The organism is Mycobacterium pseudokansasii (genome assembly GCF_900566075.1).
Taxonomy (GTDB): Bacteria; Actinomycetota; Actinomycetes; order Mycobacteriales; family Mycobacteriaceae; genus Mycobacterium; species Mycobacterium pseudokansasii.
This window is the reverse complement of record NZ_UPHU01000001.1, coordinates 5,298,195-5,413,537: the sequence shown is the minus strand read 5'-3', so window position 1 is coordinate 5,413,537 and position 115,343 is coordinate 5,298,195. Positions and strand designations below refer to the sequence as shown.

The window sequence follows — 115,343 nt, the reverse complement described above, 5'->3', positions numbered from 1 at the left end:
GCGGCGCGCAGCGCGGTAATGGCTTCGCCTTCCCAGTCCATGTTCAGCGTGTCGCGCCACACCTGACCAACCGCGTCGTAGCACTTCGAGGCCAGGGCTTGCCAATATGCCGCTGCTTCGTTGAGGTGCTCGTAGGGCCAGTTCAACAGCTGCGAGAGGGTAGGCAGCGGTGCGGTCATGGGTTAGACCATCACCACAGGGGCTACGGCGGTCATTTCGGCTGCTGAGTTGGCTTCGTTCGCCGTGTAACCGTCAACGGCCGCAGTGACTTTGCCCGTGTAGGAGGTAATCCGGGCGCTCAACGCGGCGGCGAATCCCGACATCATGGCATCGGCGGCGCTCACGGCGGCGGCGCTGGGTTGGCACGACAGACCGGTTATCGCCGGGGGCATAACGGCGGTCGTCCCGGCCGCCAGGACGCTCCAGCCCGTCGTGGTCTCCTGCACGCTGGCAGTGTTGATGCGCACGGTGTTTGGCATAAGGGGCAAGGGTAGCCCAACCAGGCGGCAAGCACCCCTCAGGTTTTGTCGGACAAGACTCCGCACGGCTTGCCCTCCCGGCAACCCGCTCGCCGAGGCTACACGTAGGTCGTGCATGACGTTCGGGGTGTCATCGAGACAGATGACATCGGTTATGCCGATCAGGGCTTCCTGCGGATGGCCGGCATCACTGGTGGAGAGGTCATCGAGCAGTCGCATGCGTTTGCCTCGTAGGCCGGTGGCGTCATAGCGGAAACGATGAACGCCCGAGCTGGTCTGGCATCGTCATCGCCGTCCATTGCGTCGAATAGCCGCCCGGCACCCGTTCTACAGTCCGAGGTCGTAGCCGGTGTCGCTGCTCCGTTGGCGGGTGCGGGCCTTGTGTGTCTGGTCGGTGCTGCGGTCACGGTATTCGCGCATCCAGCGGTTCCGCTCGGCGTGCTCGCTGGCTTGGTGGTCGGACCAGGCCCGGTGGGCGCCGCGGCGGCGCGCGAGGTCGTGGTCGCGTTTGGCGGTGAACCGGGCTACCCGGTCGGGAAGCCGGCCGCGGTCGGTTGCCGCGGCGACTTGGTGGACGGTTTGGGGCCGGTTGTCGCGGCCGGTGATGGCGCGCACGAGTTCGGCAGCCTGGTGGCTGTCACCGCGGCGGGCCTGGTGTACACCGGGGGCCGGTTCGGCGTGTTCGTGGTCGCCTTCCCCGGCGATCTTGTCGTAGATGAATACGCGGTTCATTTCGCGGCCGCGGGTCAGGCCCGTGTACAGCGATTTGCGGTCGGTGCGCGCGCTGACGATGGGGTATGCGGTTTGCCCGGTGTCACCCTGTTCGGATTGCAGCGTGACGGCATACCCATGGTGGACGTGTTCACGTAGGTAGTCGCCGCCGAGGATGGCCACGGCGTCATCACCGATGCGGCGGGCGAGGATTGTCTGACGGGCGGTGTCGACTGCTTCGACGATCCAGCGCTGACCGTTGCGCACCTGCGATGCGGTCTTGCTCACCGCGGGCTGGCCGTGTTCGTCCCGGATACCGACCGTGATCGTGGCGTCGTTGTGGCGGGTGACGATGGTGTCCCCGGCGCCGATGTGGTGATCGCGGGCGGCGGTGACGGTAGGGGCGTCCGCAGCAACGTTGTCGTTGTGAATCTGCTTGTTCAGTGCGTCGCACAGTTCCCACTTGTCGGGCATGAGCAGCGGGTCTTTGCCGGCGGCCACATCGGCGCGGTAGGCCTCCAGCGCGTCGTGGGCCATGGTGACTTCATCGCCGCAGCGCAGCCGGTCGTGATCGCGATACCACGCGATGGCGCGCCGCAATGGTTTGGGGCCGCCGTTGCGTAACGCGAGCGATGCGGTGCGTTCTTCGGGGTCGAGCATCCGCCAGACTTCCGAAAGGCGTTGGGACCAAGGCAGATCGGCGCACAGTTGCTCGAACATACCGCCGCGTTTACGCACCGGCGCCAGCTGGTGAGCGTCTCCAACGAGCAGGGTCTTCGTCCCGGAGCCGGTGGTGTACTCCAGCAGGTCACGCAGCTGGTTGTTGCCGATGAGGCCGGCTTCGTCGACGACCACGATGGTGCGGTGATCGAGTCTTAACCGCCCGTTGCGTAGCTCGAGGAGGGCCTTGTCCACGGTGTAGCCCTCGTCGCCGGCGCACTCGTTGATCGCCACGTCGACAGCGCGGCCTTGGGGCGCGAGCACGACCACGGTGCGGCCGCCGCGGTGGGCGGCGGTGCGTAACGCTTTGAGGGAATGGGTCTTGCCGGCGCCGGCGGGCGCGGCCAAAGGCTGTACCAGCCACGGGGATTCGGCCAGGGCGGTGACCTCGAGCGTGCAGCAGCGAAGACGCTGACCAGGCGAGGCTGTGGGCGGCCGTCGAGGCGTGCACCGGTCGGCTACCACCAGCCGAACAGAGGTGGGTGCGCGACGCGATCGCCAACAGCGCACTAGAGGGCTACTGACCGGACACCACTGCGATCGAGCGCCTGGTGGCTTTCGCCGCCGGTGAACTCACCATGGCGCAATACAAAAACCAGGTACTTTCCAGCCTCGGCTTGCGACACAAAGCCGGTGAACCTAGCTGACCTAAGCGATATCGCCAAACGGCCGTTACCAAGAACGATTCATAGAATGCCTATGCGTCGGTTTTGGTGATGCGGTCCGTCGTCGTGTGCGCTCACATTGACGCGCCGAGGGCGGCGATGATTCGCGATGCCCAGTCCTGGCGTGCGGTGAGCGAATGCGTGTGTGCATGGCGCGCCCATATGGCCTGTTACCCATGGGTGTTGAGCGTCACTCAGGATGACGATGACGGCGTCATTGGGATTGAAGTGATCACGTTAAGGAGGACGGCCCGCTGGGCATGTTGAGCGGGGCCGTTGTGGGCGTGTTGACGGCGTTGTCGCCGGGCTGACGCGGTGGTGGTCGGGTTGAGGCGGACTGGGTTCAATCCGTGGCGGTTTCGGTGATGGCGATGCGTGCTGCCTTTTCGTCGACGATGCTGTGGTCGGCGGCGAACGCGGCGGTCAGTGCGTGTAGGGCCAGGTTGTTGACCGCGCGGGGGTGACCGCGCGAGGCGTTGTGGATCAGCCCGATGGCGTCTTCGGAGAACAGGGTGTCGGCTCGTCCGGAGATTTTGCAGTGGTGGCGAATGTAGTCAGCGGTGTCGGCGCCGTTCATCCCGGCGATGTGATATCGGACGGCGATGCGCTGATCCAGCGCGGCGAGCACGCCCAGCCGCAGCCGCTGGCGCAGACCGGGTTGGCCGATCAAGACGACCGCGAAGGGCGATCCGGAGTCCATGTCGTGGTTGGTCAACAGTCGGATCGCTTCGAGCTGATGGTTGTCCAAGAGGTGGGCTTCGTCGACGACCAGGACGGGGTTTCGGCCCCGTTCGGCGTGTTCGGTGGCAAGGGCTTCAGCGGCTTGTGGCGTGAGGGCGGAGCGGTGGAAGGCCGGGGTGTGCCCGAGGGTGGCCACGATGTGTGTGAGCATGCCGCGCACTCCGACGGTGGGGTTGGCCAGGTAGATGAACACGTGGCGGGACGGATCCAGGCTGGCGGCGCTCGCCCGCACGGCTACGGTCTTGCCTGCGCCGACAGCGCAGGCGACAGACTGCAACAGCTTCGCGCGGTGCTGCCGTGCGAGATCACGGTAACTGATCGCGCGCACCCATTGTACGGGGAACAGTTGCGAGCGTTGTCATTTCGTCGACGACAGGGCGTGCTGAGGCTGGTGGTCGTGCTGCCGGACGGCACGCCGGGCATGGTGGCGGCCGACGCGACGGATGTCTTCGGTAGCGACGCCGCCGTGTTGGCGGGGTTGGCGACGACGTTGTCGGTCGAGGGGGTTCGACGGTTGCGGTCCCGGCTGGCGCGTGACACGGGCGTGTCGTCGTGACCGGGTCCGACCAGTTACGGCCGGGATGGGCAAGGCTCACCTCACTGGATCCGCGCCAACGAGACCAGGAGGTGAGCCGTGCGAGGAGTCAGGATAGCGGCCGCGGTGCAACTGCGGCTGCCGTGGGAGCAGGAGCGTGTCGCCGGGAGCTGGGAGCAGCTGCCGGAACCCACACGGGCGCAAGTGTTGTCGCTGCTGGCCCGGATGATCGCCAGGGGTGTGCTGGCCGAGGACGGCAGCGATGGCTGAGCTGACCAAGATCCGGGCAACGCACCTGCAACGACAGGCGTGGGTGTATGTGCGGCAATCGACGATGACGCAGGTGCGGGAAAACACCGAAAGCCTCAACCGGCAATACGAACTCGCGCAGCGAGCGCAGCACTTGGGGTGGCCAGCTGACCGGGTACGGGTGGTCGATGACGACCTGGGTTGTTCGGGCGCGGATGCGAACGCACGCAACGGGTTTCAGGAATTGGTCGCCGCGGTCGGGTTGGGGCAGGTCGGCCTGGTGCTGGGCATCGAAGTGTCTCGGTTGGCGCGCTGCAACGCAGACTGGTATCACCTGCTGGATCTGTGCGCGATGACCGACACCCTGATCGCCGACGCGGACGGGATGTATCACCCCGGTGACTACAACGACCGGCTCGTGCTTGGGTTGAAGGGCACGATGAGCGAGGCTGAGCTGCACGTGCTGCGGTCGCGGCTCAATGCCGGGCTGCGGCACAAGGCCGCGCGGGGCGAGCTGCGCCAACTGCTGCCGGTGGGGCTGGACTATGACCAGGACGACCGGGTGGTGCTCAGCCGGGATGAGGCGGTCCGCGCCGCGATCACGGCGGTGTTCGACCGGTTCGACGAGCTGGGTTCGGCGCGTCAGGTGGTGCTGTCGCTGCGTGCGGATGGCCTGCGGCTGCCGCGCCGGTCCGCCGGCGCGCGGGTCATCCGCTGGGCCGAGGCGACCTACCCGGCGGTCCACGATTTTTTGACCAACCCCGCCTATGGTGGGGCGTACGTGTTCGGGCGAACGAAGGTGAGTCGGCGTCTGGACGAGGCCGGCCGCATCGTGGTCCGCGATCAGGAATTGCCGCGTGAGCAGTGGGAGGTGACCATCCCGGATCATCATCCCGGCTATGTGTCCTGGCAGACCTATCTGGCCAACCAGGATCGGTTGCGCGCCAACGTGCACCCGCCCAAAGGGCAGGGCGGCGGGGCGGTGCGTGAGGGCCGCGCCTTGCTGCAGGGGCTGGTGGTGTGCGGCAAGTGCGGGCGGCGGATGCTGGTCGGCTACTCCGGCCCCGATGGCCGAGTCCCACGGTATCTGTGCGCGCAGGGACTGCGGTTGTACGGCTCGGCGCGCAGCTGCCAGAGTCTGAGCGGACGCCGCCTGGACGCCGCCGTGGTCGAGGAGATGTTCACCGTGTTGCAGCCGGCCGCGTTGGCGGCCACCGCCGCCGCACTGGCCGAGGCCGAGGATCAGCATGCCCGGCGGGTGCGCGCGTTCGAGCTGGGCGTCGAGCGGGCCCGTTACGAGGCCCAGCGAGCCCGCCGCCAGTTCGACGCGGTCGAGCCGGAGAACCGGTTGGTCGCCCGCAGCCTGGAACGCGACTGGGAAGTACGGCTGGGCACGCTACGTCAAGCCGAGGCCGACCTGGCCGCGCAGCAGTCCCGGCGGCCGGCGGTGCTCACCGAGGAAGAGGTGGCCTGGCTATCCCACGCGGGTGCTGACCTGCGGGCGGTGTTCGACGCCGACACCACCACCATCCGAGAACGAAAGCAGTTGCTGCGGTTGCTGATCGGTGAGGTCGTCATCAACGTCGACCGCGACGCTGGTCAGGCCGCGATCCGGATCCGGTGGGAAGGCAGCGCTCATACCGATATCACCGTCGCGTTGCCGCGCCGCGGCGTGGACAGCGCGATCCGCACCGAGGCCGACACGCTGGAGCGTATTCGACGGCTGGCCGCCCACTACGACGACGCGACGATCGCGCGCCTGCTTGCCCGGCAAGGCGTGATCACCGCGACCGGGTTGCCGTTCACCCGCGACCGGGTCGGCAGCCTGCGCCGCAAACACCGGATCGCCGGTCCCAGCGAACCTGTCGGACCCATCGACGAGGATGTGCACATGGTCAGCATCGCCGAAGCCCAGACGCTGCTGGGCACCTCCCGAGCCACCCTCTACCGGTGGCTGGCCAGCGGGTTCATCCGCGGCGAGCAGCACGGCCCCGGCGGCCCGTGGCGAATCCGCATCGACGCCGAGCTGCAAGCCAAGATCACCCCGGACGCGCCCGAGGGATGGGTTGGGCTCGAAGCTGCTGCCCGCCGACTCGGCGTTGCCAAACAGACTGTCCTGGACCGGATTCAACGCGGCGAGCTCAACGCGGTGCATGTCAACCGCGGCCAACGCAAGGGCCTGGCCATCCAACTGCCACCACCGGAAGATGCTTTGTTCGCTGCAACGCCATGAAACGCCGAGGCCAGCGTGTCGCATCCGGTCCAGAGCACCCGGTCGCACCATCTGCGTGACCATGAAAACCCATAACAACGCAGCATCCGGCCCGAATCTGGACCGGATGAGACAACCAGGGAAAGGAAATTAGTAGTGAGAACCCGGCTCGACCTCGCCGGTGATCACCCCGATCGCGTGCTGGTCCACACACCAGCTGATGCGGGCGACAGCCTCACCGTGGCCGCTATGGCGGTGCAGCATGCTCGGTGCCAGGTCACGCCCGAACGGCATCCGGGTGAATCCCCAATGTGATTGCAGCCGTTGGATACTCATGCCGACATTTCTCCTTGTGAGTCGATGTTGTTTTCGATGTCATCGATGGATAGCTGGCCGGGGATTTCGCTGTCATCGCCGTAAAGGGCGTGGTATCCGATGCGTTCGTCGTGTCGTAGCTGCTCCTCGTGGGTGGCCGCGGTCAACGACAAGTAGTCGATCCCGGTCGCTGCCGGCGGCTCGGGTTCGGGTGTCTCGGGTTTGGCTTTCGGGTGGGTGTGACGGGAGATCTTGTGCGGCAGGGCTTTCCCATAGGACTTGTCGTGGTAGCGGACCTCGATGGTTTCCAGGTCAAATGGGCAAAACACCAGCTCTACCCGACGTCCGACCAGCGCTGGATCGACCTGGTAGGTGTTGGTGTGCAGCGACACGGTGGCGGTCTTGGTGACCACGCGGTATTCCGACCACAAAAACGCCTCGGTCAGCTCGTCAGCGCTGGGCATGGCCGGGACGCGGCCAACCCGGTCCCAGCCGGCCTGCCAGCGCGCCAGCGGTGCTTGTCCGGTTTCGGTATGGGTACGGCGGTGATATTCGGTTTCTACCCAGGCCATAAACAACCGGTTGAGCTCCAACAACGCGGTGGCGTCATCGACGCCGGCGGCGACGAGGTCCTCGCTGGTGGTGTCGGTGACCTCGACGAGGAACTGTTGGCGCACGCTACGAAACCAGCGTTCTATCTTTCCCCGTCCTTGAGGACGACCTGGTTGAGAATGAACCAGGCGCACACCGAGTTTCGCGCAGGCCCGCAGCAGCCACGCATCGACGAAGGCGCTGCCGTTGTCGACGCAATGCCGATATCGGCATTGCGTCGATTATGCCGACCTCACGATTATGCCGACGTTTCTGGGTAGCTGCTGGTCAGCGACGTGAGAAGGGTTGAACTGTCGGCATAATCAGGACTGATATCTCCTTCGACGGGTTTCTGACGAAGGAGGATGTGATGGGCAAGCCGGTCAGCAAGGTCACCGACGTTCGGTTCGAGGGTCCGCTCGCGCCGTTCGCGGATGGCTTTCGGGATAAGTTGCGGCAGTTGGGATATACGCAGTTGTCGGCGGTGCACCAGCTGCGGCTGTTGGCGCACTTGAGTCGCTGGCTGGACGAGCACGGCTGGTCGGGCCGGGATCTGACCGAAGGATGTGTCGTCGAGTACCTGGCCTCACGCCGCGCGACTGGTTATACGCTTCACCGCGGCCGGCGTGCGATGGTGCCGCTGCTCGACTTCCTTGTCGCGCAACATGTCACGCCGATCGCGCCGCCGCCACGTCCGCCGTCGAATGGGGTCGAGGCTCTGCTGGGCGGGTTCGAGCGTTACCTCGCGTCGGAGCGGGTGTTGTCGCGGTCCACGATCACGGCGTACATCGCTCGCGGTCGGCGGTTCCTGGTCGACTACACCATCGACGGCAAGGTGAGTGCGCTAAGGGCGGCGGATGTGACCCACGCGATCACCGCCGAGGCCGGGCGGGTGTCGGTGGGTGGGGTGCAGTACTACGTGGCCGCGGTAAGAGCGCTGCTGCGGTATTGCCATCTGCAGGGCCTCGTCGATGCGGACCTCTCGGCGGCGGCGTTGGCCGCGACCGGTCGCCGGATGTCACTGCTGCCCCGAGGAATCGGCGACCACGACGCGCCAGCGCTGCTGCACGCGTGCGATCGGCGCCGCCCGATCGGCCGCCGCGACTACGCGGTGCTGGTGGTGCTGTTGCGGCTGGGACTACGCGCCGGTGAGGTCGCCCGGTTGCGGCTCGACGACATCGATTGGCGGGCAGGTGTACTGGTCGTCCACGGCAAGGGCGGCCGAATGGATCGGATGCCGCTACCGTCCGACGTCGGCGCCGCGGTTACCGGCTATCTGCAACGCGGACGACCATCCACCGACCTGCGGGAGGTGTTCGTCACCGCCATCGCCCCGATTCATCCGCTCACCCGTGAAGCCGTCGGCGGCATCGTGCGCCGCGCGTGCGTGCGCGCTGGTGTGAGTCCGGTTGGGCCGCATCGGCTTCGGCACACGGCCGCGGTGCGGATGGTGCGGGCCGGGGTTCCGCTGCCGCACATCGGTCAGGCGCTGCGCCATCAGGGCCTGACCACCACCGCGGTCTACAGCCGCGTCGACATCGCCGCGCTGCGGATGCTGGCGCGGCCCTGGCCGATCGGAGACCCACGATGACCGCCGAGCTGCGCGCCCATCTCGACGACTACTTGCGGCTGCGGCGAGGGCTGGGATTCGCGCTGGCCGGCGACGGCCAGGTGTTGGCCCAATTCCTCGACTTCCTGCGCCAGCGGGCGTCGACATCGATCACGACCGAGGCTGCGATCGCGTTCGCGCGACTGCCGCGCAATGTCGACCCGGTCAACTGGTCGCACCGACTCGGCGCGATCCGCGGATTCGCCCGCTACCTGGCCACGATCGACCCGGCAACCGAAATCCCACCCACCAAGGTATTCCCCGGACAGGGCAAGCGGCCCACACCCTACATCTACACCGATGCAGAAATACAACGGATCCTGCACGCCGCCAACGACCTTCGCCCCGAGATGCGTGCCGCGACCCTACACACCCTACTGGGGCTGCTTGCAGTGACCGGCCTGCGGATCGGGGAAACACTGCCGCTGCGCCGTACCGACGTGGACCTGCGGGCGGGCGTGCTCACCGTCGCTGGCCGCAAGGCCGGCCACCCCCGCCTCATACCGCTGCACCCCAGCGCCGTCGAACAGCTGCGCCGCTACGCCCGCCGCCGCGACCGCCGGATACCGCCGCCGCGACGATCGGAGACGTTCTTTGTGGCCACCACCGGCGCCGCGCTGCGATATTCGTCGGTGCATGAGGCGTTCATCGAGATCACCACGACGATCGGACTACGCACCGCCACGGTCCGGCCCCGCGCACATGATCTTCGGCATGCCTTCACCGTGAGTTGCCTGCTGGACTGGTACCGATCCGGCGTCGACGTCGCGGCAATGATGCCGGTGCTGTCCACCTACCTCGGACACGTCAACCCGGCCAGCACCTACTGGTATTTGACGGCCACGCCCGAGTTGATGGGCCTTGCCGCGCAACGGCTGCAGGCGAGCAGACCCGGAGGCCGGCGATGACCGCGCTCGCCCCGATCCTGCAGGCCTACTTCACCGACCGGCTCATCGGGCAACTCCAGGCCAGCCCGAACACCATCGCCGGCTACCGCGACACGTTCCGGCTGCTGCTCGGCTATACCGCAACCCGCACCGCCAAACCGCCCAGCCAGCTCGACCTCGCCGATCTGGACGCGCCCTCGGTCGCCGGGTTCCTCGACCACCTCGAACACGATCGTGGCAACAGCGTGCGCACCCGCAACACCCGGTTGGCGGCCATCCACTCACTGTTCGGCTACGCCGCACTGCGCCATCCCGAACACGCCGCCTCGATCCAACGCGTGCTGGCGGTCCCGCCGAAACGCTTCCAACGCAACCTGATCACCTACCTCACCAACGAGGAGGCTGACGCGCTGCTGGCCGCCTGCGACCCCGACACCTGGGCCGGACGACGCGACCACGCGATGCTGGCGCTCACCTTGCAGACCGGGCTGCGGATCTCCGAACTGACCGCGTTGTCAGTCGCCGACCTGCAGCTCGGCCGCGGCGCGCACGTACACTGCATCGGCAAGGGCCGCAAACAGCGAAACACACCACTACTGCCCGACACCGTGGAAGTGCTGCGGGGCTGGCTCGCCGAACGTCGCGGCGCCCCCGACGACCCATTGTTCCCCACCAGCACCGGCAGATCGCTCAGCCGCGATGCGGTCGAGCGCCGAATCACGCTCTACACCAACCGCGCCCGCGGATCGTGTCCGTCGCTGCGCAGCAAGCGGGTCACCGCCCACACCCTGCGGCACTCCGCGGCCATGGCCCTGCTGCTCGCTGGTGTCGACATCACCGTCATCGCCTTGTGGCTTGGTCACGAACAGACTGCCACCGCCGAACTCTACCTGCACGCCGACATGACCCTGAAGGAACGCGCAATCGCCGCCACCGCACCCACCCACACCAAGCCCGGGCGATACCAGCCGCCCGATCCGATCCTCGCGTTCCTCGAAGGCCTCTGATTATGCCGATACCCCGCGACTGAACCCCCTGCACCACAACCGATCCCACTCAATATCGGCATAATCGTGAGGTCGGCATAATCGACGTAAATCCCGGCGGGAACACCGCGTGCGGCCAGCGCCGGGCGCAACGCCGCGGCCAGCCGCACCGTGTCTTCAGCGAAGCCGAACCGGTAGCCGACGGCCAGCCGCGAGTGATCGTCAAGGAAGGCAAACAGGTAAGTTTTGCGGTCACCGACCCGCGGCCCGTGCAGGGCGTCGCCGACCCAAATCTGGTTGGGGTCGGTGGCCTCGAACCGGCCGAACACCGCCGGGGCCTCACCAGCATTCGGGCCCGTCAACTCCAGTCGGTGGAAATGACGCAACAGGGTCGACTCAGAGGGCGTCCACCCGGTCGCGGTGCGCAGGATGCGGGCCACCTGCGCCACGGTGCGGGCCGGATTCTCCCGCTTGAGCGAGGCTGCCAGCTCCAGCACCTGGGCGTCGGTGCGCGCGGCCAGCCGCCGCGGCGCAGGTACCAGCGCCTCAAACCCGCCGCCGCGGTAGCGGCGGATCCAGCGGTCCAGCGTCTCGCGCGAGACCCGGGTCTGGTTTCCGAACGGGTCGGTGTGGGTAGCGGCGGCGATCTCGCGCACCAGCTTGCCGCGCTGCTTGGTCGATAGCCCCTCATCCAGGGCCGGACAGATCAGCTGATAGCGGAACAACCCGATCGCTTGGGCTCGCTCGCGGCGCTTGTGTTCCTCCAACGACACTTCGTGGTTCTCCTCTGCAATCCAAGGCCCGCCCGAACCGTCGTCGAGCAGCGCCTTGGCGAGGATCACCGATCACCCGGTGCCGGCGTCAGGGGCGATTCGTGTTGCCCAAGCTCAGCGCCGTGGTGGCGACCATGCCGGTGCCAGCAGCCGACCGGCGCTGACCGCGACCACCACCTGCTGCGGCGTCACCATGTCGACCAACCCGGCCGCACCGAAACGGAACCGCAGCGCCGCAGTCGCGGCTGTTACCGCGGCCACCAGGTCACGCCACGCACAACCCGTCGCATCCGGGATCGCCACGTCCACCCCGGCCGCGACCGCCACACCCACAAAGCAGACTCGAAGCGCTTCAAGCCGTGACCCTGCGCGGCGCAGCCAGCCCCGTACTGTCGCCGCCGGTATCTGCAGGCCGGCGCCGATCCGGCGATGCCCCGCGCCGGTAGCGCGGGCGGTCACCACAGCCCAAATCCGTTCCGCCGCATAGGCTCTACGTAACAACACCGTCACCGGCAACAACACATGGGTGACCGCGCAGGATCGACAACGCCCACGCCGCGGCCGCAGCGGATCACCGATTCCATCGATCTGGCGGACACGGGCATACCCCCACTTACCCAACACACCATCACGGCACGTCGGGCATCCGATCCCCCCAACTGCCAACCGCGACTCGACGCGGACAGGATCAGCCTCTACCGTCACCATCAGTGCCTCCAAGCACTACAGCGCGGCACCCCGCAAGCCAGCCAAGACTTTGGCGGGGTGCCGCGCACCCATCAGTTCCTCGTCACACTGATGGTGCACACGAACCAGATCAACCCCGCCAGCACACCGGCCGCCGCATCGGCAACCTCAATGACGAATGCCTACCCAGTGGTCGTCATCCCAAGAGACGGCCAACACCCCCATGGGGTTCCCGGCGGGTCACAGTGGGTGTGCGTCCCGTAGGCCACGGGCCGAACGGACGGCTTGTTCGTCGTAGGCGGCCTGGGCCGCAGCCAATTGGGTACGCCGGCGCGCGCTTTGGTTAGCCAGACGCGCGAACTCTCGCGCGGCCCAGGCGTGCCCTGTCCCGCTCAACGCGGCCCGGCCTTGTTCGCGGGCGGCCAGCTCGGCAGCATGTTCGGCAGGCACGGCCGCGCAGCGTTCCCGGCGGGCGGCCAGCTCGGCGGCTTCGCGTGCCATGTCGGCGGCCGCGGGGCGATCGGCAAGGTTGTCCGTACCGTGCCAGGCCAGCATCGCGCCCAGCAAGCCGATCGGGCGCGCGGGGGTGTCGGGGATGATCCGCCGGCCCACTCCCAGCCAGTCAGTGACAAGCTGATTCAAGTCACGCGGGGTCCAGCCGGCGGCCGCCGGCCCTGCCAGCATGGCCGCCCAACTGCTTGGGGTGAAGCGTCGCGCCCACGGTGGGGCGTGGCGCGGCGCTGGTCCTGGTAGCCCGGGCTGCAGCGAAAGTCCCGCTGCCACAGCGTCGCCTCGACCGGGGTGTGCACCGGCCGGTGCTCCGGAAGGGCCTGGCCGGCGGCAAGCGCGGCGTAATCGGCGGACAACTCCCGGAACAACACGTTGAGCGAAAAGCCGTCGACGGCGATGTGGTGCAGGTGCAGCAGCAGGATGAAGCCGTCGGTTGCCGCCGGCCGGGCACTGCCGCCGAAATCGCTGTGGGGTGCCAGGCCCGCGCGCAGCATCCGCGGTTGCGCGAGGTCGAAGGCCGGGGCGAAAAAGCGGTCGGCGGTCAGGTGCCACGCTTCGCCGTCGCATGCGTCCACCGAGTCCCAGGGGTCGTACGGATCACCGACTTCCTGGCGCAGGCCGTCCAGGGCGGCCCGCAACGCGGTGCGCAGCGCGGGATGGCGGGCCACCAATCGGCATACCGCGACGCGCAACGCAGCCACGTCGGGAGTGCCCTGCAGCTGGAAGGCCAGTCGCACGTCGTAGGCGCGGTTCCGCGGGTCGCGCTGTTGCAGCAACCACAGCCGTTGTTGCTCGGACGTGGCCGGCGCGCTGCGCAGGCCGGTCGGGGCAGGCACCGGCGGATAGCGGCCGGCATGGGCGCCGGTGGCGATCGCGTCCGCCAGGGCGGCGAAGTCTTTGCCGATCACGTCGGCAGGTGGGACGCCGACCTGCCAGCGCCGCTGGATTTCAAAACGTAGCCGCAGCGCGGTCAGGGAATCGCCGCCGCTGGTTACGAATCGGTCGCTCGCGGCGAGATCCGCCACGCCAAGGACGCCGCCCGCCAACTCGAGTAGCTCGCGCAGGGTGGCGCCGTCATGGCGCTCGACGGTACGGGGCCGGCGCCACGGGGCTACCCCGCAGTTCACCAGCGCCGATTCGTCGACCTTGCCGTTGGCGGTGTGCGGCAGCGCATCGACGACGTAGGTGTGCTGCGGACGCATGTAGGACGCCACGGTGTCCGCCAGGTGTCGGTGGTAGGCGTCGAAAGTCAGGTGGTCCGCCAAAACCAGGTAGGCCAGCAGCTCATGACGGCCGTCGGGATGGCGGCGAGTGCACACGCGGACCTGCCGTATCGCGGGGTGGGCCCCGAGCTGTCGTTCCACCTCGGCGGGTTCGATCCGGAAACCGCGGACCTTGACCTGCCGGTCCGCCCGCCCGACGAACGTGATCAAGCCGGCTTCGTCGCGGCGGACCAGGTCGCCGGTCCGGTACCAGCGCTGGACCCCGTCGTCGTGCCAGGGCAGCCGCACGAAACGGCTCGCCGTTTCGTGCGGCAGGTTGCGGTAGCCGTTGGCCAGGCCCGCGCCGGACAGGTACAGCTCGGCCAGCTCGCCCGCCGCGGCAGCGCGACTGCCGCCGGCGACCAGCACCGCCCCGGTCGAGGGCAGGGGTCGTCCGATCGGCACGACGTCGCCGGCGAAGTCGGCCGGGATCGGGTGATACAGCGCGAATGTCGTGCATTCGGTGGGGCCGTAGACGTTGACCAGCTCGGTGGCGCTGGCCGGGTTGGCGTGGTACCAGCGGCGGATGCGGGCGGCGTCCAACTGCTCGCCGCCGATCAGCACCCGCGAGACCGTGGCGAAACAGTCCGGTACCGCGTCGACGAGGGTGTTGAACAAGGCCGTCGTCACGAACACGGTGTCGATGCGCGACCCCCGCAAAGCCTCGGCCAGCCGCCGCGGGCTTTGCAGATGCGCTTGGCCATTCAAGCCGGTCAGGCCGTTCAGGCCCAGACCGCCGAACACCACGCAGGTACCGCCGGTCAGCAGCGGTGTCCACACCTCGAAGGTCAACGCGTCGAAGGCGGGGTTGGACAGGCTGGCTACCCGCACGCCGCCGTCGAGGCGCAGCCATCCCGGCTCCGCCAGCCGCAGTATGCCCGCGTCGCAGACTTCGACGCCCTTGGGTAGTCCGGTCGTTCCCGAGGTGTAGAAGACGAAGCCCGGGTCCTGCGCCGGTGCGTCGACTTCGTCAAGGGGCGGCGGCCCGGCGCCGAGCAGGTCGGCCACGCGCAGCGCACGCACCGAATCCGGCGTCGGCGCCGCGTCCGGCCCCCCGCACACCACGGCCACGCTGCCCGAGTCGGCAAGGATGTGGTGTTGCCGCGCGACCGGGCTGTCCGCGTCGAGCGGCACCACGGTGGCCCCGGCGCGGCGAATACCCAGCATGACGCAGACCAGCTGCCACGATCGGGGCAGGCAGACCGCCACCGCCTGTCCCGGATCGATACCCGCGGCGCGCAGGCCCCGCGCCACTGCGGCGCTGACGCGCGCCAGATCGTCGTAGTCCAGAACCCGATCGCCATCGACCACCGCCGGTGCCCCGGGGGTGCGGCGCGCTTGGTCCAGAACCGCCGCCGCGAGGCTGCGCTGGGCCCGGTCGTCGGGTGTCGTGGCTGCGGCGGTCGGCGTTTGCGGGTCCACGCTGGTACTTTCGCCCGCGCGGCACGTTGCTGTCTGTCGTGTTTTCAGCCCTACTTCGAGCGGAGCGGCCCGTCCCCTGATCGGGTGACGATGCCTTCCCCCTGGGGTAGACAGCCTTCCCGGTGACTTTCTGCTCTTGTCCGGGGTGGCGGATAGCTCACCATAGAAGTGCGGCGGTCGCTGACCAACATCGACGAGCCGTCGAAGTTGCCAGGAGGACGAAATGAACGCTGTAGCGCACGAGCAGCATGTGGGTCACGACCATCCGCATGGGCATGGGTGTGGGCATGTCGCGATTCCGCACGGTGATCACGTCGACTATGTGCACGACGGTCATCTGCATCGATTGCACGGCGACCACTTTGACGAATGCGAACCGGCCGGCGGCCACGCGATGCATGAAGGGCACGACCACACTCATGGCGAGGGCTGCGGACATGTGGCGGTTCCGCACGGCGACCACGTCGACTATGTGCACGACTGGTGCCGCCATGCCGCCCATGACGGTCACTACGACGAACACTGAGTAATCCCCGGGTTCATCGCCCGTCCGCTGAGCCGTCCGCCGGGCCGGTATCGGTTCGGTAAAGCGTTTGCCGAGTTTTGCCGCCAGTGGTGTGGCTGCGCCGACTTCGGCTCGAGCACCCGCGACAATGTCCCGATGCCTGGAATGCGCCGGTTTTATCCGGCTGTGGTCGCCGCGCTGCTCGTCGCGGTTGCGGGTGGCTGTCAGGACGCCGGTGTCGCATCGCCCCGGTTATCGGGATCCGGGACCCTCGGGTCCGTGCCTGTGCGGCCCGTCGGGACCACGGTCCCGTCCGGCCCCGGCGTGCCGCCGGTCAGCGACGCGGCGCACGCGGCCGGGTTCGTCGACGTGCGAAGCGTGTTGCCCGACGCCGTCATCGACCTGCGCTACGCGACCACCAACAACTTCACCCACACCCAGCTCTATCCGGCCGATGCCCGGTGTCTGGTACACCAATCGATGGCCCAAGGACTTGCGGCGGCCGCGGTCGCACTGCGCCCGCAAGGGCACGTGTTGGTCTTCTGGGACTGTTACCGGCCACACGAGGCGCAGGTCAAGATGTTCAACGCGGTTCCCAATCCGGCGTGGGTGGCGCGTCCGGGACCGTATGCCCGCAGCCACGAGGCCGGCCGCTCGGTCGATGTGACGTTCACCAGCGTGCAACAGAGCTGCCCGGCCGAGCGGCAGGTGCACGGACTGTGCCTGGCCGACATGGGCACCGACTTCGACGATTTCTCTTCGCGGGCAACGGCATTCGCGACCCAGGGGGTGACCGTGGCGGCTCAGGCGAACCGGGCGGCGCTGCGGGAGGCGATGAAGTACGGCGGGCTGAACGTGTACTCCGGGGAGTGGTGGCATTTCGACGGTCCCGGCGCCGACGTCGACCGTCCGGTACTCGACGTCCCGGTCGACTAGCCGTCTCATAAAATGAGATAGTCATTTCAAATAATGAGTTGCAGTTATAGGCTGGCGCCACCGACGACGCGCCGACCGAGGGACCCCCACCATGAACGACAACTCTGCGACCACCTACACGCACGGACATCACGAGTCGGTGCTGCGCAGTCACCGGGTACGCACCGCGGAGAATTCCGCGAGCTACCTGTTGCCCCACCTGAAGCCGGGGCTGACCGTGCTGGACGTCGGCTGCGGCCCCGGGACGATCACCGTCGACCTCGCCGCCCGGGTGGCGCCGGGATCGGTGACGGCCGTCGAGCCCACCGACGCCGCATTGAGCCTGGGCCGCGCCGAGGCCGAGTGGCGCGGCGCGCCGAACGTCTCGTTCGTGACCTCCGACGTGCACGCGCTCGACTTTCCTGACGACACCTTCGATGTCGTCCACGCTCATCAGGTGTTACAACACGTCGCCGATCCGGTCCAGGCGCTGCGGGAGATGAGGCGGGTGTGTGCGCCGGGCGGAGTTGTCGCCGCACGTGATGCCGATTACGGCGGATTCATCTGGCATCCACGGCTGCCCGCGCTGGACCTGTGGCTGCACCTCTACGACCGGGCGGCACGCGCCAACGGCGGCGAGCCGGACGCCGGCCGGCGGCTGCTGTCCTGGGCGCTGGCGGCCGGCTTCGACGACGTCACGCCCACCGGCAGCATCTGGTGTTTTGCGACGGCCGAGACCCGCCAATGGTGGGGCGGAATGTGGGCCGACCGCATCCTCGAGTCGGACCTGACTCGCCAACTGGTGGACTCGGGCATGGCCACCACCGCCGAGCTGAAGGAGATCTCGGTGGCATGGCAGTCCTGGGCTGCCGCCCCGGACGGCTGGCTGGCGATGCCCCACGGCGAAATCCTTTGCCGGGTCTAGGGATATCTCGGTGCGCCGGGGAAGCCCTCGCACAGCGATTCGAAGGCGCCGGCAGCCCGCAACACGGTGGCATCGTCGAATCGCTTGCCCACGATCATCATTCCGGCGGGAAGCCCGTCGACCAGGCCGGCGGGCACCGAGATCGCGGGATGCCCGGTGATGTCCATGGGTGCGGTGTTGAGCGCTTTGCCGAATGTGTGTGGTAGCAACCCGACATCCTGCGGGCTGCCCGACGGCAGCGGATTGGCCGTGCCGGGGACCGTGGGCATCACCAACACGTCGTAGCGGTCGAGCGCCCGGTCGTAAGCTGCACGCAGGTGCGGCACCAGATTACGTGCCTTGGCATAGGAGGCGCCGCCCAGCGTGTTCCGGCTGTAGTGGCCGCACAACGCCGTCGCCTTGATGGTGCTGGCGAACTGGTCGGCCTTGGCCGCGCGCTGTCGTGCGAAGTGCGCCATGAGTTCCGGGTCGTACAGTCCGTCCACGCCGAGCCCGCATCCGTTGCCCTCCAGCATCTGGTAGGTCGCGCCGTCGGTGATGATGACGTTGAAGACGTGGATCGCGCGCGGGTGCAGGGGAACGCTGATCTCGCCCACGGTACAACCGATTTCGATGAACCGGCGGGCCGCCGACCGGACCAGCTCGTCGGCCTGCGGCCGCGAGTTAGCCCACCCGAAGCCCTCGGTGAGAATGCCGACCCGCAGACCGGTCACGTCGCCGGTGAGTGCCGCCCGATAGTCCAGCGGGGCTATCGTCGCGGGCTGGCGCGGATCATGCCCGTCCGGGCCGGCGAGCACCGTAAGCAGCAGTGCCGCGTCGGCGACGGTGCGTGTCATCGGGCCGAGGTGGTCGATGGTGCGCTCGATGGGAATCGCGCCGGTGTAGGGCACCAGCCCGTACGTCGGCTTGAGCCCGACGATGCCGCACAGGGCGGCCGGGATGCGCACCGAGCCGCCCTGGTCGCCGCCCAGTGCCAACTCGACTTCACCGGCGGCGACGAGCGCGCCACTGCCGCTGGACGATCCACCCGTTTCCCGCGTGGTGTCCCACGGATTGCGCACCGGCCCGGAGGCGGAGGTGAAGCTCGATCCCGAGCAGCACAGATCCTCGCAGACGCTCTTGCCGGCGATGGTGGCCCCGGCGGCGAGCAGGCGCTGCACGACGGTCGCGTCGCGGTGGGGGACGAATCCCTCGACCGCGCGTGATCCGTTCATCATCGGCAGGCCGGCCACGGCGATGTTGTCTTTGATCGCTACCTTCCTGCCGGACAGCGGACCCTGCGCGCCGGAGGCGATGTCGGCCGTGACATACCAGGCGCCGAGCGGATTGTCGCCGGGCTCCGGGAATCGATACACCCGATCGGGCGCCTGAGATTGGGCCGAGTGGTCATGGAGGTCGTCGTAGAGTTGGTCGACCACGTCGTAGGACCTCAGTGTGTGGGTTACGGCCGCCAGGTAATCCCGTTGGTCATCGGCGTCGAGGTGCAAGCCGAAGTGCTCGGCGGCGGCGTGCAGGTCTGCCGCCGATGGCCGGGGAACCGTCATGTCGCCTCCGTCATACGTTGCCGGGTCGCTCGGGTGCAGCTGCGCGCGGATCAGCCGAGACCGATAGGCCGACCACCACCGCCGCCCAGCATTCTGCTATTTCACCTGGCCAGACCAGCGGTATTGGCATTCTCTTTTTTTGCAAGTACGTTATTCATCGATGGATAATGAAGCTCAGACCTCATCCGGCATCCCGCTTGCGCCGGTCTACGGGCCGGCGGACCGCGAGGCTGAACCCCCGTCGCCGGGGGAGTTTCCCTTCACCCGGGGGAACTTCGCGTCGGGCTATCGAGGCAAGCTCTGGACGTTTCGTCAGTACTCCGGATTCGGCACCGCCGAAGAATCCAACCGCCGGTACCGCTATCTGCTGGATCAGGGTGGGACGGGGCTTTCGGTGGCGCTGGACTTGCCCACCCAATGCGGCTTCGACTCCGACGACCCCGACGTCGTCGAGGAAGTCGGCCGGGTCGGCGTCGCGGTCGACACGCTGGCCGACGCCGAAATTCTGTTCGACGGCATCCCGCTGGACAAGATCAGCACCAGCATGACGATCAACGGCACGGCGGCGATCCTGCTGGCGTTCTACGTCGCCGCGGCCGAGCGCCGGGGCGTGCCGCGGGCCAAGCTCACCGGGACCATCCAGAACGACATCCTCAAGGAGTACGCGTCGCGCGGGACGTGGATCTGGCCGCCCGAGCCATCGCTGCGGCTGATCGCCGACACCATCGAGTTCTGCGCTGCCGAGGTGCCGAAGTTCAATGCCATCTCGGTGGCCGGCGCGCACTTCCGCGACGCGGGCGCCACCGCCGTGCAGGAGATGGCCTTCACCCTGGCCGACGGCGTGACCTATTGCGACACCGTGGTGCAACGCGGCCGGATGACCATCGACGAGTTCGCGCCGCAGATCTCGTTCTTCTTCTACACCCACGGCGACTTCTTCGAAGAGATCGCCAAATACCGTGCGGGACGGCGCCGTTGGGCGACGCTCGTGCGGGAACGGTACGGCGCCAAGACGGACCGGGCATCGATGTTCCGGTTCGGTTGCGTGTGCGGTGGTGCGTCACTGTATGCGCCGCAGGCGCACAACAACGTGGTGCGGGTGGCCTACGAGGCGATGGCGGCGGTGCTGGGCGGCGTGCAGTCGATGTTCACCGCGGCCTGGGACGAGCCGTTCGCGTTGCCCACCGAGGAATCAACGACGTTGGCGCTGCGCACCCAGCAGATCCTGGCCTACGAAACGGGTGTGGCCAGGGTCGCCGATCCGCTCGGTGGCTCCTACTTCGTCGAGGCGCTCACCGATGCCACCGAAGCCCGCATCATCGAGATCATGTCCGACCTCGAAAAGCACGGCGGGATGGTCAGTGCCATCGAGGACGGCTACCTGCAGGGGCTGATCGCCGACGAAGCCTTCACGATGCACAAGGACATCGAGACGGGTGCGCGGCCGGTGGTCGGGGTCAACAGGTTCGTCTCCGAGGAACCCGAACACGACATCATGACCTACGAGCTCGACGCCGAGGGGCGCGACCTGCAACTCAAGCGGCTGGCCCAGGTCAAGTCCGAAAGAGACACTGCCGCAGTACAATCCGCGCTCGCTGCGTTGGCCCGCGACGCCGAAGGCGCCGACAACCTCATGCACCGGCTGATCGACTGCGCCAACGCCTACTGCACGGTCGGCGAGATGGTCTCGACGCTCAAGGCGGTGTGGGGCGAATTCCAGCAGCCGGTGGTGTTCTGATGGCCACCCGCATCTTGGTCGCCAAGCCGGGGCTCGACGGGCATGACCGCGGCGCCAAGATCGTCGCCCGCACGCTGCGCGACGCCGGTTTCGAGGTGATCTACACCGGCATCCGGCAACGCATCGAAGACATCGCGTCGATCGCCGTCCAGGAAGACGTGGCCGTGGTGGGGTTGAGCATCCTGTCCGGCGCACACCTGGCGCTGACCGCGCGCACCATCGAAGCGCTGCGCGCCGCTGACGCCGACGACATCGCCGTCGTCGTCGGCGGAACGATCCCGCACGCCGATGTCCCCAAGCTGCTGGAGGCCGGCGCGGCGGCGGTATTTCCCACGGGGACACCGCTGGACGTGCTGGTACGTGACATTCGCGCTCTGACCGGCATCCCGCAACCTGCCCCGGAGGAACCATGCGCGTCGGAGTGATGGTCGGTCCCGAGCGTGGTGATTCGGCCCGCAAGGTCATCCGGATGCTGGCCGACATCGACTGGGCCGAGACCGCCGGCCTGGACAGCGCCTGGATTCCACAGATTCCCAACGACTTTGACGCGTTGGTGGCGGTGGCCCTGATGGGCACCCGGACCAGCCGCATCGAGCTGGGCACCGCCGTCGTCCCGCTGCAAGCGCAGCATCCCATTGCGTTGGCGCGTCAGGCGTTGTCGGTGCACGCGGCTACCGCGGGCCGGCTGGTGCTGGGTGTCGGGCCGTCGCACCACTGGATCATCGACGACATGCTGGGGCTTGGCTACGAGCGGCCGGCCGGCTACACCCGCGACTATCTCGACGTGCTGCACGCGGCCTTCGCCAATCCCGGCCCGGTCGACGTGGAGAACACCACCTTCCGGGTGCACAACCCGCTCGACCTGGCGCCGGTGGCGCCGCTGCCGGTGTTGGTGGCCGCGCTCGGGCCGGCGATGCTGACGTTGGCCGGCGAGCGGGCCGACGGCACCGTGCTGTGGATGGCCGACGAACGTGCGGTCGCCGAGCACGTCGTTCCCCGGATCACCAAGGCCGCCGACAATGCCGGGCGCCCGGCACCGCGCATCGTCGCCGGCGTCCCGGTATGCCTGTGCAGCACAACCGAAGTCGACGCCGCACGGGAGCGCGCCAACCGCATTCTGGGCGAGGCCGAGGTCTCACCGAATTATCAGCGGCTGCTGGGGTACGGCGACGCCAAAGACGTCGGCGACATCTGCGCGGCCGGCGACGAGGACGCCATCCTGGCCCGGCTGCGCCGATTCGCCGACGCCGGTGTGACGGACCTGTCGGTGCGCCTGTTGCCGATCGGCGGCAACCGCGACGAACTCGTCGCGTCCAAGCGCCGGACCCGCGAGATGATCGCTTCGCTGGCAACGGAGTTGCGGTGACTGGTCGAGGTCCACTGGCGGGGATACGGATTCTCGAGGTCGGCACCATGCTGGCCGGGCCGTATGCCACGATGCTGCTGGCCGATCTCGGTGCCGAGGTGATCAAGGTCGAGCCGCCCGGCGGCGAGATCTCCCGCAGCGTGGGGGACAGTTACTTCGCCAGCCTGAACCGGAACAAGTCGAGTATCTGCTTGGATTTGAATTCCCCAGCGGGACAACGACAGCTGGGCGAGCTAGCGGCGCAGTCGCAGGCATTGCTGGTCAACCTGAAGCCGTCGGCGATTCGCCGGCTGAGGCTCACCTACGAGACGTTGCGGCGGTGGAACGAACGGATCGTCTGCGTGGCGATCACCGGTTACGGTCTCGACGGCGGCGATGATCCAGCGTTCGACTACGTGATCCAGGCCGCCACCGGTATCGCCGCTTTGACGGGTGAGCCGGATGGCCCGCCGACATTGCCCGGCTACTCCTCGGCGGACAACTCCACCGGCATGTGTGCGGCGCTGGGGTTGCTGGCCATGATCGTCTCGGGCCGCGGCGGGCAGGTGGACGTGTCGCTGCGCGACGTCATGCTCTCGCAGCTGAACTACCATGTCGCCGGCTACCTCAACGAGGGCATCGAGCCGCAACGGCATCCTTATGGCGCGCATTCGTACTACGTTCCCGCCCAACTCTTTCCGACCGCCGATGGATACCTGGCACTGTTCATCACGCACGACGGGTTCTGGAAATCCTTCGCCGACGAGGCGGGTATCGGCGGTTTCGAAACGATGGCCGAGCGGGTGGCCCGGCGCGACGAGGTGCTCGGCGTCGTCACGGCGACGCTGATCACCGACACCGCCGCCGGCTGGGAACGGCGACTGCGTCCGCTCGGAGTGCCGGCGGCGGCCGTCCGCACGCTGCCCGATGCACTGAAGGCGACGCCGGAAATCATTGTGCGCGCGGGTGATTTACGTCTCGTCGGTAATCCTGTGCATGTTTGCGGCCATGAGCCCGACTACCGGCCGGCGCCACCGCTGGGTGAACACGGCGACGTGCTCAACGCTTGAGCTCGATGACGTGTTGTCAGCCCCTCGCGCACTATCTCGCCCAACCGCAGCTTAGGATCAGCTCAATGTCAATTGATTCTGAGTTGGTAGCTGTTGATCTGACTAGCGATGAGCGCAGCTTCATACAGCATGCGCTGTACCAATGGCAGTTTTCGGCGACTGCGACACCGTTTCCGATCCGCGTGCTGGGGTTGTCGACCTGGGAGGAATTCGACGAGCTCACTGGTCGTCTTTCTTACGCAGTCGTTGGTGGCCAAGCGCTGACTAGCTTGGATTGGGCTCGGGTGTTGTACTTGACGGAATGCTCCTGGGCCAGCGAGTTGGTGGGCGCGGGATTGGACTTTGCGACCGTTAGCGGGTTCTCCGACACGGAGGCGGTGACCTTACTGCGCGGCTTGCAGCGCAAGATCGGCCGCATCACCACGGCTGAGTTGTTGTTTCCTGGGAGCGGCCGGTACTCAAAACCCGCTGACGGAGGCTAGCCTCGATTTTGCCTGCCGGCGGGAGGGGCTTTGAGTTGATCTCGGATTAGGCTGTGACGCTGGATGTTTCGGTTTGCGGCATGTTTACCTGTCCCGTGTCGCCGGGTTGGGCGAGGTTCCAGGGCCTTGGGTCTTTCGTGGTTGTTGGGACAGGTTGGTTGGGGGGTCAGGGGAAGCCTGCGCGGATGCGGTGCCAGGCGGTGGTGATCGCTGTAGCCCACCGCCAGGTGGCGTCTATGCGGAGGCGCAGTTGTCGGGCGCCGTGGGTGATGCGGGCGGTTACGTGCAGCACGCGGTAGCGGAAGGTGGCGATCTCGCAGCGGGCGATCTCGGGTTGGTCGCTGAACCCGAGTAGTTTGGCCCAGGCGACGAGATCGTTTGCAGTCAAGATGATTTCGAGCCATGCGGCGTTCGCGTCGAAGCTGTGGCAGGTTGGCCAGGCCTGTGGTCTTGTTTTCGCGGATGCGGTCCTCGACGCGGGCGTGTTGGCGGTGTCGCAGCTCGAGCCCGGCCAGTTGCCCCGCGATGGCGCCGGGCGGGGTGTCGGTGATGAACGCGGTGACCCGCATGCCGTCGGCGTCGGTGAACCGTAGCTGCGCGCCGGGGTGTGGCCGCTCTTTGCGCAGGATCAGCCGGGTCCCGGTGGGCCATGCGGACAGGTTGACCAGCCCGGTGGCCTCGGCCACCCATGCGCCGTCGCGGATGTCGCCGGTGGCCTCGATCGCCGGGTACCAGGCGTTGCCGAGGTTGAGGGTGTCCACGGCGTCTTGCACGCGGGCATCGACGGGGTAGCCGAAGGAGAACCCGGCATCGTGATCGCGGCAGGCCTGGGCGAAGCCGTGGGTGGCCCCGGCCGAGTCCGAGCGCACCACAACCGTGGGCGCGGCGGGATTCTGCGGGCCGGGACGCCACTCGGGCGGCAGCGACGCCAACGCCTGCTCCAAGACCGCGACGTGGTCGGCGGCGGTGTTGCTGCCCGCGTTGCCTTTGCGCAGCAGCCCGGCCAACGCCTCACCACCGGCGATCTCCGGACGGTCCAAAAACGCCAACAACGGATGGTGCCCGAACGACTTTTTCCAGGTCGAAGCGGCGTTCTCTTTGTTATCGGAGTGATCGATGACCAACGTGGCATCAATATCGATGTGCAACCACTTGCCGGGCGGCGGGGCGGCTCCCGCGGCCCAGGCTGCCGCTCTGGCAGCGGCGCGGGCGGCCCGCACAGCTGGCAGGTGTTTGGCATCGACACGGTGGTCGACCAGCCGCCACATCGTGGTGGTTGAGGCCGCCGCACCGAAGACATGCTCACGGTCCCCACACAGCTGCCCGACCCCGTCGATGCAGTCCGCGCCATCAGCCACCGCCGCCGCCAGATCAGCAAACACCGCCCCCGGCGCATACACCCATGGCCCCTTATAGGTATCGGCCAACGCGGCCGTGACCTGCGCCGACAACCCGGTCAGATCAGCCAACTCACGCAACAAACCCATCCCCGCATGCGACACCACACCATGACCGTCGGCAGATACTTTGGCTCGGCAAACCGCTGCGCTACCCTTCACCTAGAAAGTGCCCTCCCGCTCGGAATGATGGACCTTCAGCAGTCGCATTATCCCTTGCAGGACAGGCACTTTCGCTAACCAAACAGCGTGTCACGCCAAGTTGCACGCAAAATCCGGGCTAGCGTCCTGCTCCTAGTCGAAGTCTCGGGGATTTTCCCACGGGTCGTCTTCTCCCAAAATGGGGAGGTGATGGGGGATGCTATGCGGTGGGTGCACAACGTGGGGTCCCAAAGGCGGTGCGGGTCCGCCGGGAAGCATCGGCCCTTCGACACCTTTGGGTAGGGGCGCTGGCTTGGGTGCCGGTAGCGCTTCAACCGGTGGCGGTGGTGGGGGTGCGGGTCGCGGAACCGGTGGAGGTTGTGGAGCGGCGGGTGTAGGTGGCGCCATTTCGCCGGGAGTAAGCGGTGGAAACCGTCCCGATGCAGGGGGAGTAAGTGGCTCGACGGCCCTAGTGGGAGTTTCCGGCCTTTCTTGATTGTGGGTCTGGTTTCGCCTGGTGGGATGGCTTTTTCGGGCAGCGCTGGTGTATTACCCAACTCGCTGTGAGGGGCCCGGCGGGGTCAGCGGGTGGGTGCGTATTGGTGGATGTCGAACAGGTCGGCCAGTTTCTGTTGGGTGGGGGTGGTGTCGGTGAGCATGCGTTGCACGCGGGGGCGTCCCTTGCCGCCGTCGTGGTAGAGCAGCACGGTTTCTTCGATGCCGGCGAGCTGGTCGAGTAACTCGCGCACGGACAGGTGCAGCCCAGCCTGGTCGGCGTGGCGGCGCATCAGGTGGGCGACGGCCAAGGCGAGCACGCAGTAGGACACGTGTACGCGGATCTTGGAGTCGGTCCAGTGGTGCATTGGGCTGAACGAGACCACGTGCGGGTCCTTGAGCTGGCGGAAGCCGAATTCGGCGTCGGATTGGGAGCGGTAGGCGGCCACGATGTCGGGCACCGGCCAGTCGCGGTTGGTGAACAGGATCCGTTTGCCGAAGATTCGTTGTTCCAAGCGTTTTCGGGCTTTGCTGTCGGTGTGCCAGGCCAGCCGCAACTCGGCGGGCTGCTCGCCGGTGAGGGTGACGGTGATGATATCGGCCACCCAGCGGGGTTTGCAGATCGCAGCGATCTGGGCCTGCACCTTGTCGCGGTCGCGGCGGGTGTGGCCGCGGGCCAGGCGGGCGGCCAGCTCGGCCAGCCGACGCCGCGCCTTGGCCAGGGTCTGGTCCAGGCCGCGGGCCTGCTTGGCCGCCAGGTTCGCCGAGTGGGTCAGCACCGCGCGGCGGGTCACCCCGAGCGCGGTGACGGTGGTGTCGACGAAAGTCAGCCCGGGATAGCGGTCTTCGTCGACGACACGGTAGTCGCGCGCCGGGATGCCCAGCAGGTCGGGGTGATCGCTGGGCGGCAGCGACCCGACGAACCCGATCCCGTGCTCTTCGACGACCGTGTGGTTGTCGCCGCTGTTTTGCCCGGCGTCATAGACCACGGTCAGCGACTCGACCGAGGACACCAGGTCGCGGTAGCGGGCCACCAGCTCGTCGATGACCGTGGGGAACTGGGTGACATCAGGCCGATCACCGGGATAGGCGTGGCTGATCACCGGCACCCCGCCGTCGCGGGTGATGACCAGCGCCAACCCGACCAGCCGCAGATCGGTGCGTTTCTGTTTGGCCTTGCCGCGCTGCGCGATCGACGCCTTCGCGTTGCCGGTGTCGATGAAGGTGGCGAAGTTGGTCATGTCCAGCGCCAGCCCGGTCAAATCCAGCCCGAACTCGCCGACCATCGCCCGCCCGAGCCGGGTCTCGATCTCGCGCAGCTCGCTCTCGCCGAGGCGGTCCATCGCGTCCCAGAACCGGCGGTGATCCAGCGCGGCGCGGCCCAGCTTCACCCATCGCGGCCCGGCCGTGCTGGCCCACCAGTCGGCGAATTCGCGTTTGGAGCACGGGTCGACGATTCGGTTCGCGCATGCCAGCGCGATGTAGGTGCCCACCGACGCGGCCGCGTCCGCGCGACGCGGCGCCACCTCGTCGACGATCCCGGCCACGTCCAGCCGCCTCAGCGTCGACCACACCGCCGCCAGATCCCCGAACTGCTTGTGCTGGCTGCGGATCGGCTGCCCGCTCGGCGTCGCCGACAGCTTGGCCAGCACCTCATCGGCGCTGCCCAGATACTGCTGGGACACGATGCGCGGCTTGCCGCCCACCCGCGCCGATTCCACCAGGTAGTAGTAGGTCTGCTTGCCGCGGCGCTTCCCCACGATCGACGCCATATATGGGTAATACTCTCTCGTCACACAAACCTCAAGCACCACAACGAAAGACACGCCGATCAACTAAAAAGGCCGGAAACTCCCGCTAGTGTTCTGTTCGAAGTATTTCAGCGGGGTTCGCCACGGAGTCGTCGCAGTCGGCTTAGGTTCGAAGGCAGTTCCATAGTCGACGTCCTGCGGATTGATGAAAATAATGGTTCCATCGCTCTTCAGCAGCGTTAGTCCGCCGGATTTGATGCTGGAACCGATCCGAGTATTGGGGTCCTTCATCGCGTCGTAAATCGATCTGGCCAGGTTTTCTGGGGTCTTTCCGGGAAAATGCTTCAAGGCATGACCGTTGGCGATTTCGACAGCTACTTGTCTCATTTGCTCGTCGGTCCAGCCGGCAAACGGATCGCCCGGTGGACCCGGGGGCGGGGGTGGGCTGTCTTTGAAGGTGTGGTTGTCGACGGCCTGGATGTGCGGTTTGGGGTCGTGGGGTGTTTCCGGGAAGGTGGTGGCCGCGATTCCGGCCGTCGCGGCGGTGATTTTGCCGGCTACGTCGTGTTCGACCCCGAGCAGTTGGGCGACGCGTTGGCGGATGTCGGCGGCGAATGCGTGGGCTTGGGCTTGACGAGCCACCTGTTCGGCCGCGGAGCGGCTGGTTCGGGTATCGGTGACCGAGAAGTCTTCTGCGACAGCAAAACCCGCGTTATGGGCGTCCTCGATAGCAAAGAGGACCCGGCGTTGGGCGGCGCCGATGGTTCCGGCGCCGTCACGGGCGATCTTGCTCGCTTGGCGCAGTTGCTCGGCTTTGGCGCTCACCACCGCGAAATCGGCACCGGTTCGCTGCCGTAGCGCATCACCGCCAGCGCCTTCCCACACCAGGGTGTGGGATTGGTTGCGCATCCGCAAAAACACGTCTTCCCACTGATCGGCGGTCCTAGTCCAATAGCCGGCCGCCTCGATCAGATGCTCGGTGCTCCATGCCCGGACTTGGGAAAGGGTCGCCACCCCCTACACCAACCTCGGTCGCACGGCCGCCATCTCGGCCGCCGCCGACGCTTCGTTGCTGGCATATCCCGTAGCACCGGCCTGCACCGTGCTGGCCGTCGCTTGGGTGCGGGCGGTCAACGCCGCCGCAGCCAGGTCAACCGCTGCGTGGGCACCGCCCACCGCCGCGGTGGTGGGTTGAAACGGTCGCCCCGGTGAAGGCGGTGCTAGGACGGCAAGTTCGGAGCTTCGCTGACCCATTGACTGGCCACGGCATCTAACTGACCGACATCGATGCGCAGCTGACCCGGTTCCATCCTCGAGAAGTGTAGTGGCGGGGCGAAGAGCGCCTCGTCGTAGGACGAGCGACACTGCGCCCCGCCGGTCGCCTTGCCGTCGTTGTCGTAGACAACTCAGCTTCGCTGTCGTCCGTCGCGTAATTCCCCAGGGGCTGGCGTCACGTAATTCCCCAGGTGCGGGCCTCGGTGTAGGTCTTACCGGCCCGTGGGGGGCGGTGTCTAGTTGGTGGAGCGGCCGGGTCGTTTCCGGGGCCGATAGCTGGGTCCGTCCATGAGGACTTGGTGGCTGGTGTTGATCAGCCGGTCGAGCAGTGATTCGGCCACGACGGGGTTGGGGAACAGCGGATACCAGTCCTTGGGGGCGCGGTTGCTGGTCAGGATCAAGGGTTTGCCAGCGATTGCCCGATCGGAGACCAGATCGTAGAGATCGTCGGACTGGGTGGTGGTGTGTTCACGCATCGCGAAGTCATCGATGATCAATACCAACGGCCTGGTGTATTCGCGCATGCGCTGACCGATGGTGCGATCGGCGTGGCCACCGGCCAGGTCGGCGAGCATGCGGGCGCACTTGACGAACCGGACGTCGCCGCCCCGACGGGCGACGTGATGCCCAAGTGCTTGTGCCACATGGGTTTTCCCGACGCCGACAGCGCAGGCGACAGACTGCAACAGCTTCGCGCGGTGCTGCCGTGCGAGATCACGGTAACTGATCGCGCGCACCCATTGTACGGGGAACAGTTGCGAGCGTTGTCATTTCGTCGACGACAGGGCGTGCTGAGGCTGGTGGTCGTGCTGCCGGACGGCACGCCGGGCATGGTGGCGGCCGACGCGACGGATGTCTTCGGTAGCGACGCCGCCGTGTTGGCGGGGTTGGCGACGACGTTGTCGGTCGAGGGGGTTCGACGGTTGCGGTCCCGGCTGGCGCGTGACACGGGCGTGTCGTCGTGACCGGGTCCGACCAGTTACGGCCGGGATGGGCAAGGCTCACCTCACTGGATCCGCGCCAACGAGACCAGGAGGTGAGCCGTGCGAGGAGTCAGGATAGCGGCCGCGGTGCAACTGCGGCTGCCGTGGGAGCAGGAGCGTGTCGCCGGGAGCTGGGAGCAGCTGCCGGAACCCACACGGGCGCAAGTGTTGTCGCTGCTGGCCCGGATGATCGCCAGGGGTGTGCTGGCCGAGGACGGCAGCGATGGCTGAGCTGACCAAGATCCGGGCAACGCACCTGCAACGACAGGCGTGGGTGTATGTGCGGCAATCGACGATGACGCAGGTGCGGGAAAACACCGAAAGCCTCAACCGGCAATACGAACTCGCGCAGCGAGCGCAGCACTTGGGGTGGCCAGCTGACCGGGTACGGGTGGTCGATGACGACCTGGGTTGTTCGGGCGCGGATGCGAACGCACGCAACGGGTTTCAGGAATTGGTCGCCGCGGTCGGGTTGGGGCAGGTCGGCCTGGTGCTGGGCATCGAAGTGTCTCGGTTGGCGCGCTGCAACGCAGACTGGTATCACCTGCTGGATCTGTGCGCGATGACCGACACCCTGATCGCCGACGCGGACGGGATGTATCACCCCGGTGACTACAACGACCGGCTCGTGCTTGGGTTGAAGGGCACGATGAGCGAGGCTGAGCTGCACGTGCTGCGGTCGCGGCTCAATGCCGGGCTGCGGCACAAGGCCGCGCGGGGCGAGCTGCGCCAACTGCTGCCGGTGGGGCTGGACTATGACCAGGACGACCGGGTGGTGCTCAGCCGGGATGAGGCGGTCCGCGCCGCGATCACGGCGGTGTTCGACCGGTTCGACGAGCTGGGTTCGGCGCGTCAGGTGGTGCTGTCGCTGCGTGCGGATGGCCTGCGGCTGCCGCGCCGGTCCGCCGGCGCGCGGGTCATCCGCTGGGCCGAGGCGACCTACCCGGCGGTCCACGATTTTTTGACCAACCCCGCCTATGGTGGGGCGTACGTGTTCGGGCGAACGAAGGTGAGTCGGCGTCTGGACGAGGCCGGCCGCATCGTGGTCCGCGATCAGGAATTGCCGCGTGAGCAGTGGGAGGTGACCATCCCGGATCATCATCCCGGCTATGTGTCCTGGCAGACCTATCTGGCCAACCAGGATCGGTTGCGCGCCAACGTGCACCCGCCCAAAGGGCAGGGCGGCGGGGCGGTGCGTGAGGGCCGCGCCTTGCTGCAGGGGCTGGTGGTGTGCGGCAAGTGCGGGCGGCGGATGCTGGTCGGCTACTCCGGCCCCGATGGCCGAGTCCCACGGTATCTGTGCGCGCAGGGACTGCGGTTGTACGGCTCGGCGCGCAGCTGCCAGAGTCTGAGCGGACGCCGCCTGGACGCCGCCGTGGTCGAGGAGATGTTCACCGTGTTGCAGCCGGCCGCGTTGGCGGCCACCGCCGCCGCACTGGCCGAGGCCGAGGATCAGCATGCCCGGCGGGTGCGCGCGTTCGAGCTGGGCGTCGAGCGGGCCCGTTACGAGGCCCAGCGAGCCCGCCGCCAGTTCGACGCGGTCGAGCCGGAGAACCGGTTGGTCGCCCGCAGCCTGGAACGCGACTGGGAAGTACGGCTGGGCACGCTACGTCAAGCCGAGGCCGACCTGGCCGCGCAGCAGTCCCGGCGGCCGGCGGTGCTCACCGAGGAAGAGGTGGCCTGGCTATCCCACGCGGGTGCTGACCTGCGGGCGGTGTTCGACGCCGACACCACCACCATCCGAGAACGAAAGCAGTTGCTGCGGTTGCTGATCGGTGAGGTCGTCATCAACGTCGACCGCGACGCTGGTCAGGCCGCGATCCGGATCCGGTGGGAAGGCAGCGCTCATACCGATATCACCGTCGCGTTGCCGCGCCGCGGCGTGGACAGCGCGATCCGCACCGAGGCCGACACGCTGGAGCGTATTCGACGGCTGGCCGCCCACTACGACGACGCGACGATCGCGCGCCTGCTTGCCCGGCAAGGCGTGATCACCGCGACCGGGTTGCCGTTCACCCGCGACCGGGTCGGCAGCCTGCGCCGCAAACACCGGATCGCCGGTCCCAGCGAACCTGTCGGACCCATCGACGAGGATGTGCACATGGTCAGCATCGCCGAAGCCCAGACGCTGCTGGGCACCTCCCGAGCCACCCTCTACCGGTGGCTGGCCAGCGGGTTCATCCGCGGCGAGCAGCACGGCCCCGGCGGCCCGTGGCGAATCCGCATCGACGCCGAGCTGCAAGCCAAGATCACCCCGGACGCGCCCGAGGGATGGGTTGGGCTCGAAGCTGCTGCCCGCCGACTCGGCGTTGCCAAACAGACTGTCCTGGACCGGATTCAACGCGGCGAGCTCAACGCGGTGCATGTCAACCGCGGCCAACGCAAGGGCCTGGCCATCCAACTGCCACCACCGGAAGATGCTTTGTTCGCTGCAACGCCATGAAACGCCGAGGCCAGCGTGTCGCATCCGGTCCAGAGCACCCGGTCGCACCATCTGCGTGACCATGAAAACCCATAACAACGCAGCATCCGGCCCGAATCTGGACCGGATGAGACAACCAGGGAAAGGAAATTAGTAGTGAGAACCCGGCTCGACCGGGCCGTAGAGGATGACCGACTCGCCGGCGTCGAGCCAGCGCAGCGCGGCCAGATCGCGCAGCATGGCGCCGGGCAGTTTCGGGTTGGCGGTGAAGTCGAAGTCTTCGAAGGTGGCTTGTTCTTCGAACTTGGCGCGGCGCAATCGTCGCCTCAGGGCGGCGGATTCGCGGCGGGCGATCTCGTCCTCGCACAGGGCTTGCAGAAATTCGAGGTGGCCGAGCCCGCCGTCGCGGGTTTGGGCCAGCCTGGCGTCGAGGGTATCGAGCATGCCGGACAGTTTCAGGGTGCGCAGCGCATTTCGCAACGCTGGGTCGCAGATGGACACGGGTGGGCTCCTTGGGAGTGGATTGTGTTGCAGAGATGAATAATTCGCCGATTGTTAGGCGAGCTGGGTGCCGAACTGTTCGGGTCCGCGCAGAAACGCCCCGGCCGCGCCGCCCGCGCCGGTGACTTGCTCGTTGGTGCTGTGTTCGGTGCCGGCGATCAGGATGCCCTTGATGGTGCGATAGGACGGGTCGCCGACCTCGATGGCGCGGGCGCAGGCGGCTTCCAGCCGCTCACAACCGTGTTTGTCGCGCAGCCCCAGCACCCCTTGGGCTGAGCGCAGGTGATGGATGGCGTTGTCGGCCATGAATTCGGCGATCACCGCCTCGCAGGCCGGGCCGACCAGTTCGGCGGTGTGCCGACACCAGGTCGGGGTGCGCATGTGGAATGCGATCTTCTCCGGCGGGTAGTGGGTGAAGTCAGTGGAGCGCCCGGACGGGCGGCGCACATGGGTGGCCACCACATCGGCACCGGCGAAGATCTGCACCACATCCCCGGCGGTGCGGGCGTGCAAGCGCTGTCCGATCAACCGCCACGGGACGCTGTAGAGCGCCTTGCCGACCTTAAGATGCGCATCCACCCCGACGGCGCCGATCGACCAGCTGGTGAGTTCAAACGCTCTGGGCGGCAACGCGATCAACGCGTCTGCTTCGATGGCCTCAAACACTCGCAATGGCGCGGCGCCCTCCAAGGCGCGGCAGCGCCGGCCGCCGGCGACCTCACGGCTCCAGCGCACCGCGTCGGCCTGCATCCCGGTCAGCGAGGCGAACTCGCGGCCTTTCCAGAATGAATCGCGCACGTAGCTCATGGGTCGTTCCACCCGGGGTTTGTCTTTGGGTTTGAACGCCCGCGCCGGGTCGACCAGCGTGCCGTAGTGGGTGGCCAACTCGGCGTAGGAGCGGTTGATCTGCGGATCGTAGAGGTCGGGTTTGTCCACCCCGGTCTTAAGGTTGTCACACACCAACCGCGCCGGCACCCCGCAGAAGAACTCGAACGCCGCGACATGGCAAGCGCACCACGCGGTTTGATCCATCCGGATCACCGGGCGCACGAACAGATGACGCGAGCACGACAGCACCATCACGAACGCCCACACCGCCACCCGCTTGGCCGTGGCCGGGTCGGTCCACATGCCCAGCCGGCCATAATCGATCTGCGCCTCACTACCGGGATCCACCGGCCCGCGTGGCACGGTAACCCTCTCGCGGGCCACCTCCTCAGCGAAATGCGTTGCGATCCAACGCCGCACCGACGACTCCGACGCCGCCACCTCATGCTCGTCGCGCAACCGCTGGGCGACGGTGGCCACCGTGACATCGGCATCCAGCCACGCCTTGATCCGATCGCAGTGCGGCGCGATCAGCGGCCACGTCAAGGACCGCGCTGCCGGATCGCCCAGTCCCGGGAACCACCCGCCGATCAACTCCGCCCACTGATCAGCCGACAGCGGCTCGCCACCAGGCTCGAGGCCATCGGCGATCACCGGAGCCAAATATTTGCGGACGGTCTTCCGATCGATACCCAACGACGCCGACAACTGGACCTGGGAGCGGCCCGCGTGCCAGTGGGTGAACAACTCGACCAAATCGAGCATCAAGATACTTCTCCTCGCCATCAGCGCCCTTCCATCCGTCAGCCGACGGATCAAGAGCGAACCTGTGTGCGAGGCCCACACCGGGCAGACACACCGCCCAGGGTGGGGAATTACGTGACAGCCGGAGTGGGGAATTACGTGACGGACAACCCCTCAAACCTGGGGAAATACCTGACTTCGGTCACTTTTCCGGTTTGGGGTTGGCGCGACGCTTGGACCTGCTGTTTTGTGGTCGTTGGGGCCGGAATGTGTGCACTAACGGATGGGTTCGTAGGGTGCCGGAGTGGCCTATATGCGGACGGTGAGGACCAAGTCGGGGGCGACAGCGGTGCAGATTGTGTGGTCGTCGCGGCGCGGTGCACGCTCGATCGAGCATGTGGGTTCGGCTCATGACGCGGTGGAATTGCAAGCACTCAAGACGGCGGCCGTACGGCGGCTTACTGGAGGTCAGCAGACCCTCGACCTTGATGTCGGTGACACCGAAATATCCGGTGCCTCTTTGGAAATCGTCTCTTCGCGGATGGCGTTTTTGTGGGACAGCTTGTGCGCTGCGTATGTCCGGCTTGGCTTCGATCGGGCCGCTGGAGCCGATGAGGTGTTCCGGGATCTGGTGCTGGCCCGGATCATCGAGCCGACCAGTAAGGCCGACTCGCTGCGGGTACTGGCCGAGACCGGTATCGCCACGGTGTCCTACCGCACCCTGACCCGGCACCTGCCGCGGTTCGCCACAGCGGCTTTCGGCCGGGCGTTGTCCAAGGCGTGCGCGGTTCAGGCGGCGTTGGGGCCGGCGTCGTTGGTGCTCTACGACGTCTCGACGCTGTACTTCGAGACCGATAAGGCCGACGGATTCCGCGAGCCCGGATTCTCCAAAGAACGTCGGCTCGAACCGCAGATCACCATCGGCCTGCTCACCGATGCGACTGGATTTCCATTGGCAGTACACGCATTTGAAGGCGACAAGGGTGAAACCAAGACGATGCTGCCCGTCATCAACGCCTTCAAGAAGGCCCACCAACTCACCGATGTCACAGTGGTCGCTGATGCCGGCATGATCTCCGAGGACAACCAGAAAGCGATCTACGCCGCCGGGCTGACCTTCATCCTCGGCTCCAGGATCCCGTTCCTGCCCGGCGTCATACGCGAATGGCGCGACAAGCATCCCGGCGAGGACATCCCTGACGGGCACATCTTCACCCAGGCCTGGCCGGCCAGCAGCAAGGAGAAGGCCCGCGGGATCCCCGACCGGGTCATCTTCTACCAGTACCGTGCTGACCGGGCCCGGCGCACCCTGCGTGGTATCGATGAGCAGGTAGCCAAAGCCCAGGCCGCCGTCGACGGGAAGGCCCCCCTCAAACGCAACCGGTTCATCACCGTGACCGGCGAGAACCGGTCGGTGAACCGGGAGTTAGAAGCCAAAGCCCGCGAGTTGGCCGGGATCAAGGGCTACACCACCAACCTGACCGGCCAGACCGCAGACTTCGTCATCGATGCGTATCACCAGTTGTGGCGGATCGAGAAGGCGTTCCGGATGTCCAAGCACGACCTGGCCGCCCGCCCGATCTACCACCACAAACGCGAGTTCATCGAGGCCCACCTAAACATCGTGTTCGCCGCGCTCGCAGTCAGCCACTGGATCGAACACCAAACCGGTTGGAGTATCCGGCAATTCGTGCGCACCACACGCCGATACCGCACCGTGGACATCCGAGCCGGCCAACACACCCTCACCGCCGCCGATCCACTGCCCGCCGACCTACGCGACGCCCTCGCCCAAATCAGCGGAGCCGACCTACGCACTAAATGACCGAAGTCAGGTGCGAGGCCCACACCGGGCAGACACACCGCCCAGGGTGGGGAATTACGTGACAGCCGGAGTGGGGAATTACGTGACGGACAACCCCTCAAACCTGGGGAAATACGTGACCGCTGACAGCTTCGCATGCGGTGCAGCAGCGGCGGTGATGCCGCGGCTTTGTCACACGGGATGGTGTGAGCGTCGTATTGCATGGGTACGCCCGGAGGCGAACGGCCTGATCCCAGACGTGCAGTTGACCATGATTCAGCCAAGTATCAGTCGTGGGCGGTGGTACCGCGCTGAGCGTCGCTGCGCCGAGCATCGGTGTTGCTTGCTGGATCTCCAACACCGCGTGTTTCGATGCCGGATCGAGGGTCGGATTGCCCTCTGTCCGTCGGGCTCACAGAGGCTCCCGGTGCGAGAGGCGCTGCCGCCGGGCCAGCCGAGGCGGCGTCCAGGTCTTCAGATGATTCTGTCTGTTGAGTGGGCACCTCGTAGCCCATTGCCCTGCGCACCTGAAGGACATCACGAAGCGGCGGGTTAGCTGGGTCTTGCCCGAGCAGCACCAACGTTCCGGTGCCGAGGCGTTCAACTGTTGCGCCAGCTGGCAACAAGGCCATGTCGAACTTTACCGAATCGGAATCGCTGAGGAAATTAGCCCACCCCGCCGGGTGACCGACCAATTGACCAGCAATTATGCCGCCATTTTCCAGCCGCCGATCTGGCTGGCGCTGTTTGTCGACTAGATCGTGGTTCGTCCAAACAGCATGATCGGGCTGCCATGTGTCGACCACGATATTCAGCAATTTCGCCGCGACGCCCGGATTATATAGGTGACCTGAGCCGGCGCCAGGTTTAGGCAGATTTAAGACGAAGCTGTTCGTTACGTATGGTGAGGTCTGACCACATCCGACAGAAAGACCGATGGATGCATCTGGGTTTCCGTTCCACCAAGACACAGAGTAGCCGAGTTCATCAATAACCTGCCTGTTAGTGTCTCGGCGATTGCGTCCTGTAAGGAGCCGAGTCACTAGATCCGTATGATCGGATGTCACAACCGGTTGCTCGATCGCCTTTCGCTTGGATCCCGCTCCTTGGCGCCAACTAGTCAAGAGTGGGTCAACGTGCGCGAACTGTTCAATCATCGTTGCCAGACGCTCTGCACACTCGTCCACAGACGCCGCACGTATCCCCCAGTACGCACCTAGGTAAAAACTCGGTGACATAATTTCCTTACTTCGGTGGCGCGAGGACTAGCTGAATTCCAGATATTCCTCTGCTGGATAATAGTTGTTGGAACGCCGATAAAGCTTCGGGTTCCGCTACATACCATTGTATCGGCATCCCGCCCGCTGCCGCCAGTTGCCGCACAGCCTGGTTAACCACCGCTTCGCCTCCTGTCGGGCTATTAACCCACCACTGCAGAAATGTTCCATCGTGGGTGAATTGTGCATAAAAGCTCTTCGCGTCGATGAGTGCACCGTTCGCATAGCTGTCGAATTTCACCCCGTCGACGATGTATCCTTCGGTGATGGGGTGTCCGGTGATCTGCATTTGGTATTGGGCGGCGCGGTCGGACATCGACTCGGTGACCGGTTGCCAGGTGCCTGGGCCATGTGGGATCGGTGTGGGTGAGTGTGGTGGTGGTTGCCATGGCTGTGCCCAGTCCGGGACCAGGCGTGTTCCCTGGGCGGGCACGGTCTCTGTCTTGCCTAGCTGCGCCTCCAAGGCGCCTTTCCGGGCATTGAGCGCGTCAGCTTCTCGGTTGTAGGTGGCGACCGCGCTGGCGTCATCGAGCGGGGGCCGCCACGAATTATGGTCGCGGATCTCCCCTTTCAGTTGGTCATAGGCCGCCCGCGCCTGTTCAGGTGTCATCCGCGCCGGATCGCCCGGCGGCTGCGGTTGTTGTGGGCTGTCTTTGAAGGTGTGGTTGTCGACGGCCTGGATGCGAGGCTTGGGGTCGTGAGGTGTTTCCGGGAAGGTGGTGGCCGCGATTCCGGCCGTCGCGGCGGTGATTTTGCCGGCTACGTCGTGTTCGACCCCGAGCAGTTGGGCGACGCGTTGGCGGATGTCGGCGGCGAATGCTTGGGCTTGGGCTTGACGAGCCGCCTGTTCGGCCGCGGAGCGGCTGGTTCGGGTATCGGTGACCGAGAAGTCTTCTGCGACAGCAAAACCCGCGTTATGGGCGTCCTCGATAGCAAAGAGGACCCGGCGTTGGGCGGCGCCGATGGTTCCGGCGCCGTCACGGGCGCGATCTTGCTCGCTTGGCGCAGTTGCTCGGCTTTGGCGCTCACCACCGCGAAATCGGCACCGGTTCGCTGCCGTAGCGCATCACCGCCAGCGCCTTCCCACACCAGGGTGTGGGATTGGTTGCGCATCCGCAAAAACACGTCTTCCCATTGATCGGCGGTCTTAGTCCAATAGCCGGCCGCCTCGATCAGATGCTCGGTGCTCCATGCCCGGACTTGGGAAAGGGTCGCCACCCCCTACACCAACCTCGGTCGCACGGCCGCCATCTCGGCCGCCGCCGACGCTTCGTTGCTGACACACCCTGCAGCACCGGCCTGCACCGCGCCAATCGTCGCCTGCGTCCGGGCCAACAACGCCGCAGCGGCAAGCTCAACTGCTGCGTAGGCACTGCCCACCGCCGCGGTGGTGGGCTGAAACGGCTGCCCCGGTGAAGGCGGTGCTAGGACGGCAAGTTCGGAGCTTCGCTGACCCCATTGACTGGCCACGGCATCTAACTGACCGACATCGATGCGCAGCTGACCCGGTTCCATCCTCGAGAAGTGTAGTGGCGGGGCGAAGAGCGCCTCATCGTAGATCGAGCGACACTGCGCCCCGCCGGTCGCCTTGCCGTCGTTGTCGTAGACAACTCAGCTTCGCATGCGGTGCAGCAGCGGCGGTGATGCCGCGGCTTTGTCACACGGGATGGTGTGAGCGTCGTATTGCATGGGTACGCCCGGAGGCGAACGGCCTGATCCCAGACGTGCAGTTGACCATGATTCAGCCAAGTATCAGTCGTGGGCGGTGGTACCGCGCTGAGCGTCGCTGCGCCGAGCATCGGTGTTGCTTGCTGGATCTCCAACACCGCGTGTTTCGATGCCGGATCGAGGGTCGGATTGCCCTCTGTCCGTCGGGCTCACAGAGGCTCCCGGTGCGAGAGGCGCTGCCGCCGAGCCAGCCGAGGCGGCGTCCAGGTCTTCAGATGATTCTGTCTGTTGAGTGGGCACCTCGTAGCCCATTGCCCTGCGCACCTGAAGGACATCACGAAGCGGCGGGTTAGCTGGGTCTTGCCCGAGCAGCACCAACGTTCCGGTGCCGAGGCGTTCAACTGTTGCGCCAGCTGGCAACAAGGCCATGTCGAACTTTACCGAATCGGAATCGCTGAGGAAATTAGCCCACCCCGCCGGGTGACCGACCAATTTCCCAAGTACATATCCGCGGCCATCCTCGGTTGGGCGATCCGGCTCTGTTTGCTTGGCGAGAAGTTCCTCATTAGACCAAAGCACCGAATCGGGGTCAAAAATATCCACGAAAATATGTAGAAGTTTATGCGCGATGCCCCGGGTGTAGAGGCTCGGGACCGCATCGGGTTCGGGCAGCTTGAGCACCACATGGTTTCCCAGTGCACTAGAACCGATATGGATATTCAAGTTAGCCGCCGCCTGGTTGTCCTCGGCGCCGTTCCACCAGTAGACCGAGTAGCCCATATCTTCCATGATTTGTCGGCCAACGTCGGTGCGGTGTCGTCCGTCCTGTAATCGCTGCACCAAGTCGGCGTGGTTGGTGGTGACCAAGGGTTTGGCGGTTGCCTCCCTTTTGGACCGGCCAAGATCGCACCAGCTCGACAGGGCTGGGTCGAGCGCAGCGAGCGCCGGCAACAGTTTCGCAACCCGGTCTGCGGCTTGGTCGACCGACTCGACACGGGCTCCCCATCCGACACTCACATTCGATTTCGTCATTTACCCATCCTTTGCTTAGGGTGGCGGTATAACCACGTAGTCAATAGCACCCTGTAAACCAGGAACATCGTTTAACATCTGTCTCACTACAGCGGCAGTTTCTGGTTCCGCGAATACCCATTCTATCGGAGTTCCGTGCGCAGCGCTTACTTGATTCAGTGCTTGGTTGACGAGACTCTGTTGTCCGGTGAAGAACGGCTTCCAGCGGCCGTTTTCGATGAACTGTGAGTAATAGCTTTTGACTTCAATTAGCGCTCCGTCTGTGAATCCGTCGAATTTCACCCCGTCGACGATGTATCCTTCGGTGATGGGGTGTCCGGTGATCTGCATTTGGTATTGGGCGGCGCGGTCGGACATCGACTCGGTGACCGGTTGCCAGGTGCCTGGGCCATGTGGGATCGGTGTGGGTGAGTGTGGTGGTGGTTGCCATGGCTGTGCCCAGTCCGGGACCAGGCGTGTTCCCTGGGCGGGCACGGTCTCTGTCTTGCCTAGCTGCGCCTCCAAGGCGCCTTTCCGGGCATTGAGCGCGTCAGCTTCTCGGTTGTAGGTGGCGACCGTGCCGGCGTCATCGAGCGGGGGCCGCCACGAATTATGGTCGCGGATCTCCCCTTTCAGTTGGTCATAGGCCGCCCGCGCCTGTTCAGGTGTCATCCGCGCCGGATCGCCCGGCGGCTGCGGTTGTTGTGGGCTGTCTTTGAAGGTGTGGTTGTCGACGGCCTGGATGCGAGGCTTGGGGTCGTGAGGTGTTTCCGGGAAGGTGGTGGCCGCGATTCCGGCCGTCGCGGCGGTGATTTTGCCGGCTACGTCGTGTTCGACCCCGAGCAGTTGGGCGACGCGTTGGCGGATGTCGGCGGCGAATGCTTGGGCTTGGGCTTGACGAGCCGCCTGTTCGGCCGCGGAGCGGCTGGTTCGGGTATCGGTGACCGAGAAGTCTTCTGCGACAACAAAACCCGCGTTATGGGCGTCCTCGATAGCAAATAGGACCCGGCGTTGGGCGGCGCCGATGGTTCCGGCGCCGTCACGGGCGCGATCTTGCTCGCTTGGCGCAGTTGCTCGGCTTTGGCGCTCACCACCGCGAAATCGGCACCGGTTCGCTGCCGTAGCGCATCACCGCCAGCGCCTTCCCACACCAGGGTGTGGGATTGGTTGCGCATCCGCAAAAACACGTCTTCCCACTGATCGGCGGTCTTAGTCCAATAGCCGGCCGCCTCGATCAGATGCTCGGTGCTCCATGCCCGGACTTGGGAAAGGGTCGCCACCCCCTACACCAACCTCGGTCGCACGGCCGCCATCTCGGCCGCCGCGGTCGCTTCGTTGCTGACACACCCTGCAGCACCGGCCTGCGCCGCGCCAATCGTCGCCTGCGTCCGGGCCAACAACGCCGCAGCGGCAAGCTCAACTGCTGCGTAGGCACTGCCCACCGCCGCGGTGGTGGGTTGAAACGGTCGCCCCGGTGAAGGCGGTGCTAGGACGGCAAGTTCGGAGCTTCGCTGACCCCATTGACTGGCCACGGCATCTAACTGACCGACATCGATGCGCAGCTGACCCGGTTTCATCCTCGAGAAGTGTAGTGGCGGGGCGAAGAGCGCCTCATCGTAGATCGAGCGACACTGCGCCCCCGCCGGTCGCCTTGCCGTCGTTGTCGTAGACAACTCAGCTTCGCATGCGGTGCAGCAGCGGCGGTGATGCCGCGGCTTTGTCCTGACTTTTATCACTTCGGCTGTCTCGATTTGTCCGTAGGGCTTTGACCTGCGGATTCGTTTGGCCGCTGGTGCGGATTTGTGCACTAAGACCGGGTCCGTAGGGTGCGGTGGTGGCCTACGTGCGCGCGGTGAAAACCAGCTCTGGGGCGACGGCGGTGCAGATCGTGTGGTCGTCGCGGCGGGGGTCGCGGTCGATCGAGCATTTGGGCTCGGCCCATGATGAGGCGGGGGTGGCGGCGCTCAAGGCCGTCGCGGCGCAGCGGCTGGCCGCCGGGCAGGCTGAGCTGGACCTCGGGATTGCCGGCCGGGCCGGGTCTTCGCCATTGCCGATCACTTCCTCGCGCGCGGCGCATCTGTGGGATGCGTTGTGCCATGCCTATGCGGTGCTCGGATTCGACCAGGTGGCCGATGAGGTATTTCGCGGTCTGGTGTGTGCGCGGATCATCGAACCGACCAGCAAGATCGACTCCGCCCGGGTTCTGGCCGAAACCGGGGTAGGCGCTCCGTCGTATCCCACTTTGAACCGCCGTCTACCCATCTATGCCAAAGATGCTTTCCGACAACAAATCTCGGAAGCCTGCTCAGCGCACACCGACCTGGGGCCGGCCACCTTGGTGTTGTATGACGTGACGACGCTGTATTTCGAAACCGACACCGCTGACGGATTCCGCGAGCCCGGATTCTCCAAGGAACGACGCCTAGAATCCCAAATCACCGTCGGATTGCTCACCGACGCCTCAGGGTTCCCGCTCACGGTGCAAGCCTTCGAAGGCAACAAAGCCGAGACCGCCACCATGCTGCCGGTGATCAACGCGTTCAAAAAGCCCACCAGCTCACCGATATCACCGTAATCGCTGATGCCGGGATGATCTCTGAGGCCAACCAAATCGATATCACCGCCGCCGGATTGACCTACATCCTGGGAGCGCGGCTGCCCTACCTGCCCGATGTCGTGCGCGAGTGGCACGACAAACACCGCGACCAGGCCGTCCCCGATGAGCTGATCCTGACCCAGCCCTGGCCGGCCACCAGCCGGGAGAAAACCCGCGGGATCCCTGACCGGGTGATCCACTACCAGTACCGCACCGACCGGGCGCGGCGCACGCTACACGGCATCGATGACCAGATCGCCAAAGCCCAAAAAGCCGTCGACGGGAAAGCCCCGGTCAAACGCAACCGGTTCATCACCTTGACCGGGGAAACCAAGGCCATCGACCGTGACCTGGAGGCCAAGGCCCGCGCCCTGGCCGGCTGGAAGGGCTACACCACCAACCTCACCGACCAGACCCCGAAGTTCATCATCGACGCCTACCACCACTTGTGGCGCATCGAGAAGAGCTTCCGAATGTCCAAACACGACCTGCAGGCCCGCCCGATCTATCACCACAAGCGCGAATCGATCGACGCCCACCTGACCATCGTGTTCGCCGCGATGGCCCTCACGCACTGGATCGAGCACCGGTTGGAGCATCAAGAAATTCGTGCGGACCGCACGACGCTACCGCACCATCACCATCCAAGCCGGACAACACAGCATCACCGCCGCCGACCCCATCCCCGATGACCTCGCCCAAAGCACTAACCGAGATCCACGCCAGCGGTGCGCACTAATTTGATAAAAGTCGGGTAGACAACTCAGCTTCGCATGCGGTGCAGCAGCGGCGGTGATGCCGCGGCTTTGTCACACGGGATGGTGTGAGCGTCGTATTGCATGGGTACGCCCGGAGGCGAACGGCCTGATCCCAGACGTGCAGTTGACCATGATTCAGCCAAGTATCAGTCGTGGGCGGTGGTACCGCGCTGAGCGTCGCTGCGCCGAGCATCGGTGTTGCTTGCTGGATCTCCAACACCGCGTGTTTCGATGCCGGATCGAGGGTCGGATTGCCCTCTGTCCGTCGGGCTCACAGAGGCTCCCGGTGCGAGAGGCGCTGCCGCCGGGCCAGCCGAGGCGGCGTCCAGGTCTTCAGATGATTCTGTCTGTTGGGTGGGCACCTCGTAGCCCATTGCCCTGCGCACCTGAAGGACATCACGAAGCGGCGGGTTAGCTGGGTCTTGCCCGAGCAGCACCAACGTTCCGGTGCCGAGGCGTTCAACTGTTGCGCCAGCTGGCAACAAGGCCATGTCGAACTTTACCGAATCGGAATCGCTGAGGAAATTAGCCCACCCCGCCGGGTGACCGACCAATTTCCCAAGTACATATCCGCGGCCATCCTTCGTAGGCCGATTTGGCTCTTTTTGTTTATTGCGAAGATCGTTGTTCGTCCAAACACCCCACTCGGGTCCGAAGACATCCAAAAGCGTCTGGATAATTTGGTGCGCGGTCTCCGGTCTGTACAAGCGTGGCGCCGATTCTTGATCGGGAAGATCGAGCATAGCATTATTTAGCCCGATAGCTGATGTCCCGGCGATACGGATCGACAATTTAGCAGCTGGCCGGCTGTCGTCGGAGCCCCCATTCCACCAGTGTGCCGCGTACCCGTACGCTTCGATGACTTCGTTGTTGTCGGGGCGGCGATTGCGCCCTGCAAGCAGTCGCTCTACCAAGTCGGCGTGATCGTTGGTTACCAACGGCTGGGCTAGTGCTTCGCGCTTTGACGGACCCCCGTCACGCCAGCCTGACAGCACTGGATCGAGTGCGGCCAGCGTCGTCACGAGCCGCGCAATCCGATAAGCGGATTCATCCACCGATTCGGCACGGGGTCCCCAATACACCCCCACATCCGCTCCAGGCATGCGACCCTCTCTACTTCGGCGGAACCACTATGACGTTAATGGCATACCCGTTTCTTGTCAGAAGATCTTCCACGAGCGCCGCGGTTTCTGGCTGAGCGAATACCCATTCTATCGGTGTTGTCCCTGCGACCCGTATTTGATTATACGCCTGATTGAGTATTCCTTGCTCGCCGTTAAACCAGGGCCTCCAGTGGCCGTTCTCGGTAAACTGATCATAATAGCTTTTGACTTCAATTAGCGCTCCGTCTGTGAATCCGTCGAATTTCACCCCGTCGACGATGTATCCTTCGGTGACGGGGTGTCCGGTGATCTGCATTTGGTATTGGGCGGCGCGGTCGGACATCGACTCGGTGACCGGTTGCCAGGTGCCTGGGCCATGTGGGATCGGTGTGGGTGAGTGGGCTGGTGGTTGCCATGGCTGTGCCCAGTCCGGGACCAGGCGTGTTCCTTGGGCGGGCACGGTCTCTGTCTTGCCTAGCTGCGCCTCCAAGGCGCCTTTCCGGGCATTGAGCGCATCTGCTTCTCGGTTGTAGGTGGCGACCGCGCTGGCGTCATCGAGCGGGGGCCGCCACGAATTATGGTCGCGGATCTCCCCTTTCAGTTGGTCATAGGCCGCCCGCGCCTGTTCAGGTGTCATCCGCGCCGGATCGCCCGGCGGCTGCGGTTGTTGTGGGCTGTCTTTGAAGGTGTGGTTGTCGACGGCCTGGATGCGAGGCTTGGGGTCGTGGGGTGTTTCCGGGAAGGTGGTGGCCGCGATTCCGGCCGTCGCGGCGGTGATTTTGCCGGCTACGTCGTGTTCGACCCCGAGCAGTTGGGCGACGCGTTGGCGGATGTCGGCGGCGAATGCGTGGGCTTGGGCTTGACGAGCCACCTGTTCGGCCGCGGAGCGGCTGGTTCGGGTATCGGTGACCGAGAAGTCTTCTGCGACAGCAAAACCCGCGTTATGGGCGTCCTCGATAGCAAAGAGGACCCGGCGTTGGGCGGCGCCGATGGTTCCGGCGCCGTCACGGGCGATCTTGCTCGCTTGGCGCAGTTGCTCGGCTTTGGCGCTCACCACCGCGAAATCGGCACCGGTTCGCTGCCGTAGCGCATCACCGCCAGCGCCTTCCCACACCAGGGTGTGGGATTGGTTGCGCATCCGCAAAAACACGTCTTCCCACTGATCGGCGGTCCTAGTCCAATAGCCGGCCGCCTCGATCAGATGCTCGGTGCTCCATGCCCGGACTTGGGAAAGGGTCGCCACCCCCTACACCAACCTCGGTCGCACGGCCGCCATCTCGGCCGCCGCGGTCGCTTCGTTGCTGACACACCCTGCAGCACCGGCCTGCGCCGCGCCAATCGTCGCCTGCGTCCGGGCCAACAACGCCGCAGCGGCAAGCTCAACTGCTGCGTAGGCACCGCCCACCGCCGCGGTGGTGGGCTGAAACGGCTGCCCCGGTGAAGGCGGTGCTAAGACGGCAAGTTCGGAGCTTCGCTGACCCATTGACTGGCCACGGCTTCAAGCTGACCGACATCGATCCGCAACCGATCCTGCTCCATCCCCGGGAAGTGTAGCGGCGGGGCGAAGAGCAACGCATCGGAGGCCGAATGACACCGCGCCCTCGTCGATTGCCTGGCCATCCGTGCGCTTTGCCGGTGTCATCGCAAAACGCGACAAAGTACTGGCCACCAACGCCTTACGGAACAGCCGAATGCGCCTTCCCGCCTTCCGGTCAGCAATGGCGTCGCGCCGGACAGAACTTGCGTGGAACTGGGCCGATAATCCGAGCTGCCCGCGAATTCGACCAGGGCACGGGCCGTTTCGGGTAGGGTTGCATCCACCCGCCAGTGGAAGGCCCGGCAAATGACTGAACAGCCGCCTATGCCGCCGCTCTCCGGATACCCACCGCCGGCACGCGCGGGATATCCACCGGTCCCAGGTCAACCGATGCATGACTTGCCGATGGCGGCCTACGCCTGGTGGATCCGGCGAGTTGGCGCCTATCTCATCGACTACATGCTGGGGTTCGTTATCGGCGTGACGCTCGGGATCGTCGGCGGCGTGACCGCCACCTTGGTCGGTGGCGGCTCACGTTTCCAGGCCATCGTGGCATTGATCGTCACTGTGGCGGTGCTGGTGTACTGGGTCTGGAATTGGGCTACCGCCAAGGGATTACCGGCTCGACCGTCGGCAAGTCGGTGCTGAAGTTCACGGTGCTCAGCGAACGCACCGGGGCGCCCATTGGCGTCGGATCGTCGATCGCGCGCTACTTCGCCCACCTTCTGGACGCGATCACCTTCGGCATCGGCTACCTGCTGCCGTTGTTCACGGCCAAGCGCCAGACGATCGCCGACATGGTCATGAACACGGCTTGCGTGCTCGACGAACCCCCACAGGTGCTGCGCAGCCACACTGCCCGACCGAGACTGCGGATGGCGCTTGGCGCCGCGGTGCTGGTGATCGCGGCCGCGCTCACCGCGCTGGCATGTTTGAACGCCACCAGCCACTGGATCTGCACGGACGGCGGCCGGTATCGGCACTGCGGAAACCAAGTGTCGGTGGGCTCGATCTCATATCCCGCCTGGAAAATCTTCGATCCATATGTTCAGGCGGCGCTGGTAACGCCGTTGTGGACCGCAGGGATTCTGATCGTGCTGCGGTACTACCGGGCGACGTATGCGCTTGTCCCGGTTGCGGGCATCGTCGCAATGATGGTCTTCGCGCAAGGTCGCTATGACTGGGGCTGGCAGCACAATTGGTTCGCGTTCCTGGCATGCGTTGCCGCGACGACGGCAGTCTGTGTCCTCATCGCACGAGGCATCACCCGTTCGGTTGCGGCACGCCGAAGCTGAGAACCGATGGTCACGCGAAAAGTGTTCGGAGGCGGGTGATCACGCCGTCGGCGGGTATGCGCTCGTCACCTCGAGCAGCCGCATCACCGGCGGGGGATCCAACTGCAGCGCGTCGGACATATGCAATTGGCCGGCCGAGGCCACCATGTTGTCCAGGATCGCCTGCAGGTCATCGCCTTCGATCTCGTAAAGGGCCACATATGGTCCCGCACCGTTCACCGGCCTCAGGCGCCGCGCCGCGACGAATCCGTCGAGCGCCACCAGTTCGGGTATGTGAACCTCGTCGTACCAGGTGTTGTATTCCAGTTCGCGATCGGGCGCGCTGGGGCGAGTCTCGACATAGATGATTCCCTTGGCCATGGCGCCTTCCTGGTGACTACTCGTAATACACCGTGATCGAGTCGGTGTCGGGTACTCCTTGGCAGGTCAAAATGTAGCCTTCGGCCACTTCGTCTTCTTCGAGCGCGTCGTTGACTCGCATGGTCGCGCTGCCCTCGATGAGCCTGGCCATGCACGTTCCACAGTTGCCGGCCTCGCAATTGAAGGGTGGGTCCAGGCCCGCCCGGCGCGCGCTTTCCAGAAGGGTCTCGCCCGGGACCAGGGGTACCGACACTTTCCTGCGGTCGAGCTGGATCGTCACCATGCCTGGCTCCGTCATCACCGCCCACTGAGGCTACCTACACTTGCGTTCTTCACTATAGAGAATAGTATTCTCCTAACGCGATAGTATCTTCTCAAGACTGTCAGGGCTCCCCGGGGAAGGACGAGACGTGACCGAGCCGGCCGCGCTCGTGATCGAGGATCGGCGCGTCAGCCGGCACGCGCTCGATGCGCTTTCCGACGGTCTGGGTGCAACCCTGCACCACCGCGGTGTCATCGCCGGCGAGCGGGTCGCGGTCATGGCCTCCAACCGGCCGGAGTTCGTCGCCGCGTTGCAGGCGATCTGGCGCCTGGGGGCGGCGGCGGTGCTGATCAGCCCCGCCTGGAAACGCGACGAGGTCGACCACGCCCTGGGACTGACCGACCCGGCCCACGCCGTCGGCGACCACCCCGTCCTGGCCGACCTGATGCCGATGCTGGACCTGGACGACCCGATCGCGCCCGCAGCGCCGATCACGGGTTCTCCTCGGCCCGGAGACGATGCGGTGCTGGTGTTCAGCTCGGGCACCACGGGCCTGCCAAAAGCCGTGCGCCACACCCACGCATCGCTGGACGCCGCCGTTCGCCAGTGGCGCGACGCGCTGCGGCTCACCGAGCGCGACCGTATTCAGGTCGCCACGCCGCCGTCGCACATCCTCGGCCTGCTCAACATCCTGACCGCGCTGCGCGTCGGCACGAGTGTGCGGCTGCATCCGCGCTTCGACGTCGACCGGATATTGCGGCACATCGAAAACGACCGCATCACAATCGAAATGGCGGTCGCGCCGATCGCACAGGCCCTTGCGTCGCACCCGCGGCTCGAGTCCTACGATCTGTCGTCGCTGCGGTTCATCATGTGGGGCGCCACGCCGGTCACCGTTAGCATCGCCGAAACCGTGACCCGGCGCACCGGCGTCAGATGGGTGCCCGCCTATGGCACCACCGAATTGCCGGTGATTGCCTGCAATCCGCCCGAGCAGTCCCGGCTGGACTCGGTGGGGCGACCGGTGGCCGGTGTAGACGTGCGGATCGTGTCGCTGGACACCGGCGAACCGGTCGGCCCAGGGGACGTCGGTGAAATTCAGGCCCGGTCGGCGTCGCTGATGGCCGGCTACCTGCCGGCCGCGGCTAACGCCGAGGTGTGGCGCGACGGCTGGTATCGGACCGGAGATGTCGGCTGGCTTGACGGCAACGGCTGGCTGCGAATTACCGACCGGCTCAAAGAGATGATCAAGGTGCGCGGATTCCAGGTTGCGCCGGCCGAAGTCGAGACCGTGCTGCACAGCCATCCGGCGGTCAAGGACTGCGCGGTGTTCGGTGTTCCCGACGGCGTCAACGGCGAAGCGGTGGTCGCCGCCGTCGCCACGCACGCACCCGGCAACACCGGGGTGGCTGCCGAGCTCACCGCACGGGTGGCGGCCCAGTTGGCCCCCTACAAACGGCTGAGCCGAGTCGTTTTCGTGCCCGAAATTCCCCGCCTGCCCTCGGGCAAGGTGTTGCGCCGAGTGCTCAAGGAGCTTCATGGATGTCCGTCTGACAACTGAACAACGACAATTGCGTGACGCCGCAGCGAAATTCGCCGACGACTTGGGGCCTGGTTCCGTTTCGGAGCTGGCCGACGAGAGCCGAATTGCCCGGCTGGACCGCCACATTGTCACGACGGGCTGGCGATCGCTGCGCTCCGATGGCGCTTCGGGCATCGAAGTGTCCATTGTCGCAGAGGAATTCGGGCGCCGACTGGTCGATGCCCCGTTGCTCGGGCCGGTGCTGGCCGACGACCTGGCCCGCCACCTCCACACCGGGCGGGGTGATGCGACCATCGCCGTCGACAACCTGGCCTTCGATGCCCGCGGCTATCGGCGGGCCCTGCTGCTATCGGGCACCACAGTACTTGCGGCTGAACTGGATACGGACTACGGCGGTGCGGACCTGACCCGAGTGACGACGGGCATTGCCGAACCGCCGCTGCCCGTCGGCGAGGTATCCGCCGACACCGCCGGACGATGGCGGGCGCTCGCGCTGGTAGCCACCGCGGCGGATCTGGTCGGTAACGCCCGCGGCGCGCACGCGCTGGCCTGTGACTACGCGAAAATCCGTGAACAGTACGGAAAGACGATCGGGTCGTATCAGGCCGTCGCGCACCTGTTGGCGGAAGGCCTGGCGCTGATCGAAGGTTCGATCAGCATATTGCGGCATGCCGCGTGGGCGGTGGACGAACTCGAACCGGCCGCAGCCGTACGCGCGGCCCGCGCCGCCAAGGTGTACTGCGCGCGTGCCTCCCGAACGGTCTGTGAGACCGCGGTGCAGGTGCACGGCGGCATCGGCAATACCTGGGATTGTCTGGCGCACGTGTATCTGCGCCGTGCCTTGACGTCGACCGAGCTGTGGCCGGTGTGCCTGAAGGAGGTCGGTCGTGGACTTTCGTGATTCGCCGCAGGAGGCCGCCTTCCGGGAGCGGCTGCGTGCCTGGCTTGCTTTGCACGCCAAGGAGTTCCGTGCTGCCGGCGACGAATACTGGGCCCGTCAGGCCGACTGGCATCGGGCGCTGTATCGAGCGGGATTCTTCGGGTTGTCCTGGCCGCGCGAATACGGCGGCCAGGAGCTGGCGCCGGTCTACGAGGTCATCGTCGACGAAGAATTGGCGCGCGCCGGCGCACCGCCGCGCCCCAGCGTGGGCTATCTGGTCTTCGGGATCGGCCGCCACGGCAACGACGCACTGCGGCAACGCTTCCTGCCCGGCATCATCGACGGCAGCCAGCGCTGGTGTCAGGGATTCAGCGAGCCGGGTGCGGGCTCGGATCTGGCGTCGCTGACCACCACCGCCACCCGCGAGACCGACCACTACGTGGTGCACGGGCACAAAATCTGGACCAGCTACTCCGACGTCGCCGACTGGTGTCTGCTGCTGGCCCGCACCGACCCGGGGGCCAAACGGCACCGTGGCCTGTCAGCGTTCGTCGTCGAAATGAAACAGCCTGGCGTGCAACAGCGTCCGCTGCGCATGATGAACGGCGTCAGCAATGAATTCGGTCAGGTGTTCTTCGACGGCGCGACCGTCCCGGCAGATCGCATGGTGGGCGGCCTCGGTGACGGCTGGGCGGTCGCCATGACCGTGGTGGGCCACGAGCGCGAACCGGCCACGCTGGGCTATGCGGCCCGCTACGGCAAACTGGTGCGTGAGTTGTTGGCGCGCAGTACGGATCCGCCATCCGAGGAGCTCTCCTGGGCGGCGGTTCAGGCGGAGATGCTGACCCACCATGTGCGCCGCCGGCTGTCCGAACAGCTCGACGGAGTGTCCCACGGACCCGAAGGATCGCTGGACAAGCTGCTGATGACGTGGGTGGAGCAATCCGTCGGACACGCCGCATTGGCCGTCGGCGGAACCCGCGACCCGGACCTGCTCAGCGCCTACCTGTACAGCCGCGCGCAGAGCGTGATGGGCGGCACCTCGCAGATACAGAAGAACATCATCGCTTCGCGAATCCTGGGATTAGGGGTCTGAAATGTACGGCATGCCAGCAGAAATCGACGTTCGTGCCGACGGGGCGCTGCGCATCATCACCCTGAACCGCCCGGACGCCCTCAACGCCGTCAACGACAATCTGCATGTGGGGCTGGCGCAGCTGTGGCCGCGATTGAGTGACGACCGCACTGCCCGGGCTGCGGTGCTGACCGGCAGCGGCCGGGCGTTCTCGGCGGGCGGTGACTTCGCGTATCTGGCCGAAATGGCCCACGACGCCGATCTGCGCGCCAAGACCATCGCGCACGGGCGTGACATCGTGCTGGGTATGGCACGCTGCCGAGTGCCGGTGGTGGCAGCGGTCAACGGCCCGGCCGTCGGGCTGGGCTGCAGCCTGGTCGCACTGAGCGACATCGTCTACATCGCCGAAGACGCCTACCTGGCCGACCCGCATGTGCAGGTGGGACTGGTGGCCGCCGACGGTGGTCCGCTGACCTGGCCGTTACACATCAGCCTGATGCTGGCCAAGGAATATGCGTTGACAGGTACCCGAATTCGCGCTCAGCGAGCCGTCGAACTCGGGCTGGCCAACCACGTGGTCGCCGACCCGTTAGCCGAGGCGGTGGCCTGCGCCCAGCGCATCATGGAGTTGCCCCAGCAGGCCGTCGAGAGCACCAAGCGGGTGCTCAACATCCATCTCGAACGAGCCGTCCTGGCCAGTTTGGACTATGCCCTTTCGGCCGAACACCAATCCTTCACCACCGAGGACTTCCGCTCGATCATCACCAACCTGACCGCAGGCAAGAACTGACGAGCGCGGCGACATTTCGGGCCGGTTTCGGCCGCAGCACTACGCTCGCACGGGGCCGCCACGGTCATGTTGCCGCAAGAAGTCCCGCATCACCGCGTCGAACCGGTCCGGTTCCTCGATGAAGGGCAGGTGTGCGCTGCGCTCGAAGAACTCGAACCGCGAACCGGCAATACGGCGGTGCATGTCGCGCATGTGTTCCGGCGAACATTCGTCATACCTGCCGGCAAGCAGCAGTGTGGGCAGGGTGATCTCAGCCAACCGATCGACGACGTCCCAGCTGCGAATGGTCCCGACGATGTGAAAGACGCTGGGGCCGAACATCGTTTCGAAGATCTCCGCACCCGTGTTCTGGAATGCTTGGTAGAGCTCGCCGGGCCAGGGCCGGGTGCGACACAGAAATGTCTCGTTCCAGGTGGTGATCGCGGCCTGGTATTCGGCCGAATGTGTGGTGCCGGCGGCTTCATGGTGGTCAATGGCGGCTTGGGTGGCCGGGTCCAACCTTGACTTCAGTCCGATCACGTGGTCGGCGAACTGCGGTATGGACGCAGTGCTGTTCGAGATGATCAGGCTGACGGCACCGGATGGGACGTCAAGGACGTACTGCTGGGCGAGCATCCCGCCCCACGAGTTGCCGAAGATGTGAAAGGCATTGAGGCCCAGCGCGTTTGCTACGGCATCCATTTCGGCCACCGAGCGTTGCATCGTCCAAAGATCCGGATTCGACGGGCAGTCGGAGTTCCCGCAGCCGAGCTGATCCCAGAAGATGACTTCGCGCTCGGTTGCCAGACGTTCCAGCGAGGTCAAGTAGTAGTGCGGCAGACCCGGGCCGCCGTGCACCACAAGCAGCGGAAGGCCGGGTCCGCCGCCGACCCGCTTGAACCATACGTTTCCGCCCGGGACCGCGATTGTCGCCTCTGGTCGAGTCATGGCGCCAGCCAACCACCCACTCCGACGAAGGCTGTGCTGCACCGGTCCGCCGCCAGCTGGCGTGGGCCGAGGGCACTGGTTGCCCCGCCGTGGGTTCGACTTGGCAGCCTGCGACCGATCCCGACGACCGCGATCCAACAGGGTCACGCCATAGCTGACCATTTTGGCCAATCACCACACTATGCAGGGAATCACGTATGTGATGGCGGTCCAATGTGTCAATACCACGGCGCGTTGCGCCGGACCGCCGGGATAGCGGAGCAGCTCAATACGGTGGCATAGTGCGGGTACGATCTCACCAAGCCAAGCTAGCCAGAGGCCCAAAGACCCTAGCCTCGGGCTTTCACACTGAGTGATCTTGATTGCGTGTGTTGAACGAAGAAAGGTGCTCTGAGCTGGGATAATTTGGCTTGCTGAAGGACCAGATCATCGCAAGAATCGGAGCACCAATCTGGTGGGCAAGTCTAGGTCGTGTTACCCGTCGTTGGCGTTGGATGGTCGTGCAACCGGTGTCGTGTCGCATGCTGGTGCGGTTGTGCTGCTGCGTGCCGCCGAGCGGGTGAGGCTGACCGGGGCGTTGTCGGGCGCGTTGGCGCCGTGGCGTAAACCGCTGGCCAGCCACGACCCCGGCAAGATCGTGCTCGATGTGGCTATCGCGCTGGCGCTCGGTGGGGACTGCCTGGCTGATGTCGGCCTGCTGCGCGCCGAACCCGGGGTGTTCGGTACGGTCGCATCCGATCCCACCGTGTCGAGGTTGATCACTTCGTTGGCCGCAGATGCCCCGAAAGCGTTGGCGGCCATCGGCTCTGCGCGGGCCGCCGCACGTGCCGCGGCGTGGGCGGCTGCTGGACAGGCCTCGCCGGGTCATGGGATCGATGCCGATCACCCGTTGATCATCGATTTGGATGCGACCCTGGTCACCGCGCACTCGGAGAAGGAGAAAGCCGCACCAACATTCAAGCGTGGCTTTGGGTTTCACCCGTTGTGTGCGTTCGTCGATCACGGCAGTGCGGGAACGGGGGAGTCGCTGGCGATCTTGCTGCGGGCCGGCAATGCCGGCTCTAACACCGCCGCCGACCACAAAACGGTCCTCGCGTGCGCGCTGGAGCAATTGCCCTTTCAGGTCGGCTATCGGGTCGGCAAGAAAGTTCTGGTGCGCACCGACGCCGCCGGGGCCACCCACGAATTCCTCAACTACCTGAGCGCGCGCCGGCTGTCCTACTCGCTGGGATTTGCCCTCACCGAGACGATGGCCACCGGCATCGACGCGATTCCCCAGACGGCGTGGACCCCGGCCTACGACGCTGATGGGCAGGTCCGTGACGGGGCGTGGGTCACCGAGGCAACCGGGGTCGTTGACCTGTCGGACTGGCCCGCGGGGATGCGGCTGATCGTGCGCAAAGAACGCCCTCATCCGGGCGCCCAGCTACGTTTCACCGACCGCGACGGGTTACGGCTGACCGCGTTCGTCACCAACACCACCCGTGGGCAGCTGCCCGATCTCGAACTGCGCCATCGCCGCCGCGCCCGCTGCGAAGACCGCATCCGGGTCGCCAAAGACACCGGCCTGGCCAACCTCCCCCTGCACGGATTCGACCAAAACCGGATCTGGTGCGCATTGGTGCAGCTGGCCATGGAGCTGACCGCCTGGTGCCAAATGCTGGCCTTCGAGGAGCACCCGGCGCGGCGCTGGGAACCCAAACGACTACGGCTGCGGCTGTTTTCGATCGCCGGCCGCCTGGCCCGCCACGCCCGCCGAACCCGGCTGCGCCTCGCCGCGCACGCACCCTGGGCCGACGTGTTGACCACCGCGTTGGCCCGCCTGCAACCCGGCTGACCAACTACCCAACCGTCCCCACGACCCCAAGAAAGGACCACCCGGGCCCAAGGAACCCCGCAGAAGCCGCTGACCCGGGCCCACCACCGCACCCCCCAACCGAAAATCAAGATCCAAAACCACAATCCGACCCGATCAGGCCACCACGTCAACCCCACGAAACATCCGGGCTAGTGACCGATTTTGCCAGGCGGAAAGTCGATTCGACTGTAAAAGTCGAGTCCGAGAGAAAGACCCGGGAACGGGAGTTTGCTCGTTGAGCAACGGTATGGGGATGGACCTGTGAAGACCTGCACCAAGATTGTTCTTGCGGTGTTTGTAGCCCTACCATCATTTCTCTCGGTGTCATCGGTGATGCCCCCGCTGGCACGGGCCGAGGGCACCGCGTGCGAAAAGCCGTGGTTTCGACTTAGCAACGTGCGATCAGTACTTCCTCGAGGACCTGAGGAGTCGCGGCATCCCGTTTACGGACCCGGGGGCCGCAATCAGGATCGGTCATGGCACCGCTGACTACCTGACTCAGCATCCCACGATGAAGGGGATCACAGCCATAGCCAACAGGCTCATCAAGGACAATTCGAATGTGAATTTCACCGTCTAAAATGCGGTCAACTTCATCAAAGTCACCGGACCGCGGTTGTCTTCGCCAGCTGAGTCAGGTCCCGCAGCCATTACCGGTGTGCTTTTCCGAGTCATTTCCGGGTACTCGTTTGGTCCGCGCGGTCGACAATCATTAGCCGAAGGTCGCGGCGACGAGGCCTACGCCCAGGTTGCGGCCGCCCGCCTCCTTGCAACTCGCACTCTCACAATGAGAGAATAGTGTTCTCGCCAACCTTGTGGATGGAGAAGACCTGTGCCAGAAGCCGTCATCGTGTCCGCCCTGCGTACGCCCATCGGCACTGCTCGCAAAGGAACCCTGCGCGACACCAGCGCATTCGATCTGGCCCATCACGTGGTCAGCGAAGCCGCAGCCGGTCTCGACGCGGCACTGATCGACGACGTGATCCTGGGCGAGGGGCTCTACGGCGGCGGCGTGATCGCTCGCCACGCAGCCATCACCGCCGGCCTGAGCCACGTGCCCGGCCTGGCGAACAATCGGCACTGTGCGGCGGGGCAGGCGGCCGTGCAGAGCGCCGCGGCCGGTGTGCGCGCGGGAATGGATCAGCTTGTCATCGCCGGCGGCGTGAACTCGGCGTCCACCTCACCGCGGTCTCGGATGCAGGTCGACGGCGAATGGGTCGACTGGTTCCCGCCGACCCACCCCGACCGGCCCGACGCGCCCAACCTGGACATGTCCATCACCGTGGGGTGGAACGCCGCCGTCAAAGCGGGCATCAGCCGCGAGGAGATGGACGCGTGGGCGCTTCGGTCACACCGCAATGCGATCGCCGCGATCGACGAAGGCCGGTTCAAGGAAGAGATTGTGCCCATCGAGACGCCGCACGGGGTGTTCGCGGTCGACGAACATCCACGCCGCGACACGACCATGGAGAAGCTGGCTGCGCTCAAGCCGTTGCATCCCGAGATAGCGGGCTTCTCGATCACCGCGGGTAATGCCTGCGGCGCCAACGACGGTGCCGCCGTGCTGACCATCGCCAGCGACCGGCTGAGTGACCGGCTGGGACTTCCGGCGCTGGCCCGCATCGTGTCCTGGGCATCCGTCGGTGTGGACCCGGCGGCCACCGGCTTGGCGCCGGTCGAGGTGATCCCGAAAGCCCTTGCCCGCGCTGGACTTTCGATCTCCGACGTCGATCTGTTCGAAATCAACGAAGCGTTCGCGTCGATGTGTGTGGCCACCGTGAAAATGCTCGACCTCGACCCGAACCGGGTCAACGTCAGCGGCAGCGGGTGCTCGCTGGGCCATCCCGTGGCGGCAACCGGTGCCAGGATGCTGACGACGCTGGTGCACGAACTACGCCGCCGCGGCGGTGGTATCGGCGTCGCGGCGATGTGCGCCGGCGGCGGCATGGGTTCGGCGACGGTCATCGAGGTTGCGGCGCCGTAACGAGCCGTAACGAGCAGTAACGCCCATGGACATCGCCGATCTGATTGCCCGGGCGCGCAACGGATCTCCCCGCGCGACAGGTCGGCTCCTGAGCCTCGTCGAGGGCGATCGGCGCGACGAGGTACTGGCCGCCATCGACCCTGCGCCGGCATCGGAGATCCGCGTCGTCGGCATCACCGGGCCGCCGGGCGCCGGAAAATCGACGACGATCGCGGCCCTGGTCGGCGCTTACCGGAAGCGCGGCTGCCGGGTGGGGGTACTGGCCGTGGACCCGTCGTCGCCGTTCAGTGGGGGTGCCCTGCTCGGCGATCGGATCCGGATGACCGCACACATCGACGACTCCGACGTACTGATCCGCTCGGTGGCCAGCCGGGGCCACCTCGGCGGTCTGGCCGCGGCCGTTCCCGCCGCCATCCGGCTGCTGCAAGCCATCTGTTACGACGTCGTCCTGGCCGAAACCGTCGGGGTGGGCCAGTCGGAGATCGAGATCGCCGCCGTCGCCGACCCGACCGTCGTCATCCTCAACCCCGGCACGGGTGATGCCGTGCAGGCCGCCAAAGCGGGTCTGCTCGAGGTCGCCGACATCGTGGTGGTCAACAAGGCCGACCGAGGTGGCGCCGAGCAGACCGTGCGGGATCTGCGGGCTGAAACCGAGGCTCCCATTGTCAAACTTGCGGCCGCGCACGGTGACGGCGTTGCGGACCTGGTGGCCGCGATCGATGCACATCACCGCAGCGACAGCCGGGGCCGCCGGCTGGCCCGCACCCGCGCGCTGATCCTGTCATTGGCACACACCCGGCTGCGGGCCCGTGCGGACCTCGATCGGCTTGCCGAGTCGGTGATCGATGGCCGCGACAGTGCGTATGCGGCCGCCGAGCGGTTGTTGTCCCCGCACACGCGACAGGAGTGAAACCCCGAACGAAAGCGCGGCCCATCGCGGCGGGCGTAGGACACCAACTCCGTCGATCGGTGGACAGCATGATTCCGCCAGCAAAGTGCCCGCTCGCCCGACAGACATCGGAGGGGAGCCCCGGCATTGTTGTGTCATGTCTTTCGTGACCAGTCAACCCGAGGCGCTGATCTCGGCAGCGGGGAACCTGCAGTCGATCGGTAGCGCCATGAACGCGAGTAATGCGGCCGCGATAGCCCCGATCACCGGCGTCGTACCGGCCGCCGCAGACGAGGTGTCGGCATTGACCGCGGCGCACTTCGCTGCCCACGGCACTCTCTATCAAGCGGTCAGCGCACAGGCCGCAGCGATTCACGAACTCTTTGTGACCACCCTCGGAGCCAGCGGTGGTTCCTATGCGGCGACCGAGGCGGCCAACGCGATCGCAGCCCGCTAAGGACGGATTCCGCAGCGATGGTGTACGGGGCGCTGCCGCCCGAGATCAATTCCGGACGCATGTACGCCGGGCCGGGGGCAGGATCGATGCTGGCCGCCGCCGGCGCGTGGGATGGCCTGGCCGTCGAGTTGACCTCCGCCGCCATCGCCGTCGAGTCGGTGGTCATCGGACTGATCAGCGGGCCCTGGCTCGGCGCCACCGTGACCATGATGGCCGCTGCCACCACACCGTATGTGTCGTGGCTGAAAGCCACCGCGGCTCAAGCCGAGCAGGCCGCCGGCCAAGCCAAAGAGGCGGCCGCGGCTTACGAGTGCGCCCACGCGATGACGGTTCATCCGGCTCTGGTGGCAGCCAACCGTGCGCAACTGGCGGTCCTGGTCGCCACCAACCTGCTCGGCCAAAACTCCCCGGCAATCGCGGCCACCGAGTCCCAGTACGGCGAGATGTGGGCTCAGGACGCGGCCGCGATGTACGGCTACGTCGCCGCGTCGTCCGCTGCAACCAGCCTGACCCTGTTCACCCCGCCACCGCCGACGGCCAACCCGGCGGGGCTGGTCAGCCAGGCCGCGGCGGTTGGCCAGGCCGGCGGCAACTCGGCGGCCACCAACGTCGCCACGGCGCTGTCCGAGCTGATGTCGGTGCTGCCTGCCGGTGGCACGTCGACACTCCCGGAATGGATGCAAGACCTGCAGACGGTGATGAGCATTTTCGGTACACCGTTCTTCGTGTGCACTTCTTCCGCCGGGCTGATGATGTCGGCGATGTCGGCCTTCAAGGGCCTGTTCCCGGCGGCGGCTGCGGTCGGCAGCCAGATCGCGGCAGCGGAATCTGCTGGCGCGGGAGCCCTGGGTTCGGCGGGCATGGCGGGCCTGACCGGCGCGGTGTCGGCCGGGCTGGGCGAAGCGGCGACGGTCGGCGGCTTGTCGGTGCCGGCGGCGTGGGCCGCCTCCGCCCCCACCCTGAGTCATGCCGCGGTCGCGGCGTTGCCGGGCGCCCTCTCCAACGGCGCTTCCTCGCTCGGCTCCGGCGCGGCCCCCGGGCTGCTGGGCGGGTTACCGCTGGCTAGCGCATCCGAACGGGCAGCCGCGGTCGGCAACGCCGCGCAGGACGGTATCGAGCCGCTTCGGGTGCTGCCGCAGCTGATCGGATAGCGACGCGGATCCCGCCGAGCCTCGGGGGTCCGGGCGGCCCGGACCTAGCCATCGGTCCATCCGGCGATGTCCGCCGATCAGTGGACGGAGGTCGCGCCGGTATTAGGGCCGATCGGCGGAGTTGTCGCGACGTGATCATCCCTACCGTTCAACTGTGACGACGACCGCGGCCATCGCAGGCAGCGAAACGGTGCCGACTTCGGGCTCGGACGTCGATCTGCCTACTGCCTTTCAGCGGTTGCGAACGGTCGCCGCCATTCATCCGGGCCGGTATGGCAGCAGGCAACGGGCCCGGGCGGGGGCCACGCACTCCGGCGCAGCCGAAGTACCTGGCGCCCGTGGCGGCCTCGGCTTGCGTCGCCGGATGTCTCGTTCGAACACGTCGTCCCACCCGTCCTGCCGGCATGGGCTGCCGGCCGTCATCTGGCTGCTGCTGGGCGGCAACCTGGTGGTGCGCGCGGCGGGGTTCGCCTATCCGTTCATGGCGTTTCACGTGGCCGGGCGAGGGCACTCCGCCGGCGCTGTCGGCGCGGTCCTGGCCGCCTTCGGGGTCGGCTGGGCAGTGGGTCAACTGGCATGTGGCTGGCTGGTCGACCGCACCGGCCCGCGCGTGACGCTGGCATCCACCATGCTGGTGGCGGCCACGGTGCTGGTGCTGATGGCCCAGGCCCGCAGCGTGCCGGCATTGTTGATCGGCGCTCTGGTCACCGGTGTGGTCTACGACGCGCCGCGCCCGGTGCTGGGCGCCGCGATCGCCGAGCTGGTTCCCGATCCCGCGCGGCGGGCGAAGATCGACGCGTGGCGCTTCGGCTGGATCGTCAGCATCGGTCGCGCGATCACCGGTGGTGTGGGCGGTCTGCTCGCCGGCTGGTCGGGCGTGCCCGTGCTGTTCTGGATCAACGCCGTTGCGTGCGCGATGCTGGCGCTGCTGGCGGCCTGCTGCATCCCGGCCAGGGAGCATCGCCGGTCCCCGGCGGCCTCCGAGCCGGTTGCTCAGACGGCTGACATCGGTTACCGCGGAGCATTTTCGGATGCTCGGCTGGTCCTGCTGCTCGGGTCCAGCCTCGCTACACTGACGGCGGTCCGTGGTCTTTATGCCGCGGTACCCATGCTGATGGCCGACAGCGGTTTGGGCGCAGGCGAATTCGGCTGGGCGCAACTGGCCAATGCCGTTGCCGGCATTGGCCTGACGCCGGTGATGACACCGTGGCTGGGCCGAAACGCGGCAGCCCGCTTTCGTCCGAGGCTCGACATTCTGGCCGTCGCCGGCGTGTGGACGGCGGTGAGCATGTCGGGCGCCGCGCTCGCACACACCACCCTCGGATTCACCGTCGCCACGGCGGTCTGCACTCCGGGCGAGATCGCCTGGTTCGTGATCGCCGCCGGCATCGTGCATCGGATCGCTCCGCCCGCCCATGGCGGCCGTTACCACGGCATCTGGTCCATGATGCTGGCGATCGCCTCAGTGGTAGCCCCAATCATCGCCTCCTACAGCCTGATTCATGGCGGTCATCGTCTGGTGGCGATCGTCACCGTGACGGTCGGGCTGACCGGCGCCGCGCTGTGTCTACCGCTGGCCCGCGCGCTGCGCCGGCCCACTTCAGTGCCGGCCCTGAGGCACCCTGAGGCGGGGCCACGTCGCCACACACGCCACGTCACCGGGGTCGAGCAGCCGGGTCACCAAGCCACGCCTAGGTGACGTCATGGGTGCACGCGTTCATCACGGCTCGACCCGTACGGTGTCCCCTGGTCGGAGGAACGGGCGTTCATCAAGCGATGGGCCGGATCGGCGGTACCCGGCGCGGACCCGCGTCGCTACCTTGAGGCCCGTGCCGCAGGAACAGCCCTCGCAGCTATCGCAGGTGAGGATGTGGTGAACAGCCACCCGGACGCCGCCGTTGCCGTGGTCTCGTCATCCGCGGCGCAGCCGGCGCGCGATCGCTATCCGGCGGTGATGTGGTTACTGCTGGGCGGAAATTTATTGGTGCGCTCGGCGGGCTTCGCCTATCCGTTCCTGGCCTACCACGTGGCCGGACGCGGTCACCAAGCAGGAGCTGTGGGCGCGGTCCTGGCCGCCTACGGCGCGGGCTGGGCGGCGGGACAGCTGCTGTGTGGCTGGCTGGTAGACCGCTACGGAGCCCGGTCGACGCTGGTGTCCACAATGGCGGTGGCGGCCGCGGTGCTGATGCTGATTGCCGCGGCGCACAGCGTTCCGGTGTTGTTGGTGGCGGCCATGATCGCCGGATTGGCCGGCGACGCACCGCGTCTGGTGTTCGGCGCCGCGATTACCGCGTTGATTTCGGATCCCCGGCAGCGGGCCAGACTCGACAGCTGGCGCTACGGGTGGGTTCTCAATATCGGCGCGGCGATCGCGGGCGGGGTCGGCGGTCTGCTCGCGGAATGGATGGGCACCTCGCTGCTGTACCGGATCAACGGGATCGCGTGTGCCACGTTCGCGGTGGTGGCAGCCCGCTGCATACCGGCCGGCCGGTACCAGGCGGCGACGCCAGTGACCGCCCTTGCCCGAGGTGATTACCGGCAAGTCTTCGCCGACAAGCGGCTGGTTCTGTTGGCCGCATCGGGTTTGGCGACTCTCACGGTCCTGATGGGGATCTTCGCCGTCGTACCGATGCTGATGAATGCGTCCGGTCTGGGTGCCGGCGCCTACGGCTGGGTGCAGGTGGTCAACGGTGCGGCGGTGGCGGCCCTAACCCCTTTGATGACACCGTGGTTGAGTAAGCGGCTGGCGGTCGGCCCCAGGCCCGACATGCTGGCCGTCTCGGGAGTGTGGGTGACTCTGTGCATGGGCGCGGCCGGGATCGCCCACACCACGGCCGGTTTCAGTGCTGCCGTGGCGGCGTGCTCGCCGGGTGAGATCGTCTGGTTTGTGGGTAGCGCCGGCATCGTCCACCGGATCACTCCACCCGCCAGCAGTGGCCGCTACCAAGGGGTTTGGTCGATGACGACGGCGGCCGCGGCGGTGGCGGCGCCAATTCTGGCTTCCTGCAGTCTCGCACACGGCGGGCGACTACTGATGGTCGGCAACACCGTGACCGCCGGCCTGCTCGGCACTGCACTGTGCGCACCCCTGGCACGTGCTTTGGCCGGGAACGACATCGGCGGGGCGCTGCGCAACCCGGGCCGCAGATGCTACTGAACAGCCCGCTGGTGAAGCCGGTCCCGAGGTACCGGCCGGCTGCGTATCCGGCGGTGAAACGGCGCCGTGAGTACGGTGTTCCCGTGGCAATCACCGGCGACGTGGAACTGGAGCGGGTACGCAACCTGCACCAGCTGCGCTCGTACCGGATCGTCTCGGTACTTCGCATAGGGGTCCTGGTGTTCGTCATTGCCGCGATGATCGTCGGCACCCCGCCGCACGAATGGGCCCAGCAAACTGCCTTGGTTGCTTTGTATGGCTTTGCCGCACTGTGCGCCCTGGCATTGGCCTTTTCCCCGGCGCGACGACAGCTCGAAGCGGAGGAATCGTCGGGCGTGCGCCGGTGGGAACCGCTGGTATTCACCGCCATCGACATCGTGGCGTTGACCAGCTTCCAGCTGCTGTCCGCCCACGGCCTGTATCCACTGTTGATCATGACGTTGCTACCGGTCCTGGCGGGCGTCGATATCTCGTCGCGGCGAGCTGTGACGGTGCTGGCGTTCAGCGTGCTCGGGTTCGTGCTGGCGGGGGTCCACGACGGCGTGCTCCTCGGCCCGACGGGCTGGCCCCATAGCGCTTTTCTCTTCTCGCTGTATGCATTTCTGTGCGCCACAGCGTTGGTGGTGGTGCGCATCGAGGAGCGCCATATTCGCTCGGTTGCCGGTCTGAGCGCGTTGCGTGAGGAGTTGCTGGCCCAGACCATGACGGCCTCTGAGGTGTTGCAGCGCCGGATCTCGGAGTCCATTCACGATGGGCCGCTGCAAGACGTGCTGGCCGCGCGCCAGGAACTCGTCGAGCTGCAGAGCGCATGGCCAGGCGACGAACGGGTGGACCGAGCGCTGGCCGGGCTGCAGGATGCCTCGGAACGTCTGCGGCAGGCCACCTTTGAGCTGCATCCGGCCGTCCTCGAGCAAGTCGGGTTGGGGGCGGCGGTCGAACAGCTGGCCGCCTCCACCGCGCAGCGTTCGGGCATCGAGATCAGCACCGACATCGACTATCCGGTGCGCAATGAGATCGATCCGGTCATGTTCGGTGTGGCCCGCGAGTTGCTGTCGAACGTGGTGCGCCATTCCCGGGCCCGCACTGCGTCGGTCGCCCTCGGGATCACCGACGACACCTGCGTTTTGGATGTCGCCGACGACGGCGTGGGAATCAGCGGCGACACCATGGCTCGTCGCCTCGGCGAGGGGCATATCGGCCTGGCCTCGCATCGGATGCGGGTCGACGCCGCGGGGGGCATATTCGTTTTTCTGGATGCCCCAACGGGCACCCACGTCCGCGTGGAAGTACCGCTGAGGTCGTGATTGGCGCACGCGATTGCTGGCCCAAGGGGCAGTCAGTCGAGCAGCCCCTGCCGCATGGCTTCGGCGACTGCGGCCGCACGGTCGCTGACACCGAGCTTTTCGTAGAGCCGCTGCACATGGGTCTTGACCGTCGATGGCGCCACATACAGTTCGCCGGCGATCGCGGGGATGCTCTGGCCGCGGGCAATACGATTGAGCACCTCTCGCTCGCGGGCGCTGAGCACCGGAGCCGTCGGGGCCGCTCGCTGGCGGATCTCGCCGGCAAGGCCGCCGACCAAGGAGGGCGCGACGACGTCGCGTCCCTTGGCGCAATCGAGCACGGCTTTGACGATCTCGGTGCGCGTCGAATCCTTCAGCAGGAAACCGGCGGCGCCCTGCTGCAAGGCCTGGTAGACGATCGCCGATTCGTCGTGCGCCGAAATCAGCAGCACGCGGGTGGGCAAGTCATAGCTGCGTACCGCGGCGGCCACCTGGGCGCCGTCCATGCCCGGCATCCGGTAGTCGAGCAAGGCAACGTCGGGCAGCTCAGTCTTGATCAACTCCAGCGCCGTCGCGCCATCATCGGCCTCACCGACCACGTTGACCGAGCCGCTCAAGGAAAGCGCGCGCACCACGCCCTCACGAAACAGCGGGTGGTCATCGCCGACCACCACACGGACTTTCTCGGGCGCCGTCATGTTCAAGTCATGTCCCTATCATGTCTGGGCCATGTCCGGGTCATGTCCATGTCGGCCGACCATGGCGATGAGTGTAGCCGTTCGCCGCGACCATCTGTCCGTAATTCCCGGACAACTCGCGGGCCTGGGCGACAGTTTGCTCCGGCGGATCGGCGATATTGCCGCGCAACACCCCAATCGCATCCCCCGGTCGTGACTACGGTGTTCTTGTGGTGGAGACCAGCGACGCAGAACTGAAACGGGTGCGCAGGCTGCACCAGATGCGCTCCTACCGAATCGCTTCAGTGCTTCGAATCGGAGTTGTGCTGCTGATGGTCGCCGCCATGCTGGTGGGCACCGACGACTCGGAATGGCCGCAGCAATGCGCGTTGATCGTCGCCTACGCGTTGGCCGCGCTGTGGGCCCTGGCCTTGGCGTATTCGCCGTCGCGACGCGTCGTTGTGTTGCGCCGATTCGTCAGGATGTCCAGATACGAGCCCTTTGCGTTCACCGCCGTCGACGTTTTCGCGTTGACCGGTTTTCAGTTGCTGTCCACCGACGGGATCTATCCGTTGCTGATCATGACCTTGCTGCCGGTGCTGGTGGGTTTGGACGTATCGTCGCGGCGGGCGGCGGTGGTGCTGGCTTTCACGCTCGTCGGATTTGCCCTCGCGGTGGTCCAAGATCCGGCGATGGTGCGGGCAATCGGATGGCCCGAAGCGATATTCCGATTCGTGCTCTATGCGTTTCTGTGTGCCACGGCATTGATCGTCGTTCGAATCGAGGAGCGCCACGCCCGCTCGGTTGCCGGTCTGAGCGCGTTGCGTGAGGAACTGCTGGCTCAGACCATGACCGCGTCTGAGGTGTTGCAGCGCCGGATCTCGGAGTCCATTCACGACGGGCCGCTGCAAGACGTGCTGGCCGCCCGCCAGGAGCTCATCGAGTTACAGACGGCCGCGCCCGACGACGAGCGCGTCAACCGGGCTTTGGCAGGTCTGCAGAGCGCATCGGAACGTCTGCGGCAGGCCACCTTTGAGCTGCATCCGGCCGTCCTCGAGCAAGTCGGGTTGGGGGCGGCGGTCGAACAGCTGGCCGCCTCCACCGCGCAGCGTTCGGGCATCAAGGTCAGCACCGACATCGACTATCCGGTGCGCAATGAGATCGATCCGATCATGTTCGGTGTGGCCCGCGAGTTGCTGTCGAACGTGGTGCGCCATTCCCGGGCCCGCACTGCGTCGGTCACCCTCGGGATCACCGACGACACCTGTGTTTTGGATGTCGCCGACGACGGGGTGGGAATCAGCGGCGACACCATGGCTCGTCGCCTCGGCGAGGGGCATATCGGGCTGGCTTCCCATCGGGCCCGGGTCGACGCCGCCGGTGGGACTTTCGTCTTCCTGGATACCCCGGCGGGCACCCACGTCTGCGTGGAAGTCCCGCTGAAGTCCTGAAATAACCGCTACCGCGGGTCGACGGATGCGCCGGTGGCGGCAGCGAATCCGGCGCGGTAGCCGAAAACCATTGCGGGGCCGATGGTTCCGCCCGCGCCGCCGTAGGCTCGGCCGGTAACTCCGGCCATCGTGTTGCCCGCGGCGAACAGACCGGGTATGGGTTTGCCGCTGACGTGGAGCACGCGTCCATCTCGGTCGGTGCGCGGTCCGCCCTTGGTGCCCATCGCACCCACACAGATCGGTACCGCATAGTAAGGGCCGGTGTCGATCGGGCCGAGGGTCTTGCCGGCAGGCGTGGTGGCACTCTGATCGCCCCAATAGCCGTCGTAGGCACTGGAACCGCGGCCGAAGTCGGGGTCGCCGCCGGCCGCGACGTTGCGGTTCCACCGCTCGATGGTGCGCGTCAGCCTGTCGACGTCGATGCCGGCCTTGGCGCCCAATTCGGCCAGGTCGGCCGACTCGCAGAACCAGCCGGGAACCGGTTGAGCGGGGGTGACGCCCAGAAACCCGTAGCGCTGCAGGTGAATTGAGTCGAAGACGATCCAGCCGCGGTCGTTGACGTAGCCGTCCCGGGGATCGAGGTAGTGGAAGGCGCCGGCCATCGAATTGTAATCGCATGCCTCGTTGACGAACCGCCGCCCGGCCCGGTTGACGATGATGCTGCGCGGGCGGGTTCGCTCCAGGCGCACGCTGCGGCTGCGTTGCCGGCCGCCGATGGTGTCGCCGGGGATCTGCACGATCGGAACCCACCACGCTTCGCCCATGTTGGCCAGATCGGCGCCGCGCGCCATCGCCATGCGCAGTCCCTCCCCGGTGTTGTTGGGCGGCGAGACCGCGCCGTGCATGGGTCCGCGCAGGAATGCCCGCACCAGAACCGGATCCCATTCGAACCCGCCCGTCGCCAGGATGACCCCGCGACGGGCCCCAACGCTGATGCGGTGTTCGGGGCGGGCGATTCGCACTCCGGTGACGGCTGAGCCGTCGACGATCAGTTCCTCGGCCGGCGCGTTCGGGCACGGTTCCGCTCCGGTGTCCAGCAGGCCCTTCAACAGTCCGGCGATCAGTGCGGTGCCGGCCACGCACACGTTGCCCGGCCCGGCGCCGACCCCGGCGTGCAACCGGGCGCGGGTCTCGGCGTCGAATCCGACGTTGGACCAATCGGCGGGAAATGAGGTGATCCGGCCGGCCCACTCGCCGATTCGGTCGAGATCGAACGGCGCCGCGCTGAGCGAGCGCCCACCGCCGGGCTGTCCTCCGGGCAGCTCGGGCCGGTAATCGGGGAATCCGTCGGCGACCTCGAAGCGCAGACCGCTGTGGTTCTCGACGAAGTCGAGCATGGCCGGGCCGGTTCGCACGAACGTTTCCACCAGTGCGTCGTCCATCGATCCCCACGATTGCGCGCGCAGGTAGTGCAGGGCGTCGGCCACCGTCAGTTCACGGTCGGGACAGCGGTGATGAGCCGGAATCCAGGCGATGCCGCCCGAGACGGCGGTGGTCCCGCCGATGGTCGGCGCCTTCTCGAACACCGCTACCGATGCGCCGGCGACCGCCGCTGTCAATGCGGCGGTCAGCCCGGCGCCGCCGCTGCCGAGCACGACGACATCGAATTCCTGATCCCACCGCATGCCCGGCGTCCCTTCAGCTCAGCAGTGTGGACAACTGTGTGGCGGCCTTGATGACCGCGTCCCGTCCCCGGATCACCACGTCTTCGCGGTGGGAGATGAGGTTGATGCAGGTCGGTGGCGACGGCGCGACGCGGCGCACGGGCACGGCCAGGCCGTAGGTATTTGGTTCGATCTCGCCGTAGGTCATCACCCAGCCGCGCTCCCGGGTGGCGGCGACCAGGTCACGTTCGCGCTGGCGCGGCGGCATGCTGGCCAGCAGGGCTATTCCGGCGGCGCCGCGGTCCAGCGGATACCTGCTGCCCTCGTGGAAAGCGAGCTGGTAGGCGACCTGGGTGGGCACGATGACCGCCACCGCCACTTGCTCGTCGCCCTCGGCGACCAGCAACGACACCGTGGTTCCCAGCTCGTCGGCCAAAGCCCGCAGCGTCGGCAGACTCAGCTGGCGCAGGTTGTGGTCGAAGGACGAGCCCAGGACCGCCAGAGCCGCAGCCGGCCGATAGCGCCCGTCCTCACCCTTGGTGACCAGCCGGAACTGGGTCAGCGTCGAGAGCAATCGATAGGCGATGGTCCGGTGTACGCCGACCTGGTCGGCCACCTGCTGCATGGTGAGTCCGCTGGGCGAACCCGCGACCAGTTGCAACGCGGTAAGCCCCCTGGCCAGGGTCTGCGACCCGGTCACGGTCTTGACAGACCCCCGGAGGAGAGCAAAGCTCTATATATAACGCACATTAATGTGCGATATTAGCACAATCCGGTATGCGTGGACGAGAACCGGGCTTCCGGCGGGAAGGAACCGTGGCGGAGTTCGAGAGCCTGTGGAGCGATCTCCAAGGTGTCCCGTTCGAGCAGGGCTACCTCATTGCCGCGGGGATCCGGACGCGCTACCTGCGTGCCGGCGATCCCGGTAAGCCGGCGCTGGTGCTGTTGCACGGTTCCGGTGGTCACGCCGAAGCCTACGTCCGCAACCTGGCGGCGCACGGCGAACATTTCTGGACCTGGTCGATCGACATGCTGGGTCACGGCTACACCGACAAACCGGGGCATCCACTCGAAATCCGGCACTACGTCGAGCATCTGATGGCGGTGGTGCGCAGCATCGGGGCCGACCGCGTCAAGCTCAGCGGTGAATCGCTGGGTGGCTGGGTGGCCGCCCGCGCCGCCGTCGACCACCCGGACGTCGTCGACCGCCTGGTGCTCAACACCGCCGGTGGCTCGCGGGCCGACCCGGCGGTCATGGCGCGCATCGTCACGCTGTCCATCGCAGCTGCGGAGAACCCGACGTGGGAGGCGGTGCAGGCGCGGATCAAGTGGCTGATGGCCGACAAGTCCAAGGATTACGACGACCTGGTGGCCGCCCGGCAGCGCATCTATCGCCAGCCCGGATTCGTCGCGGCCATGCGCGACATCATGGCGTTGCAGGACCCGGAAATTCGGGCCCGTAACCTGCTGGGTCCCGGCGATTACGGGGCCATCACCGCACCGACGTTGGTGCTCTGGACAACTCACGACCCGACGGCCGATGTTGGGGAGGGCCGCCGCATCGCATCGATGATTCCCGGTGCTCGCTTCGAGGTGATGCCGGGCTGCGGGCACTGGCCGCAGTACGAGGACGCCAAGACGTTCAATCGCCTGCACCTTGACTTCCTGCTGGGGCGCTGATGACCGGGAGCGGACAGGAGGTGGACGTGCTGCTGGTTGGGGCCGGTCCGGTCGGGCTGACCTTGGCCAATATTCTTGGGCTGCAAGGGATTCGCACGCTGGTGGCCGAGGAGCGAGCCAGCCTGATCGACTATCCCCGCGGGGTCGGACTGGACGACGAGGCGCTGCGCACCTTTCAGTCGATCGGCCTGGTCGACAGGATCCTCCCGCACACGGTGCCCAACCAGATTCTGCGGTTCTTCGACGCCAAGCGCCGGATACTGGCCGAAATCGCACCCCCCGACGCACGTTTCGGCTGGCCCAGGCGCAACGGCTTCGTCCAGCCGCTGGTCGATGCCGAATTGTTGCGGGGCTTGGACCGGTTCGGCCATGTCGAGGTGTGGTGGAACCGTCCGGTGATCTCCTGTGCGCACATCGGCGACGCGGTGACGGTCGAGTGCGGTGGCGAGGGCGGCGGCGTGTCGCGGGTGCGCGCCGGCTACGTTGTCGGCTGCGATGGTGGGCGCAGCATCATCCGCCGGACGATGGGGGTTTCCTTCGACGGCACCACGTCGCCCACCCGGTGGCTGGTCGTCGATGTCGCCAACGATCCGCTGGGCCACCCCAACAGCGAGGTCGGCGCCGACCCGGAGCGCCCGTACGCCTCGATCTCCATCGCACACGGGATTCGCCGGTTCGAGTTCATGATTCACGCCGGCGAATCCGACGAGCAGGCGGAGGATCCCGCGTTCTTGACCCGCATGCTGGCACGCGTGGTGCCCTACCCGGACCGGGTCGAGGTGATCCGCCGGCGCGTCTACGCCCATCACTCGCGAATCGCCGGCGCCTTCCGCCGGGGCCGCCTGCTGCTGGCCGGGGACGCCGCGCATCTCATGCCGGTGTGGCAGGGGCAGGGCTACAACAGCGGCATCCGCGACGCGGCGAACCTGGGCTGGAAGCTCGCCGCGGTGGTCACCGGGCAGGCTGGCGACTCCCTGCTCGACACCTACGACATGGAACGCCGCAAACATGCCCGGGCGATGATCGACCTGTCCACCATGGTCGGTCGGGTGATTTCGCCCACCGACCGCAGGATCGCGGCCGGCCGGGACCTGATCGTGCGTGCCGCCTCAATCATGCCGGCGCTCAAGCGCTATGTGCTCGAGATGCGGTTCAAGCCGATGCCGCGCTACGAGTGCGGGGCGGTGGTGCACGCCGAGCCCCGCAACCCACGATCCCCGGCGGGTACCTTGTTCGTTCAACCCCGGGTCAACACCCGCACCCGCCGCGACGTCTTGCTGGACGACGTGCTGGGCGCCTGGTTCGCCGTGTTGTGCTGGAACAACAACCCGCGGAAGATCCTTGGCGAGCAGGCATTTGCGACGTGGCAGGCGTTGGGTGCCCGGTTCGTCGCCGCGCGTCCGCAGGTGCAGCTGCACTGGACCGGACACGACGATCCCGATGTCGTGGTCGTCGGTGACCACACCGGAGACCTCAAGTCCTGGTTCGATGTTCACGACGAATCGGTGGTGTTCCTGCGGCCCGACCGGTGTATCGCCGGCGCGTGTATCGCTCAACTCGCTCCCGAGTTGAGCGCATCGCTCGTCGCGGCCCTTACCCTTACTCCGAGAGGCGGTGATTTCCAAAGTGCCACTGGCTCTGTGCTGTATGTCCCACAGCCCGCTGCTGAATCTACCGGGGCCGCCGCGGGATCTGCTTGACGACGTGAACGCCGCGATCGGAAAGGCACGGGACTTCGTCGGCGAGTACGATCCCGAGCTCGTCGTCATCTTCTCGCCCGACCACTACAACGGTTTCTTCTACAAGGTGATGCCGCCATTTTGTATCGGCATGCACGCCAACGGAGTCGGCGACTACGGCAGCTACGCTGGCCCACTCGACGTTCCCGATCAGATCGCGCAGCAGTGCGCCCGGGCGGTGCTCGGTGCGGACGTCGACATGGCCGTCTCGGCCAGCATGGACGTCGATCATGGAACGATGCAGCCGCTGGAGAAACTCTTCGGCACGGCGACGGCGCGCCCGGTGATACCGATCTTCATCAATGCGATCGCCACGCCGCTGGGACCACTGCGCCGTTGCCGGGCACTGGGCACCGCGGTCGGCAATTTCCTTGCCACGCTGGACAAGCGGGTGCTGGTGATCGGATCCGGTGGGCTGTCGCACAGCCCGCCGGTGCCGACGCTGGACGACGCCGGTCCGGCCGCCCGGGAGCGGCTCGTGCACGGTCGGCCGATGACACCTGAGCAACGACAAGCCCGGCAGACGGCCGTGATCGACACGGCCAAGAGCTTCGCCACCGGAGACAGCGACCTGCAGCCCCTCAACCCGGCCTGGGATCAGCGCTTCCTGGAGATCGTCGACGGGGGACACCTCGACGATCTGGATCAGTGGTCGAATTCGTTCGTGATGCACGAGGGCGGTAGCTCCGCGCACGAAATCCGCACCTGGATAGCCGCTTTCGCCGCCTTGGCGACGGCAGGACCGTACCGGACGACGGTTCGCTACTACAAACAGACCCCCGACCTGATCACCGCGTTCGCCATCAGGACGGCAGTGGCCAGCCCATGACCTTCACCGGCAGCGAAGCCTTCGACCACGCCGTCGACGTGCTGGTGGTGGGGTCCGGCGCCGGCGGCATGACGGCCGCGATGGCCGCCGACGCCGCCGGTCTGCAGACGCTGGTGGTGGAAAAGTCCGCATACTTCGGTGGTTCCACCGCCTTGTCCGGCGGCGGCATCTGGGTACCCGGCGCGCCGGCACAGCGCCGAGCGGGCTACGCGCCGGCACCCGCTGATGTGATCGAGTACCTGCGCCGGGTCACCGGCGGCCTGGTAAGTCCGGCGCGGATCCGGCAATACGTCGAGTCGGCCCCGCGGATGCTGGAGTTCCTCGAAGGGCTTTCGCCGTGGCTGGAGTTCGTCTGGAAGCCAGGCTATGCCGACTACTACCCGGAATTGCCCGGCGGCTCCGAACTGGGCAGCACCATCAACGTGCCGCCCATCGATCTGCGCTCACTGGGCGCCGACGAGGAGAAGCTGCTACGGCCGCTGGCGCTGGCACCGAAGGGAATCTGGCTGAGGCCAAACGAATTACGTTCGTTCTACCGGATCCGCCAGTCGTGGAGCGGAAAGGCGGTGTTGCTGAAGCTGATAGTCCGCATGGTCAGGGCGCGGGTGCTCGGTGAGCGGATGGCGGCGATCGGCCAGTCACTGGCAGCGCGGATGCGACTGGCGATGAAGCAGCGCGACATTGCGCTGTGGCTGGACTCGCCGATGACCGAATTGCTCGCCGACACCGACGGATCGGTGATCGGTGCGCTGGTGGACAGGGCGGGCGTACCGGCGCGGATCGGCGCGCGGCACGCGGTGATCCTTGCTTGCGGAGGTTTCGACCACGACCTGGCCTGGCGCAAGCAACACCAACCGATCGTGGACCGGGACTGGAGCTTCGGCAATCCCGCGGCTACCGGTGACGGCATCCGTGCCGGCCAGCGACTCGGCGCGGCCGCCGAGCTACTGGACGAAGCATGGTGGTTTCCGGCCATTCAATGGCCGGACGGCCGAATGCAATTCATGCTCAACGAGCGGATGATGCCCGCGCAATTCATCGTCAACGGAGCCGGCAGGCGATTCATCAACGAGGCCGCACCCTACATGGATTTCGGCCATGCCATGATCGAGGGCCAGAAGTCCGGGGTTACCCACATCCCCTGTTGGCTGATCACCGATCACCGGTCCTGGAATCGCTACGTCATCGCCGGGCATCTGCCGATACCGAAGATTCCCGGCGCGCCGGTACCCACCGGACGCAAGGTCCCTGTGGCCTGGCTGGAATCGGGCGTCGTCAAGGCGGCGCGGACGTGGGAGGAACTGGCCGCCAAAATCGGCGTCCCGGGCGCCCAGCTCCGGGCAACGGCAACGCGTTTCAACGAGCTTGCCCGCACCGGACACGACGACGACTTCAGCCGCGGCGACAGCGCCTACGACAACTACTACGGCGACCCGACACTGCCCAACCCCAACCTGTATCCCCTGGGCGATCCGCCCTACTACGCGTTCCGCATCGTTCTCGGCGACCTCGGCACGTCGGGAGGCCTGCGCACCGACGAACACGCCCGGGTCTTGCGCTGCGACGACACCGTGGTGCGTGGACTTTACGCGGTCGGCAACACCTCCGCGCCGGTGATGGGCCGCAGCTATGCCGGTGCCGGTGCGACCATCGGACCCGCCATGACCTTTGGCTATGTCGCAGCGAAACATGTCGCGGTACAGGCACGTAGTGCTCATAGGAGGTAAGCATGAAAATCTCGTTGTTCTATGAATTCGCCCTGCCGCGTCCCTGGACCGCCGACGACGAACGCATCCTGCTTCAGGATTGCCTCGACGAGGTCGAGGCCGCCGACAAGGCGGGCTTTTCCACCGTGTGGCTCACCGAGCACCACTTCCTGGAGGAATACTGTCATTCCACCGCACCGGAGATATTCCTGGCCGCGGCCAGCCAGCGGACCAACAACATCCGGTTGGGATTCGGCATCATGCACCTGCCGCCCGCTGTCAACCATCCGGCGCGGGTGGCCGAACGCATTGCCACCCTGGACCTGTTGTCCAACGGGCGGGTCGAGTTCGGCACCGGCGAATCGTCGTCGGTCGGCGAACTCGGGGGATTCAACATCGATCCCGCCGACAAGCGGGCCCAATGGGAGGAGGCACTGGAAGTCGCGATTCGCTGCATGATCGAGGAACCCTTCTCGGGCTTCGCCGGTGAGCACATCCAGATGCCGGCCCGCAACGTCATTCCCAAGCCGATGCAGAAGCCGCACCCGCCGGTGTGGGTTGCCTGCACCCGGCCCGCCACCGTCCAGATGGCCGCCCAGAAGTGCATCGGCGCACTGAGTTTCGCCTACACCGGCCCGGGCCCGCTGACCGAGCGGGTGAACGGCTACTACAAGGAATTCGAGGAGAACGGTGTCCCGGTGACCCCGCGGATCAACCCGAACATCCTGGCCATCGGCGGTGACCTGTCGATGATGGTCGCCCGGACGGACGACGAGGCACTGCGACGCCTCGGGCAGGGCGGTGGGTTCTTCTCGTTCGGCATCATGCACTACTACATGACCGGTGTGCACACACCCGGACGGACGGGTGTGTGGACCCGCTATCTCGAAGAGGTCCACAAAGATCCGACCCTGGCCTACGGGCCGGGGCGCGGCGCCATCGGCTCGCCGGCCACTGTGCGTGAGTTCCTGCGGGGGTACGAGGAAAGCGGCGTCGACGAGATCATCCTGCTGCTCAACCCGCGTAGTCACGAGGGCACCATGGAGTCCATCGACATCATGGGCTCCGAGGTGCTGCCGGAGTTCATCGAGCGCGACGCGAAGGCGGTCGCCGACAAGGCCGCCAGGCTGGCGCCCGTCATCGAGCGAATCGAAGCACGCCGGCCGGAAACACGACCCTGTGGCGCACCCCCCTTCGACGAAAACTACTCATTCGGCGGCCTACCCACCGGACGCGGCGGTAAGTTCACTGCCAGCGAGATTCCCGAAGCCATGGCGGAGATCAACGAGGGCCGCGTCATGGCGGCGCGCCGCGCAAAGGAGCAGCGTCAATGACACCGAAAGCTGGCTAGGCGTTGGGCCTGATCGGCGACCTGTGGCGCTACGACGGCCGCCGCGCGCTGGTAACCGGATGTTCCTCGGGCATCGGCGCGCAGGTCGTAAATCAACTCACCGAACTCGGCGCTCATGTCATCGGATTGGACACGCGGCGACCGACATACGAACTCAACGATTTTCACGAGGTCGACCTGGCCGACTCGGATTCCATCGATGGGGCAGTGGCTGCTCTCGGCGGACGCGTCGACACGCTGTTCAACGTCGCCGGCGTGTCCTCGGGGATCGGCGACCCGCTACTGGTCGTCACCATCAATTTCCTGGGGCTGCGCCATCTCACCGAGGCACTGATCCCGATGATGGCCACGGGTGCGTCGATTGTCAGCGTGTCATCGCTTGCCGCGGCGGCCTACCGGGAACATCTCTGCGCGGTGGCTTCGCTGCTGAACACCACGACGATGCGCGAAGGCATCGAATGGTGTCATCGTCACCGCGAGGCGGTCGGCAGCGGCTACCAATTGTCCAAGGAAGCAGTCATCCTCTACACCATGCGGCGCACGGCCGACCTCGCTGCGCGCGGCATCCGGATCAACTGCACCGGACCCGGGGTGACCGAAACACCCATCCTCGATCAGCTGAGGCAGGCCTACGGCCCGGAATTCCTCGACGACATCGCCAAGCCGCTGGGCCGGGTCGCTGATCCGGCCGAACAGGCCGCGGTGCTGCTGTTCTTGAACAGCCGTGCCGCCAGCTATATTTCGGGCCAGGTGGTGTGGGTGGACGGCGGAAACCTGGGCGCCGCAATCGCCGGGAACCTCGAGAAAGGACGTGCGTCATGGCAAGCCTAGCCGAATTCAGGCGGGTAGCAGCCGATCTCAGCAACTGGGGCCGGTGGGGTGAGGCGGACGAACTCGGGACGCTGAACTTCATCACCGCCGACACCGTCCGGCACGCCGCAAGCCTGGTCCGGCACGGGAAGGTGTTTCCGCTCGGCGTGGATTTCGGGTCGTCCGGCCCGCAGGGCGCTTTTGGGTTCCGGCACAACCCCATCCACGTGATGACCGTGGACGGTGGCGATGCCAACACCCTGGGCCGGTACGGGCCTGGCTGGACGCAGAACCCGACGGCCGAACAGTTGGGCAACTACGTGGTCGACAATCCGTTCCGGTTCAACGACGACATGGTCATCATGCCGTTGCAGGCGGCCACCCAGTGGGACGCGCTGTCGCACGTCTACTATGACGACCTGCTTTACAACGGCTTCCCGGCCGGATCGGTAACCAGTCTCGGGGCTTACCACTGCGGCATCGACAAGGTCGACGTCAAGGGCATCACCTCGCGCGGCGTGCTACTGGACCTGGTGCGCCATCGCGGTGCGGACGTCTTTCTCGAGCATGGCAACCCGATCACTCCGGAGGAACTGGACGACGTCGTCCGTGCCCAAGGCATCACGGTCGGCCGCGGTGACATCGTGCTGATCCGAACCGGTTGGTGGGCAAGGTTTCTGATGACTGGCAACAAGACCGAGTGGTACTCCGGGCTGGACTGGCGCTGCGCCCAGTGGCTGCACGATCACGAGGTCGCCGCGGTGGCCGCCGACAATCTCCAGGTCGAAGACCCCGTTTCGGGAGTCGAAGGCCTGTTCTTGCCGTTTCATCTGCTGTGCCTGCGTGACATGGGGTTGATGCTGGGTGAATACTGGGACCTCACGGCGTTGGCGGCCGACTGCGCCACCGACGGCGTCTACGAGTTTCAGCTGATCGCGCCGCCGCTGAGATTCATTGGCGCGGTGGGATCGCCGGTGAATCCCATTGCGATCAAGTGATGCCGATACACCGCCGAACCGCCGTGGTCGACGGTCTGGTCACCAGTTATCTGGAGTCGGGCACGGGTGACCCGGTGGTGCTGCTGCATGGCGGCGAATTCGGGGCCAGCGCCGAATTGGGCTGGGAGCACAACATCGTCGCGCTGGCTAAGCGCTACCGGGTGCTGGCGCCCGATCTCCTCGGGTTCGGGCAGTCGGCCAAGGTCGTGGACTTCGTCGACGGCCGCGGGATGCGCATCCGGCATGTGGCCCGGTTCTGCGACGTTGTCGGCGTCGACTCCGCGCATTTCGCCGGCAATTCGATGGGCGCCATCATGCTGCTGACCGATGCCACATCGGATGCACCCCGGCTGCCGATCCGCACCATGGCGATCATCTGCGGCGGGGGGCAGATTCAGCAGAATCGGCACTTCGAGGCCCTGCAGCGCTACGACGCCACGCTGGACGGGATGCGCCGTATCGTGGAGGCGCTGTTCCACGATGCCCGCTATCCGGCCGACGAGGACTATGTGCGGCGCCGCTATCAGTCGAGCATTGTTCCGGGAGCGTGGGAAGCCGTGGCGGCAGCGCGTTGTCGCCGCCCTGGCGCTGAGCCGGAGTCTGAGTCGGAATCTGCACCGGCCTCGGAATCGTCGAGTGCGCGCCCCTATCAGCGCATCAGCGTGCCGACGCTCGTGGTCGAGGGGCGCGACGACAAGCTGCTGCCCGCCGGGTGGGCCGCGCAGCTCGCCAAGCAGGTCACGGATGGACGCGCGGTGGTGATCGACGACGCGGGCCACTGTCCGCAAATCGAGCAATCCTCGGCTGTCAACGAACTCCTGCTGGACTTCCTCAGCCGTCAGAAGACGTAATCCAGGCGCGTCATCATGCCGGCCGCCAGGTGATACATGTTGTGGCAGTGCATCACCCACGTACCCGGATTATCGGCGACCAGGACCGCCTGGACCTTCTGCTTGGGCAGGACGATGACGGTGTCCTTGCGGGCGCCGAGGGAACCGTCGGCCTTGATGATCTGATAGGTGTGGCCATGCAGGTGCATGGGGTGCCACATCGCGGTGGTGTTGTCGAACACCAGAAGTTGGCGCTGACCCTGGTGTACCTGCAGCGGCTTGGTCCTGCTGTAGGGCTCACCGTTGATCGTCCAGTCGTATTTGGCCATGGTGCCGCCCAACACGACGGGAAGTTCGAGGCCGGGTTCGGCCCGGCCCAGATTGGCCGACGTTGTGGCGGTGAACATCTCGATGGTGCCCACCCTCTTGTTGAGTTCCGCCGGCCGGAACTGCGGATCGGGCGCGCTGCCCGCACCGGTGGACAGCAGCGAGCGTGCCACGGAGTTCTTGCCTTCGGCGAGTGCGACGAGCGGGAAGACACCGGATGCCGCCGTCACGATGACGTCGTAACGTTCGCCCATGCCGATCAGCACCGCGTCGACCGGTGTCGGAAGCACCGGGTAACCGTCGGTGTGGGTGACCGTCATGGAATGTCCGGCCAACGCGACGCGGAACGCCGTATCGGCAGCGGCATTGATGATCCGGATCCGGATTCGCTGGCCCGGCTTCGCATTGAAGGTCGTGGGGGCCGCGGGGATACGGCCGTTGATCAGATAGTAGGGGTAGGCGACATCACCGGCGTCGCCGCCGAGCAGGTCGCTGCTGGCCACGTCGCCGCCCGGCATGCCCGGCATCGGAGATGGCGGCGGCGTCTCGGTCGTGCTCGTCGTGCTTGTCGTACTTGTCGTGGTTGGCGGGGTCGTTGTGGTTAGCGGGGTGGGCATGGGCATTACGGTGGGCTTGTTCGGGTCGACCAGGGCGTCGTAAATCTGTTGCGGACTCTTGCCGACGCCGTCAGTCCAATCATCAAGCACGACAATCCATTCCGCGTCGTAGCGTCCCGGTTCGGTCGGATCGTCAATAATGACCGGCAGATAAAGCCCCATATCCTCTTCGAGGCCGACGTGCGGATGGGCCCAGTAGGTGCCCGGATCAGGGACGGAGAATCGGTAGGTGAAGTCATGGCCGGCCTCGATGTTCGGGGTGGCGGGTACGGCGCCGTCCATGTCGTTGCGCAGCGTAATGCCATGCCAGTGCACCGACGTCGGATGGTCGAGCCGATTGGTCACCGCGACGACAATCTCATCGCCGACGGCGGCCCGGATCAGCGGTCCCGGGACTGTGTTGCCGTAGGCCAGCGTACGGGCGATCGGCCCGCCGAGGTCGATCTCCACCTGCTGCGGTACCAGGCTGGCGGTTACGGTTCGACCGCTGTGCGGCCGGGCCCGCTCGGCCGCGCCGATTGCGGCAGCCATGGCCGTCTCGTCTGCCGAGTGTGTCTGTGAGTGGCCGCAACCGGCCAGCAAAAACCCACCGGCGATTCCGGCGCCGATAAAGCCGCGCCTGCTGAGCTGTACTCCGCCCAGGGAATGACCGCTCGTTGGCAGTACCGGCATGGACAGCTCCTCGTCGCCGTTGATTCGGGCCCGCGCTACTACCCTGCTAGGACATCGACCGCCGCGCAAGCCGCAATGCCGCACTTTACATGATACCCATGGGGGGTATATGGTGGCCGGCGTGAACCTCCGGCACGCGGTGTGGACTCGGTCCGCGCGGATCGCGATCGTATTGGTCGTGGTCGTCGCCGCGGTAGCCGCTCAATGTTGGCTGCCGCAATTGGATCGCCAACCGGCGCATCCGAGCCACCCGCTGTCGACGGCTGTGGGCAGTGAATTCGCGGTGAACATCGGTCACGCACACCTCAGCGACGACTCGGCGGCACCGTGCCCTCCGCTGCAGGCCGGCGCGGTGATGCCGCGATCGGACGCGCCGGTGTTCGAAGCTGCCGTGGTGGTGGTCGCCGGCGGCATCGTGGGCGTACTCACCGCTGCCGTGGTGGTCGCCGGGCGCGGACCGCCGACCCTGCCGGTTGATGTGCGCACCGGTCAAGACTTGTTGACTCGGTTCTGCCTGTCTCGTTGCTGACCGGTCAGTGTCAGGCCCTGGTGACCATTTCGCCACGGCCGATGACTGCTGACCCCTATCACCTTGCCGCACTTGATCGGCGGCTCGAGACCGAAGCGACGACACCATGAACCTCAACATGCCCGTGAAAAATTCCGCCCAGCTGAACAACTCACGCGTCTTGCGTCCCAACCGCTCGCATCTCACCTCGGTACGGCGACAGAACCGGGATCGTTACCGTGCCATCCCGCAGGGTTACCAGCTCCCGCCAAGCCGTAACCGCCAGCCCGGCACCATGGTCGGCAACACGCCGGTGCTGTGGATATCGGGAAGCGCCGGGCCGGTCGGCAGCGACGACCGTGGATTCTGGGCCAAGCTCGAAGGATTCAACCCCGGCGGCATGAAAGACCGCCCCGCCATGCACATGGTGGAACGCGCCCGCGCCCGCGGCGACCTCGCGCCCGGTGCCGCGATCATCGAATCAACCAGCGGCACATTGGGATTGGGGCTGGCGCTGGCCGGCAACGCATACCGCCACCCGGTGACCCTGGTCACCGACCCGGGCCTGGAACCGATCATCGCACGCATGCTCACCGCCTACGGGGCCGGCGTCGACATGGTCACCGAGCCGCACCCGGTCGGTGGATGGCAGCAGGCCCGCAAAGATCGGGTCGCCGAGCTGCTGGCCGCCGACCCCGCTGCCTGGAATCCCAACCAGTACAGCAACCCCGACAACGTCGACGCCTACCGGCCACTGGCGCTGGAGTTGGTGGCCCAGCTCGGGAAGGTCGACGTGCTGGTGTGCTCGGTGGGCACCGGAGGCCATTCGGCGGGCGTGGCACGGGTATTGCGCGAGTTCAATCCCGATATGCGGTTGATCGGCGTCGACACCATCGGGTCCACGATCTTCGGTCAGCCCGCCACCAGCAGGCTGATGCGCGGACTGGGTTCGAGCATCTATCCCCGCAACGTCGACTACGCCGCATTCAACGAGGTGCACTGGGTTGCGCCGGCCGAAGCCGTCTGGGCCTGCCGCAATCTGGCCGCCACCCACTACGCCAGCGGCGGCTGGAGTGTCGGGGCGGTTGGTCTGGTCGCCGGATGGGCCGCGCGCACCTTGCCGTCGGGCACCACGATCGCCGCGGTGTTTCCCGACGGCCCCAACCGTTATTTCGACACGATCTACAACGACGAATACTGCGACGAGCATGGGCTGCTGGGCGACCGGCCCGGCACCGATCCCGACGAGATCGCCTCGCCCTCGGCTGCGGTCGTTACCCGCTGGACCCGCACCACCTCGGTGGTGGACCCGAGCCGGGTGCCGGCGTGATGGGATTTCTCACCCAATTCCGCAGCTTCAACCGGCCCAGCCGGCTGCTGATGATCAACCAGTTCGGCATCAACGTCGGCTTCTACATGCTGATGCCGTACCTGGCTGACTACCTGGCCGGTCCGCTGGGGCTGGCCGCGTGGGCGGTCGGGCTGGTGATGGGGGTGCGTAACTTCTCCCAGCAGGGCATGTTCTTCGTGGGCGGCACCCTGGCGGACCGGTTCGGCTATAAGCCGCTGATCGTGGCCGGCTGTCTGATCCGTACCGGCGGGTTCGCCATGCTGGTGGTCGCACAGTCGCTGCCCACCGTGCTGATCGCTTCGGCCGCAACCGGTTTCGCCGGGGCACTGTTCAACCCGGCGGTGCGTGCCTACCTCGCCGTCGACTCCGGCGACCGGAAGATCGAAGCCTTCGCGATGTTCAACATCTTCTACCAGGCGGGCATCCTGCTCGGTCCGCTGGTGGGATTGGCGTTGCTGGCATTGGACTTCCGGATGACCGTGCTGGGTGCCGCGGCGGTGTTCGCCGCGCTGACCGTGGCCCAGTTGCTGGCGCTGCCGCGGCCGGCGGCCGACCCCGAATACGAGAAGACCTCAATCCGTCAGGGCTGGCGGACAGTTGCCCGCAACCGAGCGTTCTGGTGCTTCGCCGCGGCCATGACCGGCGCCTATCTGCTGTCGTTCCAGATCTACCTGGCGCTGCCCATGCAGGCGTCGGTGTTGGCGCCGCGCCACCAATCGCTTTTGGTGGCAGCGATGTTCGCGGTGTCCGGGGTGGTCGCGGTTGCCGGGCAGCTGCGCATTACCCGATGGTTCGCCGCTCGCTGGAGTGCCGGCCGCAGCCTGGTTGTCGGGGCCACCATCCTGGGTGCGTCGTTCGTGCCGCTCGCGGTGGTCCCGGACGTCGAAAGGTTCGGGACCGTCGCAGCGGTCACGGCGTTGTTGCTGTCGGCGAGCCTGCTCGCGATTGCCTCGGCGGCGTTGTTTCCGTTCGAAATGCGGACCGTGGTGGCATTGTCGGGTGACCGGTTGGTGGCGACTCACTACGGCTTCTACAGCACCATCGTGGGAGTTGGCATCCTGCTGGGAAACCTGGGCGTCGGCTCGCTGTGGGGCGCGCTGCACCGGGTGAACGCCGATGCCGTGTGGGGCGGTTTGATTCTCGTCGGACTCGCGACCGTCGCCGGCCTCTACGCGCTGGACAGATCTTCGCAACGGCGCCCCACCCCGCCTTCCTTTCGGGCGCTGCCGGGCTCCGACATCACGATTGACAGTAGGTCCGATAACGATCCCGGCCGAACCTCGCGCCAGCTTGTCGACACTGTGCGGCCGGCGGTTATGAAGAGCGCCAAGGTAACTGACTTCGGTCTGGCATTAGGCCATCCGAAGCCAGGCGGCGACCCCGAGGAGCGGCGAGGTGGATTTCGGAGCACTACCACCCGAGATCACTTCAGCGAGAATGTATGCGGGTCCTCGGTCGGAGCCGCTGTTAGGCGCCGCGGCGGCCTGGGACAAACTGGCTGACGACCTATACCGCACTGCCGCATCCGTTGGTTCGATCACTTCGGCGTTGACCGACGACGGGTGGCGGGGCCCGGCGTCGGACTCGATGGCTGCCGCGGTTGCGCCCTACCTGCGCTGGCTGACCGGTACCGCCGGAGCGGCCGAGCAGATCGCGGGCCAGGCCAGGGCGGCTGCCTGCGCCTTCGAGAACGCCTTCGCCACCACGGTGCCGCCCTCGGTGATCGCCGCCAACCGGGCTCGGATGGCCTCGTTGACCCACGCGAATGCGACCGCTCAGGAAACACCCGCCATCGCGGCCCTCGAGGCCGACTACGGCGAAATGTGGGCCCAGGATGCCTGCGCGATGTATCGCTACGCGAACGCCTCGGCGTCGGCCGCGACGCTGACGCCGTTGGCTCTACCGACGCTGGGGGACAACCCGCCCGTATTCCAGGAGTGGGGCGCCGACGCCGGGATGCCCGATATGTTGGCCCAAGCGATGGCCCAGGTGCCCGCCGCGCTGCGCAGCCTCGGGCGGCCGGTGCAATCGGTGTCTGCCTCTTCGACGATTGCAAACATGCTGCGGGTCGGGCTTTTCCCGTCGCCGGTGAGTTCCTTCGTGGCGGCGATCAGTGCCCCGCTGGCCATGACGCCGGCGGCGATGGCCACGATGTCTACACAATTGTCCGGCTCATCTCGGCTGGTGGTTTCGGCGGCCTGGCGTCGCGCCGCTTTGGTCGGCAGGTTGTCGGTGCCGCGAAGTTGGGGCGCGGCCGCGTGCGGCGCAACCGGTCTCCGTTTGATCGCTAAATCAACTGCTTGACTTAAGGCGGCGTGCACCGATTAACTCGTCGTGTGGCCAACGAACTGGCCGGCAAGGTTGCCGTCGTCACCGGTGGGGCGTCGGGTATCGGCCGTGCCACGGTTGAACGGTTCGTGACCGAGGGTGCGCGGGTGGTCATTGCCGACGTCGACGAGGACACGGGCCGGGCGCTGGCGAGCACGCTGGGGCCCGATGCGTTGTTCCGGCGCACTGACGTCTCCGATCCCGAACAGGTCGAGGCGATGGTGACAACCGCGGTCGACACCTTCGGCGGTTTGCACATCATGGTGAACAACGCGGGCGTCTCCGGAACCATGCACCGCCGATTCCTCGACGACGACTTGGCCGATTTCCACCGGGTCATGGCCGTCAACGTCCTGGGGGTCATGGCGGGCACCCGCGATGCCGCGCGGCACATGGCCGCCCACGGCGGCGGATCCATTGTCACCATGACGTCCATCGGCGGGATCCAGGCCGGCGGCGGCGTAATGACTTATCGCGCATCGAAGGCGGCGGTCATCCAGTTCACCAAGTCTGCGGCAATCGAATTGGCGCACTACGAAATTCGGGTCAACGCCATCGCGCCGGGCAACATACCCACGCCGTTACTGGCGACGTCGGCGGCGGCTATGGATCGAGAGCGCATCGAGCAGTACGAGGCGGCGATCCGCCAGACGATGCGGGAAGACCGCCCGCTGAAGCGGGAGGGCACACCGGAGGACATCGCAGAAGCGGCATTGTATTTCGCCGGCGAGCGGTCCCGCTATGTCACCGGAACCGTGCTCCCGGTGGACGGCGGGACGGTGGCCGGTAAGGCGATCCGGTCCCTGCGCCGAACGTGAAGCCACTGCGAACTTTTCGCGGAATTGTCGCATTGACCACACGTTGGGCGACGCGGCGACGGCAGCCCTAGCTTGACGGGCGGCGAGCCGTGGCCAATACCCTCGTCCAGTTCGCCGGGGTCGACGCCGCCCTCGATGGCGGCGCCAGCGGCGGCCCGGGCGGCACCCGTATCACCCTGATAGGCCAATGACCAGCCACGGCCCGCCAGGCCTCGTCGGCCAGCGACAGCGACGGCACCCGCCAGGTCACCTCACCGGGCGCTCCGATCGGTTCGCCACTGGTCGCGAGCAAGGTCAATCGACGGGAGGCCGGCGAAACTCGTCAGCTGGGGTGGGAGCCCTTGGGCCGCAATGGTCTTCGGCAATCGCAGCGGCGGGAAGTCGGTGCGCGGGTCGGGATGGCACAGTTGCGTTACCCGCTCGGGTCGCGGGAGGTCCCGCAGGGGGTGGGTGCCCAGGTCGGTCAGCCATACACCGGCCGGGAGTTGGTCGCTCACCAAATCGCTTGTGGTGCCTGATAGTACGGTCTGGCCGCCGTGTGCCAGATCGCGCAGCCGCGCCGGGTGGTTGATGGTCGGACCAACATAGTTGGCCGGATCCTTCGGGTCGCGCATCCGCACCTCGCCGGTGTGCAACCCGATTCGCAGCCGCAGCCGGGCCAGCGGGGCGCGCTGCAGCGCCAGCGCGCAGTCGAGCGCATCGCTGGCACCGGTGAACGCGACCACGAAGCTGTCGTCCTCGCCCTGCTCGACCGGACGTACCCCGTCGTGGTCGGCGATGAGCCCGGCGGAGGGTGCCGTCGAGTTCGACGATCGCCGCTGCCGTCTGCTCCGGCTGGCGGGTACATGTTGTGCCCGTCTGTCATCGACCAGTTCGTTGTGCCCTGAAGCTCAGGTATCAATCAGGTATCATGCCGTCATGGGGATGACGCTACGCACCAGTGCTGAGCAGACGGAAGCGCTGCGCAGGCAGGCGATCGCGGAGGGACGGTCGATGCAGGCCGTCGCCTTGTCGGCCATCGACGAATACATCGCGCGGCGCACACACAAGGCGAAGGTTGCCGCGGCTCTGCAGCGCGTGGTGCGGGAGGAGGCCGGGGTCCTGCGGCGCCTTAAGGACGCATGACCGAGTACCTGGATCTCGATGATCTGCTCGACATTGCCCGTGAGGCTGTCGGTGCGGATGTCGTGGTCGGGGATTACGGCCTGCTTGAGTCAGCTCTGGCGCGCCCCTGCGCGTCGGTGTTCGGTGAAGATGCCTACCCGAGTCTGCACCTCAAGGCCGCCGCGTTGCTGCACTCCCTGGCGCGGAACCACGCGCTGGTGGATGGAAACAAGCGACTGGCGTGGACGGCCTGCCGGACTTTCCTCGCCATCAACGGCCAGTGGATTAGTGCCCCCGAGGATGACCGCTTCGAATTCATCATCCAGGTCGCGACCGGCGCATTGCCTGATCTTGCAAAGATGGCCGAACAACTACGCGCATGGAGCTACGACGAGGGCTGAGTCAACCGTGGCGGGCCGCCTCCTGGGCCAGTTGCACGCGAGAAGTCAGGCCGAGTTTGGTGTAGACGTGGGTGAGATGGGCCTGCACGGTCCGTGGTGACACGAATAACCGGGTGGCGATGTCCTTGTTCGCCAGTCCGTCGGCGACCAGTCGCACGACATCACGCTCGGCGGGCGTCAGCGATTCCCAGCCGCTGGCCGGGCGTCGACGTTCACCGCGACCCCGTTGCGCATGGGCGATCGCCTCCTCGATGGACAGCGCCGCGCCCTCGGCCCAGACGGCATCAAATACACTGTTGTCCAGCGCATCTCGCAGCCAAGCCACCGAATCCTGGTAGCCCCGCCTGGTACACCTGAAATCGCACCACCTCCATGCGACGGCGGAGCGCCTCGGCCGCGCCGAAAAGTCGGGCGGCTTGGTGAGAGTCGACGTCTCGGGCCAGATCGGCGAGGCATTCGAGGCAATCGGGGACCGAGATATAGGCGCCGCTGCCTACCGCGCAGGCAAGCGCATCATGGGCGTCCGCGTCGGCCGCGGATCGCTCACCTTGGGCGATCGCGACCCGTGCGCGTGCCAGCAGTGCCAACGCCGAGCGCCAGCCCGTTGTCGTTGCGGCCGCCTCGTCGGCCCACCGGCGAGCCGCAACGAAATCTCCCGCTGCCAAGCTCGACCTCGGCGTTGAACGGACGTTGTACGGCCGCGACCTGAGGCTGAATCCTCATGTGTCGCCAGGCGGTCTCCGCTGTCTCTCGTGCCGCCGCGACATCGTGGCCGCGTGGGAGCAGCTCGACGCCTATGTCGGAGACTCGATCGATCGTCGCCGCCAATACCTCGGTGATGATCTGACTTCCCAGCTCATCCGAGCCGAAGACGACGGCGAGCGCTTTACTCGCGACGAGCTCGTCAACCTCGTCGCCGTCCTGCTCAACGCCGGAACCGACACCACCCGTAATCAATTGGCCGCCGCGGTGCAGATTCTCGCCGACCATCCCGGCCAGTGGTCGCTGCTGGTCGAGCATCCCGAGCTGGCACCGCGCGCGGTGGAGGAGTTGATCCGTTACTTCCCAATCGCTTTCAGCAGTGTGCGGGTTGCCGTCGACGACGTCGAATTCGACGATGTCCGCATCCCGGCGGGCACGTGCGTTATCGCCAGCACCGCGGCAGCCAATCGCGACCCCGCGGTCTACGACGAACCCGATCGTCTCGACATCACCCGGCAGGGTCCGGCGCCGATGCTGACCTTCGGCGGTGCTGGGCACTACTGCCTGGGTGCGCATCTGGCCAGAGTCGAACTCGCCGAAGCGCTGATAATCGTGACCCGGCTGATGCCGCACGCGCGCCGCAGCGGACCCGTCACGTGGAAGCCCATCGCGGGAATCAGCGGCCCGACAGCGCTGCCCGTCGAATTCGACGCCCGACACATGCGACGGGTGGCCAAGCCGGGGGCGGTGCCGAGGACCGCTACCGATCGAGGACCTCGATTCGGCAATTCGGCCCGTGCGCACGGGCGAGCCGAGCGTCCAGCGTGAGCAGTGTCGCGTCGAACGCCTCCGCCAGTGCCACGTAGAACGCGTCCCATCCGCGAACCGAGTTGCGCAGTTGCCATGCTCGCTCCAGCAGCCAGCGATGCCCGAATCGTTCGCCGGGCCAGTCCCGTAGATCGGCGAGGGCCTGCGCGGCGGCTGTGCTGTCCATCCGCCCGCGGAGGTGTTGAGCGCGGATCACTCCCATCACCTCGACGTCGATCACGTGCGGCGCTACCTGGTCGGTGTCGGACGCCAGGCGGGTCGCGATCTCGCCGGCCCGCGGTGTGTCCGCGACGACCTCGAACAGGCAGGAGGCGTCAACGACCAGCATGGGGCCATTCGCCGCGCCACTCATCCAGTGTCGCCAGCACCTCGGCCGTGGATATCTCCGAGGGCCGCCGCCCAGTGCGTGCCAGCCACTGGGTGACCGACGGCCGCGCCGCCAGCCGAGCGGCCTCCCGGCGCAGCAACTCGGGCACCGTGATGCCCTCTGCGGCGGCGCGCCGCACCAAGGCTGCGTACACCTCATCGTCGATGTCGCGAATCTGAACCGTCTTAGGCACTATCGCAACATATCATGCGTATTTGCATGGCAGGGTGCAGTTTTGCGGCGGAGCCGGGGCGTCAATAGCCGGTCTAAATCAAGCGCTTGACTTAACTGCCGGTCGGGCGGTTCACTGGACGATATGACCAGTGTCGGCAGGGTCGTGCGCAGCGAGCGCGCCAGCTCCACGCAGGAGGCGATCCTGGCGGCCGCCGAGCGGCTGTTCGCCGAGCACGGCGTGTTCGCGGTGTCCAACCGGCAGGTCAGCGAGGCTGCCGGGCAGGGAAACAACGCCGCGGTCGGCTATCACTTCGGCACCAAAACCGACTTGGTGCGTGCCATCGAGCAGAAGCACCGGCTGCCGGTTGAACGGCTCCGCGAGCAGGTGGTGGCCGAGCTGCCGGACGCCCCGACGATGCGCGATTGGGTGGCGTGCCTGGTGTGCCCGCTCACCGAACATCTCGAGGCTCTGGGTAATCCCACGTGGTACGCCAGGTTCGCCGCCCAGGCGATGACCGATCCCGCATATCACAACATCGTCGTCAAGGACGCGCTGAGCTCGCCGTCGCTGGTTCGGGTGATCGACGGCATCAACGGCTGCCTTCCCGATCTGCCGCTCGACGTCCGCTATCAACGCAACCTCATGGCCCGGAACCTGTTGATGCACACCTGCGCTGATCTCGAACGTGCTCTGGCAACGGGAACCTCGACGCCCCGGCCTTCCTGGCGGGCCGCGGCTACGGCACTCATCGACGCGATCGTGGGCCTGTGGCTGGCCCCCGTCACGGCGTGCAAGTGAAGGGCCGGCAGATGAAAGTGACTGTGGACCAAGACGTTTGCGCCTCCTCCGGGAACTGCGTCATGCACGCACCCGAGGTGTTCGCCCAGCGCGACGAGGACGGTGTCGTCATCCTGCGCACTGCGCACCCGCCCGCCGAGCACGCCGAGGGCGCCCGCAAAGCCGCCGCCGCCTGCCCGGCAATGGCCATCCACATCGAGGAGTGACAGTGTCGGACACGCTTGCCAGCAGCGCCCCCGAGGCAGCGGCGGAGATCCCGGACTATCCGATGCCGCGAGGCGCCCGCTGTCCGTTCGCGCCGCCTCCGGACGTGATGGCGCTGGCCAATGCCAGGCCGCTGTCGCGGGTGCGGATCTGGGACGGCAGCACGCCGTGGCTGATCACGGGTTATGAGCAAGTGCGCGAACTGTTTTCCGATTCGCGGGTCAGTGTCGATGACCGGTTGGCCGGCTTTCCGCACTGGAACGCCGCCATGTTGTCGACCGTCCACAAACGTCCCCGATCGGTGTTTACCGCCGACGGCGAAGAGCACACCCGTTTCCGGCGGATGTTGTCAAAGCCGTTCACGTTCAAAAGGGTTGAGGGTTTACGCCCCACCATCCAGCAGATCACCGATGACCATATCGACGCGATGCTGGCCGGTCCGAAGCCGGCCGATCTCGTTGCGGCCATGGCTTTGCCGGTGCCGTCGCTGGTGATCAGCCAGCTGCTGGGGGTGCCCTACGAGGACGCTGAGATGTTCCAGCATTACGCGACGGTCGGTCTGGCCCGGTATGCGACCGGCGAGGACACCGTCAAAGGGGCTATGAGCCTGCACAAATACCTGGCCCGGCTGGTCGAGGCCAAAATGGACGAGCCTGCCGAAGATGCGGTGTCCGATCTGGCCGAACGGGTCAAGGCCGGCGAGCTCAGCGTCAAGGAGGCCGCCCAGTTGGGTACCGGCCTGCTGATCGCCGGGCACGAGACCACCGCGAACATGATCGGCCTCGGTGTACTTGCCCTGCTGGAACATCCCGAGCAGGCGGCCGTATTGCGCGATGCCGAGGACCCGAAGGTCGTCGCCAACGCGGTCGAGGAGTTGCTGCGTTATCTCAGCATCATCCAAACGGGCCAGCGCCGGGTCGCCCTCGAGGACATCCACATCGCCGGCGAAACCATCCGCGCCGGTGAGGGGATCATCATCGATTTGGCGCCGGCGAACTGGGATCCGCACGCATTCACCGAGCCGGACCGGCTGTATCTGCACCGCTCGGGAGCCGACCGGAATGTGGCGTTCGGGTACGGCAGGCATCAGTGTGTGGGCCAGCAGCTGGCCCGCGCGGAACTACAGATCGTCTACCGAACGTTGTTGCGGCGCATTCCCACCCTCGCGCTGGCCATCCCCGTCGAAGACGTCCCGTTCAAACACGACCGGCTGGCCTACGGCGTCTACGAACTGCCGGTCGCCTGGTGACCACTACCGCGATCCGAACGGAGGGCCAATGATGTCGGCTCAAACCAGCACACTCTCGCTCTACCCTCCCGAAGGTTTTGGCGCACCGAAAAACCGGCGTGGCCATGCCGTGGGCACCGATCCCGGCCTGCCTGAAGGCACCGTGGTGTTTTCCGCGGACAACCACATCTCGTTGGCCGCAGACATCTTCTACGAGCGCTTTCCGGATGAACTGAAGGACAAGGCACCCCGCATCTGGTACGAGGACGGCGCCTATCAGGTGGGGCGCAAGGGCCAATCGTTTCTGCCGGGCGACTTCAGCGCGGTGCTCATGCAGTACGACGACCTGCCCGGGGCGGCCAGCACCAACATCGAGGCCCGGATTCAAGAGCTGCACGACGACGGCGTCGACAAGGAGCTGGCGTTTCCCAATGCCGTCCTGGCGCTGTTTCACTACCCCGACAAGAAACTTCGCGAGCTGGCGTTTCGCATCTACAACGAGTACATCGCCGACCTGCAAGAACGTTCGGGTGGGCACTTCTACGGCGCCGGGCTGATCAACTGGTGGGACCCCGAGGGAACGCGACGCACCTTGGCCGAGCTGAAAGCATTGGGACTCAAGACGTTTCTGATGCCGCTCAACCCGGGCAAGGATGACGACGGCAACCCGATCGACTACGCCAGCAACTCGATGAGCCCGGTGTGGGACGAGATCGAGGAATCCGGCGTTCCCATCAGCCACCACATCGGGGAAACCCCGCCGAAGAGCCCGTGCGAGTTCAACAGTGTGGTCGTCGGGATGATGATCAACATCGACGGGTTCCGGGAAACCTTCTCCAAGTACATCTTCGGTGGCATCCTCGACCGGCACCCGCGGTTGCGCATCGGCTGGTTCGAAGGTGGCATCGCCTGGGTACCGTGGGCACTGCAAGACGCCGAACACCTGGTGGCGTCCTACCAACACATGTTCAACCGGCCGCTGGAGCACGACATCCGCTACTACTGGGACCGGCACATGAGCGCCTCGTTCATGGTCGACCCGTTGGGGCTGGAGCTGATCGACCGGATCGGCATCGACAAGGTCATGTGGTCGTCGGACTACCCGCACAACGAAAGCACCTACGGCTATTCCGAGAAGTCACTGGCTGCCGTGGTGCAAGCCGTCGGGCCGGCCAATGCGGCCCGGATCGTCAGCGGCAACATCACCGAGTTCCTGGGCCTGTAACGGTGACAACGCTTGCGCAGCTGCAGATTCCTGACACTCCGGACCTGACCCGGATGCGCCGGGAAACCGGTGCCAGGCTGCGAACGGCCATGGCCGAGCGCGGAATAGACGCGTTGATCCTGCTCGGCAACAGTGCCGTCGTCTACGCCACCGGAACCAGTTGGCCCCTGGGTGACGCCGGACTCTCCTACGTCGAGCGGCCGGTGGCGGTGGTGCTCGCCGACGACGAGTGGCCGCATCTGTTTCTGCCCTACCGCGTCGGTGCCTCGCAGGAATCGGAGCTGCCGCCCGATCATCGGCACGGGCCGGTCTATCTCGAATTCGACGAAGGTGTCCAGCTTTTCGCCCGCCAGCTGGCAGGCCTTACTCCCGGCGGGGCGACGATAGCGGTCGACGAACTGACCGGCGCCATGTCGCGGGCCCGCAACCTGTTGTTCCCCAACGGCTCTCCCGAGGACGCTAGCGCGGTCGTCGGCGCCGCAAAGGTGATCAAGACCCCGGACGAACTGGCGTGCATCCGCACCGCGGTGCGGATCACCGACGAGGCGATGGTCGAGGTCCACCGGGCGCTGGCACCGGGAATTCGCCAAATCGATTTGTCAGCTCGCTTTTTGCGCCGCGCCTTCGAGTTGGGTGCCACCGCCAGCATGCTCGAACCGATTTGGCAGGTGATGCCACAGAGCAGGGCCGAGGGCGTGTGGACCACGCACGGTGATCTGGCGCTGCCGCTGCTCACCACCGAGCGGGAACTGGCCGAGGGCGACGTGTTGTGGACCGACGTCAGCATCACCTACCGGGGTTATTGCTCGGACTTCGGGCGGACCTGGATCGTCGGGCGGGACCCGGCGCCGCGCCAGCAGGCGCAGTTCCACAGATGGTGCGAGATCATGGCCGCGGTGGTGGGCGTGGCCCGCGCCGGGGCCACCGCCGCTGAGCTGGGCCAAGCCGCGACGCAGGCCAACGGCGGTGTCCGGCCCTGGCTGCCGCACTTCTACCTGGGCCATGGCATCGGCGTCAACGCCGCCGAAATGCCGATGATCGGCACGGATCTCGGCGACGAATTCGACGAAGGCTTCGTGCTGCAGCCCGGCATGGTGCTGGTCCTGGAACCGGTGGCGTGGCAGGACGGCACCGGCGGCTACCGCAGCGAAGAGGTGCTGGTGATCACCGAGGAGGGCTCGATCCGGTTGACCGACTATCCCTATGACCCTTATGCCGACTGAGGTCCTGCCCGACGACCGGGCATTGCGGCTGGGGCGCCGGCAACGGGCGCTGGAGCAGATGGCCGCGCACGATCTCGACGTCCTGGTTCTCGGTCGCCAGGCCAATGTCCGTTACGTCTCCGGTACACCGCAGCTGTGGGTCGCCGGGACCCGCCCGTTCGGCCCCACCTGCGTGCTGGTGCGCGCTACCGGTGCCGTTCATCTGCTCAGCACCTGGGACGAAGGTGTTCCCGACGACATCCCACACGAAAACCTGTACGGAATCTCCTGGAACCCGCTGAACGCCATTGCGGTGTTACAGCGCATCGAGGGCGCCGCAACCGCCCGGCGGGTGGGAACCGATGCGCTGTCACCGGTTTTCGCCCGTCTGTTACCGACGGCCTTTCCGCACGCCGAACTGGTGGACGGCGAGTTGGCCATGCGCGCGGCCCGGCGGATCAAGACCGACGAGGAAGTGGCCGCGCTGCGCCAAGCCATCGCGGTGGCCGAATCGGGACTGGCCGCAGCAGTCGCCGAGCTGCGCCCCGGGGTCAGTGAGCAGGTCTTGGCCGGGGTGCTGCTGGAAGCCCTGGCCGCCGGCGGGGTGAGCACACCGTCGAATCAGGATGTGGTGTGGGTGACTTCGCGCGATCACCCGTGGCGCCTGGTGAGCCGCGACGGCCGCGTGCACGACGGCGACTTGGTGGCCTTTTCGGTCGGAGTACTGGCCGGCGGCTACATCGGCGAGGTGGGCCGGACCTGGCCTACCGGCGGCGCGGGCGCCACGGCCCTTTACCGGCGCTGGGAAGCCCTGTGGGAGCGCCTGATTGCGGCATGCCGACCGGATGCCGGTGCCGGTGAACTCCTGGCGGCCTATGCCGCATCCGGGGAGCCGAACCCGCCGATGCCCGTGGCACGGGGTTTGGGTATGGGCTTTGACCCGCCGGTCATCTCCGCACAGCTACCGCAGACAGCAGCCGACGACCGATTGGAGCGGGGAATGGTTCTTGCCGTGACGGGGTACGTCTGGGAACCGGGGATCGGCGCGGTGTTCGGCCGCCAAGCCGTGCTGATCACCGCCGAGGGACCCGAAGTGCTGACCTCCAGCCCGATGTGGCGGGCATAGCGATGGCCGGATCGGATCCACCGGTGGAGGAGGTCGTTCGGTACGAAAAGGACCCCACGACTCGCATCGCCACCATCACGTTCGACCGGCCCGGCCACCTCAACGCGCCGACGATCGCCGCGCGGTTGCACTACGCCGACTTGCTGCACCGCGCGAGCATCGACGACGACGTCAAGGTGCTGGTGATTCGTGGTGCCGGAGAGGATCTCGGTTCGGGCGCCGATCTCGAGGAATTCATGGACGTCATGAACTCGGCAGATCAGGGACCGCGACTTGCCGAGTTTCGCATCGGGGCAGACGAAGTCAAATATCCGCCGATCGGTAGCTTTCGGCACGGCGCGTCGGTCAGCCAGTGGTATGCCAACCCGAATTCCGGCATTCGTGGTCTGCAGGACTTCAAGAAGATCAGCATCCTGGAGGTGAAGGGCTACTGCTATGGCTGGCACTTCTATCAGGCTGCCGACGCTGATTTGGTGATCTCCAGCGACGATGCGCTGTTTGGTCACCCGTCGTTTCGGTACTACGGGTGGGGCCCGCGGATGTGGTGGTGGGCGCAGACCATGGGCATCCGGAAATTTCAGGAGATGGTGTTCACCGGAAGGGCTTTCACCGCCGCGGAGATGTATGACTGCAACTTCCTCAACAGCGTGGTGCCCCGCGACCAACTCGAAGCCGAGGTGCGGAAGTACGCGCTGGCGTGCGCACGCAACCGGCCCAGCGACACCGTGTTCATGCAGAAGGTGTTCTTCGAGATCATGAAGCAGTTTCAGGGGGAGTATATGGGCAGCCTGCTCAGCGGCTTCTTCGAATCGATGGGCAGCGGCGTGCGGGCCGACTCCGATGACCTGATGCTCGACGATGCCATCGAACAGGGGCTCGATGCCGCGGTCAAGGACTACGACAGCAGGTTCCCTCCGGAATGGCGGCTGAGCAAGAAGGATCGTCCCAACCGCAAGAAGAAGAAGGGTTAGTGACGGCGAAACCAACGGTCGAGCCGCCCCTGGCCGGCTACACGGTGGTGGAGCTGTCCACCGGTATCGCGGGTGCCTACTGCACCAAACTGCTGGCCGACGGCGGCGCCGATGTCATCAAAGTGGAACCGCCAGAAGGTGATCCGTTGCGCTCCTGGTCTGCTTCGGGAGCCGTCATCGAGCCGGGCGCCGACGGGGCGTTGTTCAGTTTCTTGAACGGCGGCAAGCACAGCGTGGTCGCCGATCCCGCCAGCGCCGCCGACGTCGACATAGTCAGTGCGTTGCTGACCTCGGCTGACTCGGTGGTGTGGTCAGTTGGCTCGGCGGTCGCCGCGCGTTTCAGACCCGAGGAGATGCAGCGCCGACATCGGCACCTCGTCGTCACGTCGATCACCCCCTTCGGACTGGAAGGCCCGTGGCGCGACTGTCCCGCGACCGAGTTCACCCTGCAGGCGTGGTCGGGTGGCATAGTCGGTTTGGGACGGGGCGTCCCGGATCGGGCGCCGGTATTCGTCGGCGGCCAGGTCGGCGAATATCTGGCTGGGGCATACGCGAGCGCTGCCACTCTGGCGTTCCGTTATCGTCAGATCGGTAGTGGGGCAGGCGAACTGATCGACATTTCCATGCTCGAAACTCAGATACTCGGGCTGACCTACTATCCCGTGACATACTTCGAAATGCTCGGGCACCCCTGGCGCGATGCCCGCAGGCTCACCGTGCCGGGCGTGGCGGAGGCTCGAGATGGCCTGGTAGATCTTGGGTGTGGAACCGCGCAGCAGTGGTTCGACCTGTGTGCGATGGTCGGCCACCCGGAGTGGATCGACGAGGACTCACCGCTGTCGATCACCGAACAGGCCAACATCCACGCCGACGAGATTTACGCTTGGATATGCAGTCACCCGGTCGAGGAAATCCGGGAACTCGCCTCTGCTTTCCGGATTCCCAACGCACCGGTGGCCAACGGCGCAAACATCGCGTCTCTCGACCACTTCCGGGAGCGGGGTTCGTTCATGAGCAATCCGCGCGACGGATTCCTGCAGCCGGGTCATCCGTATCGGATGTGGCCAGTGCAACTTCGCCGGCTCGGACCGGCGCCGCGGTTGGGCGAACATAGCGACCGTTACCGGTCCGCCTGCCTGACGCCCAAGCCGGCGTCCATCGATACGCCACCGTTATTGCCGTTCAATGGAATTCGGGTCCTCGACATGACGACATTCTGGGCGGGGCCGTGCTGTACACATTTCCTGGCCATGCTCGGCGCCGAGGTTATCCATATCGAGTCCACCCGTCGCCCGGACGGGACCCGGCTCATGGCCGGCATCCCGGTGACCGAGGACCAGTGGTGGGAGAAGTCGCCAATCTTCGCGGCACTGAACACCAACAAGAAGGACCTCACACTCGACCTGGGCAGCCCGCGCGGCCGAGAGGTGTTGCATCGGCTGATCGCGACCTGTGACGTGATTGCGGAGAATTTCACGCCCCGGGTACTGGACCAGATGGGCCTGGATTTCGCCACCGTTCAATCGATTCGGCCCGATGCGGTGATGTTGCGCATGCCCGGGTTCGGCCTCGACGGACCGTGGCGGGATAACCCGGCATTCGCCTACGTCATCGAATCTGCGGCCGGGATCAGTTGGCTGACCGGCTATCCGGACCTGCCACCGTTCGAGCCGTACTCGGTCGGTGACCCCAATTCGGGTGTGCACGCGGTGAGTGCGCTGCTGCTGGCGCTCGAGCACCGCCGCCGCACCGGCCAGGGTGTGCTGGTGGAGGCGGCGATGGTGGATGCCGCTGCGAACATTGCCGCCGAGCAGATCATCGAATACACCGCCTACGGTGCAGTACTGCAGCGCACCGGAAACCACGGCCCGGTAGCCGTGCCGCAGAACCTCTACCGCACCGCCGATATCGACGAGTTCGGCCGTCTCGACAGCTGGGTGGCCATCGCGGTCGCGACCGACGAGCAGTGGCAACATCTCTGCGCCGCACTCGGATCACCCTCCTGGGCAACCGAGCCCGCCCTGGCCACCGCCGACGGCCGGCGGGCTCACGAGGACGTGATCGACGACCATCTGGCGCCATGGTGTGCGTCCCGAAGCGGCGATGCGATCGTCGCTACGCTATGGGATGCTGGTGTGCCGGTGGCCAAGGTGATGCAGCCGCACCGGCAACCGGAGTTGGCACAACTGACAGCTCGCGGCTTCTTCGAGGTTCTCGATCATCCGGTGAATGGCCCGGTTAGGCTCAGCAGCATGCCGATGCGGCTTTCCGGCGGGCCTTGCCGGTTCCACACCGTGCCGGCGCCGTTGTTGGGACAACACAATCGCGAGTTGCTGACCGGGCTGGGCCTGTCGGCCGCCGAGATCGCCGAGCTGGAAGCCGACGGCGTGATCGGCCAGACACCGGCCATGCACTCGGCACCCTGAAGTGCGCCATGGCGATTGACCCGTCGAACATCCTGCTCAATGGCCGCGTCGCGGTGGTCACCGGCGGCGGATCGGGGATCGGGCGCGGTATCGCTGCCGGCCTGTCGGCGTTCGGCGCTTCGGTGGCCATCTGGGAACGTGACCCCGAAACATGCACGCAGGCGGCCGAATCCGTCGGAGTACTGGGCATCATCACCGATGTCCGGGACAGCGTCCAGGTCGACGCCGCACTGCAGCGCACCGAAGCCGAATTGGGCCAGGCGAGCATCGTGGTCAACAATGCCGGCGGCGTGTTCGCGTCACCGCTGCTGGAGACCACTGAGAACGGTTGGGATACGCTGTACCGCTCCAACTTACGTCACGTGCTGCTGTGCACGCAGCGTATTGCGCGAGGGTTGGTGACTGCAGGCCTGCCGGGCAGCATCATCAACGTGACCTCGATCGAAGGCGTGCGCGCCGCACCGGGTTACGCGGCATACGCCGCGGCCAAAGCCGGCGTGATCAGCTACACCAAGACTGCGGCTCTGGAACTGGCGCCGTACGGCATCCGGGTCAACGCGATCGCGCCGGATATCACGCTGACCGAAGGCCTGGAGCGCCTCGGCGGGGGCGCGGAGCTGGCCGGCATCGGCACCGTGGTGCCGTTGGGGCGTTCCGGACGCGTCGACGAAATCGCGAGTGTCGCGGTGTTTCTCGCCTCTGACATGTCGAGTTACCTCACTGGTGAAACGCTGCACGTGGACGGTGGTACGCACGCCGCGGGTGGCTGGCATCATGGCTCGCAGACCGGCGACTACCGGCTAGGCTAACCAGGCTGCCGGCTTGGTGTGGTAGCCGTTGAGCAAGGCCTGGTGCCAGCCTCGGATGCCCCACACTCGCGTGCTCACCGGGTCGACGGTGTTGCCGCCGCATCGAGTGTGCGGTGACGGGTTTGGGCGTGCTCGTAGGGCGGGAATATCACGATATGCCCGCCCTGGCGGCAGATTCGGCGCCGTCGAAGCACACTCGGCGCCGTCGGCGCACACTGGACGCCGTCGGCGCACACTCGGCGCCGTCGGCGCACACTCGGCGCCGTCGAAGCACACTCGACGCCGTCGGCGCACACTCGGCGCCGTCGAAGCACACTCGACGCCGTCGAAGCACACTCGGCGCCGTCGAAGCACACTCGGCGCCGTAAGCGCACACCGGACGCCCTCGAAGCACGACAAACGGACAGCGAACGCGACGGGGTCGCCAAACAATCTTCACAGTCGCTGTGAGACGCGACTTTTTGCATGGTCTCCCTCGGCCGGTGACTGCTGTGGCCGATGGCATGGCCTTAGTGCCGCCACCCCTCGGCGGCCTGCTGGTCGAAGGTGCGATCGATACGCTCGAACCTGCGGCGGATGGAGGCTCGGGCGGCCTGGTGCGGCAGCACATAGAGCCGGTTGGCCGCAATCGCATCAGCCGTCAGCCGCGCGACGTCGTCTACGGTGAGGCTGTCATCCTGCGCCGGCAGCGTACCGGCCGTCCCCGTCACGTCCGGTGCTGCCGACAACCCGTAATCCGCGCCGCAAATTCGTTCGGAGTTGGAGACCAGTTTGGTGTCAACGACCATGGGGCACAGGACCGAAACGCCGACTCCGCGGTCCTTGACCTCGCGCGCCAGGGTTTCGGCCAGGCTGACGACGCCATACTTGGCAACGCCATACGCCCCGAGGCCAGCATTGGGCACCAGCCCGGCGAAGGATGCGGTGAACGCGATGTGACCGCCGTGTTCGAGCAGCCCCGGCAAGAATGCCTCGACGGCATGAATCGAGCCCCACAGGTCGATATCGATCACCCAGCGCCAGTCGTCGTGCGTCATGTCGGCGATCGGACCCGCGACGACGATGCCGGCGTTGCTGAAGACGATGTCGACGCGGTCCAGTAGTCGGGACGCTTCGTCGGCGAGATGGGTGACTTCGCGCAGATGGCGGACGTCGCACGACACACCGTGCGCCTCGAACCCGCCGGCACGCAGGTGCGTGACGGCCTGTTCGAGCCCGGGCTGGTCGACGTCGGCGAGCACGACGGCCGCGCCGCGACGGGCGAACTCGGTGGCCGTAGCCAAACCGATACCGCTCGCGCCCCCAGTGATGACCGCCCCGCGCCCGGCGAATCCGGTAATTCCGTCCATGGGCAGGAACCCTATTTCAGGCAGCCACCCGCGTCGACGGGCAGGGTGACTCCGGTGATGTACCTGGATTCGTCGGAGGCCAGGAACAGCACGGCATTGCTGATGTCCTCGGCCTCGACCCACGGAATCGGCAGCGTGTGGAACATCTGGCAGATCGGGGCCATGTCGTCGGGACCCGGATTCTCCAGGTCCGGACGGAACATTTTGAAGGTGCCCTCGTTGTGCAGCATCGGGGTGCGCACATGCGTCGGATGCACCGAGTTGACCCGAATCATGTGCTGCCCCAACTCGACTGCGAACGACCGCATCAGGCCAACCACACCGTGTTTGGCCGCGACATAGTTGCCACAATGCGGATAGGCCTTCATACCGCCCACCGAACTGGTCAGGATGATCGAACCGCCGTTGCCGCCGGCGAGGATATGTGGCACACCGGCTTTGACCGTCTTCCAGACGCCCGAGAGGTTGACGTCGATCATCTCCTGCCAGTCGTGTTCGGTGGTCTTGTCCAAGGTGTCGCCGCCGTTGCCGATCCCGGCGTTGGCCACGATGATGTCCAGCCGACCCAACTGCTCTACACCCGTATCCACCGCGGCTTTGAGCGCGTCGTAGTCGCGCACGTCGACCTCGGCGGTGAAGATTCTGCGGTTGTGGCCCTTGACGAGATCAGCTGTCTCGGCGAGGTCCTCGGGAGTCGAGGCCGGGATGGTCGTGTTGGCGACGATGGGTTTGCACACGTCGACGGCGATGATGTCGGCGCCTTCCTGGGCCAATCGCACCGCGTGGCTGCGGCCCTGACCGCGCGCCGCCCCGGTGATGAAGGCGACTTTCCCCGCAACCCGGCCTTGACGGTCCTGCGCCATCGTTACCTCATTTCTCAAGCAGCTCAGCTGATGACAGCCGGCATGGTCTCCCAGCCCCGCACCGTGGAGGTGGGGGACAGCTTGGCATTGGCGAGGTCCACATCCCATTCGGGGAAGCGCGTGAGGATCTCCTCGAGCGCGATCCGTCCCTCCAGCCGGGCCAGCGCCGAGCCCAGACAGTAGTGGGTCCCGACGCTGAACGTCAGGTGCTGACGCGGTTCGCGCCGGATATCGAAAATGTCTCCGCCGGGCGGGAATTGGCGGTGGTCGCGGTTGGCCGCTCCGATGAGCATCATCATGACACTGCCCTCGGGCACCTGTCGGCCGTAGTACTCGACGTCACGGGTCACATACCTGGCCACGTGCGGAGCAGGCGGCTCGTATCGCAGCAACTCCTCGACGGCCTGCGGAATCAACGACGGATTGTCGACCAGCGCGCGGCGCTGATCCGGATGCTCGGCCAGCACTTTGCCTGCCCAGCCGATCAGCCGGGTGGTGGTTTCGTTGCCCGCACCGGACACGACGCTGACATAGGTGAGAAGTTCGTCGCGTCTGAGCCGGCGCACCGTTCCGGTCTCGTCCTCGAACTCGACGTTGAGTAGTTCGGTCATGATGTCGTCGGCGGGATGCTCGGCGCGCCAATCGATGTAGCGGGCGAAGAAGTCACCGCTGGCCATGCCGTCAGTGGAAGCCTTCATCGGCTTGCCGGCCTCGGTCCGAAGCTGGGCGTTGGCGAAATCGCGTGCGGCTTCTTGGTCTTCCTCGGGCACGCCGAGCAGCATGCCGATGACCCGCATCGGCATCTGTGCCCCGAGGTCGGCGACGAAGTCGAACTTGCCGGTTTCGACCAGCGGATCCAGACTGCGCGAACAGAATTCGCGGATCTGCGGCTCCAGATCGCTGATCTTGCGCGGGGTGAACATGCGTGACAACAACTTACGGTGAACGTCGTGAATGGGCGGGTCCTCGAATACCAGAACGCCCGGCGGGATGTCGACGTTGGCCTTGATGATTTCCAGGATCGCGCCCTTGGCCGAGCTGAACGTCTGATAGTCGACGATCGCCTGTTCGACGTCGGCGAATCTGCTCAGCGCGTAGAAGTCGTGCCGGGGGTTGTGGTACAGCGGCGCCTCGTCGCGGAGCCGGCGGAACATCGGGTAGGGGTCGGCGTTGAGCTCCACGTCGTACGGATCGAAATACACGTCGCTAGCTGCGGTGACTGTCACGGGTTATCGCCTCTCGCCGGAACGCGCTCACCCGTTTCCCCCATGGGAGCGCGAATCGTGCCGCATCTGAACTCTGTCATCATTCACCAATGGGTGTCAACGCCGGATTCGTTTCTGCTATTTATCATTCTTAATCATGGAGAATCGAGTTCTCAATAGGTTCGGTTGGTGCGCCTAGAGCGCGATATTCGTTGGACCGCTACGCGCCGGCGAAGCCGCGCGAACAGAAGTCCCATACCTCGCCGGCGGTGATGGGATGGGCTGTCGCCTCGTCTTTGCCGCCGCTGGACTGCGCAATGAACATGACGGTCTGCATAGTCATGGCGGCCATCCGCCGCGGATTGACGTCTACGCGCAGCTTGCCGGCTTTACCGGCGTCTTCCATGAGCTCGGTTAGCAACGCCAGCAGGGGCGCATGAGCGATCTTGACCTCGGCCGGATGGGTAACAAGTAAGCGCGGCGCAAAGTCGGTGAAGAGGGGCCGCTGGGCGGTAGGGTCGGGCCGTGAGGCCTCGTACAACAGCTCGATAGCGACCTTCAGCCGCTCCAGCGGGTCGGGGTGGCCGTCCGTAGCGGCCCGGATCTGGTCGGCCGAACGGCTCAGCGCATCCTCGAACAACGCAAGCAGGAGCTCGTGCTTGCCGTCGAACTGTAAATAGAAGCTCCGCAACGACTGGCGGGAGCGGTCCACGACTTCCTGGACGGTGAAATCCGTGCTGCCCTTTTCGATGATGATCGCCTGCGCGGCATCCAGGAAACGCTGAACCCGCTGTGCCGCCCGCAATTTCGCGGTCTTGATGGACCGTTCGACGGCGCGCTGCTTCCAGGCCGGCTCTTCGCTGGGGTTGGTCACGGGCGGCTCGGATGACTGCCGCGGGGACAAAACATGGTTGGACTGTACCGGAGAACGCCGTGGCATCGCTGCGTTCGACCTCCTCACGGGCTTGCCGACGATGTCGTGGAGATTGTAACTTCCTCGTTGCGAGAATACTATTCTCTTACCCGCGTGTTTGGGAAGCGCGATCGAGAGAGCGGGCGTTCAGGAGTGCCGTGCAGCTGACCTTTGATGCCGATGTCGAAGCGTTCCGCCGCGAATTCGTCGCGTTCCTCGACCATCATCTGCCCGACGAGGCGGCGGGGATGCAGCGGCCGCGATCGTGCTCACATGTGCCGGCGTGGGCGCGCCGCTGGCAGCAGCTGCTGTTCGACAACGGGTGGCTGCTGCCTGGCAATCCGCCGGAGTTCGGGGGCCGCAACGCCTCTCTTGTGCAGCAGTACGTGTACTCCGAGGAATTGGCCCGGCGGCGAATCTATCGCAGCTTCAACCCGCAAGGTGTGGGGATCATCGCTGAATCGTTGCTGTCGTTCGGAACTGCGGAGCAGAAGCGGCGCTGGGCCGTGCCGATCCTGCGGGCCGAGATGACAGCGTCGCTGGGCATGAGCGAACCCGGCGCCGGTTCGGATCTGGCGTCGTTGACAACGCGGGCGGTGCTCGACGGTGACCACTTCGTGGTCAACGGACAGAAGGTGTGGACTTCGGGCGCCCACGACGCCGATGTGCTGCTGACGTTCGTGCGCACCAACCCCCAAGCTCTGAAACACAAGGGCATCAGTGTCCTGCTGATCCCCACGGATACTCCCGGTGTGGTGCGACGGCCGTTTCCGTCGGTGTGCGGTCACGACGATGTGGAGTTCAACGAGGTGTTCTTCACCGATGTGCGGGTACCGGCCGAGAATCTGGTGGGAGAGCTCAACGCAGGCTGGCGGGTGGCAACCGGTTCACTGGGGCACGAACGCGTCATGCTGTGGCTGGGATACGCAAACCTGTTGGGCGAGTTGACAATCGATTTCACTCCATCGGATGTGCTGCAGCGCGATCGCTACGCCACCCTGGTGATGGATACTCACGCGATGCGGCTGCTGGGGTCTGCGGCACTGGCCCGGGCCGCACGCGGAGACGAAGATGTGCCCGCGCAGTCGGTGCTCAAGCTGCTCGGTTCGGAGGCATTGCAGCGTGCCTCCGAGGATGCGCTGAACGCCGCGGGAGCCGACGGGCTCCTGCACCCTTCGGTGACGGCCCCCTTCGCGCCGCTGAACCTCGACGACCACTACGGCAGCTGGTTCGACCGGTATGCGCGCAGCTTCGCCGGCACCATCGCCGGCGGCACCTCGGAGATCCAGCGCAATATCATCGCCGAACGCATCCTCGGCCTCCCGCGCCGTTAGACCCGTTGCGAGCGTGAACCGCACGACGCCGCGCCGGCGTGTTGTGTCGTGAGATTCACTGCCGCGGCTCAGCTGGCGGCCAGCCGAGGCTCGGCCAACCCGGCCTCGATCTCGTTGCGCCGCAGTTGAATCGGACTGGGCCGCAAATTCGGTTGACCACCGTCCGCCCGGGTGCAGTCCTATTCGACTGCCCTTGTGACGAATGCAAACCATCAGAAAGCCGATGAACCTCACCCATGACGATCTGGTCGAGCTGACCGATCTGACCGCCGAAGCCACCGGCGGCGCCGATGCGCGCCGCCGGCCGATCACCGACGTCAACGCATGGCTCGACGGTCTGGACTGGGATGTGCGTGCCGCGCTGCGTGCACTTGGTGAGTTGCTGGTCGGCGTCGCCGAGCGCGAGGGCGCCGAAAACGCCGACCGGTTCACCGCCCGCTGTCTGGGTGTGGCCGATTGCGCACCTGCTCGATGAGCAACGCGAACTCAATCCGGTGTCTCGGTTGACCAGTGCGCTGGTGTTGGCGGAGTGGATCGATGAGCACGCAGAGGTCTGCGAGATTGGTCCGGGCGAGTGCGCCCACCCGCCCAAGTGGACGCAGACCGAGATCAGCGGGCAGCGTTACCGCCACCCGCTGTGTTTGAGTGTGCACTTTCCCGCCGGGACGCTGCTCGACGGCACCGGATGCGTCATCCGGATCGAAACACGTGAAAACGTCAAGTACTCAGCCGAAGTGAGCACGTATGTGACTCCGGACAACCAGGCTAAGGCCCGCGGGGTGCTGGACCGCCTCGCCGAACGTGCGAAACGAACTCAACCCGTACCGGGGCCGGGCGGTGCGCGCCACCAATAGGCACGGCCTGAGCTTGACGGTCATCGACCTGCCCTCGACCGCGACGCGCCAGAACGTGATCGTCGCAGACGAGGTGTGGGCCGAGGTCGACCTCGGCGTGATCGCCGTGCGCGACCGGCACGGCCTCCTTAACGCACACAGCCTCGGCGCGCGGCGCGGTGTGTTGCTGTGCGGTCCACCCGGCACCGGGAAGTCGGCGGTGCGCGCTGTGGTAGCCAGGGAAGTCGTCGGGGAATTCACCGTCATCGACGTCGAGGCGAAGGCCGGTGCGCAGCTGCTGACCGCTGTCGTGGAGGAAGCACAGCGTCTCGGAGGGCCGGTGCTGCTCGTGCTGGAAGATGTCGACCTGTGGTGCCGGGACCGCGCCAGCGCCGATGCTGGACTGTCGGAGCTGTTGCGGGCCATGGACATTGAGCCCGACGCCCGCATCCTGACGTTGGCCTGCACCAACGACGCCGCCACCCTGGACAAGGCGGCCATCCGCACCGGGCGGTTCGATTCCGTCATCGAAGTCGGCTATCCCGGTCGCACCGACGCCGCCCGCATTCTGGCGGCGCTGCTACGCGACCTTCCCGGCGGTCGCGCCGTCGACGCCGCCACCGTCGTGGCCGCGCTGCCGGAGAACACCAGCGGCAGCGACATCCGCGAAATCGTGCGCCGAGCCGTGCTGTCCGGCGACGACGGAAACGTCAGCACAGCGACGCTGCTCGCGGAGGTGGGCAACGGTCGCTACCGAGCTCAGGCGCCGGCCGGGATGTACCTCTGACAGCGCTGGCAGCACTTCAGAGCTGACCCAGCTGGGGAGCAAACCCCTTGGAGCACAAAGTAACTCCGATATCCCGCACCAGCTCGTGTGAACTCCCCAGCAGCCCGTCGAGCACCAGCGACCGCTTGACGTGGCGATGCAGCCGGTGTTCGGCGGTGAAACCGATACCGCCGAGCACCTGCTGGCAATGGCGGGCGACGGTCAGTGCGGCCTGGCCGGCTGCGGCTTTGGCGAGCAAGCACGCGAGCTCGCCGGGTTCGTCGGTGGCGGCCTGCACGGTGGCTTCGGCACCTTCGATGGCGACGAGCGCCTCGGCCAGCCGGTGCCGGACCGCCTGGAAGGAAGCGATGGGCCTGCCGAACTGCACCCGGTCCAGCGCGTGCCGGCGGGCTAGCGTCAGCATCGCCCGGCTGGTGCCGACCAGCCACCAGCCCAGCGCCCGCCGGCCCGCGGCCACGGCCGGCGGGGGAAGTGAATCAGCTTGTGCTACAGGGTGTATCGGCAGCTCGCCATCCAGTGTCGATGTCCCAAGATCCCCACGCTCCCAGAGCACCCACGAACCGCCGGCGAACGGCAGCGCCACGGTGCCGCCACCCGCACGCCCGGCCGCACGCAGCACAACGTCGTTGACGACGGGCGCATGTGCACCGGCCTGACCGAGTAGGCGGAATACCAATGGTATTGCGACATCCGGCATGTCGTCGAGCATGTCCAGCCAGCCCAGGTCGGCCAACGCCGCGTCGAGGCGGCCGCCGGACGCGCCGGCCATCGTCGTTCGCAGCGAGTCGGTCAGCAGGCGCAGCGACTCGGAATCGGTCGGCTCCAACGTCATTCCTTCCCGAGGTCGAGTAACCGGCGGGCGATGATGTTGCGCTGGATCTCGGCGGTACCGCCGTAGATGGTCGCCGCACGCGAGTACAGGTACTCCGACCGCCACGCTGTGTCGACGAGCTCGAGTGTTCCAGGCAGCAGGTCGCGAACAGTGTCGTAGAGGCGTTGCTCGGCGGTTGCCAACAGCACCTTGTCAATCGAGGTCTCCGGCCCGAGCCGCGCGCCGTCGGCCAGTCGGTGCTGGGTGGCGCGGGATCGGCAGCGTAGCGTGTGCAACGCGAGATAGGCTGCGCCAAGCTCTGATTCGTCAGGGTTGTCGGCCTCGGTGATCAGCGCATCGAATCGGGAATACAGATAGGCGATCCGTTGCCAGAAGCACGTCGAGCGCTCATAGGGCAACAGGTCCATCGCGAGCCGCCAGCCGTCGCCGGGGCGGCCGAGCATCCGGCTGGCCGGGATCACCACGTCGTCGTAGTAGACCTCGCAGAATTCGTCGACGCCGTGCATGGTGCGCAGCGGACGAATGGTGATGCCGGGCGTGTCCAGGTCGACTAAGAACGCGGTGAGTCCGTCATGCCCCGGCGCGGTCCGGGTGAGCAGGATGCACCGGGTGGCGAACTGCGCAAAGCTGGTCCAGACCTTCTGCCCGTTGACAATCCACTCGTCCCCGCGAGGGGTGGCGCGGGTGGACAACGACGCCAGGTCGCTGCCCGACCCCGGCTCCGAAAAGCCCTGACACCAGTGTTCGCAACCGCTCAGCAGCCGCGGCACCAGCTGTGCGGCGAGTTCTGCCGGCGCATAATCGATCATCGTGGGCGCGAGCACCTCGACCATCGAATACGGACCCGGTTCGGCCAGACGGCGGCCGACCACTTCCTCGCCGACGATCGCGCGCAGCAGCGCGGGCCCGCCCAACCCGCCGACTTCAACCGGCCAGCCGTAGCGCATCCAGTCGGCGGCGTACAAAGCGTGGTGGACACGCGCGAGTTGCCGCATCTGGCCCCGCAGCGAGTGGTCGGGTCCGGGCGTCAGATCGTGCTCGTCGAGCCACGCGCGCAGGCCGGCCCGGAATTGTTCGACATTCACGGGGCGGGACGCCCGACGGCGTGCGGGCGCCCGGAGTCGTGCGCGCCGCTGCGCCGAATGAACGTCATCGCCCGGGTTTTCAGTCGCCAGCCGTCGGACGTGCGCAGGTAGGTGTCGCGGTAGTAGCCGATCCGCATGTCGTGGGTGGCGTGTTCGATGAAGCACAGCGGCTGGGTACCGGTTGCCGAATCACCGTCGAGTTCCACCACCGCAGTTCCGGTGAGGAACAGGCCCTTTGGGGCCGCCGCCACCAATTCCGGGAACCTGTCGAGGTGGTAGGTGTCGCCGAAGGCGCTGTAGGTCCCGTCGGGCGTGAAGACGCTCAGCAGTTCCTCGATGTCTTCCTGGGTGATGGTGACGGCATAGCGTGCCAGCAACTGCTGGATCTCGACCAGGTCGTCAGTTCTGCTGGGCATAAACCTTGCCGCCTTTCATGACGAAGCCGACGTTGCGGGTAACGGCGATGTCCTCCAACGGGTTTCCCGGCACCGCAATGATGTCGGCCAATTGCTCATCCGCGAGCCTGCCCCGGTCGGCGACGTTGATCAGCTCGGCGGCGGTCACCGTGGCGGCCCGCAGCACGGCCAGCGGCGGGATGCCCCACTCGACGAGGGTGACCAGCTCGTCGGCGTTGCGGCCGTGCGGTATCGCCGGTGCGTCCGTGCCGACGGCGATCTTCACGCCGGCGTGGTAAGCGGCCACTATCGAGGTGCGCGCCCGCGGGAACATCTCCGCGGCCTTGGCCCGCAACTCGGGCGGGGCATGGGAGACGTCCATCGCGTTGCCGTCGGCCAGGCGCCGGGTCGACACCAGAAACGTGCCGTGCTGCACCATCATCGCGATCGCCTCGTCGTCGACGAGGAAACCGTGCTCGATGCAGTCGATGCCGGCGGCGACGGCGTGCCTGACCGCATCGGCGCCATGCGTGTGCGCGGCGACCCGCAGCCCGCGCCGGTGCGCCTCGTCGACGATGGCGCGCAGCTCTTCGTCGGAATAGTGTTGTGCGCCAGGCGGTCCGGTCAGCGACATCACTCCGCCCGAGCAGCAGACCTTGATCAGCTGGGCGCCGTGCTTGATCTGGTAACGCACCGCCTTGCGGATCTCGTCGATGCCGTTGGCGATGCCCTCCTCGACGGTCAGATCCAGCACGTGCGGTGCGAAGGCGGCGAACATCGTCGGGTCGAGATGGCCCCCGGTCGGCGTAATGGCATGGCCGGCAGGCACAATTCGAGGTCCGTCGATCCACCCCGCATCGATGGCCCTGCCCAGCGCGACGTCGAGCAGGTACCCGCCGGTCTTGACGAACAGGCCCAGGTTGCGCACGGTGGTGAACCCGGCACGCAACGTCCGGCGGGCATTTCCCACCGCACGCAACACCCGCGTCGGCGGGTCATCCTGTACCTGGGACAGCCCGGGCTTCTCACCGCGCCCGCCCATCAGCAGATTGACTTCCATGTCCATCAGCCCGGGCAGCAGGATCTGGTCTCCCAGATCGATCACTTCACCCTCGGCAGCGCCACCGATGCCGACGATCCGGTCGCCGTCCACCCGCACCACGCCGGGCCGGACGATCTCGCCGGCATCAATGTCGAGCAGCCCGGCGGCCTTGACCGTAATCACCTGTCAGATCACCGGCTCCTTGATCAGCTCCACCCAGGCCGCGCCGCTGTCGGGTACCCGCGGCTGCTTCCAGGCCTCCACCGGAAACGACACCATGATCAGCGACTGCATCATGTGCATCAGCGTCCGTGCGTCCTCGGGCAGATCGTCGAGCGGATACTTGTCACAGTAGGCGATCGCGTCGTTCAGGCGGGGGAATGCCGCGTCGTAAAAGGCCTGCATCTCCGGCATCGAGGACGCCAACCGCTTGGCGTAACGCTCGGGCTCGGTGGCCAGGTCCCAGTCCAGATGCGGTTCCAGGTCGGCGAATTCAGCGGGCAGCTTGCGTGGCGTGGCCATTGTTGCGGTACTCCTTGACGTAGTCTCCGGTCATCTTGTGCAGATGTCGGAGCAGGATTTCCTGATCGCACAGCGGAAAATTGGTGACCACCTTGGTGCCGATCATGGTCTGGGTGGCTTCCAGGGTGTTGGCGTCCTGCAACGCGTATTCCTTGAAGGTCACCGCGGCCAGCTCCTGCGCCAGCCGTTCCCGCGCGTTTCGCGGTGGCACAAAGTACAGGCTGGTCTCGAAGATGTGCTTGTCCACGGTGGTTGGCCAGTAGTGGTAGGTGAGATACCAGCCCGGCGCCCAGATCAACAGCATGAAGTTCGGGAAGAACAGGAAAGAGTCGATGCCCCACTGCTTGGCCTTGCACGGGTTGATGCCCGGCGGTAGCTCGCCGAGCTCGTTGATCACGTCGGGTCGGTCCCAGGGGCCGAACAGCCCGCTGCGCAGCACCCGGTCCATCGGCTTGACCATGCTCAGGTCGGCGGGTGGTGACTGACCGCCCCAGACCGAGATCATCGCGTGCGGGCCCGTCAGCTCGTAGTGCAGCGCCTCGAAGCCGTACTTCATCATCTTGGCGGCTTCATCCTTGGTGTACTGCCCCTGGTGCAGTACCGGCGCGTGATAGAACTCCGCGAACGCGTCGATGAACAGCTTCCAATTGCTGCCGACTTCGGCCTTGTACGAATAGACCTCGGTCATCTCGTGGAAGGGGTATCCCTCCAGGCCCTTGGCCATCGGACCCAGATATTCGGCAAGCGGCGTCGCGTCCGGATCGAGGTTGACGAAGACGAAGCCCTCCCACACCTCGCAGCGCACCGGCTTGAGGCCGTACTGGCTCTTGTCGACGTCGAAGAACTCGTCCTCCTGCTGGATGAAGGTCAGCTCGCCGTCGAGGCTGTAACGCCACGCGTGATACTTGCAGGTGAACTGCCGGCAGGTGCCCGCGGTCTCTTCGTGCGGAAAGTCGTTCCATACCAGCTTGTTTCCGCGGTGGCGGCAGATATTGTGGAAAGCCCGGATCACGCCGTCCTTGCCCTTGACGACGATCACCGACATGCCGGCACCGGCCGACGGCAGCTCCTTGGTGAAGTAACTGCCGGTGCGGGGCAGGCGTTCGACGCGGCCGACGTTGAGCCAAGTGCGCCGGAAGATTGCCTGCTGTTCGTCGGCGAAGTACTGCGGGTCGATCGAATCGGTGTAATCGACGGGCGCGGTGCCCAATTCGGGGTAGTTTTGCGTCCAGCTTCCCGCGGCTGGTTTGGTGAAGTGGGGCAAGGTACTACCTCTCCTGTTTCGAGTCTTGTTTCGAGGCTTGTTCGAGCTCGACGCCAAAAGTATTGAAAGCCATGGCCAGTAGCGCGTAGCAGCCGACAGTGAACACGTAGTCCATTCGCTGGCGGTCGTCGAGGCGTTCGCCGAGCGCGGCCCAGGTCTCCTCGGACAACTCCGACTTCTCGTCGAGTTCGTCGACCCCGGTGAGCACTGCGCGTTCGAAGGCGTCGACGGCGTCACCCCGGCGGACCGCGGCCACCTCGTCCTCGCCGATTCCGGCCTTTCGGGCCAGTGCCACGTGATGGGCCCACTCGTAGGCGCAGCCGCGCCGATGCGCGATCCGCAGGATGGCCAGTTCGCGGACCCGGGGCGGCAATGTGGAGTCGAACAAGAGGTGGATGTTGAACCGCAGGAACGCCTTGGCCAGCGCCGGGTGACGGGCGAACGTCGACAACGCGTTGCCGGCGTGGCGCGGATTGCAGCGTTCCGGGGGCAATATGCCCGAGAGCGACTGCCGGGCAGCGTCGTCCCACTGGTCGGCCGGCAGCGGCGGCAGACGCATCCGACGGCCTCCTCTCGGGGCGATGATCCGATCCTCTCTTGTTCGGAGAATCGGATTCTCATTTCTAACTAATAGACTTGCATGATTCGTTTCCCGGGTCAATGCCGGGGCGTCTGACTTTCGCTGCGCCCGCCCGCGCAGCTCCCCTGAATGTTGATTCTCGCTTCGCGAGAAGATAGTTTCCAACAGTAGAGAGCTTGCGGCAGTGGCGGCTCGCCGATGCCGGCTCGGTGGCCCGCGTGGAGATGCTCGATGGACCCAAGGGAGAGGGGTACGGCCATGAACAAAGAGGACATGATCCTGATCAGCGTCGACGACCACACCGTCGAGCCGCCGAACATGTTCAAGAACCACCTGGCGTCGAAATACCTCGACGACGCGCCGCGGCTGGTGCACAACCCCGACGGCTCGGACATGTGGAAGTTCCGCGACACCGTCATTCCCAACGTGGCGCTCAACGCGGTCGCCGGCCGACCCAAGGAGGAGTACGGGATCGAGCCCACCGGTCTGGATGAGATCCGGCCGGGGTGCTACAACGTCGACGAACGCATCAAGGACATGAACGCCGGAGGCATCCTGGCTTCGATCTGCTTCCCGTCGTTCCCGGGCTTTGCCGGGCGCCTGTTCGCCACCGACGACCCCGACTTCTCGGTAGCCCTGGTGCAGGCCTACAACGACTGGCACATCGACGAATGGTGCGGGGCTTACCCCGCGCGGTTCATTCCGATGGCGCTGCCGGTGATCTGGGATGCCGAGGCGTGTGCGGCCGAGGTGCGGCGGGTGTCGAAGAAGGGGGTGCACGCCCTGACCTTCACCGAAAATCCGGCGGCGATGGGGTATCCCAGCTTTCACAACGAATATTGGAATCCGCTGTGGAAGGCGTTGTGTGACACCAACACCGTGATGAACATCCACATCGGATCCTCGGGCCGGCTGGCCATCACCGCGCCCGACGCGCCGATGGACGTGATGATCACGCTGCAGCCGATGAACATCGTGCAGGCCGCCGCGGACCTGCTGTGGTCGCGGCCGATCAAGGAGTTCCCCGACCTGAAGATCGCGCTCTCGGAGGGCGGCACCGGGTGGATCCCCTACTTCCTGGAGCGCGCCGACCGTACGTTCGAGATGCATTCCACCTGGACGCACCAGAACTTCGGCGGCAAGCTGCCCAGCGAGGTGTTCCGCGAGCACTTCCTCACCTGCTTCATCAGCGACAAGGTGGGTGTCAAACTGCGCAACATGATCGGGATCGACAACATCGCCTGGGAGGCCGACTACCCGCACAGCGACTCGATGTGGCCGGGCGCGCCCGAAGAGCTGTGGGATGTATTGTCGCTCAACGATGTTCCGGACAATGAGATCAACAAGATCACCCACCAGAACGCGATGCGCTGGTACTCGTTCGACCCGTTCACCCATGTTCCCCGGGAGCAGGCCACGGTCGGGGCACTGCGTAAGGCCGCCGAGGGACACGATGTGTCCATTCGCGCCCTCAGCCACCACAAGGACACCCGGGCGGGTTCGTCGTTCGCGGAGTTTGCCGCCAGTGCGAAAGAACTCACCGGCAATAAGGACTGAGGCGCCACATGGTTGCGAGCAGACGCAAAAGCGCCGACACGCTCGGCGTGTCGGGCGCTTTTGCGTCTGCTCGCGAGCGGGAGGTGGCATGGATTTCGAGCTGACCGATGACCAGGAGCTGATTCGGCGGTCGGTCGCGGAGCTCGCGCGCAAATTCGACGACCACTACTGGATGGAAAAGGACCAGTCGCACGAGTTTCCGAACGAGTTCTACCACGCCATAGCTCAGGGCGGCTGGCTGGGGATGACGATTCCGGCCGAGTACGGCGGACATGGCCTCGGAATCACCGAAGCCACAATATTGCTCGAGGAAGTAGCCAAATCGGGCGGCGGCATGAACGCCGCCAGCTCCATTCACCTGTCGATCTTCGGCATGCAGCCGGTAGTGGTGCACGGTTCGGCGGAACTCAAGGCACGCGCGCTGCCGCGGGTCGCGACCGGCGAGTTGCACGTCTGCTTCGGGGTGACCGAACCCGGTGCCGGGCTGGACACCGCACGCATCACCACGTTCGCCAAACGCGACGGCGATCGCTATATCGTCAACGGCCGCAAGGTGTGGATCTCCAAGGCGATGGAGTCCGACAAGATCCTGCTGCTGACCCGCACCGAGTCGCTCGACGACGTCAAGAGGCGGGGCGCGAAGAAGACCGACGGGATGACGCTGTTTCTCACCGATCTTGACCGCAGCCGGGTCGACATCCGCCCGATCCGCAAGATGGGCCGCAACGCTGTCAGCTCCAACGAGTTGTTCATCGACAACCTCGAAGTATCGGCTGAAAACCGGATTGGTGAGGAAGGCAGGGGTTTTCAGTACATCCTTGACGGGCTGAATCCGGAGCGGATGCTGATCGCCGCCGAGGCGCTCGGCATCGGCAGAGTCGCCTTGGACAAGGCGGTCAGGTACGCTACCGACCGCGAGGTGTTCGGCCGGCCGATCGGCATGAACCAGGGCATCCAGTTTCCGCTGGCGGATTCGCTGGCCCGCTTGGACGCCGCCGAGCTGATGCTACGCAAGGCAACGTGGCTCTACGACAACGGCAAACCCTGTGGGCGCGAAGCGAATACCGCCAAGTACCTGTGCGCCGACGCCGGCTTCACCGCGGCCGACCGGGCGTTGCAAACCCACGGCGGCATGGGATATGCGGAGGAGTATCACGTCGCGCGCTACTTCCGCGAGGCCCGGCTGATGAAGATCGCCCCGATCAGCCAGGAGATGATCCTGAATTTCCTTGGGGAGCATGCCTTGAAGCTGCCCCGGAGCTATTAGCGGGCGGCGCCCGGCACAACTCAGGTGTTGCTCTGGTCGATCCCGAGCACCCAGCGGCTGAACCGCCATACCCCATGCTGCTTGACCGCCGTGAAGTCGTAGCAGGCCGTCAGGTCCGCTATGGGCGGGCCGCCGTCACGGATGGCGGATACCTGGACATAGCAGTGTCCGCTCGCCTCGGTAGCGTTTTGGCTGGTGAACCACACCGAGTCGATCGCGTGCCGGCGTCGGTTGTTCTCGGCGTTGAACGCCGCTTTCCGCGCCGCCGCAAGGTATGCCACCGTATCCATGTCTGCCGACACGGTGTTGCTTTCTTGCGTCAGGAACAACTCCGGTGACTCGGTGAACAAGGCTCGATGCTCATCGAGGTGGTCTTGGTCGTAGAGGTATGCGTAAGCGCCCAGCAGGTTGATGACCGCCAAGCGGTCGGCGGCGTCGAACGTCGCCTCCCGCGCATCGATACCGTCGACCGGCGTCGTGTCCAACATGCGTGTCTCCTGACTCTGGAATGGTTGCCAATTCGGTCGTTAACGGATGGATGACCCGATGGAGACGCCGCCATCCACGTCGAGTACGACGCCGGTGACGTAACCGGCCGCCGGCGAAGCAAGAAATGCCGCCGCCTCGGCGACGTCTTCCGGTCGGCCGGTACGTTTCATGGGAATCTTGGCGACCAGTTTGCTGCGGGCTACGGCATTCATCGAGGCCAGCATTGGTGTTTCGATCAGGCCGGGCGCGATCGCGTTGGCGGTGATGCCATGCCTGGCTCCTTCGAGGGCGATGACGCGGGTCAGACCGACGATTCCGGCTTTTGCTGCGGCGTAATTGCTCTGGCCGAAGCTTCCGCGCCACGACATCGACGAGAAGCTCACGATTCTGCCGTAACCCTGATCCGTCATCGGCGCGAATGCGGCGCGTGCACAGTAGAAGGCGCCGCTGAGGTTGACCGCCAGGACGGAGTGCCAGTCGTGGTCAGCGATGTTTTCCAGGCGGTTGTCCCGGATGCTGCCGGCGTTGTTGATCAGCACGTCGAGACGGCCAAAGTCCTTGGTGGTCTTAGCAATCCAGTCGTCAACCGAGCCGGAGCAGCTAACGTCGACGACATCGCAACGCACCGGCCCGCTGACCAGAGCGTCGGCGCGGACGTCGGCCAGTGCGACGGCGGCACCCTCAGCGGTAAACCGGTTGGCCATGGCCAGCCCAAGCCCTTGGGCCGCACCGGTGATCGCGACAAAGCTTCCCTCATATCGATTCATCGAACTTCTCGCTGGCTGAACCGGTGCTGCAGAAACGCCCGGACGGCGGCTTGTGGCTGGCCGGTATCCCAGTGTCGTGCAAAGGCTTCCAGCTCGTCGTGTAGCGCGCGGACGGTATCGGCCGAGTCGATCCGATGCAGCAGCGCCTTGAGGCTGCGCTGGGCGGGCCCGGCACGTTCGACCAATCGGGCACATACCGTTTCGGCCGTCTGGTCGAGCTGGTCGGCGGGGACGACGCGCAGGATCCAGCCCGCGTCGGCGAGCTCGGTCGCCGGCAGCAGTTCACCCGTGAGCAGCAGCCAGCGGCACAGGCCGTG

Annotated in this window: 98 protein-coding genes and 24 pseudogenes (2 of these 122 cut by a window edge); 63 read left to right on the top strand and 59 right to left on the bottom strand. The window is 66.1% G+C overall.

Annotated features, from left to right (window positions below):
- The 5 genes and pseudogenes from EET10_RS24340 to EET10_RS24325 form a co-directional block, all read right to left on the bottom strand.
- Positions 1 to 179, bottom strand: partial view of a hypothetical protein gene (locus EET10_RS24340; protein WP_246013690.1) — the 5' portion only. It extends 862 nt beyond the left edge of the window; the window shows 179 of its 1,041 coding nt (coding positions 1-179); the start codon lies at positions 177 to 179; its stop codon lies beyond the left edge, outside the window.
- Positions 180 to 182: 3 nt separating this feature from the next.
- A complete protein-coding gene (locus EET10_RS30310) occupies positions 183 to 479 on the bottom strand; it encodes a hypothetical protein (protein WP_036407425.1) in 297 nt (98 codons plus the stop codon).
- 147 nt (positions 480 to 626) lie between these two features.
- Positions 627 to 698: pseudogene (locus tag EET10_RS32500) on the bottom strand (hypothetical protein); the annotation flags it as partial.
- 108 nt (positions 699 to 806) lie between these two features.
- Complete coding sequence (locus tag EET10_RS24330) at positions 807 to 2,375, bottom strand: AAA family ATPase (protein WP_276862308.1); 1,569 nt, start codon at positions 2,373 to 2,375, stop codon at positions 807 to 809.
- A gap of 543 nt (positions 2,376 to 2,918) precedes the next feature.
- Positions 2,919 to 3,572 (bottom strand): annotated as a pseudogene (locus EET10_RS24325) (ExeA family protein); the annotation flags it as partial.
- A 99-nt stretch (positions 3,573 to 3,671) separates the two neighbouring features.
- Between EET10_RS24325 and EET10_RS29330 the strand changes: the two are divergent.
- The 3 genes from EET10_RS29330 to EET10_RS24320 all read left to right on the top strand — a co-directional run bounded on the left by EET10_RS29330 (position 3,672) and on the right by EET10_RS24320 (position 6,333).
- Positions 3,672 to 3,872, top strand: coding sequence for a hypothetical protein (locus tag EET10_RS29330; RefSeq protein WP_136623063.1), 201 nt, complete (start codon positions 3,672 to 3,674; stop codon positions 3,870 to 3,872).
- Positions 3,873 to 3,950: 78 nt separating this feature from the next.
- On the top strand, positions 3,951 to 4,121 hold the full coding sequence (locus tag EET10_RS29800) for a hypothetical protein (RefSeq protein WP_167480138.1): 171 nt from the start codon (positions 3,951 to 3,953) through the stop codon (positions 4,119 to 4,121).
- A complete protein-coding gene (locus EET10_RS24320) occupies positions 4,114 to 6,333 on the top strand; it encodes a recombinase family protein (protein WP_036407760.1) in 2,220 nt (739 codons plus the stop codon). Before EET10_RS29800 ends, EET10_RS24320 begins: the two co-directional genes overlap by 8 nt.
- 141 nt (positions 6,334 to 6,474) lie before the next feature.
- On the opposite strand, the pseudogene EET10_RS24315 reads toward EET10_RS24320, so the two are convergent.
- Positions 6,475 to 6,648: pseudogene (locus EET10_RS24315) on the bottom strand (ExeA family protein); the annotation flags it as partial.
- Positions 6,645 to 7,433, bottom strand: a pseudogene (locus EET10_RS24310) (Mu transposase C-terminal domain-containing protein); the annotation flags it as partial. The pseudogenes EET10_RS24315 and EET10_RS24310, both read right to left, overlap by 4 nt.
- Before the next feature lie 155 nt (positions 7,434 to 7,588).
- On the opposite strand from EET10_RS24310, the gene EET10_RS24305 reads away from it, so the two are divergent.
- From EET10_RS24305 to EET10_RS24295, 3 genes are read left to right on the top strand one after another with little or no spacing between them, the layout of a single operon-like run.
- A complete protein-coding gene (locus EET10_RS24305) occupies positions 7,589 to 8,809 on the top strand; it encodes a tyrosine-type recombinase/integrase (protein ID WP_036404014.1) in 1,221 nt (406 codons plus the stop codon).
- Positions 8,806 to 9,735 (top strand): tyrosine-type recombinase/integrase, encoded by a 930-nt coding sequence (locus EET10_RS24300; RefSeq protein ID WP_036404012.1) that lies wholly within the window; start codon positions 8,806 to 8,808, stop codon positions 9,733 to 9,735. The genes EET10_RS24305 and EET10_RS24300 overlap by 4 nt, the downstream gene beginning before the upstream one ends.
- The gene (locus tag EET10_RS24295) at positions 9,732 to 10,721 is read left to right on the top strand and encodes a tyrosine-type recombinase/integrase (RefSeq protein ID WP_122502308.1); all 990 of its coding nucleotides are present in this window, start codon (positions 9,732 to 9,734) and stop codon (positions 10,719 to 10,721) included. Before EET10_RS24300 ends, EET10_RS24295 begins: the two co-directional genes overlap by 4 nt.
- A gap of 80 nt (positions 10,722 to 10,801) precedes the next feature.
- Here the strand turns inward: EET10_RS24295 and EET10_RS24290 are convergent.
- The 4 genes and pseudogenes from EET10_RS24290 to EET10_RS24275 form a co-directional block, all read right to left on the bottom strand.
- Positions 10,802 to 11,473: pseudogene (locus EET10_RS24290) on the bottom strand (DDE-type integrase/transposase/recombinase); the annotation flags it as partial.
- Between the two features lie 114 nt (positions 11,474 to 11,587).
- Positions 11,588 to 12,181: a hypothetical protein gene (locus EET10_RS32495; protein WP_036404345.1), complete on the bottom strand. Its 594-nt coding sequence runs from the start codon at positions 12,179 to 12,181 to the stop codon at positions 11,588 to 11,590.
- Positions 12,182 to 12,400: 219 nt separating this feature from the next.
- Positions 12,401 to 12,802, bottom strand: coding sequence for a hypothetical protein (locus EET10_RS24280; protein ID WP_174719713.1), 402 nt, complete (start codon positions 12,800 to 12,802; stop codon positions 12,401 to 12,403).
- A complete protein-coding gene (locus EET10_RS24275; protein WP_174719712.1) occupies positions 12,799 to 15,354 on the bottom strand; it encodes a non-ribosomal peptide synthetase in 2,556 nt (851 codons plus the stop codon). Before EET10_RS24275 ends, EET10_RS24280 begins: the two co-directional genes overlap by 4 nt.
- Positions 15,355 to 15,577: 223 nt before the next feature.
- Here EET10_RS24275 and EET10_RS24270 point away from each other — a divergent pair, with 223 nt between their 5' ends.
- The 3 genes from EET10_RS24270 to EET10_RS24260 all read left to right on the top strand — a co-directional run bounded on the left by EET10_RS24270 (position 15,578) and on the right by EET10_RS24260 (position 17,699).
- The gene (locus tag EET10_RS24270) at positions 15,578 to 15,880 is read left to right on the top strand and encodes a hypothetical protein (protein ID WP_081260261.1); all 303 of its coding nucleotides are present in this window, start codon (positions 15,578 to 15,580) and stop codon (positions 15,878 to 15,880) included.
- Between the two features lie 144 nt (positions 15,881 to 16,024).
- Positions 16,025 to 16,795 carry a M15 family metallopeptidase gene (locus EET10_RS24265; RefSeq protein WP_099187719.1) on the top strand — a complete coding sequence of 257 codons (771 nt, stop codon included), beginning with the start codon at positions 16,025 to 16,027 and terminating at the stop codon, positions 16,793 to 16,795.
- Between the two features lie 91 nt (positions 16,796 to 16,886).
- Positions 16,887 to 17,699: a methyltransferase domain-containing protein gene (locus tag EET10_RS24260; RefSeq protein WP_122502562.1), complete on the top strand. Its 813-nt coding sequence runs from the start codon at positions 16,887 to 16,889 to the stop codon at positions 17,697 to 17,699.
- Here the strand turns inward: EET10_RS24260 and EET10_RS24255 are convergent.
- On the bottom strand, positions 17,696 to 19,243 hold the full coding sequence (locus tag EET10_RS24255; protein ID WP_063466291.1) for an amidase: 1,548 nt from the start codon (positions 19,241 to 19,243) through the stop codon (positions 17,696 to 17,698). The genes EET10_RS24260 and EET10_RS24255 overlap by 4 nt on opposite strands.
- Before the next feature lie 160 nt (positions 19,244 to 19,403).
- On the opposite strand from EET10_RS24255, the gene EET10_RS24250 reads away from it, so the two are divergent.
- From EET10_RS24250 to EET10_RS24230, 5 genes are all read left to right on the top strand, one after another.
- On the top strand, positions 19,404 to 20,981 hold the full coding sequence (locus EET10_RS24250; RefSeq protein WP_036405015.1) for a methylmalonyl-CoA mutase family protein: 1,578 nt from the start codon (positions 19,404 to 19,406) through the stop codon (positions 20,979 to 20,981).
- Positions 20,981 to 21,406, top strand: coding sequence for a cobalamin B12-binding domain-containing protein (locus EET10_RS24245; RefSeq protein ID WP_036405018.1), 426 nt, complete (start codon positions 20,981 to 20,983; stop codon positions 21,404 to 21,406). The genes EET10_RS24250 and EET10_RS24245 overlap by 1 nt, the downstream gene beginning before the upstream one ends.
- On the top strand, positions 21,391 to 22,347 hold the full coding sequence (locus tag EET10_RS24240; RefSeq protein WP_036405021.1) for an LLM class F420-dependent oxidoreductase: 957 nt from the start codon (positions 21,391 to 21,393) through the stop codon (positions 22,345 to 22,347). Before EET10_RS24245 ends, EET10_RS24240 begins: the two co-directional genes overlap by 16 nt.
- Positions 22,344 to 23,396: a CaiB/BaiF CoA transferase family protein gene (locus EET10_RS24235; RefSeq protein ID WP_122502561.1), complete on the top strand. Its 1,053-nt coding sequence runs from the start codon at positions 22,344 to 22,346 to the stop codon at positions 23,394 to 23,396. Before EET10_RS24240 ends, EET10_RS24235 begins: the two co-directional genes overlap by 4 nt.
- A 65-nt stretch (positions 23,397 to 23,461) precedes the next feature.
- A complete protein-coding gene (locus tag EET10_RS24230; RefSeq protein WP_051490608.1) occupies positions 23,462 to 23,878 on the top strand; it encodes a hypothetical protein in 417 nt (138 codons plus the stop codon).
- Between the two features lie 166 nt (positions 23,879 to 24,044).
- Here EET10_RS24230 and EET10_RS24225 read toward each other — a convergent pair.
- From EET10_RS24225 to EET10_RS24205, 5 genes and pseudogenes are all read right to left on the bottom strand, one after another.
- Positions 24,045 to 25,437, bottom strand: a pseudogene (locus EET10_RS24225) (IS1380 family transposase).
- A 560-nt stretch (positions 25,438 to 25,997) separates the two neighbouring features.
- A complete protein-coding gene (locus EET10_RS24220) occupies positions 25,998 to 27,683 on the bottom strand; it encodes an IS1634 family transposase (RefSeq protein WP_122501864.1) in 1,686 nt (561 codons plus the stop codon).
- Between the two features lie 840 nt (positions 27,684 to 28,523).
- Positions 28,524 to 28,676 (bottom strand): annotated as a pseudogene (locus tag EET10_RS32490) (hypothetical protein); the annotation flags it as partial.
- Between the two features lie 3 nt (positions 28,677 to 28,679).
- Positions 28,680 to 28,972, bottom strand: a pseudogene (locus EET10_RS24210) (hypothetical protein).
- A gap of 201 nt (positions 28,973 to 29,173) precedes the next feature.
- Positions 29,174 to 29,602 (bottom strand): annotated as a pseudogene (locus EET10_RS24205) (ATP-binding protein); the annotation flags it as partial.
- Here EET10_RS24205 and EET10_RS29795 point away from each other — a divergent pair.
- From EET10_RS29795 to EET10_RS24200, 3 genes are all read left to right on the top strand, one after another.
- Entirely contained in the window at positions 29,486 to 29,902 is a 417-nt protein-coding gene (locus tag EET10_RS29795; protein WP_218028521.1) for a hypothetical protein, read from the top strand. The pseudogene EET10_RS24205 and the gene EET10_RS29795 sit on opposite strands and share 117 nt — an antisense overlap.
- Before the next feature lie 78 nt (positions 29,903 to 29,980).
- Positions 29,981 to 30,151 carry a hypothetical protein gene (locus EET10_RS29790; protein ID WP_167480138.1) on the top strand — a complete coding sequence of 57 codons (171 nt, stop codon included), beginning with the start codon at positions 29,981 to 29,983 and terminating at the stop codon, positions 30,149 to 30,151.
- A complete protein-coding gene (locus EET10_RS24200; RefSeq protein WP_036407760.1) occupies positions 30,144 to 32,363 on the top strand; it encodes a recombinase family protein in 2,220 nt (739 codons plus the stop codon). The genes EET10_RS29790 and EET10_RS24200 overlap by 8 nt, the downstream gene beginning before the upstream one ends.
- Positions 32,364 to 32,504: 141 nt before the next feature.
- On the opposite strand, the pseudogene EET10_RS24195 reads toward EET10_RS24200, so the two are convergent.
- A pseudogene (locus EET10_RS24195) lies at positions 32,505 to 32,843 on the bottom strand (ATP-binding protein); the annotation flags it as partial.
- A 54-nt stretch (positions 32,844 to 32,897) separates the two neighbouring features.
- Complete coding sequence (istA, locus tag EET10_RS24190; protein ID WP_063467444.1) at positions 32,898 to 34,436, bottom strand: IS21 family transposase; 1,539 nt, start codon at positions 34,434 to 34,436, stop codon at positions 32,898 to 32,900.
- A 283-nt stretch (positions 34,437 to 34,719) separates the two neighbouring features.
- On the opposite strand from istA, the gene EET10_RS24185 reads away from it, so the two are divergent.
- Positions 34,720 to 36,240: an IS1634 family transposase gene (locus EET10_RS24185; protein WP_425461695.1), complete on the top strand. Its 1,521-nt coding sequence runs from the start codon at positions 34,720 to 34,722 to the stop codon at positions 36,238 to 36,240.
- Positions 36,241 to 36,506: 266 nt separating this feature from the next.
- Here the strand turns inward: EET10_RS24185 and EET10_RS29320 are convergent, their stop codons facing one another.
- The 10 genes and pseudogenes from EET10_RS29320 to EET10_RS30305 form a co-directional block, all read right to left on the bottom strand.
- Positions 36,507 to 37,457 (bottom strand): Imm52 family immunity protein, encoded by a 951-nt coding sequence (locus tag EET10_RS29320; RefSeq protein ID WP_342774168.1) that lies wholly within the window; start codon positions 37,455 to 37,457, stop codon positions 36,507 to 36,509.
- Positions 37,458 to 37,464: 7 nt separating this feature from the next.
- The gene (locus EET10_RS31230; protein WP_246013751.1) at positions 37,465 to 38,106 is read right to left on the bottom strand and encodes a Tox-REase-5 domain-containing protein; all 642 of its coding nucleotides are present in this window, start codon (positions 38,104 to 38,106) and stop codon (positions 37,465 to 37,467) included.
- A gap of 164 nt (positions 38,107 to 38,270) precedes the next feature.
- Positions 38,271 to 38,525, bottom strand: a pseudogene (locus EET10_RS32485) (hypothetical protein); the annotation flags it as partial.
- Positions 38,526 to 38,561: 36 nt separating this feature from the next.
- Positions 38,562 to 38,714: pseudogene (locus tag EET10_RS32480) on the bottom strand (hypothetical protein); the annotation flags it as partial.
- A gap of 3 nt (positions 38,715 to 38,717) precedes the next feature.
- Positions 38,718 to 39,011: a hypothetical protein gene (locus EET10_RS24165; RefSeq protein WP_122502560.1), complete on the bottom strand. Its 294-nt coding sequence runs from the start codon at positions 39,009 to 39,011 to the stop codon at positions 38,718 to 38,720.
- Between the two features lie 237 nt (positions 39,012 to 39,248).
- Positions 39,249 to 40,196, bottom strand: a complete 948-nt coding sequence (locus EET10_RS24160) for an Imm52 family immunity protein (protein WP_136624759.1) — start codon at positions 40,194 to 40,196, stop codon at positions 39,249 to 39,251.
- Positions 40,197 to 40,211: 15 nt separating this feature from the next.
- The gene (locus EET10_RS31225) at positions 40,212 to 40,847 is read right to left on the bottom strand and encodes a Tox-REase-5 domain-containing protein (protein WP_246013750.1); all 636 of its coding nucleotides are present in this window, start codon (positions 40,845 to 40,847) and stop codon (positions 40,212 to 40,214) included.
- A gap of 164 nt (positions 40,848 to 41,011) precedes the next feature.
- Positions 41,012 to 41,266 (bottom strand): annotated as a pseudogene (locus tag EET10_RS32475) (hypothetical protein); the annotation flags it as partial.
- A gap of 36 nt (positions 41,267 to 41,302) precedes the next feature.
- Positions 41,303 to 41,455, bottom strand: a pseudogene (locus tag EET10_RS32470) (hypothetical protein); the annotation flags it as partial.
- A gap of 3 nt (positions 41,456 to 41,458) precedes the next feature.
- Positions 41,459 to 41,752 (bottom strand): hypothetical protein, encoded by a 294-nt coding sequence (locus tag EET10_RS30305; RefSeq protein WP_122502559.1) that lies wholly within the window; start codon positions 41,750 to 41,752, stop codon positions 41,459 to 41,461.
- A gap of 257 nt (positions 41,753 to 42,009) precedes the next feature.
- On the opposite strand from EET10_RS30305, the pseudogene EET10_RS24140 reads away from it, so the two are divergent.
- Positions 42,010 to 43,515, top strand: a pseudogene (locus tag EET10_RS24140) (IS1634 family transposase).
- A gap of 160 nt (positions 43,516 to 43,675) precedes the next feature.
- On the opposite strand, the gene EET10_RS29315 reads toward EET10_RS24140, so the two are convergent.
- The 5 genes and pseudogenes from EET10_RS29315 to EET10_RS31220 all read right to left on the bottom strand — a co-directional run bounded on the left by EET10_RS29315 (position 43,676) and on the right by EET10_RS31220 (position 46,171).
- Entirely contained in the window at positions 43,676 to 44,632 is a 957-nt protein-coding gene (locus EET10_RS29315) for an Imm52 family immunity protein (RefSeq protein ID WP_167480216.1), read from the bottom strand.
- 10 nt (positions 44,633 to 44,642) lie between these two features.
- Positions 44,643 to 44,948, bottom strand: coding sequence for a Tox-REase-5 domain-containing protein (locus tag EET10_RS32465; RefSeq protein ID WP_425461714.1), 306 nt, complete (start codon positions 44,946 to 44,948; stop codon positions 44,643 to 44,645).
- A gap of 485 nt (positions 44,949 to 45,433) precedes the next feature.
- Positions 45,434 to 45,665, bottom strand: a pseudogene (locus tag EET10_RS32460) (hypothetical protein); the annotation flags it as partial.
- Positions 45,666 to 45,722: 57 nt separating this feature from the next.
- A pseudogene (locus EET10_RS32455) lies at positions 45,723 to 45,875 on the bottom strand (hypothetical protein); the annotation flags it as partial.
- 3 nt (positions 45,876 to 45,878) lie between these two features.
- Positions 45,879 to 46,171 (bottom strand): annotated as a pseudogene (locus tag EET10_RS31220) (hypothetical protein).
- A gap of 304 nt (positions 46,172 to 46,475) precedes the next feature.
- On the opposite strand from EET10_RS31220, the pseudogene EET10_RS32450 reads away from it, so the two are divergent.
- A pseudogene (locus EET10_RS32450) lies at positions 46,476 to 46,996 on the top strand (RDD family protein); the annotation flags it as partial.
- A 507-nt stretch (positions 46,997 to 47,503) separates the two neighbouring features.
- Here EET10_RS32450 and EET10_RS24115 read toward each other — a convergent pair.
- Together EET10_RS24115 and EET10_RS24110 are read right to left on the bottom strand one after the other, a co-directional pair.
- Entirely contained in the window at positions 47,504 to 47,824 is a 321-nt protein-coding gene (locus EET10_RS24115) for a DUF4286 family protein (protein WP_036405039.1), read from the bottom strand.
- 16 nt (positions 47,825 to 47,840) lie between these two features.
- A complete protein-coding gene (locus tag EET10_RS24110; RefSeq protein ID WP_036405040.1) occupies positions 47,841 to 48,122 on the bottom strand; it encodes a 2Fe-2S iron-sulfur cluster-binding protein in 282 nt (93 codons plus the stop codon).
- 112 nt (positions 48,123 to 48,234) lie between these two features.
- Here EET10_RS24110 and EET10_RS24105 point away from each other — a divergent pair, with 112 nt between their 5' ends.
- Genes EET10_RS24105 through EET10_RS24090 form a run of 4 tightly spaced genes read left to right on the top strand, consistent with a single transcriptional unit; the run spans position 48,235 to position 52,374 of the window.
- Positions 48,235 to 49,647, top strand: a complete 1,413-nt coding sequence (locus EET10_RS24105) for a class I adenylate-forming enzyme family protein (protein WP_036405041.1) — start codon at positions 48,235 to 48,237, stop codon at positions 49,645 to 49,647.
- The gene (locus EET10_RS24100; protein ID WP_036405042.1) at positions 49,625 to 50,530 is read left to right on the top strand and encodes an acyl-CoA dehydrogenase family protein; all 906 of its coding nucleotides are present in this window, start codon (positions 49,625 to 49,627) and stop codon (positions 50,528 to 50,530) included. Before EET10_RS24105 ends, EET10_RS24100 begins: the two co-directional genes overlap by 23 nt.
- Positions 50,517 to 51,605, top strand: coding sequence for an acyl-CoA dehydrogenase family protein (locus EET10_RS24095; RefSeq protein ID WP_036405043.1), 1,089 nt, complete (start codon positions 50,517 to 50,519; stop codon positions 51,603 to 51,605). Before EET10_RS24100 ends, EET10_RS24095 begins: the two co-directional genes overlap by 14 nt.
- Before the next feature lies 1 nt (position 51,606).
- On the top strand, positions 51,607 to 52,374 hold the full coding sequence (locus EET10_RS24090; protein ID WP_122502557.1) for an enoyl-CoA hydratase/isomerase family protein: 768 nt from the start codon (positions 51,607 to 51,609) through the stop codon (positions 52,372 to 52,374).
- 39 nt (positions 52,375 to 52,413) lie between these two features.
- Here the strand turns inward: EET10_RS24090 and EET10_RS24085 are convergent, their stop codons facing one another.
- Complete coding sequence (locus EET10_RS24085; RefSeq protein ID WP_036405045.1) at positions 52,414 to 53,301, bottom strand: proline iminopeptidase-family hydrolase; 888 nt, start codon at positions 53,299 to 53,301, stop codon at positions 52,414 to 52,416.
- A gap of 454 nt (positions 53,302 to 53,755) precedes the next feature.
- On the opposite strand from EET10_RS24085, the gene EET10_RS24080 reads away from it, so the two are divergent.
- The 9 genes and pseudogenes from EET10_RS24080 (at position 53,756) to EET10_RS24045 (ending at position 64,101) form a co-directional block, all read left to right on the top strand.
- A complete protein-coding gene (locus EET10_RS24080; RefSeq protein WP_036400547.1) occupies positions 53,756 to 55,138 on the top strand; it encodes an IS1380 family transposase in 1,383 nt (460 codons plus the stop codon).
- A 433-nt stretch (positions 55,139 to 55,571) separates the two neighbouring features.
- Positions 55,572 to 55,739: pseudogene (locus EET10_RS32445) on the top strand (DUF732 domain-containing protein); the annotation flags it as partial.
- Positions 55,740 to 55,991: 252 nt separating this feature from the next.
- Positions 55,992 to 57,143, top strand: coding sequence for a thiolase family protein (locus EET10_RS24075; protein WP_122502556.1), 1,152 nt, complete (start codon positions 55,992 to 55,994; stop codon positions 57,141 to 57,143).
- Between the two features lie 25 nt (positions 57,144 to 57,168).
- Entirely contained in the window at positions 57,169 to 58,053 is an 885-nt protein-coding gene (gene meaB / locus EET10_RS24070) for a methylmalonyl Co-A mutase-associated GTPase MeaB (protein WP_036405047.1), read from the top strand.
- 136 nt (positions 58,054 to 58,189) lie between these two features.
- On the top strand, positions 58,190 to 58,489 hold the full coding sequence (locus tag EET10_RS24065; RefSeq protein ID WP_036405048.1) for a PE family protein: 300 nt from the start codon (positions 58,190 to 58,192) through the stop codon (positions 58,487 to 58,489).
- A gap of 17 nt (positions 58,490 to 58,506) precedes the next feature.
- Positions 58,507 to 59,640, top strand: a complete 1,134-nt coding sequence (locus tag EET10_RS24060) for a PPE family protein (RefSeq protein ID WP_063466646.1) — start codon at positions 58,507 to 58,509, stop codon at positions 59,638 to 59,640.
- A 364-nt stretch (positions 59,641 to 60,004) separates the two neighbouring features.
- A complete protein-coding gene (locus tag EET10_RS24055) occupies positions 60,005 to 61,339 on the top strand; it encodes an MFS transporter (RefSeq protein ID WP_081260393.1) in 1,335 nt (444 codons plus the stop codon).
- Between the two features lie 255 nt (positions 61,340 to 61,594).
- On the top strand, positions 61,595 to 62,797 hold the full coding sequence (locus EET10_RS24050; protein WP_099188537.1) for an MFS transporter: 1,203 nt from the start codon (positions 61,595 to 61,597) through the stop codon (positions 62,795 to 62,797).
- 83 nt (positions 62,798 to 62,880) lie between these two features.
- Positions 62,881 to 64,101 (top strand): sensor histidine kinase, encoded by a 1,221-nt coding sequence (locus EET10_RS24045; protein WP_063466659.1) that lies wholly within the window; start codon positions 62,881 to 62,883, stop codon positions 64,099 to 64,101.
- Between the two features lie 32 nt (positions 64,102 to 64,133).
- On the opposite strand, the gene narL is transcribed toward EET10_RS24045, so the two are convergent.
- Positions 64,134 to 64,778, bottom strand: a complete 645-nt coding sequence (gene narL / locus EET10_RS24040; protein WP_023367793.1) for a two-component system response regulator NarL — start codon at positions 64,776 to 64,778, stop codon at positions 64,134 to 64,136.
- 260 nt (positions 64,779 to 65,038) lie between these two features.
- Between narL and EET10_RS24035 the strand changes: the two genes are divergently transcribed.
- A complete protein-coding gene (locus EET10_RS24035; RefSeq protein ID WP_211187987.1) occupies positions 65,039 to 66,208 on the top strand; it encodes a sensor histidine kinase in 1,170 nt (389 codons plus the stop codon).
- Between the two features lie 8 nt (positions 66,209 to 66,216).
- Here the strand turns inward: EET10_RS24035 and EET10_RS24030 are convergent, their stop codons facing one another.
- Together EET10_RS24030 and EET10_RS24025 are read right to left on the bottom strand one after the other, a co-directional pair.
- The gene (locus EET10_RS24030) at positions 66,217 to 67,833 is read right to left on the bottom strand and encodes an FAD-dependent oxidoreductase (protein ID WP_122502555.1); all 1,617 of its coding nucleotides are present in this window, start codon (positions 67,831 to 67,833) and stop codon (positions 66,217 to 66,219) included.
- A gap of 13 nt (positions 67,834 to 67,846) precedes the next feature.
- On the bottom strand, positions 67,847 to 68,512 hold the full coding sequence (locus tag EET10_RS24025; protein ID WP_036405051.1) for an IclR family transcriptional regulator: 666 nt from the start codon (positions 68,510 to 68,512) through the stop codon (positions 67,847 to 67,849).
- 116 nt (positions 68,513 to 68,628) lie between these two features.
- Here EET10_RS24025 and EET10_RS24020 point away from each other — a divergent pair, with 116 nt between their 5' ends.
- From EET10_RS24020 to EET10_RS23985, 8 genes are read left to right on the top strand one after another with little or no spacing between them, the layout of a single operon-like run.
- Complete coding sequence (locus EET10_RS24020) at positions 68,629 to 69,492, top strand: alpha/beta fold hydrolase (RefSeq protein WP_063466658.1); 864 nt, start codon at positions 68,629 to 68,631, stop codon at positions 69,490 to 69,492.
- On the top strand, positions 69,492 to 71,192 hold the full coding sequence (locus EET10_RS24015) for a bifunctional 3-(3-hydroxy-phenyl)propionate/3-hydroxycinnamic acid hydroxylase (RefSeq protein WP_063466644.1): 1,701 nt from the start codon (positions 69,492 to 69,494) through the stop codon (positions 71,190 to 71,192). The genes EET10_RS24020 and EET10_RS24015 overlap by 1 nt, the downstream gene beginning before the upstream one ends.
- Entirely contained in the window at positions 71,140 to 72,060 is a 921-nt protein-coding gene (locus tag EET10_RS24010; RefSeq protein WP_246013685.1) for a 3-carboxyethylcatechol 2,3-dioxygenase, read from the top strand. Before EET10_RS24015 ends, EET10_RS24010 begins: the two co-directional genes overlap by 53 nt.
- Positions 72,057 to 73,787: an FAD-binding protein gene (locus EET10_RS24005; protein WP_122502553.1), complete on the top strand. Its 1,731-nt coding sequence runs from the start codon at positions 72,057 to 72,059 to the stop codon at positions 73,785 to 73,787. The genes EET10_RS24010 and EET10_RS24005 overlap by 4 nt, the downstream gene beginning before the upstream one ends.
- Positions 73,788 to 73,789: 2 nt before the next feature.
- Positions 73,790 to 75,100, top strand: a complete 1,311-nt coding sequence (locus EET10_RS24000) for an LLM class flavin-dependent oxidoreductase (RefSeq protein WP_063466642.1) — start codon at positions 73,790 to 73,792, stop codon at positions 75,098 to 75,100.
- A gap of 20 nt (positions 75,101 to 75,120) precedes the next feature.
- Positions 75,121 to 75,948 carry a coniferyl-alcohol dehydrogenase gene (locus tag EET10_RS23995; protein ID WP_063466641.1) on the top strand — a complete coding sequence of 276 codons (828 nt, stop codon included), beginning with the start codon at positions 75,121 to 75,123 and terminating at the stop codon, positions 75,946 to 75,948.
- On the top strand, positions 75,936 to 76,925 hold the full coding sequence (locus EET10_RS23990) for a cyclase family protein (RefSeq protein WP_063466640.1): 990 nt from the start codon (positions 75,936 to 75,938) through the stop codon (positions 76,923 to 76,925). Before EET10_RS23995 ends, EET10_RS23990 begins: the two co-directional genes overlap by 13 nt.
- Positions 76,925 to 77,776, top strand: a complete 852-nt coding sequence (locus EET10_RS23985) for an alpha/beta fold hydrolase (protein ID WP_099187707.1) — start codon at positions 76,925 to 76,927, stop codon at positions 77,774 to 77,776. The genes EET10_RS23990 and EET10_RS23985 overlap by 1 nt, the downstream gene beginning before the upstream one ends.
- On the opposite strand, the gene EET10_RS23980 is transcribed toward EET10_RS23985, so the two are convergent.
- On the bottom strand, positions 77,764 to 79,371 hold the full coding sequence (locus EET10_RS23980) for a multicopper oxidase family protein (protein WP_036405058.1): 1,608 nt from the start codon (positions 79,369 to 79,371) through the stop codon (positions 77,764 to 77,766). The genes EET10_RS23985 and EET10_RS23980 overlap by 13 nt on opposite strands.
- 121 nt (positions 79,372 to 79,492) lie before the next feature.
- Here EET10_RS23980 and lpqS point away from each other — a divergent pair, with 121 nt between their 5' ends.
- The 5 genes and pseudogenes from lpqS to EET10_RS23955 all read left to right on the top strand — a co-directional run bounded on the left by lpqS (position 79,493) and on the right by EET10_RS23955 (position 84,376).
- On the top strand, positions 79,493 to 79,900 hold the full coding sequence (lpqS, locus tag EET10_RS23975; RefSeq protein ID WP_244602077.1) for a putative copper homeostasis (lipo)protein LpqS: 408 nt from the start codon (positions 79,493 to 79,495) through the stop codon (positions 79,898 to 79,900).
- Positions 79,901 to 80,018: 118 nt separating this feature from the next.
- Entirely contained in the window at positions 80,019 to 81,209 is a 1,191-nt protein-coding gene (locus EET10_RS23970; protein WP_211187986.1) for a PLP-dependent cysteine synthase family protein, read from the top strand.
- Positions 81,209 to 82,411 (top strand): annotated as a pseudogene (locus EET10_RS23965) (MDR family MFS transporter); the annotation flags it as partial. The gene EET10_RS23970 and the pseudogene EET10_RS23965, both read left to right, overlap by 1 nt.
- Before the next feature lie 256 nt (positions 82,412 to 82,667).
- The gene (locus EET10_RS23960) at positions 82,668 to 83,534 is read left to right on the top strand and encodes a PPE family protein (protein ID WP_051490614.1); all 867 of its coding nucleotides are present in this window, start codon (positions 82,668 to 82,670) and stop codon (positions 83,532 to 83,534) included.
- A 32-nt stretch (positions 83,535 to 83,566) separates the two neighbouring features.
- Positions 83,567 to 84,376 carry an SDR family NAD(P)-dependent oxidoreductase gene (locus tag EET10_RS23955; RefSeq protein WP_036405064.1) on the top strand — a complete coding sequence of 270 codons (810 nt, stop codon included), beginning with the start codon at positions 83,567 to 83,569 and terminating at the stop codon, positions 84,374 to 84,376.
- A gap of 308 nt (positions 84,377 to 84,684) precedes the next feature.
- Here the strand turns inward: EET10_RS23955 and EET10_RS23950 are convergent.
- Positions 84,685 to 85,213: pseudogene (locus tag EET10_RS23950) on the bottom strand (adenylate/guanylate cyclase domain-containing protein); the annotation flags it as partial.
- Between the two features lie 81 nt (positions 85,214 to 85,294).
- Here EET10_RS23950 and EET10_RS23945 point away from each other — a divergent pair.
- Both EET10_RS23945 and EET10_RS23940 read left to right on the top strand, forming a co-directional pair.
- Positions 85,295 to 85,501: a hypothetical protein gene (locus EET10_RS23945; protein ID WP_036405066.1), complete on the top strand. Its 207-nt coding sequence runs from the start codon at positions 85,295 to 85,297 to the stop codon at positions 85,499 to 85,501.
- Positions 85,498 to 85,881: a type II toxin-antitoxin system death-on-curing family toxin gene (locus tag EET10_RS23940; protein ID WP_036405068.1), complete on the top strand. Its 384-nt coding sequence runs from the start codon at positions 85,498 to 85,500 to the stop codon at positions 85,879 to 85,881. The genes EET10_RS23945 and EET10_RS23940 overlap by 4 nt, the downstream gene beginning before the upstream one ends.
- A 1-nt stretch (position 85,882) precedes the next feature.
- Here EET10_RS23940 and EET10_RS32440 read toward each other — a convergent pair whose 3' ends face one another.
- A complete protein-coding gene (locus tag EET10_RS32440) occupies positions 85,883 to 86,206 on the bottom strand; it encodes a response regulator transcription factor (protein ID WP_036405070.1) in 324 nt (107 codons plus the stop codon).
- A 440-nt stretch (positions 86,207 to 86,646) separates the two neighbouring features.
- On the opposite strand from EET10_RS32440, the pseudogene EET10_RS31205 reads away from it, so the two are divergent.
- Positions 86,647 to 87,294, top strand: a pseudogene (locus EET10_RS31205) (cytochrome P450); the annotation flags it as partial.
- A 49-nt stretch (positions 87,295 to 87,343) separates the two neighbouring features.
- Here the strand turns inward: EET10_RS31205 and EET10_RS23925 are convergent.
- Entirely contained in the window at positions 87,344 to 87,739 is a 396-nt protein-coding gene (locus tag EET10_RS23925; protein ID WP_036405071.1) for a type II toxin-antitoxin system VapC family toxin, read from the bottom strand.
- A complete protein-coding gene (locus EET10_RS23920) occupies positions 87,726 to 87,971 on the bottom strand; it encodes a hypothetical protein (protein ID WP_036405072.1) in 246 nt (81 codons plus the stop codon). Before EET10_RS23920 ends, EET10_RS23925 begins: the two co-directional genes overlap by 14 nt.
- Before the next feature lie 123 nt (positions 87,972 to 88,094).
- On the opposite strand from EET10_RS23920, the gene EET10_RS23915 reads away from it, so the two are divergent.
- The 9 genes from EET10_RS23915 (at position 88,095) to EET10_RS23875 (ending at position 97,942) form a co-directional block, all read left to right on the top strand.
- Complete coding sequence (locus EET10_RS23915; protein ID WP_036405073.1) at positions 88,095 to 88,751, top strand: TetR/AcrR family transcriptional regulator; 657 nt, start codon at positions 88,095 to 88,097, stop codon at positions 88,749 to 88,751.
- Between the two features lie 11 nt (positions 88,752 to 88,762).
- Positions 88,763 to 88,957, top strand: coding sequence for a ferredoxin (locus EET10_RS23910; RefSeq protein WP_036405237.1), 195 nt, complete (start codon positions 88,763 to 88,765; stop codon positions 88,955 to 88,957).
- A gap of 62 nt (positions 88,958 to 89,019) precedes the next feature.
- Entirely contained in the window at positions 89,020 to 90,204 is a 1,185-nt protein-coding gene (locus tag EET10_RS23905; protein WP_082276547.1) for a cytochrome P450, read from the top strand.
- Between the two features lie 142 nt (positions 90,205 to 90,346).
- Complete coding sequence (locus EET10_RS23900) at positions 90,347 to 91,408, top strand: amidohydrolase family protein (RefSeq protein WP_174719751.1); 1,062 nt, start codon at positions 90,347 to 90,349, stop codon at positions 91,406 to 91,408.
- Between the two features lie 2 nt (positions 91,409 to 91,410).
- Positions 91,411 to 92,631, top strand: coding sequence for a M24 family metallopeptidase (locus EET10_RS23895; RefSeq protein ID WP_425461694.1), 1,221 nt, complete (start codon positions 91,411 to 91,413; stop codon positions 92,629 to 92,631).
- Entirely contained in the window at positions 92,621 to 93,736 is a 1,116-nt protein-coding gene (locus EET10_RS23890; protein WP_063466633.1) for a M24 family metallopeptidase, read from the top strand. Before EET10_RS23895 ends, EET10_RS23890 begins: the two co-directional genes overlap by 11 nt.
- Before the next feature lie 2 nt (positions 93,737 to 93,738).
- The gene (locus tag EET10_RS23885) at positions 93,739 to 94,707 is read left to right on the top strand and encodes an enoyl-CoA hydratase/isomerase family protein (protein WP_036405078.1); all 969 of its coding nucleotides are present in this window, start codon (positions 93,739 to 93,741) and stop codon (positions 94,705 to 94,707) included.
- Positions 94,707 to 97,133: a CaiB/BaiF CoA transferase family protein gene (locus EET10_RS23880; protein WP_246013684.1), complete on the top strand. Its 2,427-nt coding sequence runs from the start codon at positions 94,707 to 94,709 to the stop codon at positions 97,131 to 97,133. Before EET10_RS23885 ends, EET10_RS23880 begins: the two co-directional genes overlap by 1 nt.
- A gap of 8 nt (positions 97,134 to 97,141) precedes the next feature.
- Positions 97,142 to 97,942 carry an SDR family NAD(P)-dependent oxidoreductase gene (locus EET10_RS23875; protein ID WP_036405079.1) on the top strand — a complete coding sequence of 267 codons (801 nt, stop codon included), beginning with the start codon at positions 97,142 to 97,144 and terminating at the stop codon, positions 97,940 to 97,942.
- 509 nt (positions 97,943 to 98,451) lie between these two features.
- Here EET10_RS23875 and EET10_RS23870 read toward each other — a convergent pair.
- From EET10_RS23870 to EET10_RS23855, 4 genes are all read right to left on the bottom strand, one after another.
- A complete protein-coding gene (locus EET10_RS23870) occupies positions 98,452 to 99,282 on the bottom strand; it encodes an SDR family NAD(P)-dependent oxidoreductase (RefSeq protein WP_122502849.1) in 831 nt (276 codons plus the stop codon).
- A 20-nt stretch (positions 99,283 to 99,302) separates the two neighbouring features.
- A complete protein-coding gene (locus EET10_RS23865) occupies positions 99,303 to 100,154 on the bottom strand; it encodes a mycofactocin-coupled SDR family oxidoreductase (RefSeq protein WP_036405081.1) in 852 nt (283 codons plus the stop codon).
- Positions 100,155 to 100,177: 23 nt separating this feature from the next.
- The gene (locus EET10_RS23860; protein ID WP_036405082.1) at positions 100,178 to 101,380 is read right to left on the bottom strand and encodes a cytochrome P450; all 1,203 of its coding nucleotides are present in this window, start codon (positions 101,378 to 101,380) and stop codon (positions 100,178 to 100,180) included.
- A 199-nt stretch (positions 101,381 to 101,579) separates the two neighbouring features.
- Entirely contained in the window at positions 101,580 to 102,233 is a 654-nt protein-coding gene (locus EET10_RS23855; protein WP_036405084.1) for a TetR/AcrR family transcriptional regulator, read from the bottom strand.
- 197 nt (positions 102,234 to 102,430) lie between these two features.
- Between EET10_RS23855 and EET10_RS23850 the strand changes: the two genes are divergently transcribed.
- Positions 102,431 to 103,606 carry an acyl-CoA dehydrogenase family protein gene (locus EET10_RS23850; protein ID WP_122502552.1) on the top strand — a complete coding sequence of 392 codons (1,176 nt, stop codon included), beginning with the start codon at positions 102,431 to 102,433 and terminating at the stop codon, positions 103,604 to 103,606.
- Between the two features lie 223 nt (positions 103,607 to 103,829).
- Positions 103,830 to 105,226: pseudogene (locus EET10_RS32050) on the top strand (ATP-binding protein).
- A 16-nt stretch (positions 105,227 to 105,242) separates the two neighbouring features.
- Here the strand turns inward: EET10_RS32050 and EET10_RS23840 are convergent.
- From EET10_RS23840 to EET10_RS23810, 7 genes are read right to left on the bottom strand one after another with little or no spacing between them, the layout of a single operon-like run.
- Complete coding sequence (locus tag EET10_RS23840) at positions 105,243 to 106,058, bottom strand: acyl-CoA dehydrogenase family protein (RefSeq protein WP_122502551.1); 816 nt, start codon at positions 106,056 to 106,058, stop codon at positions 105,243 to 105,245.
- Entirely contained in the window at positions 106,055 to 107,143 is a 1,089-nt protein-coding gene (locus EET10_RS23835; RefSeq protein WP_063466628.1) for an acyl-CoA dehydrogenase family protein, read from the bottom strand. The genes EET10_RS23840 and EET10_RS23835 overlap by 4 nt, the downstream gene beginning before the upstream one ends.
- Positions 107,140 to 107,559: a nuclear transport factor 2 family protein gene (locus tag EET10_RS23830; protein WP_036405088.1), complete on the bottom strand. Its 420-nt coding sequence runs from the start codon at positions 107,557 to 107,559 to the stop codon at positions 107,140 to 107,142. The genes EET10_RS23835 and EET10_RS23830 overlap by 4 nt, the downstream gene beginning before the upstream one ends.
- Positions 107,543 to 108,763 carry a metal-dependent hydrolase family protein gene (locus EET10_RS23825; RefSeq protein WP_036405089.1) on the bottom strand — a complete coding sequence of 407 codons (1,221 nt, stop codon included), beginning with the start codon at positions 108,761 to 108,763 and terminating at the stop codon, positions 107,543 to 107,545. The genes EET10_RS23830 and EET10_RS23825 overlap by 17 nt, the downstream gene beginning before the upstream one ends.
- Positions 108,764 to 108,766: 3 nt before the next feature.
- Positions 108,767 to 109,102 (bottom strand): hypothetical protein, encoded by a 336-nt coding sequence (locus EET10_RS23820; protein ID WP_036405090.1) that lies wholly within the window; start codon positions 109,100 to 109,102, stop codon positions 108,767 to 108,769.
- Positions 109,074 to 110,366, bottom strand: coding sequence for an aromatic ring-hydroxylating oxygenase subunit alpha (locus EET10_RS23815; protein WP_063466626.1), 1,293 nt, complete (start codon positions 110,364 to 110,366; stop codon positions 109,074 to 109,076). Before EET10_RS23815 ends, EET10_RS23820 begins: the two co-directional genes overlap by 29 nt.
- Positions 110,367 to 110,370: 4 nt before the next feature.
- On the bottom strand, positions 110,371 to 110,925 hold the full coding sequence (locus tag EET10_RS23810; protein WP_036405092.1) for a carboxymuconolactone decarboxylase family protein: 555 nt from the start codon (positions 110,923 to 110,925) through the stop codon (positions 110,371 to 110,373).
- 279 nt (positions 110,926 to 111,204) lie between these two features.
- Between EET10_RS23810 and EET10_RS23805 the strand changes: the two genes are divergently transcribed.
- A complete protein-coding gene (locus EET10_RS23805) occupies positions 111,205 to 112,503 on the top strand; it encodes an amidohydrolase family protein (protein WP_036405093.1) in 1,299 nt (432 codons plus the stop codon).
- An 88-nt stretch (positions 112,504 to 112,591) separates the two neighbouring features.
- A complete protein-coding gene (locus EET10_RS23800) occupies positions 112,592 to 113,770 on the top strand; it encodes an acyl-CoA dehydrogenase family protein (protein WP_036405094.1) in 1,179 nt (392 codons plus the stop codon).
- 20 nt (positions 113,771 to 113,790) lie between these two features.
- On the opposite strand, the gene EET10_RS23795 is transcribed toward EET10_RS23800, so the two are convergent.
- The 3 genes in view from EET10_RS23795 to EET10_RS23785 are tightly spaced (at most 39 nt apart) and all read right to left on the bottom strand, a layout consistent with a single transcriptional unit that may run on beyond the window.
- On the bottom strand, positions 113,791 to 114,258 hold the full coding sequence (locus tag EET10_RS23795) for a nuclear transport factor 2 family protein (protein ID WP_036405095.1): 468 nt from the start codon (positions 114,256 to 114,258) through the stop codon (positions 113,791 to 113,793).
- 39 nt (positions 114,259 to 114,297) lie between these two features.
- Complete coding sequence (locus EET10_RS23790; RefSeq protein ID WP_036405096.1) at positions 114,298 to 115,026, bottom strand: SDR family oxidoreductase; 729 nt, start codon at positions 115,024 to 115,026, stop codon at positions 114,298 to 114,300.
- Positions 115,023 to 115,343 carry the 3' portion of an enoyl-CoA hydratase/isomerase family protein gene (locus tag EET10_RS23785; protein ID WP_063466625.1) on the bottom strand. 477 nt of this gene lie beyond the right edge of the window, so only the last 321 of its 798 coding nucleotides appear in the window; its start codon lies beyond the right edge, outside the window; its stop codon occupies positions 115,023 to 115,025. Before EET10_RS23785 ends, EET10_RS23790 begins: the two co-directional genes overlap by 4 nt.

Coding starts and splice junctions, on each gene's coding strand:
- narL (WP_023367793.1), bottom strand. CDS start 64,778: ATGACGGCGCCCGAGAAAGTCCGTGTGGTGGTCGGCGATGACCACCCG.
- EET10_RS23795 (WP_036405095.1), bottom strand. CDS start 114,258: ATGTTGGACACGACGCCGGTCGACGGTATCGATGCGCGGGAGGCGACG.
- EET10_RS24255 (WP_063466291.1), bottom strand. CDS start 19,243: ATGACGGTTCCCCGGCCATCGGCGGCAGACCTGCACGCCGCCGCCGAG.
- EET10_RS23805 (WP_036405093.1), top strand. CDS start 111,205: ATGAACAAAGAGGACATGATCCTGATCAGCGTCGACGACCACACCGTC.
- EET10_RS24090 (WP_122502557.1), top strand. CDS start 51,607: ATGTACGGCATGCCAGCAGAAATCGACGTTCGTGCCGACGGGGCGCTG.
- EET10_RS31230 (WP_246013751.1), bottom strand. CDS start 38,106: ATGACACCTGAACAGGCGCGGGCGGCCTATGACCAACTGAAAGGGGAG.
- EET10_RS24245 (WP_036405018.1), top strand. CDS start 20,981: ATGGCCACCCGCATCTTGGTCGCCAAGCCGGGGCTCGACGGGCATGAC.
- EET10_RS23970 (WP_211187986.1), top strand. CDS start 80,019: ATGCCCGTGAAAAATTCCGCCCAGCTGAACAACTCACGCGTCTTGCGT.
- EET10_RS24050 (WP_099188537.1), top strand. CDS start 61,595: ATGTGGTTACTGCTGGGCGGAAATTTATTGGTGCGCTCGGCGGGCTTC.
- EET10_RS23840 (WP_122502551.1), bottom strand. CDS start 106,058: ATGACGTTGGAGCCGACCGATTCCGAGTCGCTGCGCCTGCTGACCGAC.
- EET10_RS23830 (WP_036405088.1), bottom strand. CDS start 107,559: ATGCCCAGCAGAACTGACGACCTGGTCGAGATCCAGCAGTTGCTGGCA.
- EET10_RS32495 (WP_036404345.1), bottom strand. CDS start 12,181: ATGGTGACGGTAGAGGCTGATCCTGTCCGCGTCGAGTCGCGGTTGGCA.
- EET10_RS23885 (WP_036405078.1), top strand. CDS start 93,739: ATGGCCGGATCGGATCCACCGGTGGAGGAGGTCGTTCGGTACGAAAAG.
- EET10_RS24165 (WP_122502560.1), bottom strand. CDS start 39,011: ATGGAACCGGGTCAGCTGCGCATCGATGTCGGTCAGTTAGATGCCGTG.
- EET10_RS24305 (WP_036404014.1), top strand. CDS start 7,589: ATGGGCAAGCCGGTCAGCAAGGTCACCGACGTTCGGTTCGAGGGTCCG.
- EET10_RS24270 (WP_081260261.1), top strand. CDS start 15,578: ATGAACGCTGTAGCGCACGAGCAGCATGTGGGTCACGACCATCCGCAT.
- EET10_RS24060 (WP_063466646.1), top strand. CDS start 58,507: ATGGTGTACGGGGCGCTGCCGCCCGAGATCAATTCCGGACGCATGTAC.
- EET10_RS24085 (WP_036405045.1), bottom strand. CDS start 53,301: ATGACTCGACCAGAGGCGACAATCGCGGTCCCGGGCGGAAACGTATGG.
- EET10_RS32465 (WP_425461714.1), bottom strand. CDS start 44,948: ATGCAGATCACCGGACACCCCGTCACCGAAGGATACATCGTCGACGGG.
- EET10_RS24110 (WP_036405040.1), bottom strand. CDS start 48,122: ATGACGGAGCCAGGCATGGTGACGATCCAGCTCGACCGCAGGAAAGTG.
- EET10_RS23910 (WP_036405237.1), top strand. CDS start 88,763: ATGAAAGTGACTGTGGACCAAGACGTTTGCGCCTCCTCCGGGAACTGC.
- EET10_RS23960 (WP_051490614.1), top strand. CDS start 82,668: ATGTATGCGGGTCCTCGGTCGGAGCCGCTGTTAGGCGCCGCGGCGGCC.
- istA (WP_063467444.1), bottom strand. CDS start 34,436: ATGCTCGATTTGGTCGAGTTGTTCACCCACTGGCACGCGGGCCGCTCC.
- EET10_RS23915 (WP_036405073.1), top strand. CDS start 88,095: ATGACCAGTGTCGGCAGGGTCGTGCGCAGCGAGCGCGCCAGCTCCACG.
- EET10_RS24115 (WP_036405039.1), bottom strand. CDS start 47,824: ATGGCCAAGGGAATCATCTATGTCGAGACTCGCCCCAGCGCGCCCGAT.
- EET10_RS31225 (WP_246013750.1), bottom strand. CDS start 40,847: ATGACACCTGAACAGGCGCGGGCGGCCTATGACCAACTGAAAGGGGAG.
- EET10_RS23980 (WP_036405058.1), bottom strand. CDS start 79,371: ATGCCGGTACTGCCAACGAGCGGTCATTCCCTGGGCGGAGTACAGCTC.
- EET10_RS23990 (WP_063466640.1), top strand. CDS start 75,936: ATGGCAAGCCTAGCCGAATTCAGGCGGGTAGCAGCCGATCTCAGCAAC.
- EET10_RS24000 (WP_063466642.1), top strand. CDS start 73,790: ATGAAAATCTCGTTGTTCTATGAATTCGCCCTGCCGCGTCCCTGGACC.
- EET10_RS23800 (WP_036405094.1), top strand. CDS start 112,592: ATGGATTTCGAGCTGACCGATGACCAGGAGCTGATTCGGCGGTCGGTC.
- EET10_RS23810 (WP_036405092.1), bottom strand. CDS start 110,925: ATGCGTCTGCCGCCGCTGCCGGCCGACCAGTGGGACGACGCTGCCCGG.
- EET10_RS23940 (WP_036405068.1), top strand. CDS start 85,498: ATGACCGAGTACCTGGATCTCGATGATCTGCTCGACATTGCCCGTGAG.
- EET10_RS23820 (WP_036405090.1), bottom strand. CDS start 109,102: ATGGCCACGCCACGCAAGCTGCCCGCTGAATTCGCCGACCTGGAACCG.
- EET10_RS23865 (WP_036405081.1), bottom strand. CDS start 100,154: ATGGCGCAGGACCGTCAAGGCCGGGTTGCGGGGAAAGTCGCCTTCATC.
- EET10_RS24200 (WP_036407760.1), top strand. CDS start 30,144: ATGGCTGAGCTGACCAAGATCCGGGCAACGCACCTGCAACGACAGGCG.
- EET10_RS24240 (WP_036405021.1), top strand. CDS start 21,391: ATGCGCGTCGGAGTGATGGTCGGTCCCGAGCGTGGTGATTCGGCCCGC.
- EET10_RS24055 (WP_081260393.1), top strand. CDS start 60,005: ATGTCTCGTTCGAACACGTCGTCCCACCCGTCCTGCCGGCATGGGCTG.
- EET10_RS24300 (WP_036404012.1), top strand. CDS start 8,806: ATGACCGCCGAGCTGCGCGCCCATCTCGACGACTACTTGCGGCTGCGG.
- EET10_RS24230 (WP_051490608.1), top strand. CDS start 23,462: ATGTCAATTGATTCTGAGTTGGTAGCTGTTGATCTGACTAGCGATGAG.
- EET10_RS30305 (WP_122502559.1), bottom strand. CDS start 41,752: ATGAAACCGGGTCAGCTGCGCATCGATGTCGGTCAGTTAGATGCCGTG.
- EET10_RS23905 (WP_082276547.1), top strand. CDS start 89,020: ATGCCGCGAGGCGCCCGCTGTCCGTTCGCGCCGCCTCCGGACGTGATG.
- EET10_RS24030 (WP_122502555.1), bottom strand. CDS start 67,833: ATGCGGTGGGATCAGGAATTCGATGTCGTCGTGCTCGGCAGCGGCGGC.
- EET10_RS24005 (WP_122502553.1), top strand. CDS start 72,057: ATGACCTTCACCGGCAGCGAAGCCTTCGACCACGCCGTCGACGTGCTG.
- EET10_RS24250 (WP_036405015.1), top strand. CDS start 19,404: ATGGATAATGAAGCTCAGACCTCATCCGGCATCCCGCTTGCGCCGGTC.
- EET10_RS23925 (WP_036405071.1), bottom strand. CDS start 87,739: ATGCTGGTCGTTGACGCCTCCTGCCTGTTCGAGGTCGTCGCGGACACA.
- EET10_RS24265 (WP_099187719.1), top strand. CDS start 16,025: ATGCGCCGGTTTTATCCGGCTGTGGTCGCCGCGCTGCTCGTCGCGGTT.
- EET10_RS23875 (WP_036405079.1), top strand. CDS start 97,142: ATGGCGATTGACCCGTCGAACATCCTGCTCAATGGCCGCGTCGCGGTG.
- EET10_RS24100 (WP_036405042.1), top strand. CDS start 49,625: ATGGATGTCCGTCTGACAACTGAACAACGACAATTGCGTGACGCCGCA.
- EET10_RS29315 (WP_167480216.1), bottom strand. CDS start 44,632: ATGCCTGGAGCGGATGTGGGGGTGTATTGGGGACCCCGTGCCGAATCG.
- EET10_RS24260 (WP_122502562.1), top strand. CDS start 16,887: ATGAACGACAACTCTGCGACCACCTACACGCACGGACATCACGAGTCG.
- EET10_RS29320 (WP_342774168.1), bottom strand. CDS start 37,457: ATGTCACCGAGTTTTTACCTAGGTGCGTACTGGGGGATACGTGCGGCG.
- EET10_RS23790 (WP_036405096.1), bottom strand. CDS start 115,026: ATGAATCGATATGAGGGAAGCTTTGTCGCGATCACCGGTGCGGCCCAA.
- EET10_RS24160 (WP_136624759.1), bottom strand. CDS start 40,196: ATGACGAAATCGAATGTGAGTGTCGGATGGGGAGCCCGTGTCGAGTCG.
- EET10_RS30310 (WP_036407425.1), bottom strand. CDS start 479: ATGCCAAACACCGTGCGCATCAACACTGCCAGCGTGCAGGAGACCACG.
- EET10_RS23985 (WP_099187707.1), top strand. CDS start 76,925: ATGCCGATACACCGCCGAACCGCCGTGGTCGACGGTCTGGTCACCAGT.
- EET10_RS23945 (WP_036405066.1), top strand. CDS start 85,295: ATGGGGATGACGCTACGCACCAGTGCTGAGCAGACGGAAGCGCTGCGC.
- EET10_RS24035 (WP_211187987.1), top strand. CDS start 65,039: ATGCGCTCCTACCGAATCGCTTCAGTGCTTCGAATCGGAGTTGTGCTG.
- EET10_RS24320 (WP_036407760.1), top strand. CDS start 4,114: ATGGCTGAGCTGACCAAGATCCGGGCAACGCACCTGCAACGACAGGCG.
- EET10_RS23890 (WP_063466633.1), top strand. CDS start 92,621: ATGCCGACTGAGGTCCTGCCCGACGACCGGGCATTGCGGCTGGGGCGC.
- EET10_RS24220 (WP_122501864.1), bottom strand. CDS start 27,683: ATGGCGTCGATCGTGGGGAAGCGCCGCGGCAAGCAGACCTACTACTAC.
- EET10_RS24010 (WP_246013685.1), top strand. CDS start 71,140: ATGTCCCACAGCCCGCTGCTGAATCTACCGGGGCCGCCGCGGGATCTG.
- EET10_RS24015 (WP_063466644.1), top strand. CDS start 69,492: ATGACCGGGAGCGGACAGGAGGTGGACGTGCTGCTGGTTGGGGCCGGT.
- meaB (WP_036405047.1), top strand. CDS start 57,169: ATGGACATCGCCGATCTGATTGCCCGGGCGCGCAACGGATCTCCCCGC.
- EET10_RS24065 (WP_036405048.1), top strand. CDS start 58,190: ATGTCTTTCGTGACCAGTCAACCCGAGGCGCTGATCTCGGCAGCGGGG.
- EET10_RS24295 (WP_122502308.1), top strand. CDS start 9,732: ATGACCGCGCTCGCCCCGATCCTGCAGGCCTACTTCACCGACCGGCTC.